109 protein-coding genes and 1 tRNA gene (2 of these 110 running past the window's edge) are annotated in these 109,905 nt (G+C 68.5%); 66 read left to right on the top strand and 44 right to left on the bottom strand.

Annotated features, from left to right (window positions below; translation table 11 throughout):
• From ACQ754_RS05365 to ACQ754_RS05355, 3 genes are all read left to right on the top strand, one after another.
• A protein-coding gene (locus ACQ754_RS05365) for a circadian clock KaiB family protein (protein ID WP_440995972.1) crosses the window boundary here: on the top strand, positions 1-178 show its 3' portion. 140 nt of this gene lie to the left of the window's left edge; only the last 178 of its 318 coding nucleotides appear in the window; the start codon falls outside the window, past its left edge; the stop codon is at positions 176-178.
• A gap of 73 nt (positions 179-251) precedes the next feature.
• Positions 252-437, top strand: a complete 186-nt coding sequence (locus ACQ754_RS05360) for a hypothetical protein (RefSeq protein WP_440995971.1) — start codon at positions 252-254, stop codon at positions 435-437.
• Positions 434-616: a hypothetical protein gene (locus tag ACQ754_RS05355; protein WP_440995970.1), complete on the top strand. Its 183-nt coding sequence runs from the start codon at positions 434-436 to the stop codon at positions 614-616. The genes ACQ754_RS05360 and ACQ754_RS05355 overlap by 4 nt, the downstream gene beginning before the upstream one ends.
• 7 nt (positions 617-623) lie before the next feature.
• Here ACQ754_RS05355 and ACQ754_RS05350 read toward each other — a convergent pair whose 3' ends face one another.
• Complete coding sequence (locus ACQ754_RS05350; RefSeq protein ID WP_440995969.1) at positions 624-1,151, bottom strand: zinc ribbon-containing protein; 528 nt, start codon at positions 1,149-1,151, stop codon at positions 624-626.
• 125 nt (positions 1,152-1,276) lie between these two features.
• On the opposite strand from ACQ754_RS05350, the gene leuS reads away from it, so the two are divergent.
• The 14 genes from leuS (at position 1,277) to ACQ754_RS05280 (ending at position 18,007) form a co-directional block, all read left to right on the top strand.
• Positions 1,277-3,730: a leucine--tRNA ligase gene (gene leuS, locus ACQ754_RS05345; RefSeq protein WP_440995968.1), complete on the top strand. Its 2,454-nt coding sequence runs from the start codon at positions 1,277-1,279 to the stop codon at positions 3,728-3,730.
• Positions 3,730-4,233: an LPS-assembly lipoprotein LptE gene (locus ACQ754_RS05340; protein ID WP_440995967.1), complete on the top strand. Its 504-nt coding sequence runs from the start codon at positions 3,730-3,732 to the stop codon at positions 4,231-4,233. Before leuS ends, ACQ754_RS05340 begins: the two co-directional genes overlap by 1 nt.
• Positions 4,234-4,235: 2 nt before the next feature.
• Complete coding sequence (holA, locus tag ACQ754_RS05335; RefSeq protein WP_440995966.1) at positions 4,236-5,291, top strand: DNA polymerase III subunit delta; 1,056 nt, start codon at positions 4,236-4,238, stop codon at positions 5,289-5,291.
• Entirely contained in the window at positions 5,288-6,571 is a 1,284-nt protein-coding gene (locus tag ACQ754_RS05330) for a glutamate-5-semialdehyde dehydrogenase (protein ID WP_440995965.1), read from the top strand. The genes holA and ACQ754_RS05330 overlap by 4 nt, the downstream gene beginning before the upstream one ends.
• Positions 6,568-7,224 (top strand): nicotinate-nucleotide adenylyltransferase, encoded by a 657-nt coding sequence (gene nadD / locus ACQ754_RS05325; RefSeq protein ID WP_440995964.1) that lies wholly within the window; start codon positions 6,568-6,570, stop codon positions 7,222-7,224. Before ACQ754_RS05330 ends, nadD begins: the two co-directional genes overlap by 4 nt.
• Positions 7,225-7,235: 11 nt before the next feature.
• Positions 7,236-7,607, top strand: coding sequence for a ribosome silencing factor (gene rsfS, locus ACQ754_RS05320; protein ID WP_440995963.1), 372 nt, complete (start codon positions 7,236-7,238; stop codon positions 7,605-7,607).
• A gap of 18 nt (positions 7,608-7,625) precedes the next feature.
• Entirely contained in the window at positions 7,626-8,093 is a 468-nt protein-coding gene (rlmH, locus tag ACQ754_RS05315) for a 23S rRNA (pseudouridine(1915)-N(3))-methyltransferase RlmH (RefSeq protein ID WP_440995962.1), read from the top strand.
• Positions 8,094-8,120: 27 nt separating this feature from the next.
• Positions 8,121-8,729, top strand: a complete 609-nt coding sequence (locus ACQ754_RS05310) for a Maf family protein (RefSeq protein WP_440995961.1) — start codon at positions 8,121-8,123, stop codon at positions 8,727-8,729.
• Positions 8,726-10,192: a ribonuclease G gene (rng, locus tag ACQ754_RS05305; RefSeq protein ID WP_440995960.1), complete on the top strand. Its 1,467-nt coding sequence runs from the start codon at positions 8,726-8,728 to the stop codon at positions 10,190-10,192. Before ACQ754_RS05310 ends, rng begins: the two co-directional genes overlap by 4 nt.
• An 11-nt stretch (positions 10,193-10,203) precedes the next feature.
• Positions 10,204-13,929 carry a YhdP family protein gene (locus ACQ754_RS05300; protein ID WP_440995959.1) on the top strand — a complete coding sequence of 1,242 codons (3,726 nt, stop codon included), beginning with the start codon at positions 10,204-10,206 and terminating at the stop codon, positions 13,927-13,929.
• A complete protein-coding gene (locus tag ACQ754_RS05295; protein WP_440995958.1) occupies positions 13,919-14,758 on the top strand; it encodes a carbon-nitrogen hydrolase family protein in 840 nt (279 codons plus the stop codon). The genes ACQ754_RS05300 and ACQ754_RS05295 overlap by 11 nt, the downstream gene beginning before the upstream one ends.
• Positions 14,755-16,212, top strand: a complete 1,458-nt coding sequence (tldD, locus tag ACQ754_RS05290; RefSeq protein ID WP_440995957.1) for a metalloprotease TldD — start codon at positions 14,755-14,757, stop codon at positions 16,210-16,212. The genes ACQ754_RS05295 and tldD overlap by 4 nt, the downstream gene beginning before the upstream one ends.
• A gap of 10 nt (positions 16,213-16,222) precedes the next feature.
• Positions 16,223-17,572 (top strand): metalloprotease PmbA, encoded by a 1,350-nt coding sequence (gene pmbA, locus ACQ754_RS05285; RefSeq protein WP_440995956.1) that lies wholly within the window; start codon positions 16,223-16,225, stop codon positions 17,570-17,572.
• A gap of 87 nt (positions 17,573-17,659) precedes the next feature.
• A complete protein-coding gene (locus ACQ754_RS05280) occupies positions 17,660-18,007 on the top strand; it encodes a type 1 pili tip component (RefSeq protein ID WP_440995955.1) in 348 nt (115 codons plus the stop codon).
• Positions 18,008-18,222: 215 nt separating this feature from the next.
• Here ACQ754_RS05280 and ACQ754_RS05275 read toward each other — a convergent pair whose 3' ends face one another.
• The 3 genes from ACQ754_RS05275 to ACQ754_RS05265 all read right to left on the bottom strand — a co-directional run bounded on the left by ACQ754_RS05275 (position 18,223) and on the right by ACQ754_RS05265 (position 19,667).
• Positions 18,223-19,026, bottom strand: a complete 804-nt coding sequence (locus tag ACQ754_RS05275) for a peptidylprolyl isomerase (protein ID WP_440995954.1) — start codon at positions 19,024-19,026, stop codon at positions 18,223-18,225.
• 63 nt (positions 19,027-19,089) lie between these two features.
• Positions 19,090-19,371, bottom strand: coding sequence for a BolA family protein (locus ACQ754_RS05270; RefSeq protein WP_440995953.1), 282 nt, complete (start codon positions 19,369-19,371; stop codon positions 19,090-19,092).
• Positions 19,368-19,667 carry a YciI family protein gene (locus tag ACQ754_RS05265; RefSeq protein ID WP_440995952.1) on the bottom strand — a complete coding sequence of 100 codons (300 nt, stop codon included), beginning with the start codon at positions 19,665-19,667 and terminating at the stop codon, positions 19,368-19,370. Before ACQ754_RS05265 ends, ACQ754_RS05270 begins: the two co-directional genes overlap by 4 nt.
• A 137-nt stretch (positions 19,668-19,804) precedes the next feature.
• On the opposite strand from ACQ754_RS05265, the gene ACQ754_RS05260 reads away from it, so the two are divergent.
• From ACQ754_RS05260 to ACQ754_RS05235, 6 genes are all read left to right on the top strand, one after another.
• Positions 19,805-20,431, top strand: coding sequence for an L-threonylcarbamoyladenylate synthase (locus tag ACQ754_RS05260; protein WP_440995951.1), 627 nt, complete (start codon positions 19,805-19,807; stop codon positions 20,429-20,431).
• A gap of 72 nt (positions 20,432-20,503) precedes the next feature.
• Positions 20,504-21,721: a tryptophan--tRNA ligase gene (locus ACQ754_RS05255; protein WP_440995950.1), complete on the top strand. Its 1,218-nt coding sequence runs from the start codon at positions 20,504-20,506 to the stop codon at positions 21,719-21,721.
• On the top strand, positions 21,721-22,572 hold the full coding sequence (locus ACQ754_RS05250) for a segregation and condensation protein A (RefSeq protein ID WP_440995949.1): 852 nt from the start codon (positions 21,721-21,723) through the stop codon (positions 22,570-22,572). The genes ACQ754_RS05255 and ACQ754_RS05250 overlap by 1 nt, the downstream gene beginning before the upstream one ends.
• On the top strand, positions 22,565-23,149 hold the full coding sequence (gene scpB / locus ACQ754_RS05245; protein WP_440995948.1) for an SMC-Scp complex subunit ScpB: 585 nt from the start codon (positions 22,565-22,567) through the stop codon (positions 23,147-23,149). Before ACQ754_RS05250 ends, scpB begins: the two co-directional genes overlap by 8 nt.
• Positions 23,146-23,982, top strand: a complete 837-nt coding sequence (rluB, locus tag ACQ754_RS05240; protein ID WP_440995947.1) for a 23S rRNA pseudouridine(2605) synthase RluB — start codon at positions 23,146-23,148, stop codon at positions 23,980-23,982. The genes scpB and rluB overlap by 4 nt, the downstream gene beginning before the upstream one ends.
• Positions 23,983-23,992: 10 nt before the next feature.
• Positions 23,993-24,652 carry an endonuclease III domain-containing protein gene (locus ACQ754_RS05235; RefSeq protein WP_440995946.1) on the top strand — a complete coding sequence of 220 codons (660 nt, stop codon included), beginning with the start codon at positions 23,993-23,995 and terminating at the stop codon, positions 24,650-24,652.
• A 14-nt stretch (positions 24,653-24,666) separates the two neighbouring features.
• On the opposite strand, the gene ACQ754_RS05230 is transcribed toward ACQ754_RS05235, so the two are convergent.
• Both ACQ754_RS05230 and ACQ754_RS05225 read right to left on the bottom strand, forming a co-directional pair.
• Entirely contained in the window at positions 24,667-25,251 is a 585-nt protein-coding gene (locus ACQ754_RS05230) for a hypothetical protein (RefSeq protein WP_440995945.1), read from the bottom strand.
• Positions 25,248-26,102 (bottom strand): alpha/beta hydrolase, encoded by an 855-nt coding sequence (locus ACQ754_RS05225; protein ID WP_440995944.1) that lies wholly within the window; start codon positions 26,100-26,102, stop codon positions 25,248-25,250. Before ACQ754_RS05225 ends, ACQ754_RS05230 begins: the two co-directional genes overlap by 4 nt.
• Positions 26,103-26,247: 145 nt before the next feature.
• Here ACQ754_RS05225 and ACQ754_RS05220 point away from each other — a divergent pair, with 145 nt between their 5' ends.
• The gene (locus tag ACQ754_RS05220) at positions 26,248-26,451 is read left to right on the top strand and encodes a dodecin family protein (RefSeq protein ID WP_440995943.1); all 204 of its coding nucleotides are present in this window, start codon (positions 26,248-26,250) and stop codon (positions 26,449-26,451) included.
• Between the two features lie 67 nt (positions 26,452-26,518).
• On the opposite strand, the gene ACQ754_RS05215 is transcribed toward ACQ754_RS05220, so the two are convergent.
• The 6 genes from ACQ754_RS05215 to ACQ754_RS05190 all read right to left on the bottom strand — a co-directional run bounded on the left by ACQ754_RS05215 (position 26,519) and on the right by ACQ754_RS05190 (position 31,447).
• Positions 26,519-26,977, bottom strand: a complete 459-nt coding sequence (locus tag ACQ754_RS05215) for a hypothetical protein (RefSeq protein ID WP_440995942.1) — start codon at positions 26,975-26,977, stop codon at positions 26,519-26,521.
• 81 nt (positions 26,978-27,058) lie between these two features.
• The gene (locus ACQ754_RS05210; RefSeq protein WP_440995941.1) at positions 27,059-27,832 is read right to left on the bottom strand and encodes an SDR family NAD(P)-dependent oxidoreductase; all 774 of its coding nucleotides are present in this window, start codon (positions 27,830-27,832) and stop codon (positions 27,059-27,061) included.
• 2 nt (positions 27,833-27,834) lie between these two features.
• The gene (locus tag ACQ754_RS05205) at positions 27,835-28,704 is read right to left on the bottom strand and encodes a squalene/phytoene synthase family protein (RefSeq protein ID WP_440995940.1); all 870 of its coding nucleotides are present in this window, start codon (positions 28,702-28,704) and stop codon (positions 27,835-27,837) included.
• 18 nt (positions 28,705-28,722) lie between these two features.
• Complete coding sequence (locus tag ACQ754_RS05200) at positions 28,723-29,385, bottom strand: HAD-IA family hydrolase (protein WP_440995939.1); 663 nt, start codon at positions 29,383-29,385, stop codon at positions 28,723-28,725.
• Between the two features lie 2 nt (positions 29,386-29,387).
• Complete coding sequence (gene ubiG / locus ACQ754_RS05195) at positions 29,388-30,113, bottom strand: bifunctional 2-polyprenyl-6-hydroxyphenol methylase/3-demethylubiquinol 3-O-methyltransferase UbiG (protein WP_440995938.1); 726 nt, start codon at positions 30,111-30,113, stop codon at positions 29,388-29,390.
• Positions 30,114-30,124: 11 nt separating this feature from the next.
• Entirely contained in the window at positions 30,125-31,447 is a 1,323-nt protein-coding gene (locus ACQ754_RS05190) for a TRZ/ATZ family hydrolase (protein ID WP_440995937.1), read from the bottom strand.
• Between the two features lie 121 nt (positions 31,448-31,568).
• Here ACQ754_RS05190 and mtnA point away from each other — a divergent pair, with 121 nt between their 5' ends.
• The 17 genes from mtnA (at position 31,569) to galU (ending at position 49,070) form a co-directional block, all read left to right on the top strand.
• A complete protein-coding gene (gene mtnA, locus ACQ754_RS05185; protein WP_440995936.1) occupies positions 31,569-32,630 on the top strand; it encodes an S-methyl-5-thioribose-1-phosphate isomerase in 1,062 nt (353 codons plus the stop codon).
• Positions 32,609-33,172 carry a peptidylprolyl isomerase gene (locus tag ACQ754_RS05180; protein WP_440995935.1) on the top strand — a complete coding sequence of 188 codons (564 nt, stop codon included), beginning with the start codon at positions 32,609-32,611 and terminating at the stop codon, positions 33,170-33,172. Before mtnA ends, ACQ754_RS05180 begins: the two co-directional genes overlap by 22 nt.
• Before the next feature lie 75 nt (positions 33,173-33,247).
• Positions 33,248-35,782, top strand: coding sequence for a DNA gyrase subunit A (gene gyrA, locus ACQ754_RS05175; protein WP_440995934.1), 2,535 nt, complete (start codon positions 33,248-33,250; stop codon positions 35,780-35,782).
• 65 nt (positions 35,783-35,847) lie between these two features.
• The gene (gene serC / locus ACQ754_RS05170) at positions 35,848-36,930 is read left to right on the top strand and encodes a 3-phosphoserine/phosphohydroxythreonine transaminase (protein ID WP_440995933.1); all 1,083 of its coding nucleotides are present in this window, start codon (positions 35,848-35,850) and stop codon (positions 36,928-36,930) included.
• A 42-nt stretch (positions 36,931-36,972) separates the two neighbouring features.
• Complete coding sequence (locus ACQ754_RS05165; protein ID WP_440995932.1) at positions 36,973-38,142, top strand: phosphoglycerate dehydrogenase; 1,170 nt, start codon at positions 36,973-36,975, stop codon at positions 38,140-38,142.
• Between the two features lie 16 nt (positions 38,143-38,158).
• Complete coding sequence (gene pheA, locus ACQ754_RS05160) at positions 38,159-39,244, top strand: prephenate dehydratase (protein WP_440995931.1); 1,086 nt, start codon at positions 38,159-38,161, stop codon at positions 39,242-39,244.
• Positions 39,245-39,267: 23 nt separating this feature from the next.
• Positions 39,268-40,425 (top strand): histidinol-phosphate transaminase, encoded by a 1,158-nt coding sequence (hisC, locus tag ACQ754_RS05155; RefSeq protein ID WP_440995930.1) that lies wholly within the window; start codon positions 39,268-39,270, stop codon positions 40,423-40,425.
• Positions 40,422-41,297: a prephenate dehydrogenase gene (locus ACQ754_RS05150; RefSeq protein ID WP_440995929.1), complete on the top strand. Its 876-nt coding sequence runs from the start codon at positions 40,422-40,424 to the stop codon at positions 41,295-41,297. Before hisC ends, ACQ754_RS05150 begins: the two co-directional genes overlap by 4 nt.
• A complete protein-coding gene (gene aroA / locus ACQ754_RS05145) occupies positions 41,281-42,612 on the top strand; it encodes a 3-phosphoshikimate 1-carboxyvinyltransferase (RefSeq protein WP_440995928.1) in 1,332 nt (443 codons plus the stop codon). Before ACQ754_RS05150 ends, aroA begins: the two co-directional genes overlap by 17 nt.
• Positions 42,613-42,625: 13 nt before the next feature.
• On the top strand, positions 42,626-43,303 hold the full coding sequence (gene cmk, locus ACQ754_RS05140; RefSeq protein WP_440995927.1) for a (d)CMP kinase: 678 nt from the start codon (positions 42,626-42,628) through the stop codon (positions 43,301-43,303).
• 114 nt (positions 43,304-43,417) lie between these two features.
• Entirely contained in the window at positions 43,418-45,097 is a 1,680-nt protein-coding gene (gene rpsA, locus ACQ754_RS05135; RefSeq protein ID WP_440995926.1) for a 30S ribosomal protein S1, read from the top strand.
• Positions 45,098-45,176: 79 nt separating this feature from the next.
• On the top strand, positions 45,177-45,479 hold the full coding sequence (locus tag ACQ754_RS05130; protein WP_440995925.1) for an integration host factor subunit beta: 303 nt from the start codon (positions 45,177-45,179) through the stop codon (positions 45,477-45,479).
• 112 nt (positions 45,480-45,591) lie between these two features.
• Positions 45,592-45,885 carry a LapA family protein gene (locus ACQ754_RS05125; protein ID WP_440995924.1) on the top strand — a complete coding sequence of 98 codons (294 nt, stop codon included), beginning with the start codon at positions 45,592-45,594 and terminating at the stop codon, positions 45,883-45,885.
• Positions 45,886-45,887: 2 nt separating this feature from the next.
• On the top strand, positions 45,888-47,063 hold the full coding sequence (gene lapB, locus ACQ754_RS05120; protein ID WP_440995923.1) for a lipopolysaccharide assembly protein LapB: 1,176 nt from the start codon (positions 45,888-45,890) through the stop codon (positions 47,061-47,063).
• Position 47,064: 1 nt separating this feature from the next.
• A complete protein-coding gene (pyrF, locus tag ACQ754_RS05115) occupies positions 47,065-47,775 on the top strand; it encodes an orotidine-5'-phosphate decarboxylase (protein ID WP_440995922.1) in 711 nt (236 codons plus the stop codon).
• An 86-nt stretch (positions 47,776-47,861) separates the two neighbouring features.
• On the top strand, positions 47,862-48,119 hold the full coding sequence (locus tag ACQ754_RS05110; RefSeq protein ID WP_440995921.1) for a ComEA family DNA-binding protein: 258 nt from the start codon (positions 47,862-47,864) through the stop codon (positions 48,117-48,119).
• Positions 48,120-48,191: 72 nt separating this feature from the next.
• A complete protein-coding gene (gene galU / locus ACQ754_RS05105) occupies positions 48,192-49,070 on the top strand; it encodes a UTP--glucose-1-phosphate uridylyltransferase GalU (RefSeq protein ID WP_440995920.1) in 879 nt (292 codons plus the stop codon).
• A 168-nt stretch (positions 49,071-49,238) separates the two neighbouring features.
• Here galU and ACQ754_RS05100 read toward each other — a convergent pair.
• The 3 genes from ACQ754_RS05100 to ACQ754_RS05090 all read right to left on the bottom strand — a co-directional run bounded on the left by ACQ754_RS05100 (position 49,239) and on the right by ACQ754_RS05090 (position 51,141).
• Positions 49,239-49,313: transfer RNA gene (locus ACQ754_RS05100), tRNA-Asn, on the bottom strand.
• 113 nt (positions 49,314-49,426) lie between these two features.
• Complete coding sequence (locus tag ACQ754_RS05095; protein ID WP_440995919.1) at positions 49,427-49,825, bottom strand: hypothetical protein; 399 nt, start codon at positions 49,823-49,825, stop codon at positions 49,427-49,429.
• Positions 49,826-49,941: 116 nt separating this feature from the next.
• Positions 49,942-51,141, bottom strand: a complete 1,200-nt coding sequence (locus ACQ754_RS05090) for a pyridoxal phosphate-dependent aminotransferase (RefSeq protein WP_440995918.1) — start codon at positions 51,139-51,141, stop codon at positions 49,942-49,944.
• 47 nt (positions 51,142-51,188) lie between these two features.
• Between ACQ754_RS05090 and uvrB the strand changes: the two genes are divergently transcribed.
• Positions 51,189-53,213 carry an excinuclease ABC subunit UvrB gene (gene uvrB / locus ACQ754_RS05085; protein WP_440995917.1) on the top strand — a complete coding sequence of 675 codons (2,025 nt, stop codon included), beginning with the start codon at positions 51,189-51,191 and terminating at the stop codon, positions 53,211-53,213.
• Between the two features lie 87 nt (positions 53,214-53,300).
• A complete protein-coding gene (locus tag ACQ754_RS05080) occupies positions 53,301-54,272 on the top strand; it encodes a radical SAM protein (protein WP_440995916.1) in 972 nt (323 codons plus the stop codon).
• 107 nt (positions 54,273-54,379) lie between these two features.
• On the opposite strand, the gene ACQ754_RS05075 is transcribed toward ACQ754_RS05080, so the two are convergent.
• Complete coding sequence (locus tag ACQ754_RS05075) at positions 54,380-54,937, bottom strand: carboxymuconolactone decarboxylase family protein (RefSeq protein ID WP_440995915.1); 558 nt, start codon at positions 54,935-54,937, stop codon at positions 54,380-54,382.
• Positions 54,938-55,063: 126 nt separating this feature from the next.
• Here ACQ754_RS05075 and ACQ754_RS05070 point away from each other — a divergent pair, with 126 nt between their 5' ends.
• From ACQ754_RS05070 to ACQ754_RS05060, 3 genes are all read left to right on the top strand, one after another.
• A complete protein-coding gene (locus ACQ754_RS05070; protein WP_440995914.1) occupies positions 55,064-55,984 on the top strand; it encodes an AraC family transcriptional regulator in 921 nt (306 codons plus the stop codon).
• On the top strand, positions 55,981-56,721 hold the full coding sequence (locus ACQ754_RS05065; RefSeq protein WP_440995913.1) for a metallophosphoesterase: 741 nt from the start codon (positions 55,981-55,983) through the stop codon (positions 56,719-56,721). Before ACQ754_RS05070 ends, ACQ754_RS05065 begins: the two co-directional genes overlap by 4 nt.
• Positions 56,722-56,817: 96 nt before the next feature.
• Complete coding sequence (locus tag ACQ754_RS05060) at positions 56,818-58,509, top strand: sensor domain-containing diguanylate cyclase (RefSeq protein WP_440995912.1); 1,692 nt, start codon at positions 56,818-56,820, stop codon at positions 58,507-58,509.
• Positions 58,510-58,526: 17 nt separating this feature from the next.
• On the opposite strand, the gene ACQ754_RS05055 is transcribed toward ACQ754_RS05060, so the two are convergent.
• The 3 genes from ACQ754_RS05055 to ACQ754_RS05045 all read right to left on the bottom strand — a co-directional run bounded on the left by ACQ754_RS05055 (position 58,527) and on the right by ACQ754_RS05045 (position 61,179).
• Positions 58,527-59,540, bottom strand: a complete 1,014-nt coding sequence (locus ACQ754_RS05055) for a zinc-dependent alcohol dehydrogenase family protein (RefSeq protein WP_440995911.1) — start codon at positions 59,538-59,540, stop codon at positions 58,527-58,529.
• A gap of 37 nt (positions 59,541-59,577) precedes the next feature.
• A complete protein-coding gene (locus tag ACQ754_RS05050; protein ID WP_440995910.1) occupies positions 59,578-60,165 on the bottom strand; it encodes a cyclin-dependent kinase inhibitor 3 family protein in 588 nt (195 codons plus the stop codon).
• A 114-nt stretch (positions 60,166-60,279) separates the two neighbouring features.
• Positions 60,280-61,179, bottom strand: a complete 900-nt coding sequence (locus ACQ754_RS05045) for a LysR family transcriptional regulator (RefSeq protein WP_440995909.1) — start codon at positions 61,177-61,179, stop codon at positions 60,280-60,282.
• A 178-nt stretch (positions 61,180-61,357) separates the two neighbouring features.
• Here ACQ754_RS05045 and ACQ754_RS05040 point away from each other — a divergent pair, with 178 nt between their 5' ends.
• Both ACQ754_RS05040 and ACQ754_RS05035 read left to right on the top strand, forming a co-directional pair.
• Positions 61,358-61,591 (top strand): DUF1127 domain-containing protein, encoded by a 234-nt coding sequence (locus ACQ754_RS05040; protein WP_440995908.1) that lies wholly within the window; start codon positions 61,358-61,360, stop codon positions 61,589-61,591.
• Between the two features lie 146 nt (positions 61,592-61,737).
• Positions 61,738-62,544, top strand: a complete 807-nt coding sequence (locus ACQ754_RS05035) for a DODA-type extradiol aromatic ring-opening family dioxygenase (protein WP_440995907.1) — start codon at positions 61,738-61,740, stop codon at positions 62,542-62,544.
• Positions 62,545-62,551: 7 nt separating this feature from the next.
• On the opposite strand, the gene ACQ754_RS05030 is transcribed toward ACQ754_RS05035, so the two are convergent.
• The 6 genes from ACQ754_RS05030 to ACQ754_RS05005 all read right to left on the bottom strand — a co-directional run bounded on the left by ACQ754_RS05030 (position 62,552) and on the right by ACQ754_RS05005 (position 69,013).
• The gene (locus ACQ754_RS05030) at positions 62,552-63,487 is read right to left on the bottom strand and encodes a 3-keto-5-aminohexanoate cleavage protein (protein WP_440995906.1); all 936 of its coding nucleotides are present in this window, start codon (positions 63,485-63,487) and stop codon (positions 62,552-62,554) included.
• Between the two features lie 142 nt (positions 63,488-63,629).
• The gene (locus ACQ754_RS05025; RefSeq protein ID WP_440995905.1) at positions 63,630-64,979 is read right to left on the bottom strand and encodes an aminotransferase family protein; all 1,350 of its coding nucleotides are present in this window, start codon (positions 64,977-64,979) and stop codon (positions 63,630-63,632) included.
• Between the two features lie 18 nt (positions 64,980-64,997).
• Positions 64,998-66,107, bottom strand: coding sequence for an ABC transporter ATP-binding protein (locus ACQ754_RS05020; RefSeq protein WP_440995904.1), 1,110 nt, complete (start codon positions 66,105-66,107; stop codon positions 64,998-65,000).
• 19 nt (positions 66,108-66,126) lie between these two features.
• A complete protein-coding gene (locus ACQ754_RS05015) occupies positions 66,127-67,281 on the bottom strand; it encodes an extracellular solute-binding protein (RefSeq protein ID WP_440995903.1) in 1,155 nt (384 codons plus the stop codon).
• A gap of 52 nt (positions 67,282-67,333) precedes the next feature.
• Positions 67,334-68,128 carry an ABC transporter permease gene (locus ACQ754_RS05010; protein WP_440995902.1) on the bottom strand — a complete coding sequence of 265 codons (795 nt, stop codon included), beginning with the start codon at positions 68,126-68,128 and terminating at the stop codon, positions 67,334-67,336.
• Positions 68,129-68,137: 9 nt separating this feature from the next.
• Positions 68,138-69,013: an ABC transporter permease gene (locus ACQ754_RS05005; protein WP_440995901.1), complete on the bottom strand. Its 876-nt coding sequence runs from the start codon at positions 69,011-69,013 to the stop codon at positions 68,138-68,140.
• Between the two features lie 170 nt (positions 69,014-69,183).
• Here ACQ754_RS05005 and ACQ754_RS05000 point away from each other — a divergent pair, with 170 nt between their 5' ends.
• On the top strand, positions 69,184-70,164 hold the full coding sequence (locus tag ACQ754_RS05000) for a LysR family transcriptional regulator (protein WP_440995900.1): 981 nt from the start codon (positions 69,184-69,186) through the stop codon (positions 70,162-70,164).
• A gap of 242 nt (positions 70,165-70,406) precedes the next feature.
• A complete protein-coding gene (locus ACQ754_RS04995; protein ID WP_440995899.1) occupies positions 70,407-71,363 on the top strand; it encodes a hypothetical protein in 957 nt (318 codons plus the stop codon).
• Between the two features lie 114 nt (positions 71,364-71,477).
• Here ACQ754_RS04995 and ACQ754_RS04990 read toward each other — a convergent pair whose 3' ends face one another.
• Positions 71,478-73,313, bottom strand: coding sequence for a S8 family serine peptidase (locus tag ACQ754_RS04990; protein WP_440995898.1), 1,836 nt, complete (start codon positions 73,311-73,313; stop codon positions 71,478-71,480).
• Positions 73,314-73,524: 211 nt separating this feature from the next.
• Here ACQ754_RS04990 and ACQ754_RS04985 point away from each other — a divergent pair, with 211 nt between their 5' ends.
• Positions 73,525-74,238: a glutathione S-transferase family protein gene (locus ACQ754_RS04985; RefSeq protein WP_440995897.1), complete on the top strand. Its 714-nt coding sequence runs from the start codon at positions 73,525-73,527 to the stop codon at positions 74,236-74,238.
• 6 nt (positions 74,239-74,244) lie between these two features.
• Here the strand turns inward: ACQ754_RS04985 and ACQ754_RS04980 are convergent, their stop codons facing one another.
• The 4 genes from ACQ754_RS04980 to puuE form a co-directional block, all read right to left on the bottom strand.
• A complete protein-coding gene (locus tag ACQ754_RS04980) occupies positions 74,245-75,285 on the bottom strand; it encodes a type I glyceraldehyde-3-phosphate dehydrogenase (protein ID WP_440995896.1) in 1,041 nt (346 codons plus the stop codon).
• A 98-nt stretch (positions 75,286-75,383) separates the two neighbouring features.
• The gene (locus tag ACQ754_RS04975) at positions 75,384-75,881 is read right to left on the bottom strand and encodes an ureidoglycolate lyase (protein ID WP_440995895.1); all 498 of its coding nucleotides are present in this window, start codon (positions 75,879-75,881) and stop codon (positions 75,384-75,386) included.
• A complete protein-coding gene (gene alc, locus ACQ754_RS04970) occupies positions 75,878-76,918 on the bottom strand; it encodes an allantoicase (protein WP_440995894.1) in 1,041 nt (346 codons plus the stop codon). Before alc ends, ACQ754_RS04975 begins: the two co-directional genes overlap by 4 nt.
• A gap of 25 nt (positions 76,919-76,943) precedes the next feature.
• Positions 76,944-77,894: an allantoinase PuuE gene (puuE, locus tag ACQ754_RS04965; RefSeq protein ID WP_440995893.1), complete on the bottom strand. Its 951-nt coding sequence runs from the start codon at positions 77,892-77,894 to the stop codon at positions 76,944-76,946.
• A gap of 206 nt (positions 77,895-78,100) precedes the next feature.
• On the opposite strand from puuE, the gene ACQ754_RS04960 reads away from it, so the two are divergent.
• The 5 genes from ACQ754_RS04960 (at position 78,101) to ACQ754_RS04940 (ending at position 85,836) form a co-directional block, all read left to right on the top strand.
• Entirely contained in the window at positions 78,101-78,424 is a 324-nt protein-coding gene (locus tag ACQ754_RS04960) for a hypothetical protein (protein WP_440995892.1), read from the top strand.
• 199 nt (positions 78,425-78,623) lie between these two features.
• Positions 78,624-80,852 (top strand): vWA domain-containing protein, encoded by a 2,229-nt coding sequence (locus tag ACQ754_RS04955; RefSeq protein ID WP_440995891.1) that lies wholly within the window; start codon positions 78,624-78,626, stop codon positions 80,850-80,852.
• 115 nt (positions 80,853-80,967) lie between these two features.
• The gene (locus ACQ754_RS04950; protein WP_440995890.1) at positions 80,968-82,455 is read left to right on the top strand and encodes a protein adenylyltransferase SelO; all 1,488 of its coding nucleotides are present in this window, start codon (positions 80,968-80,970) and stop codon (positions 82,453-82,455) included.
• A gap of 164 nt (positions 82,456-82,619) precedes the next feature.
• Entirely contained in the window at positions 82,620-82,946 is a 327-nt protein-coding gene (locus ACQ754_RS04945) for a hypothetical protein (protein ID WP_440995889.1), read from the top strand.
• 202 nt (positions 82,947-83,148) lie between these two features.
• On the top strand, positions 83,149-85,836 hold the full coding sequence (locus ACQ754_RS04940) for a LuxR C-terminal-related transcriptional regulator (RefSeq protein ID WP_440995888.1): 2,688 nt from the start codon (positions 83,149-83,151) through the stop codon (positions 85,834-85,836).
• A 21-nt stretch (positions 85,837-85,857) separates the two neighbouring features.
• Here ACQ754_RS04940 and ACQ754_RS04935 read toward each other — a convergent pair whose 3' ends face one another.
• From ACQ754_RS04935 to ACQ754_RS04905, 7 genes are all read right to left on the bottom strand, one after another.
• Complete coding sequence (locus tag ACQ754_RS04935) at positions 85,858-87,162, bottom strand: TRAP transporter large permease (protein ID WP_440995887.1); 1,305 nt, start codon at positions 87,160-87,162, stop codon at positions 85,858-85,860.
• Positions 87,155-87,688 (bottom strand): TRAP transporter small permease, encoded by a 534-nt coding sequence (locus tag ACQ754_RS04930; protein WP_440995886.1) that lies wholly within the window; start codon positions 87,686-87,688, stop codon positions 87,155-87,157. The genes ACQ754_RS04935 and ACQ754_RS04930 overlap by 8 nt, the downstream gene beginning before the upstream one ends.
• A gap of 66 nt (positions 87,689-87,754) precedes the next feature.
• A complete protein-coding gene (locus ACQ754_RS04925) occupies positions 87,755-88,852 on the bottom strand; it encodes a C4-dicarboxylate TRAP transporter substrate-binding protein (RefSeq protein WP_440995885.1) in 1,098 nt (365 codons plus the stop codon).
• A 40-nt stretch (positions 88,853-88,892) separates the two neighbouring features.
• Positions 88,893-90,062: an acetyl-CoA acetyltransferase gene (locus tag ACQ754_RS04920; protein ID WP_440995884.1), complete on the bottom strand. Its 1,170-nt coding sequence runs from the start codon at positions 90,060-90,062 to the stop codon at positions 88,893-88,895.
• 26 nt (positions 90,063-90,088) lie between these two features.
• On the bottom strand, positions 90,089-91,615 hold the full coding sequence (locus tag ACQ754_RS04915; protein ID WP_440995883.1) for an AMP-binding protein: 1,527 nt from the start codon (positions 91,613-91,615) through the stop codon (positions 90,089-90,091).
• Positions 91,616-91,713: 98 nt separating this feature from the next.
• Positions 91,714-92,343 (bottom strand): glutathione S-transferase family protein, encoded by a 630-nt coding sequence (locus ACQ754_RS04910; RefSeq protein WP_440995882.1) that lies wholly within the window; start codon positions 92,341-92,343, stop codon positions 91,714-91,716.
• Positions 92,344-92,346: 3 nt separating this feature from the next.
• Positions 92,347-93,150, bottom strand: a complete 804-nt coding sequence (locus ACQ754_RS04905) for an SDR family NAD(P)-dependent oxidoreductase (protein ID WP_440995881.1) — start codon at positions 93,148-93,150, stop codon at positions 92,347-92,349.
• Positions 93,151-93,378: 228 nt separating this feature from the next.
• Here ACQ754_RS04905 and ACQ754_RS04900 point away from each other — a divergent pair, with 228 nt between their 5' ends.
• Positions 93,379-93,705, top strand: coding sequence for a hypothetical protein (locus ACQ754_RS04900; protein ID WP_440995880.1), 327 nt, complete (start codon positions 93,379-93,381; stop codon positions 93,703-93,705).
• Between the two features lie 92 nt (positions 93,706-93,797).
• Here the strand turns inward: ACQ754_RS04900 and ACQ754_RS04895 are convergent, their stop codons facing one another.
• Positions 93,798-95,447 (bottom strand): acyl-CoA synthetase, encoded by a 1,650-nt coding sequence (locus ACQ754_RS04895; protein ID WP_440995879.1) that lies wholly within the window; start codon positions 95,445-95,447, stop codon positions 93,798-93,800.
• A gap of 180 nt (positions 95,448-95,627) precedes the next feature.
• On the opposite strand from ACQ754_RS04895, the gene ACQ754_RS04890 reads away from it, so the two are divergent.
• The 3 genes from ACQ754_RS04890 to ACQ754_RS04880 all read left to right on the top strand — a co-directional run bounded on the left by ACQ754_RS04890 (position 95,628) and on the right by ACQ754_RS04880 (position 100,863).
• On the top strand, positions 95,628-95,951 hold the full coding sequence (locus ACQ754_RS04890; RefSeq protein WP_440995878.1) for a hypothetical protein: 324 nt from the start codon (positions 95,628-95,630) through the stop codon (positions 95,949-95,951).
• Positions 95,952-96,121: 170 nt separating this feature from the next.
• The gene (locus ACQ754_RS04885; protein ID WP_440995877.1) at positions 96,122-97,405 is read left to right on the top strand and encodes a metallophosphoesterase family protein; all 1,284 of its coding nucleotides are present in this window, start codon (positions 96,122-96,124) and stop codon (positions 97,403-97,405) included.
• Positions 97,402-100,863, top strand: a complete 3,462-nt coding sequence (locus tag ACQ754_RS04880; RefSeq protein ID WP_440995876.1) for a hypothetical protein — start codon at positions 97,402-97,404, stop codon at positions 100,861-100,863. Before ACQ754_RS04885 ends, ACQ754_RS04880 begins: the two co-directional genes overlap by 4 nt.
• A gap of 58 nt (positions 100,864-100,921) precedes the next feature.
• Here the strand turns inward: ACQ754_RS04880 and ACQ754_RS04875 are convergent, their stop codons facing one another.
• Together ACQ754_RS04875 and ACQ754_RS04870 are read right to left on the bottom strand one after the other, a co-directional pair.
• A complete protein-coding gene (locus ACQ754_RS04875) occupies positions 100,922-101,260 on the bottom strand; it encodes a c-type cytochrome (RefSeq protein WP_440995875.1) in 339 nt (112 codons plus the stop codon).
• A 59-nt stretch (positions 101,261-101,319) separates the two neighbouring features.
• Positions 101,320-102,594 carry a PQQ-dependent sugar dehydrogenase gene (locus ACQ754_RS04870; protein ID WP_440995874.1) on the bottom strand — a complete coding sequence of 425 codons (1,275 nt, stop codon included), beginning with the start codon at positions 102,592-102,594 and terminating at the stop codon, positions 101,320-101,322.
• A gap of 280 nt (positions 102,595-102,874) precedes the next feature.
• Between ACQ754_RS04870 and pqqA the strand changes: the two genes are divergently transcribed.
• From pqqA to pqqE, 5 genes are read left to right on the top strand one after another with little or no spacing between them, the layout of a single operon-like run.
• On the top strand, positions 102,875-102,994 hold the full coding sequence (pqqA, locus tag ACQ754_RS04865; RefSeq protein ID WP_440995873.1) for a pyrroloquinoline quinone precursor peptide PqqA: 120 nt from the start codon (positions 102,875-102,877) through the stop codon (positions 102,992-102,994).
• 40 nt (positions 102,995-103,034) lie between these two features.
• Complete coding sequence (gene pqqB / locus ACQ754_RS04860; protein ID WP_440995872.1) at positions 103,035-103,949, top strand: pyrroloquinoline quinone biosynthesis protein PqqB; 915 nt, start codon at positions 103,035-103,037, stop codon at positions 103,947-103,949.
• Complete coding sequence (pqqC, locus tag ACQ754_RS04855; protein ID WP_440995871.1) at positions 103,924-104,697, top strand: pyrroloquinoline-quinone synthase PqqC; 774 nt, start codon at positions 103,924-103,926, stop codon at positions 104,695-104,697. The genes pqqB and pqqC overlap by 26 nt, the downstream gene beginning before the upstream one ends.
• The gene (gene pqqD, locus ACQ754_RS04850; protein ID WP_440995870.1) at positions 104,694-104,963 is read left to right on the top strand and encodes a pyrroloquinoline quinone biosynthesis peptide chaperone PqqD; all 270 of its coding nucleotides are present in this window, start codon (positions 104,694-104,696) and stop codon (positions 104,961-104,963) included. Before pqqC ends, pqqD begins: the two co-directional genes overlap by 4 nt.
• A gap of 1 nt (position 104,964) precedes the next feature.
• Positions 104,965-106,137, top strand: a complete 1,173-nt coding sequence (pqqE, locus tag ACQ754_RS04845; protein ID WP_440995869.1) for a pyrroloquinoline quinone biosynthesis protein PqqE — start codon at positions 104,965-104,967, stop codon at positions 106,135-106,137.
• On the opposite strand, the gene ACQ754_RS04840 is transcribed toward pqqE, so the two are convergent.
• Both ACQ754_RS04840 and hspQ read right to left on the bottom strand, forming a co-directional pair.
• Positions 106,112-107,986 (bottom strand): S9 family peptidase, encoded by a 1,875-nt coding sequence (locus ACQ754_RS04840; protein WP_440995868.1) that lies wholly within the window; start codon positions 107,984-107,986, stop codon positions 106,112-106,114. The two genes, pqqE and ACQ754_RS04840, sit on opposite strands and share 26 nt — an antisense overlap.
• A gap of 102 nt (positions 107,987-108,088) precedes the next feature.
• Positions 108,089-108,400, bottom strand: a complete 312-nt coding sequence (gene hspQ, locus ACQ754_RS04835) for a heat shock protein HspQ (RefSeq protein WP_440995867.1) — start codon at positions 108,398-108,400, stop codon at positions 108,089-108,091.
• A 33-nt stretch (positions 108,401-108,433) separates the two neighbouring features.
• Between hspQ and ACQ754_RS04830 the strand changes: the two genes are divergently transcribed.
• On the top strand, positions 108,434-109,105 hold the full coding sequence (locus ACQ754_RS04830; protein ID WP_440995866.1) for a PRC-barrel domain-containing protein: 672 nt from the start codon (positions 108,434-108,436) through the stop codon (positions 109,103-109,105).
• Positions 109,106-109,168: 63 nt separating this feature from the next.
• Here the strand turns inward: ACQ754_RS04830 and greB are convergent, their stop codons facing one another.
• Both greB and ACQ754_RS04820 read right to left on the bottom strand, forming a co-directional pair.
• Positions 109,169-109,669 carry a transcription elongation factor GreB gene (gene greB / locus ACQ754_RS04825; RefSeq protein ID WP_440995865.1) on the bottom strand — a complete coding sequence of 167 codons (501 nt, stop codon included), beginning with the start codon at positions 109,667-109,669 and terminating at the stop codon, positions 109,169-109,171.
• A gap of 79 nt (positions 109,670-109,748) precedes the next feature.
• Positions 109,749-109,905, bottom strand: the 3' portion of a protein-coding gene (locus tag ACQ754_RS04820; RefSeq protein ID WP_440995864.1) for a flippase. The gene runs 1,160 nt beyond the window's last position; 157 of the gene's 1,317 nt are visible here — the last part of the coding sequence; its start codon lies beyond the right edge, outside the window; its stop codon occupies positions 109,749-109,751.

Raw genomic sequence — 109,905 nt, 5'->3', positions numbered from 1 at the left:
TCGCGAGATCGACCTGCTGCGTGAACCGGAGCAGGCGCTGGTCCATGGCACCTTCGCGACCCCGGCGCTGGCCCATATGCGTGACGGGCGCCTGCAGGGTGTGCTCTACGGGGATCTCTCCGAGCGCGACCGGCTCGGCGGCTTCCTGCGCGAGCGGGCCGCAATGGCTCCGGACTGATAAGGGGTTTGCCGGATGGCGTTGCCCGGACACTACCCCTAGTCTGAACCACGGCATCTTGGAGGCGTTCGCCGTGCGCGATATCCTCATCAATAGCACCGTGGCGGCGACGGCCGTGGGCGCGTCGCTGGTTGCCTCGGTGGCCAGCGGGGACTCGGAATGGTTCCTGCGCTCCGGCTCGATCGTAACCGTGGCCGGGCTGTTGCTGATGGTCAAGCACAACGTGCTCTGTGAGGGCATGAGCCTGGAGCGGGGATGATCGAGCGCCTGCAGTTCCGCCGTGAGCGCCCGCCACACCGCCCGGGTAGCACCGGCTACCACGAGGCGATGGGTAGGGCACGGCAGATCATCAGTGACGAGTTGCTGGGCTTCATGGTCCTGCTCGTCGGCACGGTGATCTGGGGCTACGGCGACCTGCTACTCGCGCCGTTGCTGTGAGCGCCATTCAGCCGCTGGGGCTCCCCTCCGCCGGCGCCCGGCTGTAGACCGTGCCGTGGCACTTCGGGCACGGCGGGATGTGGCCCGGGCGGGTGAAGGTCAGGGTCTCGCCGCAATTGCGGCACCGCAGCCGTCCGGGGCCGGCGATCTCGCCGGTGTGGTATTCCGAGGCGCGCTCCAGGAACTGCTCGAACTCCAGCCACTCCAGGCGCTGGCGGTCGGCCACGGAGGTGAAGCGATCGAGAATCCAGTTCTCGATGAGCTGGACGTCCATGTGCAGCCAGGAGTTGAGGTCGCGGTCGGTGCGCGCCGTGAAGTCCGCCGCCTCCTCGAGGTCCCGGCGCAGCCAGGAGGCGATGCGGTCCGCCTCCTCGCGGGTGAGCTCGCCGAGCTCCACTGCCTGCTCCCGGGCGTGTTCCAGGGCCTCGCGGACCCGCGGCCCGAAGCCGTGCTCGGCCTCCTCGAGGCGCTCGCGCAGCCGTCCGAGCATGGTCTCGTAGCCGCGACGCTCGCGTTCCTGTGGGTCTTCGCTCATCTTGCTCCCTGCCGGTCGTGGGGTATGGCCCGCCAATATGCCGCGCTTCGCCGCTGGTGCAAAGCCCCGATGGGACACGGTATCCTTGCCGATTCATCGCAAACCCACTGGATTGATCGAGCTCCATGGACAAGACATACCAGCCGGAGGTGGTCGAGGCGGAGGCCCGGCGCTACTGGGAGGCCAACGAGACCTTTAAGGCCGTCGAGCGGACGGATCGCGAGACGTACTACTGCCTGTGCATGTTCCCCTATCCCAGCGGGAAGCTGCACATGGGCCACGTGCGCAACTACACCATCGGCGACGTGGTCGCCCGCTACAAGCGGATGCGCGGTTACAACGTCCTCCAGCCCATGGGCTGGGACGCCTTCGGCCTGCCCGCCGAGAACGCGGCGATGCAGAACAACGTGCCGCCGGCCCAGTGGACCCGGGAGAACATCGCGCACATGCGCGAGCAGCTTCAGGGCCTCGGTTTCGGCTATGACTGGTCCCGGGAGTTCGCCACCTGCGATCCCGAGTACTACCGCTGGGAGCAGTGGCTGTTCACCCGCCTCTACGAGAAGGGGCTGGTCTACAAGAAGACCGCCACGGTGAACTGGGATCCGGTGGATCAGACCGTGCTCGCCAACGAGCAGGTCATCGACGGCCGTGGCTGGCGCTCCGGGGCGCCGGTGGAGCGCCGGGCCATCCCCCAGTGGTTCCTGCGCATCACCGCCTATGCCGATGAGCTGCTCGAGGCCATCGAGGCGCTCGACGGCTGGCCGGAGCAGGTGCGTACCATGCAGCGCAACTGGATCGGCCGCTCCGAGGGCGTGGAGATCGCCTTCGACGTGGCCGGCCGCGATGAGCCGCTGCAGGTCTATACGACCCGCCCGGACACCCTCTACGGCGCCACGTACATGGCACTGGCGGCCGAGCATCCCCTGGCCGCCGAGGCGGCGGAGGGCAACCCGGCGCTGGCGGCCTTCGTCGAGGAGTGCCGGCACAGCACCGTCTCCGAGGCGGACGTCGCCACCATGGAAAAGCGCGGCATGGACACCGGGCTGCGCGCCATCCATCCGCTCACCGGCGCGGAGCTGCCGGTCTATGTCGCCAACTTCGTGCTCATGGAGTACGGTTCCGGCGCGGTGATGGCGGTGCCCGCCCATGACCAGCGCGACTGGGAGTTTGCCCGTGCCTATGACATCCCCATCCGCCCGGTGATCGTCCCCGAAGGCCAGGAGACGGTGGACGTGAGCGACGGCGCCGTCACCGCAAAGGGGCGGCTGGTGGATTCCGGGGAGTACACGGGGCTGACCTCCGAGGAGGCCTTCGAGCGCTTGGCGGCGCGTTTCGAGTCCGAGGGGCGCGGCGGGCGCCGGGTCAACTACCGGCTGCGCGACTGGGGCGTGTCCCGCCAGCGCTACTGGGGCGCGCCCATCCCCATGATCGAGTGCCCGAGCTGTGGCGACGTGCCCGTCCCCGACCAGGACCTCCCCGTGGTGCTGCCGGAGCAGGTCTCCTTCGAAGGGGCCGGCTCGCCGCTCAAGCAGATGCCGGAGTTCTACCGCACCACCTGCCCGAAATGCGGTGGGGAGGCGGAGCGCGAGACCGACACCTTCGACACCTTCATGGAGTCCAGCTGGTACTATGCGCGCTTCGCCTGCGCCGACAACCACCAGGCCATGGTCGACGAGCGCGCCGACTTCTGGACCCCGGTGGATCAGTACATCGGCGGCATCGAGCACGCCATCCTGCACCTGCTCTACGCCCGTTTCTACTACAAGGTGATGCGCGACGAGGGCCTGGTGCACGCCGACGAGCCCTTCACTCGGCTCCTCACCCAGGGCATGGTGCTCAAGGACGGTGCCAAGATGTCCAAGTCCAAGGGCAACACCGTGGATCCCCAGGAGCTGGTGGAGCGCTTCGGGGCGGACACGGTGCGGCTGTTCACCATGTTCGCCGCGCCCCCGGAGCAGTCCCTGGAGTGGTCGGATTCCGGTGTGGAAGGGGCCTCGCGGTTCCTGCGCCGGCTCTGGAACCTGGTCGTCGAGCACGTCGCCGACGCGGCGCCGCCGGCCCTGGACCCCGCCGGGCTCAGCGAGGCCGAGCGGGGGATGCGGCGTAAGGTCCACGAGACCATCCGCAAGGCCAGCGACGACATCGGCCGGCGGTTCACCTTCAACACGGCCATCGCCGCCGTAATGGAGCTCAGTAACGACCTGGGTCGATTCCAGCCGGAAACCCCCCAGGGGCGGGCGGTCCGCCAAGAGGCCCTGGAGTCCGCCGTGCTCATCCTCGCGCCCATCGTCCCGCATATCACCCACCGGCTGTGGCGCGAGCTCGGCCATGAGGACGCCATCGTGGACCGGGCGTGGCCGGTGGTGGACGAGGCGGCGCTGGAGCGTGACACCGTGGAGCTGGTGGTCCAGGTCAACGGCAAGCTCCGCAGCCGCATCCAGGTGGCGGCGGATGCCGCCAACGATGCCATCGAGGCGGCGGCCCTGGCCGATGACAACGTGCGTCGCTTTACCGAGGGGAAGGACGTGCGGAAGGTGATCGTGGTGCCGGGCCGATTGGTGAACGTGGTGGCGAAGTAATGCGCCCCTGGCGTGTCCTCCCGGTCCTGTTCCTCGCCCTGGTCCTCGCCGGCTGTGGTTGGCAGCTCCGTGGCAGCGGCGGTGCCGGGCTGGAGGGGCGCGCCGTGGCGGTCACCGCACCCAATGACCTCTCCGCCGTCCGGCGTGCGGCGGAGCGCGAGCTCACCGCCCTCGGTGGCCGGTCAGTGGACGAGGCGGTGGCGCAGCAGGTGCTGGCGCTGCTCGCCGAGCAGACCCCGCGCCGGGCCCTGGCCGAGGACGACCGCGGGCGCGCGGTGGAGTACGAGCTCACCTATCGCCTCACCTACCGGGTGCTCGGCGGTGACGGCGAGCCCCGGGCGGCGCAGGCGTCCGCCACCGCCCAGGGGACCTACCGCGCCGATGGGGACGATGCCCTTGCCGAGCAGGCGCGCCGCGAGCGGCTTACCGCCGAGCTGCGCGCCGAGGCCATTCGCCTGATGCTCTCGCGGCTCGCCGCCCTGGAACCGGAGGGGAATGGCTGACCATGGCGGAGCTGCGCCCGGAGCAACTGTCGGGTCGGCTGGGTCAGGGCCCCGCCCCCGTCTATCTGCTCACCGGCGATGAGCCGCTCCTCCTGGAAGAGGCCCTGGCCGTCATCCGCTCGGCGGCCCGGGATGCCGGTTTCGACGAGCGCGAGGTCTTCCACGGTGAGCCGGGGTTCGACTGGTCGCGGTTGCGGGAGGCCGCGCGCAGCCTGTCGCTGTTCAGCAGCCGCCGGCTCATCGAGCTGCGCCTCCCCGACGGAAAACCCGGTCGCGACGGTGGCGCCGCCCTCCAGGAGTATGCCGCCGCACCGCCGGCGGACCTGGTACTGGTGGTGGTCGCCGGGGCCATCGACTACCGCCAGCGCCAGAGCGCCTGGGTTAAGGCCCTGGCGCGGGCGGGCGATCACGTCCATGCCTGGCCCGTGACCGCGGAGCAGCTCCCGGCCTGGCTGTGGCGGCGGCTGCGTGCCCGGGGGCTTCAGGCGGACCAAGAGGCGGTCGACCTGCTCGCCGGGCGTGCCGAGGGCAACCTGTTGGCGGCGGCACAGGAGATCGACAAGCTGGCGCTGCTCTGTGAGGGCGGCCACGTCGGGGCCAAGGAGGTCCGCGAGGCGGTGGGGGACAGCGCCCGCTTCGTGACCTTCGATCTGCCACGGGCCGTGCTCGGCGGGGACGTGGGCCGGGTTTGGCGGATCACCGAGACCCTGCGCCAGGAGGGCGAGGAGCCGGTGCTGGTACTGGGCGTGCTGGCCCGCACGCTGCGGGTGCTCGCCGAGCTGCAGGCGGGCCGGCGTGACCGGCGGGAGTCGCCGGATGCCGTATTCGGCCGCCACCGCATTCGAAAGGCGGAACGGGCCGCTTTCTGGCAGGCAGCACTGGGCCCGCCCGCCGGGCGCTGGGAGGCGCTGATCCCGCGGGCGGCGCGGGTGGACCGGACGCTCAAGGGGGCGGCATCCGGCCGCGGCTGGGATGAGCTGTTACAATTGGCTACGGAAATGACCGGACTGGCCGCCGCCGCACCGGCCGGCGGCGGGGGGAGTGGACGACGACGATGAGCACCGGCGCAGAGCAGACAGTGACCGATATCCCCGACTACGTGCGCTCGCTGGGTAAACGGGCCCGCGAGGCCGGCCGCGAGCTGGCGCGTTCGGAGCCGGGGCGGCGCAACGCGGCGCTGACGGCCATCGCCGACACCATCGAGGCGCAGCGTCAACGATTGCGCGAGGCCAATGCCGCGGACCTCGAGGCCGGGCGCGCCGCAGGGCTGGACGAGGCGTTGCTGGACCGCCTGGAGTTCACCGATGGCCGCATCACCGCCATGGCCGAGGGGTTGCGCCATATCGCGACCCTCGCGGATCCGGTGGGGGCGATGCGTGAGGTCAACGCGATGCCCTCCGGCATCCGGGTGGGCCGCATGCGGGTGCCGCTGGGCGTGGTGGGGATCATCTACGAATCCCGTCCCAACGTCACCGCCGACGCCGCCGGGCTGTGCCTGAAGTCCGGCAACGCCGCGATCCTCCGCGGCGGTTCCGAGTCCATTCATTCCAACCGCGCCATCGCCGGCTGCATCCAGCGCGGACTGGAGTCGGCGGGGCTGCCGGAGGCCGCGGTCCAGGTGATCGAGACCACCGACCGTGCGGCGGTGGGCGAGCTGATCACCCTGTCGGACTATGTGGACGTACTGGTACCCCGCGGCGGCAAGGGGCTGATCGAGCGCATCATGCGCGAGGCCACGGTGCCCATGATCAAGCACCTCGATGGCGTCTGCCACGTCTACGTGGACGAGCACGCCGACCTCGACAAGGCCCAGCGGGTCGCCTACAACGCCAAGACCCAGCGCTACGGCACCTGCAACACCATGGAGACCCTGCTGGTCCACGCCGCGGTGGCAGGGGAGTTGCTGCCGGGGCTCGCCGAGCGCTACCGGGAGGCCGGCGTGGCGCTGCGCGGCTGCGAGCGGGCGCGGGCGCTGGTCCCGGCCATGGAGGCCGCCACGGAGGCCGACTGGGCGGCGGAGTACCTGGCACCGGTGCTGGCAGTGCGGGTGGTCGACGACCTCGATACCGCTATCGGCCATATCGAGGGGTACGGGTCGCACCACACCGACGCCATCGTCACTGAGCACTGGAGCCACGCCCAGCGCTTCCTGCGCGAGGTGGATTCCGCCTCGGTGATGGTCAACGCCTCCACGCGCTTCGCCGACGGCGCGGAGTACGGCCTGGGCGCGGAGATCGGCATCAGCACCGACAAGCTCCATGCCCGGGGCCCCGTGGGCCTGGAGGGCCTGACCACGGAGAAGTACGTGGTCTTCGGTGACGGTCATATCCGCGAATGAGTGTGCGCCCGAGCCCCCTCGGGATCCTCGGCGGGACCTTCGACCCCGTCCATTATGGCCACCTGCGGCCGGCGGTGGAGCTGCTGGAGCAGCTCCACCTCGGCGAGATGCGCCTGGTGCCGGGGCGCATACCACCCCACCGCCCGCCGCCGCGGGTGGGCCCGGAGCGCCGCCTGGCGGTGCTGCGTGAGGCCGTCCGCGACCTACCCGGGCTGCGGGTGGACGACCGCGAGCTCCACCGAGACGGACCCTCCTTCACCGTGGATACCCTCCGGGCGCTGCGCAAGGAGGAGGGCGAGCGTCCGCTTTGCTTCGCCCTGGGCAGCGACGCCTTCCTCGGCCTGCCGAAATGGCATCGCTGGCGGGAGCTCATCACGTTCGCCCATCTGGTGGTCATGGAGCGTCCCGGTCACGCCACCTCCCCAGGCGGCGAATTCGGGCAGTGGGTGGCGACAAGGCGGGCCCTCCGGGTGACAGAGCTGCGCGAGCGGCCCGCCGGCCGGATCCTGTTCGTACCGGTGACCCAGCTGGACATCTCCGCCACCGGCGTGCGCCGGTTACTCGCCCGGGGCGAGTCGGCACGCTGCCTGATGCCGGAGCCGGCCTGGCGGCTCGTGGCGGGGCGGGGCTGGTACGGCTACCCCCAGGTTTGATCGAGGTAATTATGGCGAAACAAGCGAGCAGGCCGGAGGCGGTGCGGGATCTGGTGGTCGAGGCCGTCGAGGACATGAAGGCCGACAACGTCGTCGTGTTGGACGTCCGTGGCCGCACCGCCATCACCGATTTCATGGTCTTCGCGAGCGGGACCTCGCGCCGGCACCTGCGCAGCATTGCCGACCGCATCGTCGAGCTGGCCAAGGACGCTTCCGTGCCCCCGCTCGGGGTGGAGGGGGACGACAGCTCGGGATGGATCCTGGTGGACCTGGGGGATGCGGTGGTCCACGTGATGTTGCCGGAGGTGCGTGACTTCTACCGCCTGGAGAACATCTGGGCCGTGGAGGAGGACCACGAGGGCCTTCCGGGCGGCGACGCCTGAGCGCCGGCGGGGCGTGGTATGAGGCTGCGAATGCTCGCCGTCGGCCAACGGATGCCCGGATGGGTCGCCGAGGGGGTGCAGACCTTCACCGACCGCATGCCCCGGGAGCTGCCGGTGGAGTTACGGGAGATCCCCGCCAGCAACGCCCGCCGTGGCGGTGATGTTGCCCGGGCGATGGCGGAGGAGGGCGAGCGCCTGCTGGCCGCTGCCGCCGGCGCGCGGGTGGTGGCCCTGGACGAGGGCGGGGCCAGCGTGACCACCGACAAGCTCGCCGCGCGCCTGTCGGACTGGATGATGGCCGGCGACGACATGGCCTTCCTCATCGGCGGCGCGGACGGCCTGCACCGTGATTGCCGGGCCCGCGCGGAGTGGGTCTGGTCCCTGTCGCCGCTGACCTTTCCGCACATGCTGGTGCGGGTGCTCCTCGCCGAGCAGCTCTACCGTGCCTGGACGGTGCTCCGGAATCATCCCTATCATCGAAACTGAAACAGCGATCACCCGCGAGGAAGGGGTATGGACTCTCACTCGAATGGCGTCGACATCTACCTGGCCTCCGAGTCGCCGCGCCGCCGCGAGCTCCTCGAGCAGCTCGGCGTGCGTTTCCGCAACGTCGAGCAGTCGGTGGACGAGACCATGGAGCCGGGTGAGAGCCCGGAGGTTTTTGTCATCCGCCTTGCCCTGGAGAAGGCCCGGGCCGGGCTGGCCGCCTCGCCGCGGGATGCGCCGGTGCTCGGTGCGGACACCATGGTGGTGCTCGACGACGAGGCCTTCGGAAAGCCCCGGGATCAGGCCGAGGCCATGCAGATGCTCGAGCGCCTCGGCGGCCAGAGCCATCGGGTGCTCACCGGCGTGGCCATGGTGGACAGCTACGAGGAGGCGACCCGCTTGTCGGTGACCCATGTCACCCTGCGGGCACTCAGCGAAGACGAGCGCGAGGCCTATTGGGCGAGCGGCGAGCCGGCGGACAAGGCCGGTGCGTACGCCATACAGGGGCGGGGAGCGGTGTTCGTCGAACACCTCGACGGCAGCTACTCCGGGGTCATGGGACTGCCGCTGTTCGAGACGGGGGAGCTGCTCGGGGAATTCGGCATCGACTTCCTCTCCGGCTGGCGTCGCGCGTGACCCAGGAGATCCTGATGAACGTCACCCCGAGGGAGACGCGGGTGGCGCTGGTGGAGAACGGTGCCGTTCAGGAGATCCACATCGAGCGGGCCCGCCGGCGCGGCCTGGTGGGCAATATCTACAAGGGCCAGGTCTGCCGGGTCCTTCCGGGGATGCAGGCCGCCTTCATCGATGCGGGGCTCGAGCGTACCGCTTTCCTCCATGCCTCGGACATCGCCGCCACCGACGAGGCCCTGGAGCCGGCTCCCGGCGTGCCGGATATCGCCCGGCTGGTCAAGGAGCAGCAGGCGGTGCTGGTGCAGGTCATCAAGGACCCCATGGGCACCAAGGGTGCGCGCCTGACCACCCATATCACCCTGCCCTCGCGATTCATGGTGCTGCTGCCGGGCAACCCCACCGTGGGGATCTCCACACGTATCGAGGACGAGGACGAGCGTGCCCGGTTGCGCGGCATCGGTGAGGCGTTCGTCGCCGACTGCAGTGATGGCGCCGGCGTTATACTCCGTACCGCCGCCGAGGGCGTCAGCGAGGCCATCCTGGAGCGGGACTTCGACTTCCTCTGCCGGCTGTGGCGCTCGATCCGCCTGCGCGCCGCCGCCGCCCAGCCGGGGACCCTGGTCCATGGCGATCTGCCGCTGGTCTTGCGGGCCCTGCGGGACCTGGTGGTGGATCAGGTGGAGCGGGTGCGGGTGGATTCCCGGGAGAACTACGAAAAGGTCCTGGAGTTCGCGCGCCAGTATCTCCCCGACATCGCCCCCCACGTGGAGTACTACCCCGGCGAGCGCCCCATCTTCGATCTCTACGGCCTCGAGGACGAGATCCAGAAGGCACTGGATCGGCGCGTGCCGCTGAAATCCGGCGGCTATCTCATCATCGACCAGACCGAGGCGATGACCACCATCGATGTGAACACCGGTGGCTACGTCGGCCACCGCACCCTCGAGGAAACCATATTCAAGACCAACCTGGAGGCGGCCCAGGCCATCGCCCGGCAGGTGCGCCTGCGCAACCTCGGCGGCATCATCATCATCGACTTCATCGACATGGAGGAGGCGGAGCACAAGCGCCAGGTGCTGCGCGCGTTCGAGAAGGCCCTGGAGCGCGACCACGCCAAGACCCAGATCAGCGGGGTCTCGGCCCTGGGCCTGGTGGAGATGACGCGCAAGCGCACCCGCGAGTCCCTGGAACACCTACTCTGCGAGCCCTGCCCCACCTGCGACGGACGGGGCACGCTTAAGAGCGCGGAGACGGTATGCTACGACATCGCCCGCGAGATCATGCGCGAGGCCCGGCAGTTCGATGCCCAGCGACTGCTGGTCCTCGCCGCCCAGGAGGTGGTGGACCGTATGCTCGATGAGGAGAGCGACAGCTTCGCCGAGCTGGAGGAATTCATCGGCCGTCCCATCGAGTTCCAGGCCGAGCCGCTCTATACCCAGGAGCAGTTCGACGTCGTCCTGATGTAACCGCCCCGCTCGTGGAAACCGCTCGATCGACTCGCCTGACAAGCCTCCTGCTCTACACCCTTGCCGCAGCCCTCGCCCTCGTCGCCGCGGCCGGGCTGGGCCTGCGCCTGGCGGTGGCCCATGCGGACCGGTTCGTACCGGTGATCGAGTCCCTGGCGACCGAGGCCATCGGGGAACCGGTGCGGGTGGAGGGGGCGAGCGGGCGGATGCGGGGCTGGATCCCGGAGCTGCGCTTCACCGGGGTGAGCGTCGGCAGGGGGGACACCAGCCTGAGCCTTCCGGCGGTCACCGTCACCGTGAGTCCGTGGGAGTCCCTGTGGAGCGGGGGGCTGCGTACCCGCCGCCTCATTGCCGAGGGTAGCGCCCTGACCCTGATCCGCGAGCCGGGTCGGGGGCTGCTGCCGGCGGCCATGGACCTGGGCACGGTGCCTTTGGCGCTGTTGCCGGAGCGCCTGACCCTGCGTGACGGGGTGGTGCGCCTGGTGGATCCCACCGGCTTGCGGGCCGTGGTCCTCACCGGGGTGCGGGCGGAATTGGTGCATGGTGGCGGTGAGGTGGAGGTGGCCGCCGAGGGCGACGCCCCGGGGGTCGCCGAGGGTACGGTCCGGCTTGCCTATCGCGGGAGCACGGATGGCGCGGACGGTCGCGGCCACCTCAACGCGCGCAGTGTCCGCCTGCCGGTGCTCGGGGACTGGTTGCCGGCGGGTCTGCGCCCGGAGGGCCTCGCCGGAGAGGCGGACCTCCGGTTGTGGTCGCGCCGGGCGGGCGGCCGGTTGAGCGACGTCCAGGGCGAGCTGGCCGGCCGCGATCTTCGGCTCCACGGCGTCACCTTGGACGCACTGGCCGGGAAGGGCGAGTGGCGGCCGACCCCCGAGGGGTGGCGGCTAAACCTCCGGGACTGGCGCTGGGCGGCCGTCGGCGACCAGGGCCGCGTCGATGCCGCGGTGCTGGCCCGTGACGCGGATGCGTGGCGGTTTGCCGCCCCCCGACTCCGTGTGGCCCCCCTGCGGGCGCTGGCCCTTGCGGTGCCGGCCCTGCCGGAGGGGGGGCGGCAGGTGCTCGAGGCCCTGGAGGGCGCCGGGACGGTGACGGGGTTGCGTGCCGGCCTTGCCGGCGACGACTGGCGTGTCGAGGCCGCGTTGTCCGGCATGGCGGTGTCCTCGAAGGGCACCCGGCCGGGTATCAGTGGGCTGGCGGGCGAGGTGGTGGCCGCCGACCGTGGCGGGCGCCTGCGCCTACGGGCGGTGGACGGTGCCCTCGAGCAACCGGCCCTGTTCCGGGAGGCGCTGCCCTTCGATGAGCTCTCCGTTGCCGGGCGCTGGCGCCATCGCGACGACGGGCGCTGGCGCATCCACCTGCCGGAGCTTCACTGGCAGTCCGCGGACGGTGAGCTGACCGGGGGTGCCGCCCTCTGGCTGGGGGGCGCCAAAGGCCCCTTTCTGGACTTCTCCGCCCGGCTCCGTGATGGTGAAGGGGCACGGGTCCCCCGATACCTGCCCGCCGGCATCATGGAGGACAAGCTGGTGGATTGGTTGGATCAGGCCTTCGCCGGCGGTCGTGCCCCGCGAACGGATGTCCGCTTCTACGGGGACCTGTCGGCCTTTCCGTTCCGCGGCGGCGCCGGCCTGTTCCGGGTGGACGCCCGCGTTGAGGACGTCACCTTCAGCTTCCACCCGGAATGGCCGCAGGTGCGTGGCAGCGCCGATCTGCTGTTCGAGAATGAGCGCATGCTCGTCCGCGCCGATGCCGCGCGCTACCGGGATGCCCGCCTGATCGCGGGTACCGCGGAGATCCCGCGCATGGGCAAGGGCGCGGAACTGCGTCTGGATCTGGAGGCCGAGGGGCCGGCGGCGGACGGTCTGGCCTTCCTCCGCGCCGCCCCGATCACCCGCCGCGCGCCGCCCATCCTGGACGCCCTGCGGGTGGACGATCGCATCGAGCTGTCCCTGGGTGTGGCCTTCCCGTTGGGCGACCCCGAGGCGGTCGAGGTCCGCGGGGCGGTCGATCTTGACGACGCGCTGGTCACCCTGGCCGACCGGTCCCACCGGTTCTCCGCCGTTACGGGGCGTATCGAGTTCAGTGAGCGCGGCCTCTCCTGGGAGGCCCTGCGCGGGCGCTTCGCCGGCGAGGCCTGGGAGAGCCGTGCCCGGACCGTCGACAGCGGCGACGGCACGCGCGTCCTGGTGGACACCCGCCTGCGGGCGGCCCCTGCGGACCTGCTGCCCGGGCGGGAGGGCATCGACGGCCTGGCCCCCGGAACGGCGGACTGGACGGTCTCGGTGGACAGCCCCGGTTTTCCGCCGCGGGGGGGCGAAGGGCCGGTACGCGTGGCCATCCGCTCCGATTTGCGCGGGGTCGCCGTCGCGGCACCGCCCCCCCTGGGCAAGGACGCGGAGCAGCCGCGAGCGCTGGATATCCATGCCCTCCTCGACGGCGATGGCCCCTCGCAACCCGTCGAAATCCGGCTCGGTGACGCGTTGGACGCGCGGCTGCGCCTCGATGACGCCGGGGAACTCTCCGCGGTGGCGGTGGGCCTCGGCGGCGGGGAGGCACCGGCGCTGCCGTCCGCCGGTACCCGGATCACCGGACGGCTAGGGGTCCTGCGGCTGGCAGGGCTTCGCGGGGATATCGGTGCCGGGGTGATGCCGTTGCCGCTCACCGCCGACCTCACGCTCGGGAGCGTGGTCGCCGGGGGGTTCGGGGCCGGCGAGGTGGATCTCTCCGCCCGCGTGGACGGGGACGGCTGGCGGGCCCGGCTGTCGGGGGAGGCCATCGCCGGCGAGCTCAGTGCTGTCGACAGCGGACGCCTGGAGGCGCGGCTCGCGCACCTGCGGCTCCGCCGTCGGGATGACGCGGACGCACCGGATCCGGATACCGCCCTTCGCGCGCTGCCGGCGCTGTCCTTCGAGGTCGGGGAGATGGTGATCGACGAGCGCGTGCTCGGCCGGATCGCGGTGGAGCTCCGGGCGGCCGGGGTGCGGAACCGGCTGCAACAGCTGATGGTCGAAAATGATGTCCTGGAACTCTCGGCCAGCGGCGAGGCGGACGGCGAGGGGGTGCGCCTGGACCTGGAGGCCAGCAGCCGTGACGTCGGCGCGGCCCTGGGGCGGTTCGGCTACGAGGGGGTACTCGAGGGGGGCGTCGGCGAGCTCGATGCCACCGTGTCCTGGCCGGGCCGGCTCACCGCCCCCGAGCTCGCGGCCACGGACGGGCGCCTGTCGTTCACGGTCACCGACAGCGTGGTGCCCTCGGTGGAGCCTGGGGCGGGGCGGGTGCTGGGGCTGTTCAGCCTGCCCCTGCTGCCGCGGCGACTGTTGCTGGACTTCTCGGACGTCACTGACGAGGGCCTCGCGGTCGACCGCGTGGAGGGCCGTTTCGAGCTCGCCGACGGCATCCTGGAGCCGGACGAGTTCTTCCTGGAGGGCCCCGCCGGGCGCATCGTAATCGCGGGGCCGGTGAACCTGGTGGAGCAGACCCTGGATCAGACGGTCACCGTCACGCCGGGGGTCTCCTCAGCGCTGCCGGTGATCGGCGGGCTCGCCGGGGGGCCACAGACGGCGATACTGATGTTTCTCGCGCAGCGGGTATTCGGCGAGCAGATGGACCGCATCAACCGCTATCAGTATCGGGTGACCGGGCCCTTTGAGGACCCCAAGGTGGAACCGGTGAAGATCGAGCGCGGCGACGGGGACGACAATGGGCTCAGGGGCGGGAGGCCCGGGATGAATGCACGCTGAAGCGACCGTGGCGGTCATCGAGATGACCTCCGGCGACCAGGTCTCCGCCAACCTGGATTTCGCCGCCGACGCGGTCCGCGCTGCCGCCGCCGAGGGCGCGGCGCTGGTGGTGCTGCCGGAGAACTTCGCCTTCCTCGCTGCCGATCCGCGCGCGAAGTTCGCGGTGGCGGAGGCCGACGGAGAGGGGCCGATCCAGCGCTGGCTGGCGCAGACGGCGGCACGTCACGGCGTGTGGCTGGTGGGCGGCACCATCCCCCTGTGGGCGCAGGGCGGCGACAAGGTCCATGCGGCCTCGCTGGTCTTCGACGGCGCCGGGGCGCGGCGTGGGCGTTACGATAAGATCCACCTGTTCGACGCCGAGGTGGCCGCCGGTGAGGGCTACCGCGAGTCGGACACCTTCGCCCCCGGTCAGGCGGTGGCAGTGGTGGACACGCCCATCGGCAGGCTCGGCCTGGCGGTCTGTTACGATATCCGTTTCCCCGAGTTGTTTCGGGCACTCGCCGACAAGGGGTGCGTCGCTGTAGCGTTGCCGTCGGCGTTCACGGTGCCCACCGGCCGGGCCCACTGGGAGGTCCTGGTCCGGGCGCGGGCGATCGAGAACGGGCTCTGGCTGCTGGCGCCGGGGCAGGTCGGCGAGCATCCGGGCGGACGGCGCACCTGGGGGCACAGCCTGATCGTCGACCCCTGGGGTACACCCGTCGCCGAGGGCGACGGGCCGGGTGCCTGGACGGCGGTGGTGGATGCGGCCGCGGTGGCGCAGGCGCGGCAGCGAGTACCGGCGTTGCAGCACCGTCGGGGCACGGTATACGCGAATGGAGGTGAGCGATGACGAGCGATGTCGGCGAGCGCAACCTGGGGGTCGCCCGGGACTGCCTGCTGGCCCCGGCAGGGCTGGACGAGGGTGGCCTCGATCGGGTCTTCGGCCAGCTCATGGGCCCCGGGGTGGACGCCGCGGACCTGTACTTCCAGCAGCGCCGTCACGAGGGCTGGACCCTGGAGGACGGGATCATCAAGGAGGGCAGCCGCAACCTCGACCAGGGGGTGGGCGTGCGTGCCATGAGTGGCGAGCAGACCGGTTTCGCCTACTCCGATGAGATCGCCATGCCAGCGCTGCTGGAGGCCTCCAGCGCGGCGCGGGCGATCGCCCGGCAGGGCCAGTCGGGCCGGCTGCAGGCCTGGCAGCGGCGGGATGGGCGCGCCCTCTACCAGCCGCTGAACCCGCTGGAGACCCTCTCCGCCGATGACAAGGTGGCGCTGCTGCGCTCGGTGGACGCCGAGGCCCGGCGCCAGGACTCCCGCGTGGAGCAGGTCATCGTCAATCTCTCCGGCGTGCACGATGTGGTGCTGGTGGCCGCCGCCGACGGCAGCCTGGCCGCCGACGTGCGGCCCCTGGTGCGGCTGAATGTCACCGTCCTCGCCAGCGATGGCGAGCGCCGGGAGAGTGGCATGGCCGGCGGCGGCGGCCGCACCGGCTACGAGTTCTTCGCCGATGACCAGCGCTCGCTGGGTTATGCCCGGGAGGCGGTACGCCTGGCGCTGCTCAAGCTGGATGCGGTGGAGGCGCCGGCGGGGACCATGCCGGTGGTCCTGGGGCCGGGCTGGCCGGGGGTGCTGCTGCACGAGGCGGTGGGTCACGGCCTCGAGGGCGATTTCAACCGCAAGGGTACCTCGGCCTTCGCCGGCCGTCGCGGCGAGCGGGTGGCCTCGCCGCTGTGCACCGTGGTGGACGATGGCACCCTGCCGGGGCGGCGCGGCTCGCTGAACGTCGATGACGAGGGCAACCCGAGCCAGTACAACGTCCTCATCGAGCGCGGGATCCTCACCGGCTACATGCAGGACAGCCTCAACGCCCGGCTCATGGGCGAGGCCCCCACCGGCAACGGCCGGCGGGAGTCCTATGCCCACCTGCCCATGCCGCGGATGACCAACACCTACATGCTCCCCGGCCCCCACGAGCCCGGTGAGATCATCGCCTCGGTGGAACGCGGCCTTTATGCGGTGAACTTCGGCGGCGGCCAGGTGGACATCACCTCGGGCAAGTTCGTGTTCTCGGCGAGTGAGGCCTATCTCATCGAGCACGGCCAGGTCACGCGGCCGGTGAAGGGGGCCACCCTCATCGGCAACGGACCGGACGTGCTCACCAAGGTCTCCATGGTCGGCAACGATCTCGAGCTCGACGGCGGCATCGGTACCTGCGGCAAGGACGGCCAGAGTGTCCCCGTGGGGGTGGGGCAGCCCACGCTGAAGGTGGATGCCCTCACCGTCGGCGGCACCCAGGCATAGGGGGGAGGCAATGAGCGGCAACGACGACACCCGAGCACTGCCCGCGGTGGCGGAGCTGAGCGCCCTGGTGGAGCAGGCCCTGGCCGACGCCCGTCAGCGTGGCGCCAGTGCCGCGGAGGTTTCCGCGAGCGCCAGCCAGGGGCTGTCCGTGAAGGTACGCCAGGGAGAGGTGGACACCCTGGAGCACATGCGTGACCGCGGCCTCGCTGTGGGCGTGTACTTCGGCCAGCGCAAGGGGGAGGCCAGCTCCTCGGACTACAGCCCGGCGGCGATCCGCGAGGCCGTCACGGCGGCCTGTGAGATCGCCCGTCACACCTCCGAGGACCCCTGTAGCGGGTTGGCCGACGCCGAGCTCATGGCCGGCGAGGTTCCGGACCTGGACCTGTATCACCCCTGGGGGATCTCCGCGGAGGACGCCATTGCCCTGGCCCGGGAGACCGAGGCCGCGGCGCTGGCCGTGGACCCACGGCTGACCAACTCCGAGGGCGCCGAGGTCTCCGCCGGCGAGGGGGTACGGGTCTACGGCAACAGCCATGGTTTCATCGGCGGCTTCCCGGCGAGTCAGCACGCCCTGAGCTGCGTGGTCCTGGGCCGCGAGGGCGATGCCATGCAGCGGGACTTCTGGTATACCGCCGCCCGCGCCCCGGAGTGGCTGCAGGCGGCCGCCGAGGTGGGCCGCGAGGCCGGTCGGCGCACTGCGGCCCGCCTGGGGGCCCGGCGATTGTCCACCCGGGAGGTGCCGGTGATCTTCGACCCGGCCACCGCCCGCGGGCTCATTGGCCATTTCGTGGGCGCGGTCTCCGGCGGCAGCCTCTATCGCCGTGCCTCCTTCCTGGTGGATCACCTGGATCGGCCGGTCTTCCCCGCCGGTTTCTCCATCCGTGAGGAACCCCATATCCCGGGTGCCCTGGGCAGTGCCCCCTTCGACGCCGAGGGGGTGGCGACCCGGCAGCGGGAGCTGGTCACCGACGGTGTCCTCCGCAGCTATGTCCTCTCCAGCTACTCGGCGCGCAAGCTCGGCATGCAGACCACGGGTAACGCGGGCGGGGTGCACAATCTCACCGTGGCCCCCGGCGAGAAGGCGCTGGAGGAGCTCATCGCGGAGGTCGGCGAGGGATTGCTGGTCACCCAGCTCATGGGCCAGGGGGTGAACACGGTCACCGGCGACTATTCCCGCGGTGCCAGCGGGTTCTGGATCGAGGGTGGGGAGATCGCCTATCCCGTCGAGGAGATCACCATTGCCGGCAATCTGGCGGAGATGTTCCGTCGCATCACCGCCGTGGGGCGGGATGTGGACACCCGGGGCAGCATTCGCACCGGCTCGCTGGTGGTGGAGGGGATGACCGTCGCCGGGGAATGAGGTCGGCGGCTTGTAACACTACCGCGATGGTGCCATGTTCACGGCGGGGCGGATGCCCGCCGGATCCTGACTGGAGGGGGAAACTCGATGAAGCTTCGCGATCTGCTCGAGCGCTGGGAGGAGTCCGCCAGCGAGGCCCGGACACCCAACCACTATCGCGTGCGGCTGCCGGTGCACGACGCCGCCAAACTGGCGGCCCTGGCGGAGATGTATCCGGGCCGCTCGGAGGAGCAGATCATCACCGACCTGCTGTCCACCGCGCTCGACGAGATCGAGGCGGCCTTCCCGTACGTCCAGGGCCAGGGGGTGGTCGCCGAGGATGAGCAGGGGGATCCCATCTACGAGGACGCGGGGCTGACCCCGCGCTTCCAGGCCCTCACCCGCAAGCACCTGGAGCGCCTGCAGGCGGGCGAGGACGCCGAGGGCCGGGCGTAGGCGCCGGCCCCCATCCGCCCCGCGCCTGTAGGAGCCGGCCTTGCCGGCGAACCATTCGCCCGCAGGTCGGGGCCTACGTTCGCCTGCAGGTCGGGCCCCGGCGTTCGCCTGCGGGCAGGCTCCTACAGGGGGCCGTTCCGCTTGGTAGGAGCCGGCCTCGCCGGCGAACCGTTCGCCTGCAGGTCGGGCTCCGGCGTTCGCCTGCAGGCAGGCTCCTACTCGTTGGCCCAGTCGGCCTGGTAGTCGATCTCCGCGGACTCGCGGCGCTCCTGGACCATCTGCTGGATCTTGCGCTGGGCGATGCGCTGCTCGAGCTCGCCGCGCACTTCCTCGAGCTTGGGCGGTTCCGCCTTGCGGACGTCCTCGAGCTGGATGACATGCCAGCCGAACTGGGTCTCCACCGGCTCGCTCGAGTACCTGCCGGGCTCCAGGGCGGCCACTGCCTCGCTGAATGCGGGCACCATCTGCTCCGGGTTGAACCAGCCGAGGTCACCCCCGCGCTCACCCGTGGGGCCGGTGGAGTGCTCTTGGGCGAGTGCGGCGAAATCGGCGCCGTCGTCGAGCTCGGCGATCAGGCTTTCGGCCGTGGATTCCTCCTCGACGAGGATGTGGCGGGCCTTGAACTCCTCGCCGCCGGACTGCTCGGCATACTGCTCGTCATAAGCCGCTTGGATCTCCTCGTCGGAGACCTGCTCCTCGCTGATGCGCTCGATCAGCCCCCGGGCCAGCACCGCGCGGCGGGTATTGGCGAGCTCGGCCTGCACCGCCGGGTCGTCGGCGATGCCGCGCCCCTCGGCCATCTGCGCGAGCAGCTGCAGGTCCACCAGCTGTTGCAGGAACTGCCGCTTCTGGGCGTCCGGTAGCTGCCCACTCCGCCCCTGGGTGCGCTGGTCGAGGGCCTGGTCGAACTGCTGCTGGGTCAGCACGTCCCCGTTGACGCTGACCACCGGCTCCTGGGCATGGAGACTGCCGGCGGTGGCCACCGCGAGACCGATGCCGATGAGGAAATGACGTTTCATGCTCTCTCCCTTCGCTGTTGTCGGATGGGGTCCGCGGACCCCGGGAATCCACCGGGTGGCGACTCAGCCCACCGCCTCGGCCGGCGTGAGCGCCTGGATGCTCAAGGCATGGATGACGTCGTTGCGCATGGCGTCACCCATGGCCGCGTAGACCATCCGATGCCGGGCGATGGTTCCCCGGCCTTCGAAATCCGGACTGATGATGCGCACACGGTAATGGCCTCCGCCGGCGCGGGCGCCGGCGTGGCCGCGGTGGAGGTGGCTGTCGTCGATCACCTCGAGACCCTCGACGGTGAGTGCCGCCCGTAGCCGCTCCTCGATGAGCTCCACCCGTTCCCGGCTCACGGGAGCACCCGCTTGAACGGGCGGACCGTCACCGCGCGGTAGACACCGGCGGCCACGTAGGGGTCGCGGTCCGCCCAGCGCTGGGCATCGTCGAGGGAGTCGAACTCGGCGATGATGACGCTGCCGGCGAATCCCGCGGGGCCGGGGTCCTCGCTGTCGATGGCGGGCATGGGCCCGGCGAGCAGCAGCCGCCCGTCGTCGCGCAGCGCCTCCAGGCGGGCGAGGTGCTCATCACGGGCGCCGGCCCGCGCCTCGAGGCTGTCCTCGCTGTCCTCGCTGTAGATCACGTAATACATCGCCCCGTGCTCCTCTGGCCAGGAAACGCTCGGACTCTATCACATCGTACCGGGGCGCCGATGTAGTGCTGTGGTCAGCGCCCTCGCCGCCGTTACACTGCACGGCAGGGGCATGCCCACACGTGCAAGGAGGTGTGATGAGCCAGTTCTTCCAGATCCATCCGGAGACGCCGCAATCGCGGCTGGTACGGCGCACGGTGGAGATACTGCGCGCCGGCGGGGTCATCGTCTATCCCACCGATTCCACCTATGCGCTGGGTTGTTGCATGGGGGAGAAAGAGGCCGTGGAGCGGATCCGCGAGCTGCGCCGGCTCGGCGATAACCACAACTTCACCCTGGCCTGCCGGGATCTCTCCGATATCGGTGTCTACGCCCGGGTGGACAACAACACCTTCCGGTTGCTCAAGGCCCACACCCCCGGCCCCTTCACGTTCGTGCTCCCGGCCACCAGTGAGGTGCCGCGCCGGCTGCAGCACCCCAAGCGCCGTACCATCGGGATCCGGGTGCCCGACCAGCGGGTGGCCCAGGCGATCCTCTCCGAGCTCGGCGAGCCGCTGATGACCACCTCCCTGCTCCTGCCGGGCGAGGAGCTGCCGTTGACCGACGCCGAGCTCATCCGCGAGCGGCTGGGATCGCGGGTGGATGCGGTGGTCGATGGCGGGCCGGGGGGCATGGAGCCGAGCACCGTGGTGGATCTCACCGGTGACGCCCCGGTGGTGGTACGCCGCGGCGCGGGGGATGCGGCGCGGTTCGAGGGCGGTTGACGCTGCGTTGCGACGGCGGCGCGGTTATCATGGGCGGTCTTGTTACTGGGGCCAGCGTACAGGGGAGGCGATTTGGTTAGCCACGATACGCAGGGGACGCGGGTGCTCTCCGGCATGCGACCGACGGGCCGGCTGCACCTCGGGCACTATCACGGGGTGCTGAAGAACTGGGTGGAGCTGCAGCGCGAGCATGAGTGCTTCTTCTTCATCGCCGACTGGCACGCGCTGACCACTGCGTACGACGAGCGCGAGATCATCGCCGAGAATGTCTGGGACATGGTCATCGACTGGCTCGCCTGCGGGGTGAACCCGTCGCTGTCCCACGTGTTCATCCAATCCCGGATCATCGAGCACGCGGAGCTCCACCTGCTGTTGTCCATGATCGCGCCGCTGGGCTGGCTGGAGCGGGTGCCCACCTACAAGGACCAGATCGCCAATCTCCGGGAGAAGGACCTGGCGACCTACGGCTTCCTCGGCTATCCGGTGCTGCAGAGCGCGGACATCCTCATCTACCGCGCCGCCGCGGTGCCCGTGGGCGAGGACCAGGTCTCCCATGTCGAGCTCACCCGGGAGCTGGCCCGGCGGTTCAACTATATGTTCGGCCGCGAGCCCGGCTTCGAGGACAAGGCCGAGGCGGCGGTGCGCAAGATGGGCAAGCGCAATGCCCGCGACTACCGGGCGCTGCGCAAGCGCTACCAGGAGCAGGGGGACAGCGAGGCCCTGGAGTCCGGTCGGGCGTTGCTCGCGGGCCAGCAGAACCTCACCCTCGGTGACCGCGAGCGGCTGCTCGGTTACCTGGAGGGGGGTGGCCGGACCGTGCTGCCGGAGCCCGAGGCGCTGCTGACCCCGGCCCCGCGCATGCCGGGGCTCGACGGGCGCAAGATGTCCAAGTCTTATGGCAATGCCATAAGCCTGCGCGAGGAGCCCGACGAGGTATCGCAGAAGATACGGACCATGCCCACCGATCCGGCCCGGGTCCGGCGTACCGATCCCGGAGAGCCCACCAAGTGCCCGGTCTGGGAGTTCCACAGGCTCTACTCCGACGAGGGCACCCAGGAGTGGGTGCTCGAGGGTTGCCGCTCGGCGGGGATCGGCTGCCTGGAGTGTAAGGCGCCGGTGATCGACGCCGTGCAGGCGGAGCTCGAGCCCATCCGTGCGCGTGCCCGGGAATGGCAGGAGGACCCGGAGGCCGTCCGGCGGGTGGTCGCCGACGGCTGCGGCGAGGCGCGCACGGTGGCCCGGCAGACCATGAAGGAGGTCCGCGCCGTCATGGGGCTGGACTATCGCTGATGGGGCCGGAGCAGCCCGCGGGCGTCACCGGGGATGGCGAGCCCTCCGCTGCCGAGGCGCTGGCCCATGTACGCGGCGAGCCGCTCACCGAGCTCCCGCGGGATCTCTATATCCCGCCCGACGCCCTGGAGGTGTTCCTGGAGGCCTTCGAAGGGCCACTGGATCTCCTGCTCTACCTGATCCGGCGCCAGAACCTGGATATCCTGGATATCCCCATCGCCGAGATCACCCGGCAGTACATGCGCTACATCGAGCTGATGCGCGACCTGCGCCTGGAGCTGGCGGCGGAGTACCTGGTCATGGCCGCCATGCTCGCCGAGATCAAATCGCGCATGCTGCTGCCGCGGCCACCGGTGGTGGAGGACGAGGAGGCGGACCCCCGGGCGGAGCTGGTGCGGCGGCTGCAGGAGTACGAGCGCTTCAAGCACGCCGCCGAGGAGATCGATGCCCTGCCCCGGGTGGGCCGGGACGTATTCCCCGCAGCAGCAGCCGCCCCACGGCGACAGCCCGTGGCGGTGCCCCCGGAGGTGGGCCTGGACGAGCTGCTCGCCGCCTTCGCCGGGGTGATGGAGCGGGCGCGCCTGCATCGCCATCACCAGGTCCGCGAGGAGGCGCTGTCGGTGCGCCAGCGCATGAGTGAGACCCTGGTGCGCCTGTCCCAGCAGCGTTTCACGCCGTTCGTCGCTTTGTTCACGCCGGAGGAGGGGCGGGACGGGGTGGTCGTGAGCTTCCTCGCCATCCTAGAGCTCCTCAAGGCGGGGCTGGTGGAGGTGGTGCAGGCCGAGGAGCTCGGTGCCATCCACCTGCGCGCCACCGGCGAGGCCTCGGAGCCGGAGCCTGCCGATGGCTGAGCCTTCGCTCAAGCATATCGTGGAGGGGGCGCTTCTCGCCGCCGGAGAGCCACTGTCGCTGGAGCGACTGCGCGGGCTTTTCCCCGAGCACGAGGCCCCCCAACCCGCGGAGATCCGGGCGGCCGTCGAGGAGCTGGCAGGGGACTACGCCGGCCGCGGCGTGGAGGTCACCGAGGTGGCCAGCGGTTACCGCATCCAGGTCAGCGAGGCCCTGGCCCCCTGGGTGGGGCGACTCTGGGAGGGGCGCGCCGGGCGCTACTCCCGGGCCGTACTGGAGACCCTGGCCATCATCGCTTACCGCCAGCCCGTAACCCGGGGGGAGATCGAGGAGGTGCGCGGCGTGAGTGTCTCCACCACCATCATGCGCACCCTGCAGGATCGGGGCTGGGTGCGGGTGGTGGGTCATCGGGACATGCCCGGGCGGCCCGCCCTCTACGGCACCACCCGGGCGTTCCTGGACTATTTCAATCTTCGGGGGCTCGACGAGCTGCCCACCCTGATGGAGCTCCGTGACCCCGACCAGGCCCATCCGGAGCTGGATCTGCAGTTGCCCGGCGAGGCGGAGGAGCGAGGATGACGGTGGCCGCTGGCGACGAGAAGCTGCAGAAGGTGCTGGCCCGGGCGGGTCTGGGCTCGCGCCGGCAGATGGAGACCGTGATCCGGGACGGGCGGGTACGGGTGGATGGCCGGATCGCGCGCCTCGGTGACCGGGTGGGCGCGTCGGCACGGATCACTGTGGACGGGCGTCCCCTGGCCCGGGAGGCCGCGGCGGCGCCGCCGCGGCGGGTGATCGCCTACCACAAGCCGGCGGGGGAGGTGACCACGCGCTCCGATCCGGAGGGTCGCCCCACGGTGTTCCGCCGCCTGCCCACGCCGCGGCAGGGTCGCTGGATCGCCGTGGGGCGGCTCGACGTGAACACCTCCGGGCTGTTGTTGTTCACCACCGACGGCGAGCTCGCCAACCGGCTGATGCACCCACGCCACCAGCTGCCGCGGGATTACGCCGTGCGCGTCTTTGGCGCGGTCACCCCGGAGGTGATCGCACGCCTGCTCGAAGGGGTCGCCCTGGAAGAGGGCACGGCACGGTTCGACTCCATTCAGCCGCTGTCGCCGGAGGACGATGCCGCCAACGAGTGGTTCCGGGTGCGCCTGCGCGAGGGGCGGCGCCGGGAGGTCCGGCGATTGTGGGAGTCCCAGGGTCTGACCGTGAGTCGCCTGATCCGGGTCCAGTTCGGCCCCGTCCATCTGCCGCCGGGGCTGCGTCAGGGTCGACACGTGGAGCTCAAGCCCGGTGAGGTCCGGGAGCTCTGTCGCCTGGTGGGGCTTGCGGAGGAGCACCGCCCCGCGGTCGCCCCACGGCGTCGGCCGCCGCCCGGTGGCCGGTCCCGTCGCGGCGGTCGCCAGCGCTGAGGGGGGCACAATGGTGGAACGGCTGTTCGAGCGCCTTGATACCATATTCGGCGACCTCGGATGGTGGCCGGCCCGGGATGCCTTCGAGGTCGCGGTGGGTGCCGTGCTTACCCAGAACACGGCCTGGCGGAACGTCGAGCGGGCCATGGCCGCGCTCCGGGATGCCGGCATGCTGGACCCGGACGCCATCGTCGCCGCCCCGGACGACGAGCTCGCTGCGGCGATCCGGCCCTCCGGCTACTTTCGGGTGAAGGCGCGCCGACTGAAGGCGGTGTGCACGGGCTGGCGCGAGGCGGGGGGCGCGGCAGGGCTCGCCCGGCTATCCACGCCGGCGCTGCGGGAATACCTCCTCGCCCTGCACGGGGTGGGCCGGGAGACGGCGGACGATATCGTGCTCTACGGTTTCCACCGCCCGGTGTTCGTGGTCGACGCCTACACCTATCGCATCCTCGCCCGCTATGGCTGGCTCACCGACCGGCCGGGCTACGAGGGGCTGCGCCGGCGCCTGGAGTCCGCGCTGCCGGCGCCGGCGGCGGCCTACCAACGCCATCACGCCCAGATTGTCGCCCTGGGCAAGGATCATTGCCGGCCGAGCCCCCGCTGCAGTGCCTGCCCGGTGAGCGATATCTGCGCGCGTCACGGCGTGGATGGGGACCCGAAAGCCCGGTAGCGGACGCAGCGATCCTATTCCACCCGCCAGCAGCCGAACACGGGGTTGCCGCTGACCTCGAAGCCGAGCTCGCCGAGCCAGTCCGCGACGACGTGATTGGAGTTGTTGCCGAGGGTGTAGGGGCGGCGGTCATGGACGAACTCGAGATCGTAGTGGGGATTGTAGTGCAGGGTCTCGATCGCCGAGCGAAAGCGTGCATCCAGTCGTGATGCCAGGCGCTCGACCCGCGTGACCGGCGCCTGCAACGGATGAATACGCTGGATGACGACCGGCACCTGCCGCTGAATGGATGAGGGGACCGGCGGCCCTTGCAGTGCCTGGCGTGCCAGGGTGCCCTGGGTCTCCGTGAACAGGGTCGGAAAGGCCCGGCACAGCCCGGTCTCCCGGAGCGCGTACCAGCGCCAGTCCCCGTAGAGATAGCGGATCATCGAGCCGTCCGGGCGCGCTAGCACCAGGCTGATGTGGCGGCCGTGGTCGACCAGGAACACGGGTCTCGGGTTATCGACTTGGGCCGGCTCGGGCGCGACCACGGTCCCGGCACAGGCGGCAAGCAGGGTCAGGGCGATCAACGCGGGCAGGCGCTTGACGGTGTTGATCATCGCGGCTGTGCCGGTGGCGCCGACACGCGCCCGCTTGCGAGGCCGGCCTCCTCGAGGAACCCATCGATCCCTGCGAGGTAAGTCTGCCGCGATTCCAGGAAGCCGGTGTTGTGCCCGCCGTGGATGGCCAGCAGCCTCTTGGGCTCGTTCGCCGCGGCGTATACCGCGCGGCCCTCCGTGAAGGGGATGATCTCGTCCTCTTCGCTGTGGATGACCAGCAGCGGCGCCCCGATCTCCCGGACGTAATCCTCGGTGGCATAGTCGAAGCGCGCCAACCAGCGGGCCGGCAGGAAGGGATAGGTCTTCTGGGCGATCTTCGGCACCGAGCGGAACGGGGACTCGAGGATCACCGCCGCGGGCGCCACCTCCCGGGCCAGTTCCGCGGCCACCGCGGCGCCGAGGGAGCGTCCGAACAAGACCACTGTCTCCGCCGACTGTCCCTCCCGCTCCAGCAGCCAGCGCCAGGCCGCCCGCGCGTCCAGGGCGGTGCCTGTCTCCGACGGCCTCCCGTCGCTGCGGCCGTAACCGCGGTAATCGATGATCAGCACCGAGAGATCGAGCTCGTGGAACAGGCGGATGGAGTCGAGCCGGTGGGAGAGGTTGCCGGCGTTGCCGTGGAAGAATAGCAGCGTCGCCCGCGACCTCGTGGCCGGGACGTACCAGCCGTCCAACGTGATACCGTCCGCCGCCTGTAACGCGACCCGCTCGTAGTCCAGGCCGAGCCGTGCCGGCGTGGCGACGATTTCCGTGCCCCCGACATGGGGCAGATAGAGCAGGCGCCCCTGAAACGCCCAGAGCAGGATCACGAGCGCCCCGTAGGCGGCAATGACGATCAGCACAAACCGCATCATCGAGTCACGGAATGGGTTTCCCTCTGGTGAGGGTAGCACCGTGCCGGGACCGGCCGACCGATGCCATCGCACAGCAGCGAAAAGACGCCCGGTGTTTCCTATACTTACCGGTGCACCGCGACGCATCGAGAAAAAGGAGGCTCCCATGAGCGTGGCACGCACGACCGAACTCTCCGCTACCTCCGAAAAGGGTTTCGACGATGCCATCGAGCAAGCCCTGTCCCGGGCGACGAAAACCCTGCGCAACGTAAAAGGCGCCTGGGTGAAGGACCAGCTCGTTGAGCTGGAGAATGACCGGATCGCGCGCTACAAGGTCCACCTCATGGTGACCTTCGTGCTGGAGGACTGACTCGTGGCCGGGCCCCACCGAGGCAATCGCCCGGTGGGCCCGGTGGCGCTACGAGTCCAAAGGGCGCTCAGCCGCCGGGAGAGGTGCCGTTGCGGCGCGATGGGCGCGGGTTCTGGCGGATGGTCGCGACCTGTGGGCGCAGCGCGTCGGGTACGGGCAGGTATTCGCCGATAAGCAGTATCAACACGCCCGCCGCCTCTTCGCCGGTCGCGAATTCGGCCAGCCGCTCGGCGATGGAGGGACGCTCCAGGGCACCACCGAAGCCCTCCAACAGGTACACGCCGGGGTGGCGGCTGGCCCGGATGTAGGCAATTGCCTCCGGCGGCGTCTGTGTACGCGGGATTAGTATGGGCTCGGCCGCAAGACGGGACAGTCCGCCGCCGGGGCGCCAGTGATAGACGCTGCGTCCCGATCCCTGTGGCAGACGGCGGAATACCGCCACCAGCTGCGCCGGTTGGCCGGTTTCGATGCGCGCCAGCCGGTACCCCGATTCCAGTACCTTGTCGATAATCGCTGCGGCGTCCATGGGTTCCCCTGATCCCCCACCGGGTGGGCACTGTAAGACGGCACCGTGCGGGATGACTGTGACCGGTTTGGTAATTTGCCCTTACTGCCCGGCGGCGACCGCATAGCGGGCCGCCTGGGGGACGGGGGTGTGGCCGTCGAGCAGCGCCAGCAGTGCCGGTGCCACCGCCTCGGGCAGTGGCAATCGCGACGGGTCTTCGGCGGTGAACGCCTCCCGGCGCAGCTTGGTGTGCATGGCTCCTGGATCGACGCTGGCCAGTCGCAGCCCGGTGTCATCGGGGAGCTCGGCGGCGTAGGTGTGCATCAGCCCCTCCAGGGCCCATTTGGAGACGCCGTAGGCCCCCATGAACGGCATCCCGCCACGGCCGGCGCGGTCACTGATGAACAGCACCCGTCCCGCATCCGCGCGCTGGAGTAGCGGCGCGCAGCTGGCCAGCAGCAGGAAGGCGGCGTTGACGTTGACGTGGAGGGTGCGCAGCCAGATGTCCGGCGCGTACTGGGTCAGGGGGGCGGGGCGCCCGAGCTCGGCGGCGTTGAGCACCAGGCCCTCCAGACCGCCGACGCCGTCGCCGATGCGATCGGCCATCTCGCGGTAGTCGTCCGGCCCGGCGCCGGCCAGGTCCATGGGGTAGATGGCCGGCTCGGGGCCGCCGGCGGCGACGATCTCGTCGTAGACGGCCTCGGCGGCGGGCACCGAACGCTCCAGCAACACCACCACCGCCCCGGCGGCGGCGGCGGACCGGGCCAGGGCACGGCCGAGGCCGTTGCCGGCGCCGGTGACCAGGAGCCGGCGGCCGGCGAGGTCCGCGCTCGGCGGATTTTCCGGGGACAGCTCGGTGATGGGGCGGGGTTCCATGGTCATACTCCCTGAGTGTGGCCGCGGCCCCTCCGGCGCGCCCGGCGGGCGAAGCGCCAGGCATACCAGAGCTTGCGCAGCGGGGTGAGATGCTGGCGCCCCTGCAGCACGGGCATGCCCTCGGCGCGCAGGCGCGCGAGCAGGCGACGGTAGAGATGGGCGTGGGCGCTCATCGGCAGCAGGCGGAGGGCCTCGCCGGGGGGCACGTTGGCCAGGGCGCTGTCCAGGAAGGCCTCGATCCGTTCCGCCTGCGTGTCCAGGAAGGCGCGTACCTCCGGGTCGGCCGGGTGTTCGAGCAGGTCCCGGTGGCCGAGGCCCGCGTCCTCGAGCTCGTCGTCGGGGATCAGGCTATGGCCGCTCTCCAGCTGCGGCCGCAGCCGGCGGAGGCCGCGAATCAGCGGCAGGGCCATGCCGAGGTCGTGGGCGAACTGCGCGCTCGCCGCGGTGTCGGCACCGCAGGCCGCCACTGCCAGCCGCACCGGTGCGCCACCGACCCGATGGCAGTAGATGCTGAGCTCCCGAAAGCCGGGGTAGGCGCCGTATTCCAGGTCCATGGCCACGCCCTCGAGGAGCTCGGTGACGGCCTCGCGGGGCAGCGGGCGTTGGTCATGGGCCTCCCCCAGGGCGCGGGCCGCCGGGTGTTGGGCGGTGCCGGCCAGGGCCCGCTCGAGCTCCTCGCCCCACCAGTCGAGCTTGGCCCGCGCCACGCCGGGGTCGGAGACCTCCACGGGGATGGCGGTGAGCTCGGCGTGCACGGCATTGACGGCCAGCAGGGCCGCCCGGCTCGGCCCGTCCGGGGCAAACAGCAGCGCATAGTGGAGGCTGGAGCCCGGCGGGGCCACTCGATCGCGGCAGTATTGCTGCGGGTCCATCCGGGTTCCCCTCCGCGCTCAGCGCTCGAGCCAGTGCAGGATTTCCAGCGGATGGCCGATCAGGCCATCGGCGCCCCAGCGGGTGACCCGGTCCTCGGCGTGGACATAGCCGAACAGCGCCACCAGCGTCAGGGCGCCGGCAAGCTGGCCCGAAACCACGTCCCGTTGGGCATCACCCACCACCAGGCAGCGCTCCGGGGGCAAGTGCAGCGCGGCACAGCCGCGGAGCACGGGATAGGGGTGGGGTTTGCGCAACTTGAGGTCATCGCCGGTGACCAGGCAGCCGCTGCGCGTGGAGTAGCCCAGTGCCTCCAGCAGCGGCCGGGTCAGCCAGCCGGGCTTGTTGGTGACGATGCCCCAGGGCACGCCGAGTCGATCCAGCTCGGCGAGCAGGGTGTCCATTCCCGGAAAGGCACGGGTTTCCTCGTGGACGCGGTCGCGATAGAGGGTCAGCAGGCGCTCCCGTAGCCCGGGGAAACGCTCATCGGTGGGATCCATATCGAAACCGCGGCGCACCAGCGGGCCGCTGCCGTGGGAGACCGCGGTGGCCAGCAGTCCCGCGGGAATGGGGGGCAGATCGCGCTCGGCGCGGAGCGCGTTCACGCTGCCGACGAGATCGGGGGCAGTGTCCAGCAGTGTGCCGTCGAGGTCGAGGAGAACGCCACGGGCGAGGGGTGCCATCGTTATTCGTCGTTCTCCCCTTCCGCCCGGAATGCGGCGATGTAGTTCACTCGCGTGTCGTCACTGCGTGAGAAGCGCCGCGTCAAAGGATTGTAGCGTACGCCAGTGATGGCGCTCGGGCGCAGCCCGGCGCTTCGTGCCCAGGCCGCGAGCTCCGAGGGGCGGACGAACTGCCGGTAGTCGTGGGTCCCGCGGGGCAGCAGCCCGGCGATGTATTCGGCGCCGACCACCGCCAACAACCAGGCCGCGGCGTTACGGTTGATGGTGGAGAACACCACCGTGCCCCCGGGGGCGACCAGGCCCGCGCAGGCGTTCACCACCGAGGCCGGGTCCGGGACATGCTCGATCATCTCCAGGCAGGTGACCACCTCGAAAGCGCCGGGCAGCTCCTCGGCGAGGGCCTCCACGCTGGTGTGCCGGTAGTCGATGTCCAGCCCGCTCTCGCCGGCGTGCAGGCGGGCGATCCCCAGGCTCTGCTCGCCCAGGTCGATGCCGGTGACCCGGGCACCGCGGCGGGCCATGCCTTCGGCGAGGAGCCCCCCGCCGCAGCCCACATCGAGGACCCGGCGGCCGTGGAGCGGACCGGCCACTTCCTCGATGAAGTCCAGGCGCAGGGGGTTCATTTCGTGGAGCGGACGGAACTCGCCCTCCGGGTCCCACCAGTGGGGGGCGCTGCGGTCGAACTTGGCCAGCTCGTGAGGATCGGCGTTTTCGCGGCTCGGCGACATGACGGCCCTGCTCAGTCGGTGGACGGCTCAATGGTAGCACGCCACTCGCGGGCGCGGCGGATCAGCGCCGCCTCGTCAATGCCCGTTAGCACCCCGTCGTGGAGCAGATGACGGCCCGCCACCCAGGTGTCCCGGACCTGGTCGCGGGTGCTCGCGTAGACGACCTGGGAGAGGGGGTGATAGACGGGCTCGCTGACCAGGCCGTCCAGACGGATACTGATCATGTCCGCCTCCTTGCCGGGGGTGAGGCTGCCGATACGGTCGGCCAACCCCAGGGCCCGGGCGCCGCCGAGGGTGGCCGCGTGCAGGGCCCGGGCCGCCGGCAGTGCCGCCGGGTCCCGCGCCACGCCCTTGGCCAGCATGGCGGCGGTGCGCAGCTCGCCGAGCATGTCGAGGTCATTGTTGCTCGCCGGCCCGTCTGTGCCGAGGCCCAGGTTTACCCCCGCCGCCTCCAGCTCCGCCACTGGCGCCAGGCCGCTGGCCAGCTTGAGGTTGGACTCAGGGCAATGGACCACGCTGGCGCCGGTCTCGGCCAGGCGCCGAATCTCGTCGGCCTCCAGTTGGGTCATGTGAACCGCCACCAGCCCCGGTGTGACCAGGCCAAGACGGTCGAGTCGCCGTAGCGGGCGCTCCCCGGTGGCCGCCAGGCTCTGCTGAATCTCGTCGGCGGTCTCGTGGAGGTGGATGTGCACGGGCACGCCGAGCTCATCGGCGAGGGTCCGCAGCCGGGCGAGGTTGTCCTCGCCAACGGTGTAGGGGGCGTGGGGGGCAAAGGTGGTGGTGATCAGCGGGTCCTCGCGGTAATCGTCGTGGACCGCGAGGCCCTTGTCGATGTACTCATCGGCATCCTGGGCCCATGCGGTCGGGACATCGATGAAGATCATCCCCACCACGGCGCGGATGCCCGCCTGACTGGCGACGCGGGCGGTGACGTCGGGGAAGAAGTACATGTCATTGAAGCAAGTGGTGCCGCCGCGCAGCATCTCCGCGATGGCCAGCGCCGTGCCGTCGTGGACGAAGCCCGGGCCGACGTGGTCGCGCTCTGCGGGCCAGATGTGGTCGTTGAGCCAGCTCATCAGCGGGAGATCGTCGGCGAGGCCCCGCAGCAGGGTCATGGCGGCGTGGGTATGGGCATTGACGAGGCCGGGCATCACCGCGTGGCGGGGGCGTTCGTGCTCGACGCGGCCGGTGAAGGTGGCCCGGGCCTCGCTGGTGGGCAGGACCGCCCGGATCCGTCCGGCCTCGATCGCTATGCTGTGCTCCGCCAGGCAGGCCTCAGGGGGGTCCATGGGGATGACCCAGCCGGCGTGTATGACCTGATCCACCGTCTCCATTGCGCGCGGCTCCTCCATTGCTCGGTCTTGTTCGGGTGCTGGCGCGTCGCGGGGTGCTGCCCGACAGTGTGCGATAATCCGGGGTTGCGCGTAAGCCACCGGTGGAACGGGGACACAATTGATGAAGGAATCGGAGACCGGGGCCCATCGCCATGATGGGGTGCGTGCGGTGCGCTGGGACGACGGCGCCGGCGAGCTGGTACTGCTCGACCAGCGGGTGCTGCCGGAGCGGGTCCGCGAGTATCGCTGCGCCAGCGCGCAGGCGGTGGCCGACGCCATAACCGATATGGTGGTGCGCGGCGCGCCGGCCATCGGTATCGCAGCGGCCTACGGCGTGGTCCTCGCCGCCCGTGCGGGGGCCTTGGAGCAGGGTATCGAGGCATTGGCCGTCTCCCGCCCCACCGCCGTCAATCTTGCCTGGGCGCTACGGCGGATGCGCGCCGCGGCGGAGGGCGGTGTGGATGCCGAGGGGCTGCTCGCCGAGGCCCAAGCCCTGCATGCCGAGGACGTGGCGGCCAACCGCCGCATGGGCGCCATCGGCGCCGCCTATCTCGAGCCGGGCAGCGGGGTGCTCACCCACTGCAACACCGGCTCGCTGGCCACCGCCGGTTTCGGCACCGCCCTGGGCGTGATCCGCGCCGGGTGGGCCGGGGGTCGCGTCGAGCGCGTGTTCGCCGGCGAGACCCGGCCCTGGCTGCAGGGGGCGCGGCTCACGGCCTGGGAGCTGCTCGCCGACGGCGTGCCGGTTTCGCTGATCGCCGATTCCGCCGCCGCGGCGCTGATGCGCTCGGGGGCGGTGCAGTGGGTGATCGTCGGTGCCGACCGGGTCACCGCCAACGCCGACGTGGCCAACAAGATCGGTACCTATTCCCTGGCCCTGGCGGCCAGGGCCCATGGGGTCGGGTTCATGGTGGTCGCGCCGGTCTCTACCCTGGATGCGGATACGCGCAGCGGCGATGACATCCCCATCGAGCACCGCGATGCCGCCGAAGTCCTGGGTTTCGCCGGCCATAGGGTGGCGCCCGACGGGGCCACCGCCTGGAACCCGGTGTTCGATGTCACGCCGGCGTCGCTGGTGGACGTGCTGGTCACCGAACGGGGCGCCATCGAGCGCCCGGATGCCGCCTCCTTGGCGGCCCTTTTGCAAGCGGAGAGGACGGAATGCGGATCAAGCGAATCCTGAGCGCGCTGGCCCTGGCCGGCATGGCAGCGGGGCCCGCGGCGGCGGCTAACCCGGAGGTGGTGTTCCATACCAACCGGGGAGACATCCGCCTCGAGCTCTACGCCGAGCAGGCCCCGGTGACGGTGGAGAACTTCCTCGCCTACGTGGACGCCGGTTTCTATGACGGCACGATCTTCCATCGCGTCATCCCCGGCTTCGTCCTCCAGGGCGGCGGCTTCACCGAGGACCTGGAGCGCAGGGAGACCCGCGCGCCGATCACCAATGAGGCGGACAACGGGTTGAACAACGAGCGCGGCACCCTGTCGATGGCCCGAACCCAGGCGAAGGACAGTGCCACCTCCCAGTTCTTCATCAACCTCGCGGACAACGCTTTCCTCGACCATGGCGTGCGCGACTTCGGCTATGCGGTCTTCGCCCGGGTGGTGGAGGGTATGGACGTGGTGGATGAGATGGCGTCGGTGCCCACGGGCCGCCGCCAGGGCATGGCGGACGTGCCTCTGCAGCCCCTGCTGGTGGAGTCCGCCGAGCGGGTGGAGCCGTAACCGCGGAGGGAATGGGCGGTGTGTTAAAATGCTGTGTTCCGTGAAACCGCGCCATTAGCCGAGTGAGGGCCGTCGATGTCGAGCGTCGCCAGGGAGATTCTGCCGGTCAACCTCGAGGACGAGATGCGGCAGTCGTATCTCGATTACGCCATGAGCGTGATCGTGGGCCGCGCCCTGCCGGACGTGCGCGATGGCCTCAAGCCGGTGCACCGGCGCGTGCTCTATGCCATGCGCGAGCTCGGCAACGACTGGAACCGGCCGTACAAGAAGTCCGCCCGCGTGGTCGGTGACGTCATCGGTAAGTACCACCCCCATGGCGACTCCGCCGTCTACGACACCATCGTACGCATGGCCCAGGACTTCTCCATGCGCTACCTCCTGGTGGACGGGCAGGGCAACTTCGGCTCCATCGACGGCGACAACGCCGCGGCCATGCGGTACACCGAGGTGCGCATGAGCCGGATCGCCGGCGAGCTGCTCGCCGACATCGACAAGGAGACCGTCGATTTCATCGACAACTACGACGGCTCTGAGTCCGAGCCCACGGTGCTGCCCACCAAGGTGCCGAACTTCCTTGTCAACGGCGGCTCCGGCATCGCCGTGGGTATGGCTACCAACGTGCCGCCCCACAATCTCGGCGAAGTGGTGGACGCCTGTATCGCGCTCATCGACGATGACACGCTCACCGTCGATGACCTCATCGAATACGTCCCGGGCCCGGATTTGCCCACCGGTGGCATCATCAACGGCACCACCGGCATCCGCGAGGCCTACCGTACCGGCCGCGGGCGCATGGTCATGCGGGCCCGCTGCGAGTTCGAGGAGGAGGGCGGCAAGCCGCGGATCGTGGTCAACGAGCTGCCCTATCAGGTCAACAAGGCGCGGCTGCTGGAGAAGATCGCGGAGCTGGTCAAGGAGAAGCGCATCGAGGGTATCACCGAGCTGCGCGACGAATCCGACAAGCAGGGCATCCGCATGGTCATCGAGCTCCGGCGCGGCGAGGTGCCGGAGGTGGTGCTGAACAACCTCTACCAGCACACCCAGCTGCAGACGGTGTTCGGCATCAACATGGTGGCGTTGCACCAGGGCCAGCCCAAGCAGCACAACCTCCGCGATATACTCGACGCCTTCCTGCGTCATCGCCGCGAGGTCGTCACAAGGCGCACGGTCTTTGACCTGCGCAAGGCCCGGGATCGGGCCCACGTCCTCGAGGGGCTGGCGGTGGCGCTCGCCAACATCGATGAGGTCATCGCCCTGATCAAGGCCTCCCCGGGTCCGGCGGAGGCGCGGGAAAAGCTCGTGGCGCAGGCCTGGGCGCCGGGCATGGTCACGGGGATGCTCGAGCGCGCCGGCGCCGAGGCGTCGCGGCCGGAGGGGCTGGAGCCCCAGTACGGCCTCGTGGAGGGGGCCTATCGGCTCTCGCCGCAGCAGGCCCAGGCGATCCTGGAGCTGCGGTTGCACCGGCTCACCGGCCTGGAGCAGGACAAGATCCTCGACGAGTACCGCCAGCTCCTGGAGACCATCGAGGACCTGCTCGATATCCTCGGCAGTGGCGACCGGTTGATGCGCGAGATCCGCGACGAGCTGGTGAGCCTGCGCGAGCGCTACGGGGATGGGCGGCGCACCGAGATCCTCACCGACGAGCTGGATCTGACCACCGAGGACCTCATCCCGCCGGAGGATGTGGTGGTCACCCTTTCACACAACGGGTATGCCAAGAGCCAGCCGCTGGACAGCTACCAGGCGCAGCGCCGCGGCGGCAAGGGCAAGTCCGCCACGCGGATGAAGGACGAGGACTTCATCGATCAGCTGTTCGTGGCCAACACCCACGACCACCTACTGTGCTTCTCCAGCCGCGGCAAGGTATACCGGCTCAAGGTCTACGAGCTGCCCCACGGCAGCCGCAACTCCCGCGGCAAGCCGGTAGTGAACCTGCTGCCGTTGGAGGATGGTGAGCGCATCAGCGCGGTGCTGCCCATCCGCGAGTTCGATGACGAGCACTTCGTGTTCATGGCCACCCGCAATGGTACGGTGAAGAAGACGCCGCTGTCGCACTTCGCGCGGATCCGCTCCAGCGGGATCATCGCCGTGAACTTGATTGATGACGACACCCTGGTGAACGTCGGCGTCACCGATGGCGGCGGCGAGGTCATGCTGATCACCGACGCCGGCAAGGCGATCCGCTTCGCCGAGTCGGAGGTTCGGCCCATGGGGCGCACCGCCACCGGCGTGCGCGGCATCCGCCTGGAGCCGGGGCAAGCGGTGATTCGGCTGCTCATCCTCGGTGACGGCGACGTGCTCACCGCCACGGAGAATGGTTACGGTAAGCGCACCCCGGTGGCGGACTACCCCGTGCGCGGTCGCGGTGGCATGGGCGTGATCTCCATCCAGACCTCGGAGCGCAACGGCCGGGTGGTCGGTGCCGCCCAGGTGGTGGAGGGCGACGAGATCATGCTGATCACCAACGCCGGGACCCTGGTGCGCACCCGGGCGGACGAGGTCTCCAGCCTCGGGCGCAACACCCAGGGGGTGATGCTCATCCGGCTCACCGAGGGCGAGCACCTGGTGGGCGTGGCGCGCATCGAGGCGCTGGACGAGGAAGAGGAATGAATCAGCGCCGCGGGCCGATCGGCGCCGCGGCGATCGTTTTCGCAAGCTGTCAGGAGCGAGGTTTTATGTCGCGCGTGTACAACTTCAGCGCGGGTCCGGGGATGCTCCCCGAAGAGGTGCTGCAACAGGCCCGGGAAGAGCTGCTGGACTGGCAGGGCTCGGGCATGTCGGTGATGGAGATGAGCCATCGCGGCAAGGAGTTCGTCTCCATCGCCGCCGAGGCCGAGGCGGATCTGCGCGAGTTGCTTGCGGTGCCGGACAACTACAAGGTGCTGTTCCTGCAGGGTGGTGCCAGCGGCCAGTTCGCTGCCATCCCCATGAACCTGCTGCGCGGGCGCGGTTCGGCGGACTATGTGAACACCGGCAACTGGTCGAAGAAGGCCATCGCCGAGGCGCGTAAGTACTGCGAGGTCAACGTGGTCGCCGAGGGCGGCAACGAAGACCCCATGACCATCCCGGCGTTCGAGGGCTGGCAGCGCTCCAGCGATGCCGCCTATCTGCATTACACCCCCAACGAGACCATCAGTGGCCTCGAATTCCACTGGGTGCCGGAGATCGGGGAAGTTCCCCTGGTGGCGGACATGTCCTCGACGCTGCTCTCGCGGCCGGTGGACGTCTCGAAGTTCGGCCTGATCTATGCCGGCGCGCAGAAGAATATCGGCCCCGCGGGGGTGACGCTGGTCATCGTGCGCGAGGACCTGGTCGGCTCCGCCATGGCCGAGACCCCGGCGGTGTTCGACTACGAAAAGATGGCCGAATCCGACTCCATGGCCAACACGCCGCCCACCTTCGCCTGGTACATGGCGGGGCTGGTGTTCAAGTGGCTCAAGCGCCAGGGTGGCCTGGAGGCCATGGCCGAGATCAACAAGCGCAAGGCGGATAAGCTCTACGCCACCATCGACGACTCCGAGTTCTACCGCAACCCGGTGGATCCGGCCTGCCGCTCGTGGATGAACGTGCCCTTCGTGCTCGCCGACGAGTCGCTGAACGAGACCTTCCTCAGCGAGGCCAAGGCGGCCGGGCTCACCACGCTGAAGGGCCATCGAAGCGTCGGTGGCATGCGCGCGAGCATTTACAACGCCATGCCCGAGGCCGGCGTGGATGCGCTCGTCGAGTTCATGCAGGACTTCGAGCGCCGCCACGGCTGAGCCTGACCGAATCCGGAGCAACGGGGAACCGATAACTGCCTTATGTACAAGATCCTCACCCTCGACAACATCTCCGTTAAGGGCCTGGACCGGCTGCCGCGGGAGGCCTACGAGGTCTCCTCGGAGATCCAGCACCCGGATGGCATCATGTTGCGCTCGCACAAGATGCACGGCATGGAGCTGCCGGAGACCCTAAAGGCCGTCGCCCGTGCCGGCGCCGGCGTGAACAACGTACCGGTGGAGGCGCTCAGCCACCGCGGCATCCCGGTGTTCAATACGCCGGGCGCGAATGCCAACGCGGTCAAGGAGCTGGTGCTCACCGGGATGCTGATGGCGGCGCGCAACGTCGGACCCGCCTGGGATTTCGCACGTGCGCTCGACGGCGACGACGCCGAGATCAACCGGCAGGCGGAGGCCGGCAAGAAGCAGTTCGTGGGCTGCGAGCTGCCGGGGCGTACCCTGGGCGTGGTCGGCCTCGGCGCCATCGGCGTCCTGGTGGCCAACGCCGCCCGATCACTGGGCATGAAGGTCATCGCCTACGATCCGCACGTGACCGTGCACAGCGCCTGGAAGCTCTCCGCCGATGTGCGTCGCTCGCACAGCGTCGACGAGGTCTTCGCCGAGGCGGACTTCGTCACCCTCCATGTACCCGAGATCGACGCCACCCGGGGCATGGTCAATGCCGAGCGCCTGCGCCAGGTCCCGGAGGGCGCGGTGCTGCTCAACTTCGCCCGGGCCGGCATCGTCGACGAGGCCGCCGTGGTGGCCGCCTTGGGGGAAGGCCGGCTCAGCAGCTACGTCTGTGATTTCCCGAGCAATGCCCTCAAGGGCCATCCCCAAGTGGTAACCCTGCCCCACATTGGCGCCTCCACCCATGAGGCCCAGGACAACTGCGCGATAATGGCCGCGGAGCAGCTACGCGATTACCTGGAGACCGGCAACGTCGTCAACTCGGTGAATTTCCCGGAGATGGTGCTGCCGCGCAACGGCAGTGGTGACCGTTTGACGGTGTCGAACAACAATGTGCCGAACATGCTCGGGCAGATCTCCACCGCGCTGGCCGACGCTGGGCTCAACATCGATGACATGTACAACAAGTCCCGCGGGGACCTCGCCTATACCGTGGTAGACGTGGCAGGCAAGGTTACCGACGAGGTGGTCGAGCGGATCCGCGGCATCGACGGGGTGCTCGCGGTGCGGGTGATCGAGTAGCGACGGAGCGGCAAGCATGAGCGACGAGTCGGACCGCCTGGGGCAGGTGCGCGAGCGCATCGACGCCATCGATGACGAGATCCTGCGGCTGATCAATGCCCGGGCCGAGGCGGCCGGCGAGGTCGCCCGTATCAAGCGCGAGACCGGCGAGCCGGGGGACTTCTACCGGCCCTCCCGTGAGGTGAGCATCCTCAAGCGGCTGCGTGAGGCTAACCCCGGCCCCCTGCCGGATGGCGACGTGCTGCGGCTGTTCCGCGAGCTTATGTCCTCGTGCCTGGCGTTGCAGCAGCCGCTGTCAGTGGCCTATCTGGGGCCCGAGGGGACCTATACCCAGGAGGCGGCGCTCAAGCACTTCGGCCACGGCATGCGGGCGCTGTCCCAGGACGGTATCGACGCGGTGTTCCGCGAGGTCGAGGCGGGCAATGCCGATTACGGCGTGGTGCCGGTGGAGAACTCCACCGAGGGGGTGGTCTCCCACACCCTGGATCGATTCCTGACCTCGCACCTGAAGATCGTCGGCGAGGTGGAGCTGCCCGTACGCCATAACCTCGCCAGTGGTGAGGACCACCTGGAGGCGGTGCAGCGGGTCTACTCCCACCAGCAGGGCCTGGCCCAGTGCCGGGCCTGGCTGGATCATCACCTCCCGCGTGCGGAGCGCATCCCGGTTGCCAGCACCGCGGAGGCGGCGCGGCTGGCGGCGTCGGCGCCCGGCACTGCGGCCGTGGCCTCGGATGCGGCAGCGGAGCGCTATGGCCTGGAGGTCCTGCACCCGAATATTCAGGACGGGGCGGTGAACACCACCCGCTTCCTGGTGCTCGGCAACACCACCCCACCGGCCACCGGCGATGACAAGACCTCCGTGGTGGTCTCGCGCACCAACCAGCCGGGTGGTCTCGCGGGGCTGCTGGCGCCGCTGGCGCGCTACGGGCTGAACATGAGCCGTATCGAGTCGCGGCCCTCGCGGCAGGGCATGTGGGAGTATGTCTTCTTCATCGACGTGCTCGGCCACGCCGAGGATCCGACCCTCAAGCGTGCCCTCGGCGAGATGGAGCAGCTGGCAAGCCTCCTGAAGGTCCTCGGTTCCTATCCACGGGCCAGCTAGTCCCACCCAAGCGGGCGGTAACAATGACCATGGATTCCCCCATCCCCTTCCGCGACCTGGCGGTCCCGGGCGTGCGCGACCTCCAGCCCTATCAACCGGGCAAGCCGGAGGCGGAGCTGGCCCGGGAGTACGGTGTCACCGACATCGTCAAGCTTGCCTCCAACGAGAACCCGCTCGGGCCCAGCCCCGCCGCCGTGGAGGCGGTGGGCCGGGTGGCCGCCGACCTGCACCGCTACCCAGAGGGTGGCGCCCACGACCTCCGGGCGGCGGTGGCCGCCCACCACGGCGTGGCCCCGGAGCAGCTGACCTTCGGCAACGGCTCCAATGACGTCCTCGACCTGGTGGCGCGGGCCTTCCTCGGGCCCGGCCGGGAGGCGGTGTTCGCCGAGCACGCCTTCGCCGTCTACCCCATCGCCACGCGCACCGTCGGCGCGGATGCCGTGGTGGCACCGGCCCACGGCCCGGAGCATGCCCAGCCCCACGGCCACGACCTGGAGGCCATGCTCGCGGCCATCACCGGCAGCACCCGGGTGGTATTCATCGCCAATCCCAATAACCCCACGGGTACCTGGCTGGACGGGGACGCCCTCGAGTCCTTCCTGGAACGGGTACCGCGGGAGGTGGTGGTGGTCCTCGACGAGGCCTACGTGGACTACGCGCTGGACTGTCCGGGCTATCTGGACGGCACGCGCTGGCTGGAGCGGTTCCCGAACCTCGTGATCACGCGGACCTTTTCCAAGATTCACGGGCTCGCGGGGCTGCGGGTGGGTTATGCCCTGTCCTGCCCGGAGATCGCGGACCTGCTCAACCGTGCGCGGCATCCATTCAACGTCAACGCCGCCGCCCAGGCGGCGGCGGTGGCGGCGCTGGCGGATACCGACCATGTGCGCCGTTCGGTGGCGTTGAACCGGGAGCAACGCGCCCATCTGGCGGAACGCCTCGCCGCCCTGGGCCTGCGGGTGCTGCCCAGCGCCGGCAACTTCCTGTGCGTGGAGGTGGGCCAGCGCAGCGATGCCGTCAACGAGGCCCTGCTCCGCGCCGGGGTGATCGTGCGGCCGGTCGGCGGCTACGGCCTGCCGCGCTTCCTGCGGGTCACCGTGGGCACGGCGGCGGAGAACGAGCGCTTCCTGGCGGCCCTGGAGGCGGCCCGCAGCGACGGCCTGATCGAGCGCACCGCATGACCCCGATCCGGCAGCTTACCGTCATCGGGATGGGCCTCATCGGTAGCTCCCTGGCTCAGGCGCTGCGTGCCGCCGGTGCCGTGGAGCGGGTGGTGGCCGTGGGTCGTGGTGAGGCGACCCCTCGACAAGCGGTGGCCCTCGGGGTGGCGGACGAGGGCAGCACCGACGCGGCCGCGGCCGTAGCCGCGGCCGACATGGTCGTCATCGGCGTTCCCCTGGGTGCCGTCCGGGGCGTGCTCGACAGCATCGCCGAGGCGCTGCCGCAAGACGCGGTGATCACCGATGTGGGCAGCGTCAAGGGCTCGGTGGTGGCCGATGCGCGTGCGGTGTTCGGCGAGCTGCCGCCGCGTTTCGTGCCCGGCCATCCGGTGGCGGGCACCGAGCGTTCCGGCGTCGGGGCCGGCTTCGCCGAACTCTTTCGGGGCCGTCGGGTGATCCTCACCCCGGCGGCGGAGACCGATCCCGATGCCCTCGAGCGGGTGCGGGCCATGTGGGCGGCCACCGGTGCCGAGACCATAGAGATGGACGTGGCCCACCACGACCGTATGCTAGCCGCCACCTCGCACCTGCCGCACCTGCTGGCCTACGGGCTGGTGGACACCTTGGGGCGCTGGGATGCCAGTCACGAGGTCTTTCAGTATGCCGCCGGCGGCTTTCGGGATTTCACCCGCATCGCCTCCAGCGATCCGGTGATGTGGCGCGATATCTGCCTGGCCAACCGCGAGGCGCTGCTGGAGACCCTGGCGCATTACCGCGAGGACCTGGAGGCGCTGACGCGACGGGTGCGCGAGGGTGACGGTGAGGGTCTCGCCGAGGTGTTCGCCCGGGCCAAGGCGACACGGGACGAGTATCGGTATGTCTTCGAGAAGTAGCCGGGCGCTGACGTTTCACGCGGCGGGTGCGGAGCGGTTGCGCGGGGCCTTGCGGGTGCCCGGGGATAAGTCCATCTCCCACCGGGCGGTGATGTTCGGCGCCCTCGCCGAGGGGGTCACGGAGATCGATGGCCTGCTCGAGGGCGAGGACGTGCTCGCCACGCTGGCCGCCTTCCGCGCCATGGGGCTCCGCGCCGAGGGCCCCGTCGGCGGTGCGCTCACCCTCCACGGCGCCGGTCTCCACGGCCTGCAGGCGCCGGACGGGGCGCTGGACATGGGCAACTCCGGCACGGCCATGCGCCTGCTCTGCGGGGTACTGGTGGGGCAGGGCTTCGATACTGTGCTAACCGGGGATGCCTCCCTCAATCGCCGGCCCATGCGCCGGGTCACCGAGCCGCTGGCGCTCATGGGGGCGGTGATTGAGGCGACGGCAGCGGGCACCGCGCCGCTGCATATCCTTGGTGGCCAGCGGCTGCGGGGCATCGATTATGCGCTCCCGGTGGCCAGCGCCCAGATCAAGTCGGCGCTACTGCTCGCCGGCCTTTATGCGGAAGGGGAGACCCGGGTTACTGAGCCCGCCCCCTGCCGCGACCACACCGAGCGGATGCTCGCCGGGTTCGGTTATCCTGTGGAGCGCGCTGGTTCCACCGTCGCCCTGCGAGGTGGGGCACGACTCGTTGCCACCCCCGTTTCCGTGCCCGCGGACATCTCCTCGGCGGCGTTTTTCCTGGTGGGCGCGAGTATCGCGGCGGATGCCGACGTCACCCTGACCCACGTGGGCATGAACCCCACCCGGACCGGGGTGATCGAGATCCTGCGCCTGATGGGTGCGGATATCGAGGTCGGCAATGAGGCCGTGGTCGGCGGCGAGCCGGTGGCCGATCTGCGGGTGCGCAGCGCACCGCTGCAGGGCATCGCGGTCCCCCCGGAGCTGGTACCCCTTGCCATCGACGAGTTCCCGGTGCTCTTCATCGCCGCCGTCGCCGCGCAGGGCGAGACCGTGATCACCGGCGCCGAGGAGCTCCGGGTCAAGGAGAGCGACCGCATCGCGGTGATGGCGGAGGGATTGAGCGCATTGGGCGCGCACGCGGAGCCGCTGGCCGATGGTATGCGCATCCATGGCGGGCGGCGGCTGCATGGGGGCCGGGTGCATGCCCGCGGCGATCATCGCGTGGCCATGGCCTTCGTCATCGCGTCTCTGATCAGCGACGGCGCGATCGGCGTCGAGGATTGCGCCAACGTCGCCACCTCCTACCCGAGCTTCGCGGACGAGGCGCGGCGACTGGGTCTGTCCCTGAAGGAGATCGACGAATGACGGTGGAGGGCGCATGAGCGACGCCGTGCCTGTGATCACCATTGACGGACCCGGCGGATCCGGCAAGGGGACCGTCGCCCGGGAGGTGGCCCGGCGATTGGAGTGGCATCTGCTCGACAGTGGCGCGATCTACCGCGTGCTCGCCTATGCCGTGGGGCGCGACGCCGTGGCTACGGAGGACGAGGCGGCCATCGTCGACGTGGCCGGGCGGATCCGCATCCGCTTCGAGGGTGGCGAGACCGATGCGCGGGTGTTCGTCGATGGCGAGGAGGTCACCGCCGCGATCCGCTCCGAGGCTTGTGGTGCCATCGCGTCCCGGATCGCCGTGCTGCCTGGCGTCCGAGCGGCCTTGCTGGCGCGTCAGCGTGATTTCCGTCGGCCCCCCGGGCTGGTGGCCGACGGCCGTGATATGGGCACGGTGGTCTTCCCGGATGCCCCGGTGAAGATCTTTCTCACCGCATCGGTGGAAGAACGTGCCCGGAGGCGCTATAAACAGTTGATGGACCAAGGGCTTGGTGCTAGCCTGAACGATCTTGTAGAGGAGATCACCGAACGGGACCGTCGCGATGCGGGCCGTGCGGTGGCTCCCCTCGTCGCGGCCGCCGATGCCGCCGAGCTCGATACCACGGAGCTCGCGGTGGACGAGGTGGTCGAGGCGGTGATGAGCCAGGTGCGCCGGCGGCTCGGCTGACGGCCCTGGAGGCTCGACAAGGCGTGAAAGCGGCCCCCGTGCGCCCGCGGTGGTCGCTTTCTGTGTATGTAGGCACAACAACTTGACTGGTTACGGTCTGGGATCAATTCACCCATGAGCGAAAGCTTTGCTGAACTGTTCGAACAGAGTCTTTCGAACACCGATATGCGCCCCGGTGCCATCGTTAACGGTACCGTGGTTGCCATCGATGGCGATGACGTCATCGTCAACGCCGGCCTCAAATCCGAGGCCATGATTCCGCTGGAGCAGTTCATCGACGATGAAGGCAACATCGAGGTGAACGTCGGCGATGAGGTCGAGGTGGCCCTCGACGCCGTCGAGGACGGCTTCGGCGAGACCCGGCTCTCCCGCGAGAAGGCGAAACGGGCCCGGGTCTGGACGAAGCTCGAGGAGGCCTACGAGGCCAGTGAGACCGTGACCGGTCAGATCAGCGGCAAGGTCAAGGGCGGCTTCACCGTGGACCTGGGCAACGTGCGCGCCTTCCTGCCGGGCTCGCTGGTGGACATCCGCCCGGTGCGCGACACCACCTATCTCGAGGGCAAGGACCTCGAGTTCAAGGTGATCAAGCTCGACCAGCGCCGCAACAACGTGGTGGTTTCCCGCCGGGCGGTGGTCGAGGAGGAGTACAGCGCCGAGCGCGAGGCGTTGCTCGAGAAGCTCCAGGAGGGCCAGCAGCTCAAGGGCATCGTCAAGAATCTCACCGACTACGGCGCGTTCGTCGACCTCGGGGGCATCGACGGGCTGCTGCACATCACCGACATGGCCTGGCGCCGCGTCAAGCACCCCTCCGAGGTGGTCAACGTCGGCGACGAGATCGAGGTCAAGGTCCTCAAGTTCGACCGCGAGCGCAACCGCGTCTCCCTCGGGCTCAAGCAGCTCGGCGAGGACCCGTGGGAGAACATCGCCGGCCGCTATCCCGAGGGTGCCCGGGTCAACGGCCGTGTGACCAACATCACCGACTACGGCGCCTTCGTCGAGATCGAGGAGGGCGTCGAGGGTCTGGTCCACGTTTCCGAGATGGACTGGACCAACAAGAACGTCAATCCGGCCAAGGTGGTCGCCATCGGCGACGAGGTCGAGGTGATGATCCTCGACATCGACGAGGAGCGCCGCCGGATCTCGCTCGGCATGAAGCAGTGCCTGCCCAACCCCTGGGACGAGTTCGCCGCCAAGTACAACAAGGGCGACCGTGTCGCCGGGGCGATCAAGTCGATCACCGACTTCGGCATCTTCATCGGCCTCGAGGGCGGCATCGATGGCCTGGTGCACCTTTCGGACCTCTCCTGGCACGAGGCCGGCGAGGAGGCGGTGCGCGAGTATAAGAAGGGCGACGAGGTCGAAGCGGTGGTCCTCTCGGTGGACCCGGAACGCGAGCGCATCTCCCTGGGTATCAAGCAGCTCGAGCAGGACCCGTTGTCCAGCTGGGTCGCCGAGCACCCGAAGGGCAGCCTGGTCACCGGCACCGTCACCGAGGTGGACGCCAAGGGCGCAACCGTGAAGCTCGCCGAGGAGGTGGAGGGCTACATCCGCGCCGCCGACCTCGACCGCGAGCGTGTGGACGATGCCCGCCAGGTGCTGCGTGAGGGCGATCAGGTGGAGGCGAAGTTCACCGCCGTGGACCGGCGCAACCGCATGATCAACCTCTCGGTCCGGGCCAAGGACCAGCAGGAGGAGCGCGCCGCGGTGGAGGACTTCGGCCGGCCGTCCAACGCTGGCACCACGGCCCTCGGCGATCTGCTCAAGGAGCAGATGCAGAACAAGGACGAGGACTGAGTCGCTCCGTCGGGCCGGCGGTCGCGGCCGTTGCCGTGGCCCCGGCCCGTTCTTGTTGGACCGGGCCGCTGGAAGAGCAATGACCAAATCCGAGCTGATCGAACTGATTGCCGACCGACAACAGCATCTCCCCCACAAGGACGTCGAGCTGGCGGTGAAGACCCTGCTGGAGCAGATGAGCGAGGCCCTGGCCTCCGGGGAGCGCATCGAGATCCGCGGTTTCGGCAGCTTCTCCCTGCATCGCCGACCGCCGCGTATCGGGCGCAACCCCAAGACCGGGGAGGCGGTGGCCCTGCCGGGGAAGTATGTCCCGCACTTCAAGCCGGGCAAGGAGATGCGCGAGCGGGTGAACGACGGCCGGGACAATCCCATCCGCGAGTGACCGCCCCGCACTCCGGGCGAGGTCAGCCGGCCGCCCGTGACTCCCTCCCAGGCTTCCTTCAAAATGACGTCACCGCTCCGGCCCTGAGCACTACGGAAGGATCTGCACACCCATGCGACGTCTACTGTTTCTGGTACTTGCCATTGCGGTGATCGCCCTCGGTCTGAGCTTCGCCCTCCTCAATGGGGAAGAGGTAATGGTGAACTACTACTTCGGCAGCGCCGCCATGCCGCTGTCGCTGTGGCTGGCGATCGCGCTGCTGGTCGGTGCCGTGCTCGGGGTGCTCTCGGCGACCATGGTCCTGCTGCGCCAGCGCCGGGAGCTCGCGCGGCTGCGGCGCGAGGCCCGCCATGCCCGCACCGAGGTGGACGAGTTGCGCAAGCTGCCGCTGCGCGATAATCCCTGACGATGCTCGAACTGCTCTGGCTGCTGCTGCCGGTGGCCGCTCTCTCCGGCTGGGCGGTGGGGCGCCGGGAACGCCGGGATCCCGGCGGCCAGCGGCCGGCGAGCTTCTCTCCCGAGTACTTCCGCGGCCTCAATTACCTGCTCAACGAGCAGCCCGACAAGGCCATCGAGGTCTTCACCCGCATGGTGGAGGTGGACTCCGATACCGTGGAGACCCACCTGGCCCTGGGGAACCTGTTCCGCCGGCGTGGCGAGGTGGATCGGGCCATCCGCATCCACCAGAATCTCATCGCCCGGCCGTCCCTGGAGCGTGGCCAGCATGCCTACGCCATGCTAGAGCTGGCCAAGGACTATATGAGCGCCGGGCTGCTCGATCGTGCCGAGGCCATCTTCGGCGAGGTCGCCGAGCAGCAGGACCACGCGGCCACCGCGCTGCGCTACCTGCTCGATATCTACCAGCAGGAGCGCGAATGGGAGCAGGCGGTAGAGGTGGCCCGGCGGCTGTCGCGGGTCACCGGCCGGGACCTTGGCGGCCACTGCGCCCAGTTCTGTTGTGAGCAGGCGGAGGAGGCCCTGCGCCGGGGGGAGAGCGATGAGCAGGTCCGGGCCCTGCTCAAGCGGGCGCTGAACTTCGAGGCCTCGTGTGTGCGCGCGAATATGCTGCGCGGCGACCTGGAGCGCAGCCGTGGGAATCTGCGCGCCGCGGTGCGCGCCTATCGCCGCGTCCAGCACCAGGACCTCGACTACCTGCCGGAGGTGCTGCCGGCCCTGGAGGCCTGCTACCGGGAGCTCGGCCGCATGGGTCGGTTCCGTCGTTTCCTGTACCGGGCGATGAAGTCCTACGACGGGGCCTCGGTGGTCATGAAGCTCTCCGAGCTGATCGCCGAGGAGGACGGCCGGCAGGCGGCCATTGAGTTCATGGCCTCGCAGCTGCGCCAGCGGCCGTCGGTGCGCGGCTTGAACCGGCTCATCGAGCTCAATATCGATGACGAGGACCCCGACCGGCGCCGGCAGCGGGATCTCCGCGTGCTCCACCAGCTGTTTCAGGCGCTGATCGGTGACCGCCAGCCCTACCGCTGCCAGAGCTGCGGGTTCTCGGCACGGCAGCTGCACTGGCAGTGTCCGAGCTGTCGGGCGTGGAGCACCATCAAGCCGGTCAAGGGGCTGCAGGGGGAGTAACGTGTCACTGATCATCGCCCTGGACTTCGACGAGGTCGCCGCCGCGGAGGCGCTGGTGGCGACGCTTCCGCCGGGGGAGTGCCGGTTGAAGGTGGGCAAGGAGTTGTTCCTGCGCGGCGGCCCGGAGATGGTAGGGCGCTGGGTGGCTGCCGGCTGGGAGGTCTTCCTGGATCTCAAGTTCCACGACATCCCCAACACGGTGGCCGGCGCCTGCCGGGCGGCTGCGGACCTCGGGGTATGGATGGTCAACGTCCATACCCTGGGCGGCCCGGCCATGCTCGCCGCGGCGCGCGAGGCGGTGGAAGGCGCCCGTCATCGGCCCTTGATCATTGGTGTGACCGTGCTCACCAGTCATCGCGAGGCGGATCTCGAGCGCATCGGGCTCAACGGGCCGATGGATGCTGCAGTGGGCCGGCTCGGTGGCCTTGCCGCCGAGGCGGGACTCGACGGGGTGGTGTGCTCCGCCCGGGAGGCGGCGGCCATGCGCGCCCTCGGCGGCGACGGCTTTCGGCGGGTGACCCCGGGGATCCGGCCGTCGGGCACCGATGCGGGGGACCAGGCGCGGGTGATGACGCCGGCGGCCGCCCTGGCCGCCGGTGCGACCGACCTGGTCATCGGTCGCCCGGTGACCCGAGCCGCCGACCCGGTGGCTGCCCTGGCCGCCATCCGTGCCGAGGTCGAGGGTGTAGCCTCCCGCCCGCGGGGTTGGTGACGCCGGCGGCGTCGGGGTATGCTCAACGGGTCGGACCGGGAAGGTCCGGCCTGTGAATCATTGACCCGACCAAGGAGGGTACTGCCATGAAACCTTTCCACACCCTGGCTACCATGTTCTCGCTGATCGCCGCGCCCGTGGTGCTGGCGGCGGGGATCAACATCAACACCGCCGACAGGGAAGCGCTCCAGCAGCTCGACGGGATCGGGCCGGCCCTTGCCGAGGCCATCGTCGAGTATCGCGAGGCAAACGGTGGCTTCGCCGATCCCTCGGAGCTCACCGAGGTGAGCGGCATCGGCGAGATGACCCTCGAGTCCATCCGCGGTGATATCATCGCCGAGTAGCCGTGGAGATCACGCAGTCGTGCACAGGCCGCGCAGCGCGCGGCCTGTTTTACTGAGAAGGCGCTGACGACCATGACCCGACGCATACGCAAGGCCGTTTTTCCCGTTGCCGGACTCGGCACCCGCTTCCTCCCGGCCACCAAGGCCAATCCCAAGGAGATGTTGCCGGTGGTGGACAAACCGCTGGTGCAGTATGCCGCGGAGGAGGCCGTCAAGGCGGGGATCGAGACCCTGGTATTCGTCACGGGCCGCAATAAGCGCAGCATTCCGGATCATTTCGACAAGGCCTATGAGCTGGAGACCGAGCTCCAGGCCAAGGGCAAGGAGGAGCGGCTACGGCTGGTCCGCGAGATCCTGCCCAACGGGGTGGCGGCGGTCTACATCCGCCAGTCCGAGGCCCTGGGGCTCGGCCACGCCGTACTCTGCGCCGAGCCCATCGTCGGCGACGAACCCTTTGCGGTGATCCTGGCCGACGACCTCATCGACGATCCGGATGGGGGCGGCTGTATGGCGCAGATGGTCCGGCAGTACGACGAGCAGGTGGCGAGCATCCTCGGTGTCCAGCGCGTGCCCGAGAGCCATACCGACCGTTACGGTATCGTCGACTCCGAGCCCGTATCCGAACGTCTCAGCCGCATGCACGGCATCGTGGAGAAGCCGGACCCGACGGTGGCGCCGTCCACCCTGGGGGTGGTGGGGCGCTATATCCTCAATCCCGCCATCTTCAACAAGCTCCGTCGGACCCGCCCCGGCGCCGGGGGCGAGATCCAGCTCACCGACGCCATCGCCGCGTTGATGGCGGACGAGCCGGTGTTCGCCTATGAGTTCCGGGGCACCCGCTATGACTGTGGCGACAAGCTCGGCTACCTGCAGGCGACGGTGGAATACGCGCTCAAGCACCCGGAGCTCGGGGCGCAGTTCCGTGAGTATCTGGAGGGTCTGGAATACTGATCCTGTGTGGGCGCCGCGGCATCCCCGCAGGGTTTGCGCCGTGTTTGACGCGGCTGTTGGATCGGCTGGATGCGGCGACCAAGCCCGGGGACATGGACTTGCCTGGTTACCGTTTCCATCGCGCGGATTGGCGCGATTGTGGTGGGGAATGTAACCACCTGATTTTATTGGCTCCCCGGGACGGATTCGAACCGCCGACCCAGTGGTTAACAGCCACTTGCTCTACCGCTGAGCTACCGGGGAAGTGTCATGCCGTGAATCGCGTATTCTAATGATGCTGCCCGCCGGGTCAACACCCGGCGGCGACGAAAGGCCGGGGCGTGGCCGGGATGCGGTACGCCCCGGGATCGCGGGTTTCACCGCAGCCACAGGCGGCGGCGCTGCTCCTTGCGGGAATTCTCCCGATAGACGCTACCGATCTCCTGGAACTTCTCCTGGCCGGAGCTGACCAGATCGTTCTGGTCCTCGATAAGCCCGTTCACCTTGTCATGGAGGGCGTCGATCATTCTTACCATGACCAGGTTCTGCTCGGTAAGGGTCAGGGCGGCCTCGTGGAGGGCCTGTTCTCGCTCCGAGGCGTCGGCGGACTCCAGTGCCTCGAGCTGGCCGCCCAGGTCGTCGAGCATCAGGCCGTAGGTGGTGCCCTCCAGATCCGGCAGTCGGTCCTGGGCGGACGCGTGCAGCGGGGCGACGAGCAGGGTGGCCCCGAGGACCAGGGCGCAGAGGCCGGTGCTTTGCTTCGCAGTGCAGTTCATGGTTTTCCTCCTTGTCGGTTTTGGCTTCAACTGCACGGGCAAAGTTAGTAGGCGGATGGCACGCCGGAAATACGGGAAAACCCGTGTAAGGGCAACCACCTATGCCATCGTCGAGGTCAGCGCACGCCGGCCTCGGCCAGTGCCTGGGCCATCCGCTCCATGGCCGTCGCCAGGTTCTCGGCGGAGGTGGCGAAGGAGACGCGGATGCGCCCGGGCAGGCCGAAGGCGGAGCCCGGGACCACGGCGACGCCGGTCTTCTCCAGCAGCCACTCCGCGAGGGCCCGGTCGTCGCGGACGCCCTCGAGCTCGCGGATCAGCCGCCGGGCATCGGCGAACAGGTAGAAGGTGCCGTCCGCCGGGCGGCAGCGGATGCCGGGCAGGGCATTGAGGCGTTCCACCAAGAGATCGTGGCGTTCGCGAAAGGCCTGCCGCATGGGCTCGATACACTCGCTGCCCCCCTCGAGGGCCGCCTGCGCCGCGGCCTGGGAGACGCTGCTCGGACAGGAGGTGGACTGGGACTGGACCTTGGCCATCGCGGCGATCAGCGGCTCCGGTCCGGCGGCGTAGCCGATCCGCCAGCCGGTCATGGCGTAGGCCTTGGAGACGCCGTTGATCACCACCGTGCGCTCGCGCAGTTCCGGGCAGGCGTTGACGATGTTGGCGAAGGGCCCATCGTTCCAACGGATAGGCTCATAGATATCGTCACTGGCCACTACCACCTCGGGGTAACGGCGCAGCACCGTGCCGAGGGCGGCGAGCTCATCGCGGGTATAGACCACGCCGGTGGGGTTGGCCGGGCTGTTGAGAAAGACCAGGCGGGTCCGGTCGGTCAGCGCCGCCTCCAGGGTCTCCGGCGTGAGCCGGAAGCGGCTGTGCTCGTCGGTCTCGACGATCTCCGGCACGCCGTCGACGAGGCGGACGATGTCCGGGTAGGAGACCCAGTAGGGCGCTTGGATCACCGCCTCGTCACCGGCATCCAGCAATGCCGCCGCCAGGTTGTACAGGCATTGCTTGGCGCCGGTGCCGACGATGATCTCCGCCGGCGCATACTCGAGTCCGTTGTCCCGATGGAGCTTGGCGGCAATGGCGGCCCGTAGAGACGCGGTGCCGGTGGGCGCGGTGTAGTGGGTCGCGCCGGCGCGTATCGCCGTGATCGCCGCCTCGCTGATATGCTCCGGTGTATCGAAGTCCGGCTCCCCGGCGCTCAGGCTGATTACGTCCCGGCCGGCGGCACGCAGGGCCTCCGCCCGTGCAGTGACCGCCATGGTCGGCGAGGGCCGAACGCGCTGGACGCGCCTTGCGAGTTGAAACGCCAACTTCCACCTCCACCTGTCGCGGTGTACCGCCCCCGGATGATATTGCAATGGCTGACGAATTTCTTCTCCATGCCGATTTCGAGCCGGCCGGTGACCAGCCGACCGCCATCGACACCCTGGCGGAGAGCCTGGAGGACGGTCACGCCCACCAGACCCTGCTCGGCGTCACGGGCTCCGGCAAGACCTTCACCATGGCCAGCCTCATCGCCCGGGAGCAGCGCCCGGCGGTGATCCTGGCGCCGAACAAGACCCTGGCGGCCCAGCTCTATGGGGAGTTCAAGGCGTTCTTCCCCGACAACGCCGTGGAGTACTTCGTCTCCTATTACGACTACTACCAGCCGGAGGCCTACGTTCCCGCATCCGACACCTATATCGAGAAGGACGCCTCCATCAACGACCACATCGAGCAGATGCGGCTCTCGGCCACCAAGGCCATCCTGGAGCGGCGGGACACCATCATCGTGGCCTCGGTGTCCTCCATCTACGGCCTGGGCGATCCTCAGGCGTATCTGTCGATGGTCCTGCATCTCTCCCGGGGCGAGCGTATCGACCAGCGCCAGATCCTGCGCCGGCTCGCCCAACTCCAGTACAAGCGCAACGACCAGGACTTCGGCCGCGGCACCTACCGGGCCCGTGGCGACGTCATCGACATCTTCCCGGCGGAGTCCGACGAGGAGGCGGTGCGCATCGAGCTCTTCGACGACGAGATCGAGCAGCTCGCCTGGTTCGATCCGCTCACCGGCGAGGTGCTGCGCCGGGTGCCGCGGCTGACCATCTACCCGAAGACCCACTACGTCACGCCGCGGGAGCGGGTGCTCGCGGCCATCGAGGCGATCAAGGAAGAGCTCCGCGAGCGCCTCGACGAGCTCAACGCCGCCGGCAAGCTGTTGGAGGCCCAGCGCCTGGAGCAGCGGACGCTGTTCGACCTGGAGATGATGCAGGAGCTCGGTTACTGCAACGGCATCGAGAACTATTCCCGCTACCTCTCCGGGCGGGCGCCGGGCGAGCCGCCGCCGTGCCTGTTCGACTACGTGCCCCACGACGCCATCCTGTTCGTCGACGAGTCCCATGTCACCATCCCCCAGCTCGGGGGCATGTACCGCGGTGACCGCTCGCGCAAGGAGACCCTGGTGGAGTACGGCTTCCGGTTGCCCTCCGCTCTGGACAACCGGCCGCTGAAGTTCGAGGAGTTTCGGCGGCTGCAGCCCCAGGCGGTCTATGTCTCAGCCACCCCGGGGCCGTTCGAGGAGCGCCACTCGGAGGTCACCGCCGAGCAGGTGGTCCGGCCCACCGGGCTGGTGGACCCGGCCATCGAGGTCCGGCCCGCCTCCACCCAGGTGGATGATGTGCTCTCGGAGATCCACGCCCGGGTGGACGCCGGGGAGCGGACCCTGATCACGACGCTGACCAAACGCATGGCCGAGGACCTTACCGAGTACCTTCACGAGCACGGTGTGAAGGTGCGCTACCTCCACTCGGACGTAGATACCGTCGAGCGGGTCGAGATCATCCGCGACCTGCGCCTGGGCGTGTTCGATGTGCTGGTGGGCATCAACCTGCTGCGCGAGGGCCTGGACATGCCCGAGGTCTCCCTGGTGTCCATATTCGACGCGGACAAGGAGGGCTTCCTGCGCGCCGAGCGCTCGCTGATCCAGACCATCGGCCGGGCCGCGCGCAACGTCAATGGCCGGGCCATCCTCTATGGCGATACGATCACCGACTCCATGCGTCGGGCCATCGACGAGACCGAGCGCCGCCGGGCCCGGCAGATCGCCCACAACGAGACTCATGGCATCACGCCTCAGACCATCCGCAAGGCGGTGGCGGACGTGATGGAGCGGGAGGCCCCGGGCGCCCCCGACACCGCCGAGCACTACGCAGAGGTGGCTGAGGAGACCCTGGCCTACGGGAAACTCTCCCCCGCCGAAGCGGTCAAGCGTATCAAGGCCCTGGAGAAGGAGATGCACGAGCACGCGCGCAACCTGGAGTTCGAGGAGGCGGCGCGGCGGCGCGACGAGATCCGCAAGCTCCAGGCCCACGCCCTCGGCGAGCCCACCCGGGAGAGCGCCTAGCGCCGACGTACGTACTCGGGCCTATTTCCCGGGGCGGGCACCGGCGGCTATAACGGGTAGCACCGACACCGCAATAAGGAGCATCCAGTGAGCACCCAGCCCAAGGAGGCCTTGGAGGGGCCGCGCTACCTGATCGAGCCCGGGAAGTTCCGCGACCCGACGGTCACCGCGGACGGCGAGCCCCGCGCCCACGTCACCCTGCAGCGCCTGGAGACGCTATGGATCAACACCGGGACGTTGTGCAACCTAACCTGCCGGAACTGCTACATCGAGTCATCGCCGCGCAACGATAGCCTTGCCTGGATTACCCGGCACGAGGTGAGGGCGTATTTGGACGAAATCGAAGGGCAGGGGCTGGGCACCCGGGAGATCGGCTTCACCGGCGGCGAGCCGTTCATGAACCCGGAGATGATCGGCATGCTCGAAGACGTGCTCGAGCGCGGTTTCGAGGCCCTGGTGCTGACCAATGCCATGCGCCCCATGATGAAGGTCGCCGAGCCCCTGGCGGCGCTCAATGGCCGTCATGGAGAGCGCCTCACCGTGCGTGTGTCCATGGATCACTACCGCCCGGAATGGCATGAGTGGGAGCGCGGTGCCAAGACCTGGCGCCCGGCCATGGCAGGGCTGCGCTGGCTCTCGGAACAGGGCTTCCGTGTCTCCGTGGCCGGACGCAGGTTCACCGGCGAGTGCGAGCAAGCGGTCCGCGACGGCTTCGCGGCGCATTTCCGGCACGAGGGTATCGCCGTGGACGCCCATGACCCGGAGGATCTGGTGCTGTTCCCGGAGATGGACCCAGCGGTGGATGTCCCCGAGATCACCGAGGGGTGCTGGGACAAGCTCGGCCGCCACCCGGACAGCGTCATGTGCGCCGGCTCGCGCATGGTGGTCAAGCGCAAGGGCGCGGAGCGACCCGCCGTCGTGGCCTGCACCCTGCTGCCCTACGACCCCCAGTTCGAGCTCGGGAGCACCCTGGCGGATGCCCAGCGCACGGTCCCTCTGAACCACCCCTTCTGCGCCCAGTTCTGCGTCCTGGGCGGCGCGAGCTGTAGCGCCTCCTAATGTCCGTTCCCCCTGGCGGGCGGCGGACTTTGGATATCGCCTCATGGAGTGAGGGTCGCCCAGCCGCCGCCAGGGCATGCGGGAGGTTACGTGGCCATGAGCCGGACTCAGGCGGCTTTGCCCTCCCACTTCAGCGACGAGAGCTGCTCGTTCAAGGGCGTCCCGGTGATGTGGTTGGTGTAGTTGCTGAGCACCTTCATGGTCACGCCGAGGACGACCTCCAGCGCCTGCTCCCGCGTATAGCCGGCGTCCAGGAGGCGGTCGACCGCGTCGTTGGCGAGCCAACCGCGGTTGCGCACGACCTCCAGGGTATAGGCGCGCAGCGCCTCGAGTCGGCTGTCCGGGAGCTCGTGGCCGGCCCGCAGGGCCTCCAGCACCGACTCCTCCATGCCCGCCTTCTTGGCCCGGCCGGTGTGGGCGGCCACGCAGAAGTGGCACTCGTGCTCGACGCTGGTGGTCAGCAGCACGACTTCCCGTTCCACCGGCGACAACGAGGTCTTGTCGAAGATACCGGAGATGCTGGCGTAGCCTTCCAGCACGGCCGGCGCCTCCGCCATCTTGGCGAAGATGTTCGGGATGAAGCCCATGGTTTGCTGGGTGCCCTCCAGCTGGGGTTTCGCTGCCTCCGGGGCGGTGTGGGTATCGTGGAGTGGGAATTCGGTCATGATCTACCTCCGTACTTTGGGCTGTCTGTGACTCCGCCACTCACGCTACGGTGAGAACGGATATTCCGGAATGGCTCAACTGCCATCATTTATGTCCGAACTGCCAGAGACACGGAAGCCGGTGACATGGATCTCATCAGCAGCCTGCTGAAGACGTTCCACCTCAATGCCACGGTCTTCGAGCGCTCTCGCTTCTGCGGCAACTGGAGCCTGGAGCATGCGGGGCGTCACCAGGCGAGCTTCCACCTGGTGGTTTCCGGGCGCTGTTGGCTCGACCCCCTGGATGGCAGCGAACCGATGTGCCTGGGGCAGGGCGATCTGTTGGTGTTGCCGCGGGACGCGCCCCATCGGCTCAGCGAGCGGCCCACCAGCGAACCCGACGCGGGCGAACCCCGGCGTGCGCCCTTGGGTGATACCGAGTCCGGGGGCACGGGCATCATCTGCGGTTACTTCGTCTTCGACGAGGGTGCGTCCAATCCGGTGCTCGATGCCCTCCCCGAGTACCTGTTGCTGCCCGCCGAGGAGGTGACAGGGAGCGATACGCTGCGGAGACTGGTGGGATTGCTGGTGGAGGAATCGACGGTCTCGCTGCCGGGGAGCGACGCCATGGTGGACCGGCTCTCGGATGCGCTTTTCATTCAGGTGGTACGCCAGTATTTCCGCAAGCATCCCCGGGAGTCCGCCCTCGGAGCGGCCCTGGCGGACCCGGCCGTGCACCGGGCACTGCAGTGCATCCACGCCCAACCGGCGCATGCCTGGGACCTGCAGTCGCTGGCGCGGGAGGCAGCGGTCTCGCGTTCCGCGCTGGTCCAGCGTTTCACCGCCGCCATGGGGTGCGCGCCCATGCGCTATCTCTCCCGGTGGCGCTTGAAGCTCGCCCACCGGCTATTGCGGGAAGGCGAGCCGGTGGCGAGGGTGGCCGAACAGGTCGGCTATCGCACCGAGGCCGGATTCAGCAAGGCGTTCAAGCGCCACTTCGGCCGCGGCCCCGGAGCGGTGCGCCGCGGGACGCATTCAGGGGACGAGGCGGGTTACCCATCGCTATGATCGTGCAACGTCTGCCAGCGAATGAACACGGCCGCGATTTCGTCGTCGGCGATATCCATGCCGCCGTCACACGGCTGCGGGAACGGCTCAAGGCCATCGACTTCCACCCGGACCGCGACCGTCTGCTCTGCGTGGGGGACCTGGTGGACCGCGGCCCCGAGCCCCATCTCGTCCCCGGGTTGCTGGCGGAGCCCTGGTTCCACGCCGTGCGCGGCAACCACGACGTCAGTGTGCTGCACGCCCTGGGGCGGGAGGGCTCGCCGGCGGGCCTGCCCTATCGATGCGAGGATCATCACTGGATCCATGAGCTGAGCGCGGATGCCACGGAGGCCCTGCTGGATGGCCTGCAGGCGCTCCCCTGGGCGCTGGAAGTGGGCACCCCGGAGGGCACTGTGGGCGTGGTGCACGCGGAGGTGCCGCCGGAGTATCCCACCTGGGCGGAGTTCGTAGACGCCATGGCGGATCCGGACCTGGGCGAGGAGGTGCGTTACCAGGCGATCTGGTCGCGGGAGATCGCCGGTCGCGCCCGCGGCCGGGGGACGGATGCGGCGCTCACCCATCCGCTGCCCGATGTGCTGCGAGTCTTCCATGGCCATACCCTGATGCACGGCCTGTCGGTGCTTCGGGTGGCCAATCGCTTCTGGATCGAGACCGGTGGTTGGCTACCTGACGCCATGCCATTTCCGCCGCCCGGCCGGCCACGATTCACGCTCGTCGATATCTGTTCCCCGGGGTGATCGGCAAGCTTGCGGCCCGCGTCGCTCTTCCGCCGGAGTGTGCTAACGTGCCTGTTAGTGGGGCTTCAGCCAAGCGGCGACGGGGTGGCGCGGCGCATGAGCCTTAGGGCGCGATTTCTTCTGCTCGCTGCGGTCCTCGTGGTGCTGGCATCCGTATCGGCCTGGCTGGTGTTCCACCGAATCGCCGAGGGGATCATCGAGGAGTGGGGCCGGCGCATCGCCGAGGTCCAGGTCCAGTACGACAGTGCCCGCCTGCGCCAGCCCCTGGAACGGGAGATCGCCCTGGCCCGCCAGTTCGCCGACTCCATCGTCCTCCACCGCTGGGCCCGCAATCCCGATGACCCCGTGCTCGAGGCCGAGGCCATCGAGGAGATGGAGAGCTTCCGGGGCAATTTCGGGAGCCGTAGTTATTTCGTCGCCCTGCGAGAGAACGGCGCCTACTATCACAACAACGCGGACGGCGAATACACCGGCGAGCAGCTGCGCTATTACCTGGATCGCGACGACCCCGATGACGCCTGGTTCTTCCGCCTCATCGAGGAGGGGCGGGATTTCCACCTTAACGTCAACCCGGATACCGAGCTCGGTGTCACCAAGCTCTGGATCGATGTGCTCCTGCGGGACAGCGACGGCACGGTACTCGGCATGGTCGGTACCGGCCTGGACTTGGAGCAGTTCCTCGACGAGATCGTCGACATCGAGCAGGAGGGCATCACCACGCTGTTCCTGGACTTTCAGGGGGCGATCCAGCTCTATCGCGATCAGCGCATGATCGACTTCGCGAGCATCGTCAAGCCGGAGGGCCAGAAGAAGACGGTGGATCTGCTCCTGGATGCCCCGGAGGATGAACGCCGTATACAGGCGATGATGGATGCCCTCGCAGAAAGCGCCGAGCCCAACGGCACCGTGCGCACGACCTTCGTGGCCATCGACGGCACGCGGCATTTGGCCGGCCTTGCGTACCTGCCCTCCATCGGCTGGTACGAGCTCACCCTGCTGGATCTGGACAGCATCATGCCCGTGGCGCGGTTCGCCCCGGTGGCGGCGGTGTTCGCGGTGACCCTGCTGGTCACCCTGCTGGCCTTTCATCTCGCCCTCCAGTACCAAATCCTCAACCCGCTGAGGGCGTTGGAAACGGCAATGCGTCGGGGCCGCGAGGGCCGCCTGGAGGCCTGCAGCCTGCCTCGGGGGCATGGCGAGATCGGCCGGCTCATCCAGCACTTTCGGGCCATGGCGGAGGCGATCCGAAGCCATACCGAGGAGCTGGAGCACAAGGTCCGCGAGCGCACCGAGGCGCTGCACCGGCTGGCGCGGATCGACCCGCTCACCGAGCTGATCAACCGCCGCGGCATGACAGAGCTGCTGGAGGAGGCCGCTGCCCGGGCGAGCCGGGAAGGCCAGCCCTTCGGGCTAGTCTGGCTGGATCTGGATAGCTTCAAGGAGCTAAACGACCAGCGCGGGCACTCCGCCGGCGACGCCGCCCTGCGCGAGGTCGCCCAGCTGCTCCGGGACAACACCCGTCGTTACGACCACGCCGCCCGGTGGGGCGGTGACGAGTTCCTGGTGCTGCTTTCACCGTGTGATGCGGAGACGCTGCAGGTGTCTGCCGAGCGCATCCGCGCCGGTGTGGAGGCCGCCCGTTACGGTACCGGCGAGCACCTGACGGTGAGTATCGGTGCCTACCTGGCTCGGCCAGGTGAGGGTGCCGAAGCGGCCCTGTCCCAGGCGGATCGGGCGCTCTATGCGGCCAAGTCGGCTGGCCGCAACACCTTCCGCCTGGCCGAATAACCGCCCGGTGCCGCCGCTCAGATGTCCAGGCAGATCTTGCCGAAGTGACGACCGCTCTCCTCGTGGCGGAAGGCCTCCACCAGCTCCTCCAGGGGGAAGTGGCGGTCGATCACGGGGCGGATGTCGCTGGCCTCCAGCGCATCGACCAGCTGCATCTGGTGCTGCCGGCTGCCCACCAGCACGGCGTCCAGCCGCAGCTGGCGCATCAGCGCGAAGCGCAGCGGGAAGTCGCCCTTCACCCCGGTCAGCACCCCGATCACCGCGATATGGCCGCCGACCCGGCAGGCGCGCATGGACTGCTCCAGCGTCCCCGGCCCCCCGACCTCTACCACATGGTCCACGCCTTGGCCGCCGGTCAATCGATGGGCCGTCTTGCCCCACTCGGGGTCGTCGTTGTAGTTGATGACGTGCTGCGCACCCATGGCCGCGAGGCGCTCGAGCTTCTCGTCACTGGAGGAGGTGGCGAAGACCCGCGCGCCGGCGTGTCGGGCCAACTGCAGCGCGAAGATCGAGACGCCGCCGGTTCCCTGCACCAATACCGTTTCCCCGGGCTTGAGGGCGCCGTCGACGAACAGCGCTTTCCAGGCCGTCACGCCCGCGGTGGTCAGCGTCGCCGCCTCGGCATGGCTGTAGCCCATGGGGGCGCGGGTGAAGGCGGTGGCCGGGGCGGTAACCTTCTCTCGGGCATAGCCGTCGACGCCGTCACCCGGGGTGGTGGCAAACCCCTCGTGCCGCGGCGGGCCATTCAGCCAGTTCGGAAAGAAGGTGCTCACCACAGGGTCGCCCACGGAGAATTCGTCGACCTCCGCCCCCACGGCGGTGACTTCACCGGCGCCATCCGCCATGGGAATGCGCGTCTCCTTCGGCGCCGTTGCGCCCTTGACCACCCCGTAATCGTGGAAGTTCAGCGAGCTGGCCCGGATGCGCACCGTGATCTCACCCGCAGCGGGTGCCGGCGGTTCACCGCCGTCGGCCACCGACACGTTGTCGAAGCCCCCGCCGGGGGCAAGGAAGACCGTCTTGTTCTGCATGGGGGCTCCCGGTAGCCGTTGCTGTACGGCCCCCAGTTTAACCCGTCGCGCCGGGGAGGCGGAGCACATACCCTTCCTGGGCGCGGGTCTCCACGGTTCCGGGCCGTACGGTTCGGACGCGCTCCAGGGCCCGCCGCGGTGGCACGCCGGATTCCGCCAGCAGCCGGCACGCCACCAACCCCGTGCGGCCGAGCCCGCCCAGGCAGTGGACGAGAATCCGATCCCCAGCGCGCAGCCAGAGGTGGAAAGCCGGCGAGAGCGCCTGCCAGGCGGTCTCGAAGTCCGCGTCCGGCACGCCGCCATCCTCGATGGGCAGGTGGAACCATCCGTGTGGCCCGAGCACCGTGCGGCATGCGATGGGCATCTCGGCCACCCCGTAGCGCTCCAGCTCGTGGACCTCCATGAGGGTCAGCACGGCCCGTGCGCCCCAGTCGCGGACCACGGCAAGGTCCGCCTCCAGCGACCGCGCCCAGGTGCCGCTGACACCCGCCCCCTGCTTGCCGGGGCAGAGGGTCATGCCGATGACGCCGCCATGGGGCGTGTCAACGGTGGCGATACGCAGGGGGCTGTTGTTGCTCGTTCGGGTTTTCGAGGATGGGACGAAATCAGGTGAATCCGAGGGCATTGCCGTTCCTCTCCGGCCAATTCCGCTCCAGGCTCGCACGTCAGTGCGACAGCCCCTGTCGTAGGCGCTGCGCGTTGGTTTTATGCGGAAGGACGCCAATGCGTGGCGAACTCATCAGCGGGATTCCGAGACAGATGGATCGGCGCCCTCCAGGGCCGCCTGTTCCTCGCGGAATGCGTCGACGACGAATGCGCGAAAGGCCCGTACCCGCCGCAGCCGTGCGAGGCCGGTGCGCACCACGAACCAGACCGGATACCGACCCACGACCTGGGTGTCCGGCCAGCGCACGAGTCCGTCGGTGCGATCCCCGGTGATGCACGCGATCAGGCAAGGGCCGGCACCGTGACGGGCGGCCGCGAGGTGGCCCATGCCGGTGTCGATAGTGAAGGGGGCCTCCTCGGAATCCACTGCCGGGTGTAGGAGCTGGGCGGACGCCACCGTGCGGAGCCTCCGGTCCCAGCCGACGATGGGCGTCACGGATCCGCGTTGATTCGCCGCGACGGCCCGCGTGTAGTAGGCGAAGGCCATGCGACCGATCCGGGAGGCAACGAAATCGCCCTCCTTGGGGCGGGAGAGGCGGATCGCACAGTCGGCCTCGCCGCGGCCGAGGCTGAGGGTGGCGGGGCTCGCGCGCAGTTCCAACCGCAGGCGGGGGTAGCGCTCATGGAAGGCGGTCAGCCGCGGGATGAGCACGTCATAGGCGACCGATTCGGTGCAGGCGACCCGCAGCACGCCCTTCGGTTCGGCGTCACCGGTGCGGATCTCGTCCTCGGCGGCCCGCAGATCCTGCTCCATCCGGTCCGCGTAAGCCAGAAGCCGGAGACCCGCCTCCGTGGGCTCGTAGCCCCTGCGGGAGCGTTCGAATAGCTGACTGCCCAGTGCCTTCTCCAGCGTCGTGATCCGTCGGGTTACGGTGGAGACACTGGTGCCGAGCTCCTGCGCCGCGCCAGAGGCGGTGCCAAGCCGCGCAGTGAACAGGAAATGCCGCAGGTCATCCCAGTCTATATCTTTCACAAATGCAAAACGAACTTACGATTTCTCGCATATACTAATCTAGCACTGCTCCCTAGACTTTTCCCGAAAGTGGTTAGCCGAAGGAGCAGTCGCCATGCCTTCCTGCAATACAGAACTCAGTACCCCTTGCCTCGGAATGGAGGCGTCGCGTGGGCGTTTGCAGTCCGTGGATACGCCGATGGCGGCCAGGCTGTTGGCCGCCGTTGCCCAGGGCCTCGCATGGGCGGTGCGTCCCATAGGGACCATTTGGTTGCGGCTGGGTCGTTGGATTCGAGATTACCGGCGTTACCGTCGCGTCCTCGCCGAGGTCTCGAGGCTGGACGACCGTATGCTCCGCGATCTGGGCGTGCGCCGGGAGGATCTGTGGCTGGCGGCACGTGACCACAGGCCGGGCCGGGACCAGGATGTGTGAGCAATCGATCGTCCCCGAACACGCACCATTCGGTGGGACGTTGGCGTACTTGTGTTCTCGCGACAGCAACAATGTTGTGCATGAACGGTGGCTTACCGCATCGGTGCCGGTATGGGACGCTATCGGTATCGCAACGACGAGGCGGAATGATGCTGAAACCAATGCCCACTCATTTCATCCCCCACGGCGGCGGGCCCTGCTTCTTCATGGAGTGGGATCCGCCGGATGCCTGGGACCGCATGGCCGCGTGGTTGCGCGGGTTGATGGCGGAGCTGCCGCGCCGGCCAGCGGCGGTGGTGGTGGTCTCCGCCCACTGGGAGGCGTCGGCGTTCACGGTGAACGCCCAGGCCGCACCGTCGCTGCTGTTCGATTATTACGGTTTCCCGGCGCATACCTATGAGCTCACCTGGCCGGCCGCGGGCGAGCCGGAGCTGGCGGAGCGCGTGCGCGAGTTGCTGGAGGATGCCGGCCTGCCGGGGGCGGTGGAGCGCGAACGGGGACTGGATCACGGGGTGTTCATCCCCTTCAAACTCATCGATCCGGAGGCGGATATCCCGGTGGTGGAGCTTTCCCTGCGCGCGGGCATGGATCCGGCGGAGCATATCGCCGCGGGCCGGGCGCTGGAGGCCCTGCGGGACGAGGACGTGTGGTTGGTGGGCAGCGGCATGAGCTTCCACAACATGCGCCGGTTCCGCTGGGACAATAGCGGTCTCGACGCGGACTCCGTGCGCTTCGATGAGTGGCTCGGCGATGCGGTCACCGCCCCGGCGGCGGAGCGCCAGCGCCGGCTCGTCGCTTGGGCCGATGCCCCCGGCGGGCGTGCCTCCCATCCCCGCGAGGAACACCTGCTACCGCTGCACGTGGTGGCCGGCGCCGGCGGGGAGGATCCGGGTGCCGTTGTGTTTCAGGACCGGGTGCTCGGCAGCGCTCAGTCCGCCTTCCGCTTCGGCTGAGTCCGCGCTAGAAGGCCACCCGATCCGCGCCCTTGAGTGCCAGCATTTCGCGGGCCTCGGCAGGGGTGGCTACCTCCAGGCCGAGACCGTCGAGGACCTGGCGGATGCGCTGCACCTGCTCGGCGTTGCTGCCGGCCAGTACCCCCTTGTCGAGGAATAGGTTGTCCTCCAGCCCGACGCGGACGTTACCCCCCATGGCCGCGCCCATGCTCGCCAGGGGGACCTGGTGGCGGCCGGCACCGAGCACAGAGAATCGGTAGGCATCGCCGAAGAGCTTGTCGGCGGTGCGCTTCATGTGGGCGAGCTGCTCGGGGTCCGGCCCGATGCCACCCAGGATGCCCAGGACGAACTGCACGAAAAGCGGCGGTTTCACCAGCCCGCGCTCGAGGAAGTGGGCGAGGGTGTAGAGATGGCCAACGTCGTAGCACTCGAACTCGAAGCGCGTCCCGCAGCCCTCGCCCAGTCGGTGGAGCAGGGTCTCGATGTCGGAAAAGGTGTTCTTGAATACGAAATCCCGGCTGGATTCCAGGAACGCCGGTTCCCAGTCGTATTTCCAGTCCGCCTCGGAGTAGCGCGACAGCGCCGGGTAGAGGCCGAAGTTCATGGTGCCCATGTTCAGCGAGGCCATCTCCGGTTCGGCGCGCACCGCGGCCTCCATGCGCTGATCCACGGTCATGGGCATGCCACCGCCGGTGGAGATGTTCACCACCGCGTCCGTGGCCTCGCGGATACGGGGCAGGAAGCGCATGAACACCTCGGGGTCCGGAGTGGGCCGGCCATCCTCGGGGTTGCGGGCGTGGAGATGGAGCACGGCGGCGCCCGCCTCGGCGGCGCCGATGGCCTGTTCAGCGATTTGCTCCGGGGTGATGGGCAGGTATTCGCTCATGGTCGGCGTGTGCACCGACCCGGTCACCGCGCAGGTGATGATGACCTTGCGTGTCACGGTTTGCCTCCAACCGTCGAACGGGGGGTTGGGCCTGCGGCCCTGGAATGGCGGAGTAGGACGGATGAAGGCCGAAGGCCGGAATCCGCAGGGGGCCGCGGCGCATTGCGCTTCGCTCCATGCGCCCTACATGGATAGGGGGTCATGGGTTGAGCCTCCGCGCCAGTTCGGAAAGGGCGTCGGTGAGTGGTTCCATGATCTCGTCGATCTGCCCGGCGGTGACGGTCAGTGGCGGGCAGACCATTACGTGGTCGCCGCGGTAACCGCCGCGGCTGCGGCGCCAGTAGAGGATCAGCCCGCGTTCGTAGGCGAGCTCCACCAGCTGTGGCGAGGCCATCCCCTCGGGGGGGAATGGCGCCATGGTCTGCCGATCCGCCACCAGCTCCATGGCCAGCAGCAACCCCTTGCCGCGAACATCACCGATGAAGGGGAAGCGCTCCTTCAGCCCGGTGAGACGTTCCTTTAGCAGCTCGCCCATTTCCGCGGCGTTGGCCACCAGCCCCTGGTTCTCGATCTCGTCGAGCACGGCGAGGCCGGCGGCGCAGGCCAGTGGGTTACCGGCGTAGGTATAGCCGTGGATGAAACCCCCGGCATCGAGCACCGGTTCCACCATCCAACCGGGGGCCACCATCGCCCCCAGGGGGGCATAGCCCGCGGCGAAGCCCTTGGACAGGGCGATGAGATCGGGGATGACGTCCCAGTGCTCCGAGGCCAGGAACCGCCCGGTGCGGCCGGCGCCCGACATCACCTCGTCGTGGATGAGCAGCACGCCGTAGCGGTCGCAGATCTCGCGCACCCGGGGGTAGTAGCTGTCCGGTGCCACCAGGGCGCCCGTGGCGGCGCCGCCTACGGGTTCCATGATGAAGGCGAGCACCGTCTCCGGGCCCTGGCGCAGGATTTCGTCCTCGAGCATATCGGCGTAGCGGCGGCCACGCTCGTCCATGGTGAGCCCGTCGTGGTCGAGGTGGCAGGTGGGCGCCGGGATCTTGGGCGACTCCTGCATCATCGGCGCGAAGGGGGCGGTCATGGGGGTGTAACCGGTCAGTGCCAGAGCCCCCAGGGTGGCGCCGTGGTAGCTCGGATAGCGGGAGATCACCTTGTAGCGCTGCCCGCGGCCGGTGGCCAGGGCGTACTGCCGGGCGAGCTTGATGCAGCTCTCCACGGACTCCGAGCCACCGGAGACGAAGAACACCCGGTCCATGCCCTCGGGCATGGCGGCGGCGACGCGGGTGGCCAGGGTCTCCGCCGGGGCGTTCTCGAAATGCAGGCGGTAGCCGAAGGTGGCCCGCTGCATTTGCTCGTTCATGGCCGCCAGAACCCGGGGATTGGAATGGCCGATGTTACTGACCATGGCCCCGGAGCAGCCGTCGATGTAGCGCCGTCCCTCCACGTCCCACATGTAGATGCCCTCGGCGCGGTCGAGTAGCGGCCGGCGCTGGCGGGACTGGTAGAACAGATGGGTCGGCGGTCGTTGTGCGGTCTCGGCGCTCATTACTGCAGGTTCCTCGTTCTAGGCGGGTTCGTCGCTGTGGCCGTCGAGGACGACGCAGTCCTGGGCGCGTATGCGGATCTGCACGTTGGTCCCCTCGGGATAGGGGCGGCGGTCGAGGGGGTTGATGGCCTGCAGGGTGATCCCGCCGGAGGTCAGGAAATAGCGGGCGAGCTGGCCCTGATAGTCCACGGTATCGACGCGGCCGTCGAGCACGGTGTGCCCGGGTTCGCCGTCATGGTGCTCGGCCAGGCGTAGGCGCTCGGCGCGTAGCACCAGGCGCACCGGCTCGCCCTCGGGGCGCGGCCGGCCGTCGCGGGTGTGGGCGAGGATCTCCATGTCGGCGTCCTCCAGCCGGACCCGAACCAGCCCATCCTCGTCGCCGACCACCCGGCCGGAGAGGATGTTGGAATGGCCGAGGAAGCCGGCCACGAACGCCGTGGCGGGCTCGTTGTAGACCTGTTCCGGGCTGCCTTCCTGCTCGATGAGGCCGTGGTTCATGACCACTACCTTGTCCGACATGGCGAGCGCCTCGGACTGGTCGTGGGTGACGAAGATGGTGGCGATGCCGAGCTCGCGCTGGATGCGCTTTAATTCCACGCGCATTTCCTCGCGGAGGTTGGCGTCCAGGGCGGAGAGCGGCTCGTCGAGGAGCAGCACGTCCGGCTGGATGACAATGGCCCGGGCCAGGGCGATGCGCTGCTGCTGGCCGCCGGAGAGCTGGATGGGAAGGCGGTCCTCCACGTCCGGCAGACGTACTAGCGCCAGGGCGTCGCGTACGCGTTTCTTCGCCTCGTCGCGGCTGACCTTCCGGTACTTCAGACCAAAGGCGACGTTGTCGAAGATGTTCTTGTGGGGGAACAACGCATAGTTCTGGAATACCAACCCCAGGTTGCGACGGTGGATGGGCACGTCGTTGATGCGTCGGCCCTTGACCAGGATGTCGCCCTCGCTCGGGTCGAGCAGCCCGGCGATCATTCGCAACGTGGTGGTCTTGCCGCAGCCGGAGGGCCCGAGGAAGGTGACAAAGCTCCCGTCGGGCACGTCGAGATTGCTGCGGCGCAGGGCGGTGAAGTCCCCGAAGTGCTTGGCCACACCCCGGAGCTCCACCGCGTTCGTCCTGTCACTCATGCGCTGCTCCCCCATCCGCTTAGTAGCCCCGCTGGATGCGGCCGAACTCCTTCGACCACTCGCCCTCATTGCTGTTCCAGTAGGCGGGGTCGAAGAAGTTGAGCTCGGAGAGCGTGCCCGTCGGGTCGAAGGCCGGCAGGGTCGGCACCTTCTCGCCCAGATCCACCTTGGTGGGATCGAGCGCCGGCGGGTAGTTCTGGCCCTCGGCCACCGCGATGGCCACTTCCGGTTCCAGCATGAAGTTGAGCAGCTCCTCGCACTCCGCCATCGGGCTGCCCTTGATCACGAACAGGCACTCCTGCCAGGCGAGGCCGCCGGGCGGGTCCAGGTAGCCGATGTCATGGCCTTGGTCCTGCAGCGCGCGGATGCGCCCGGACCAGCCCTCGGTGACGTAGATCTCCTCCTCGGCGAGCAGGCTCATGAGCTCGGCCCCGGAGCCCCAGTACTTGAGCAGCAGGTCGCGGTGCTCGCGCAGGGTCTCCCAGACCGCGTCGATGTCCTCGATGTTGTTCGGGTCCTGGCCGGTCTGCAGGGCGGCGTACCAGATCCGGGTCTTCCACTCGCTCCAGCCGCCGATCTTGCCCTTGTACTGCTCGTCGATGAGCAGCCGCGCGCCTTTCTCCTGGGCCTCCTCGTCGCTGATGTGCTTGCGGTTGTAGGCGATACCGGTGGTGCCGTAGTCGTAGGGCACCGCCGAGAGCCGGCCATCGGTGATGCGGCGGAAGGGTTCCTGGAGGGTGTCGATCACCAGCTCCAGGTTGGGGATGTTGCCCTCGTTCAGCGTCGTGGAAAGGTCCAGATTGTGGTAGCGGGCGTAGTCGAACACCCCGGAGAGGTGGGCGATGTTGAACTCGCCGGGCTGGCTCGAGCGCACCCGGGCCAGGTATTCGTCGGCGCCGCCGAAGGTGCCGTCCACTACCTCGATGCCGGTGGCCTCGGTGTACGGTTTGAAGGCGTATTCCCGGAAGGCCTCCGAGACCACGCCGCCCCAGCCGTCGAAGCGGACCTGCTCCACCGCGGCCTTGGCCTGGCGGGGGGTGAGCAGACCCAGGGGGCCGCCGACCACGCCGGCGGCCATGCCCGCCAAACCGAGCAGCTTCAGGAATTCGCGGCGATCGATGTCGCCGTTACGATAGCGCGCCAGCAGGCGCTGATAGCGGGTTGTGTCGTCCATCGCTCGTCTCCTTTGTGGGTCCCGTAGTGCCGGGCGTCTTGTCGCTTGTTGCTCAGTTTCCCCGCATACGCGAGGCCAGCCGCCGGGCCAGGGCCGCGCCGGTCAGTGGCAAGGCCACAGTGATCAGGACCATGACGGTGCCCAGGGCGTTGATCTCGGGGCTGATGGAGTTGCGCAGCATCGAGAAGATCTGCGTAGGCACGGTCTCCACGCCCCCGGGCTTCCAGAACAGGGTGCCGGTGATATCGTCGAAGGAGATGGTGAAGCTGAACAGCATCCCCGCGAGTACCGCCGGCAGCATCAGCGGCAGTGTGATCTGGAAAAAGGTCTGAATGGGGCTCGCCCCCAGGCTCATGGCGGCGTCCTCGTATTCCTTGCGGATGCCCACCAACCGCGCCTGCACTACCAGCACCACGAAGGGCAGGGTGAAGATCACGTGGCCGGCGAGGAGCATGGGGAAGCTCTTGGGCACCTCCAGGAACTGCAGGAACAGCAGCAGTGCCACCGCCAGCACCACCTCCGGCACCAGGATGGGCGCGACCAGCGCCGTGGAAACCAGCCGCTTGCCCGGGAAGTCGTGGCGGACCATGGCCAGCGCCGCCAGCACCCCCAGGGTGGTGGAGATGATGCTGGTGAGCACGCCGAGGATCAGCGAGGTCCGGAAGGCGCGGATGATGGCGTCGTTTTCCCACAGGGCCACGAACCACCGGAAAGACAGACCCTCCATGGGGAAGCTGCCGAACTGGCTCGCGTTGAACGAGAGCAGCATCACCACCGCCACCGGCGCGAACATGAAGCCGTAGACCAGGATGGTGCCGAGACGGATCATCGACCAGCCGAAACCCATGGCGCCCTCCTACCGGAAGCTCCGGGCGATCTGGTCGATGCCCAGGTAGCGGGTGTAGATCATCACCAGGCCACCTAGCAGCACCAGCAGCACCAGCGACAGCGCCGAGCCCAGCGGCCAGTTGAGCTGGGTGATGATGGCGTCGAAGACCAGGTTGGCGAACATGGCGTTGCCCGGGCCGCCGAGGATCATGGGCGTGATGTAGGTGCCCGCGCCGAGGACGAAGCACAGCAGGCTGCCGGCGGCGAGCCCGGGCAGCGACAGCGGCAGCGTCACCTCGCGAAAGGCCTGCCAGCCGGTGCAGCCGAGGGACTTCGCGGCGTCGGTGAGGCTGCGGTCGATGCCGTCCAGGCTGACGTAGATGTTGAGGATCATGAACGGCAACAGGAAGTGCACCAGCCCTAGCACCACCGTGGGCTCGTTGTAGAGCATCTGGATGGGTTCGGAGATGATGCCGACCCACTGCAGGATGGCGTTCACAGCGCCGGAGACGCCGAGGATATTGATCCACGACATGGTTCGGATGATGTAGCTGATCCAGAACGGCAGCATCAGCAACAGCAGCAGGTACGCCTTGTGCTGGAAGCGCGTGTAGGCGATGAAGTAGGCGGGGATATAGCCCATCAGCGCGCAGACGATGGTGGAGGTGCCGGCGATGCGCAGGGTCTGCCAGAGGATGTCCCGGTAGAAGGGGTCGGAGAGCACCTCCCGCCAGTTGTCCAGGTAGAAGCCCACCTGCTCCGCGCCGGTGGCCGTGCGCAGCCAGAATGAATACACCACGATGAAGCACACCGGGATCACCAGCAGAAAGGTGACCGCCGTCAGGGCGGGTGCCAGCAGCACCCACGGCCGCCGCTCCCCGACCTCTGCAGCCGTTGCCGTCATGGATTCTCCTCCGTCTGGGGCGCGCTTGTCGTTATGAAATCCACGGGGGTGCGCGTCCCGGGTGACTACCCCTTGAGTGAAGACGCTGTGAGCGCATTCCGCAAATAGATAATGGAAATGCAGCGCATAGCGTGCTGCTATACTGCGATCTGGCCAGCAGGGGAGGGCGCATGGCGGAGACCGAGGGCCAGGAGCAGCCGCGGCGCAGTTTCGACTGGAACCTGTTGCACACCTTCATGGTGATCGTCCAGGAGGGCTCCATTACCCGGGCCGCGGAGCGGCTGCTCTACCGCCAGCCGACGGTGAGCAACGCCCTGCGCCGGCTCGAGGAACAGCTCGGCAAACGCCTGGTCGATCGCGGGCCGGGCCGCTTCGAGCTCACCGAGCACGGCAGCGTGCTCTATCGCGAGTGCCAGGAGATCTGCGGCTCCATCGGGCGGCTGCGCCAGCTGCTCGACGACGACGGTGCCGAGCTCACCGGCCACCTCACCATCCACATGGCGAGCCATGTGGCCTTCTCGCCGCTGGATGAAACCCTCGCTGAGTTCCACGCCCGCCACCCCAAGGTGAGCCTGGATATCGACATCGGCACGTCGAGCCACGTGATCGCCTCGGTACTGGCCAAGCAGGCCACCCTCGGCATCTGCCTGGTCCACGAGAAGCACCCACGGCTGGATTACCGGTTGCTCTACCGGGAGCACTTCGGCTTCTTCTGCGGGCCGCGCCATCGCCTGTTCCGCCGCCGGGGGCTCTCCCTGGAGGATCTCGGCGGCGAGAACTTCGTCTCCTTCCGCACTGATCAGCTCACCGACGCCCTGCGGCCGGTGGCCATGCTGCGCGCCCAGCTACCCGAGCAGGGGCCGACGGTGGGCACCTCGTCCAACCTGGAGGAGGTGCGCCGGATGATCGTCGCCGGTCTCGGCATCGGCCCGCTGCCCATCCACGTGGTGGAGCGCGAGGTCCGCGACGAGCTCCTCTGGCGCCTGCCACCCTACGAGGAACCGCCGGCCGTGGACATCTACGTGGTCACCAACCCCCGCGCCACCCTGGGCCGCGCCGAGCGGCTGTTCCTGGACGCGCTCATCGCCCGCTCCGGGGTGGAGCAGCTAGGGCCGCTAGTGTTGCCTGGGAACCGGCGGATGGCGCCATAGGAGATTCCCTCCCGTGGCTTGATCGAACGCGTCGGCAACTCGCCGCCGATCAACGTTGCGGAGCCCTGTCAAGATTCCTGACAAGGTCCCCGCAGAGCGCTCCAGTCCCCGCGACGGTTCCAGTCGTCCCTGCGTTATCCAGTTTTTACAGTTTCCCAGATTGGAATCCCTAGTCGCCTAAGGTGTGATGCATAAGTCGTTGAAATATAAATAAAAATTAATTTTTGGCGCGAAAACTGCTTATGTATTTCATGAAGGCAAGACCGCATCAAACAGAGGGCCGATTGTCGCAGCACTGGGTGGATGGGCTGCTGCTCGGTCCGGGAACAGACAGAGAGGACAGTGCGATGGGTACGCGACGCAAAGGACGAGCGGGGTGGTTGGCGGCGATCTCGACTGCGGGACTGTTGTTGGCTGGGGCGATGTCGGCCCAGGCGGCACTGATCCCGGTTCCCGAAAGCGACTGGGTCGACTTTCGGAGTACCGACGACAATCGAGATGGATTGACTAGCACCTTGGTCGCCACCGACGGGTGGAGCGGCGAAGGCAATGATGGCTTCAAGATATCCTGGAACATCTTTTTTGACGATAACGAGGAGCTGTACACGTACAGTTACACATTCTCGGCGGCCGATGACGGAGCACTTGGTAAGGGACTCAGTCACTGGATCTTCGGTGTGAGCCCAGAGTTTGTTGTGAACGAGCAGACGCTACAGGAATTCCTGTATGAAGATGACAGCGGCTCGACCGCTGAGGTAGATAGCAACGTTCCTAAGATGTATGAGGGTACTAATGATAGTGGCTCCAATCCATATCTCGGATCTGAAGGTGACGGGGAGCTGTTTGGCATCAAATGGAATACGGATGGAGATGACGCTACCGGGCCCATCACTGTGAGCTGGGAGTCGACTATTCTCCCGATTTGGGGCTCGTTTTATGCCAAGGATGGAAAAGAGGGCCAAGGGCCGAATGGGATTTGGGCCACGGCGGAGAACATCGGTCTAGACAATGGCTTTCAGTATCCAGCGGACGAGCCTTTCAACAAGTTCCACTTCATACCGATCATGGATACCAACGATGATCCGCCTCCGCCGCCCGCGCAGGTGCCGGTGCCGGCCCCGCTGGCGCTGATCGGGCTGGGCCTGCTGGCGATGGGGACGTTCGGCCGGAGGCGCCCCGCCGATGTCGCCGCCCGGTAGGGTTACGCCTGGCGCGCGTCCCCCGCGATTCCGCTAGCGAGCAGGATTACCTTCTGAACGACAGCGCCCGGCCTAAGGCCGGGCGCTGTCCGTGGTTTTTACAGCAGGGTACTGTTAACGCCCCTTGGCGCGTCCACCGCCCTTCTGCTTGCCGGCCACGTCCACCTGGATATGCACCTCGGCGAGGTTGCCGTGGGGATCCTCCGCTTGGGCGGTGATGGTATGGGTCCCGGCGCTCACCTTGCGGGTGTTCCAGCGGCAGCTCAGCGTCGTGGTGCCCTCGGCGCAGAGCTCGCTCCCGTCGATGAGCAGGGCGAGGCGAGCGATGCCGCTGTCGTCCGCGGCGCTGGCCGTCACCTCGATGTTGCCGCTCACCGTCTCGCCGTCGCCGGGACGGGTGATGGCCACGGAGGGGGCGGTGTCGTCGGTCTCGGTCGTGCCATCGTCATCACCGCCGCCGTCGTCCTCCGTGGTGTTGGCCACCGTGACGCTCACCTGGTCGGTGGCCTGGTTGCCGGCGGCGTCCATGGCCTCGGCCAGCAGGGTCACGTCGCCATCGGCCACGGTGGTGCTGTCCCACTCGAAGCCCCAGGGGGTGGTGGTGTCCGTGGCCACCTCGTCGCCATCGGCATAGAGCACCACCTGGTCCACCACATCGTTGTCGGTGCCATCCACGTCCACGGTGACGTAGCCCGAGACCTCCTCGTTGTCAGCCGGGTTTACAATCGCCACCGTCGGTGCCTCGGTGTCGCTCTCCCAGGTACCCGCGGCGGCGGTCACCGCGGCGGCGGCGTCGACGCGGCCGTCGCCGTAGCGATCATCCCGGCCGGCCTCGCCCAGATCCACGGCGGTGTCCTTGAGCACGTCCTCCAGCTCCGCCGGCCCGAGGCCGGGGTTCGCTGTGCGCATCAGTGCCAGGGTAGCGGCGGTCACGGGGCTGGAGAAGGACGTTCCCGACGGGGCGCTGTAGCGGTCGCCGCGTCGTGTGGTCCAGATGTTGACGCCCGGCGCGGCGAGGTCCACGAACTCCCCGTAATTGGACCAGCTGGTGGTCTCGTCATTGCTGTCGGTGGCGGCGATGGACAGGTAGTAGGGGGAATCCGCGAAGCCGGGGTCGGTGCCCTCGTTGCCCGCCGCCGAGACCACCAGTCCGCCGCTGCTGCGCATGTACTGCGACGCCGACTCCACCGTGGAGCTGCCGGCAATGCGGTAGCTGAGGTTAATGACGTCGGCACCCTGATCCGCGGCGTAAGTGATCGCCTCGGCGATGTCGCTCCAGTACGCGACGCCGTCACTGCGTTCGCTGATGCGAATGGGCAGGATGGCGGTGTTCCAGGCCAGGGAAGTCACGCCCAGGGCGTTGTCGGAGGCCGCGCCAACGACGCCGATGACGTTCGTGCCGTGGCCGTGGATGTCCTCGATGTCCGTGTTGTCCGAGACGGTGTTCCAGCCGCCGACGAGCTTACCGCTGAGGTCCGCGTGGTCGGCGTCGACGCCGGTGTCGCCCACCGCCACGGTGACTCCCTCACCCAGGCTCGTCTCCCAGGCCTCTGTGGCGCCGATCTGGGGCAGGTGCCAGGCATCCGTGAAGTAGGGGTCGTTGGCGATGACCTCCGCGGGCTCGACGGTCTCGTCCGGCTCGGCGAAGCTGATCACCGGGTTGCGGGCCAGCGCCGCGATCACCTGCTCCCGGGCCTGGGCCGGGACCTGCAGCCGGCGCACGTCGATGGCCGGGATCCCGCCGTCCTCCCGGGCGCCGAGCCGCTGAAAGACGGCCTGTAGTCGTCCTTCCGCCACGCCGGCCCGGCCCTGCACCAGGATCGGAAGCTCGTCGGTGTTCCTGGCCGCCGGCGTGTCGTCCGGCGGCGCAGCGGTGGCGGAGAGCACGGTGAGCGAGAGCGCGGCCGCCGCCGCCCCCGCGGCCGCACGCATGGTGTTGAGGATCTGCATAATGCCCCCGGTTTGATTCGGCTTATCTTTTCCTGCGGCGAGCGTAGCCGCGACGACACCGTATTCGGCTTTCGCGACACGGTGGCGTGACGGGGCTCACACGCCCCCTGCGGATCTGCCATTCTGTGGCGTGCGTGGCGAAAGGGCTGTGACCGTTCGCCCGGGCGTTGCGCAATGCGCGAACGGTGCAACCCTGTAGAGGAGGACGGCGATGTCGGGATCAGCGCCCTTGCGTCTGTATTATTCCCCGGACAGTGCCAACCTGGTGGTGCGCCTGGCGCTAGAGGAGCTAGGAGTGGCCTACGAGGACGTCCTGGTGGACCGCGCCGCCGGCGAGCAGCGCTCGACGGCGTTCCGCGAGCTCAATCCCCAGGGACTGCTTCCGGTGCTCGAGGACGGCGAACTGGTGCTCTTCGAGACCGCAGCGATCCTGCTCCACCTGGGCGACCGGGAAGGGGCGCTGGTGCCGGATCTGGGCACGGCGGGGCGCAGCGAGTGCTACAAGTGGCTCGCCTTCATCGCCAACACGCTGCACGCGGACCTGCGGGTGCGCTTCTACACGTCGCGCTATACGGATGACCCCGACGGCGTGCCCGCGATGCACCGGGCGCTGGCGGGCCGTATTTCCGGGCACTTCGATCTGCTTGATCGCGAGATCGCCGGGCACGACGGGCCGTGGCTGCTGGATTCGGGGCTTTCGGTCTGTGATCTCTACCTGGGGCTGTGCGCGCGCTGGAGCCAGCTCTTCCCGCCTGACGCGCGCCCGGTGGATCCGCCGCCGGCCGCACGGCCCCACCTCCGGTGCCTGCTCGAGGCCCTGGAGGCGAGGCCCGCCGTGGCCCGGGCCTGTCACCGTGAAGGGGTGCCGGCGCCGTTCTTCAGCGCGCCGCTGCCGGCGCAGCCCACCGAGGGCAGCGTGGTCTGAGCCCGTTCAGGCGGTCCCGGATCCTTCGAGCTCCGCGAGTCGCTCGGCAATATCCACCATGCGGTTGGCGAAGCCCCATTCGTTGTCGAACCAGGCGAGGAGCTTGACCAGCTGCCCGGCGGCCACCCGGGTCTGGGTGGTATCGACGATCCCCGAGCGCCGGTCGTGGTTGAAGTCCACTGATGCCACCGGCTCGTCGCAGCAGCCGATGACGCCGGCCAGGCGTGCGGCGACCGCCTCGCGGAGCAGGGCGTTCACCGCCTCGCTGGATGTCTCCCGGTTTACCGCGATCGCCATGTCCATCGCCGATACGTTCACGGTGGGCACGCGCACGTGCAGGCTCTCGAAGCGGCCCGCCAGGTGGGGCATCAGCCGGCCTATACCGCGCCCGAGTCCGGTGTCCACGGGCACCATGGACTGCATGGCCGAACGGGTCAGCCGGAGATCGGTGTGATGGAAGGCGTCGGTGACCGGCTGATCGTTCATCGCCGCATGGATGGTGGTGGTGGTGCCGTGGGAGACCCCCAGGGCCTCGTCGAGCACCGTGAGCAGCGGGACCACGCAATTCGTGGTGCAGGAGGCCGCCGAGAGGATACGTTGCGTGCCGGTGAGCGCCCCGTCGTTGATCCCGCGGATGATGGTGGCGTCCACGTCCGGTGCTGCGGGGTGGGAGAACAGCAGCCGCCGGGCCCCGGATGCCAGGTGTATCTCCGCCGTGTCCCGGTCGCCGAAGCTGCCGGTGCACTCCAGCACCAGGTCCACGTCCAGCTCGGCCCAGGGCAGGCGGGCCGGGTCCGCTTCGTTCAGCACGCGCAGGGGGCGGCCGTCGACCATCAGCCGGTCGTCCGCCGTGTGTACCTCGCCGGGAAAGCGCCCGTGGGTCGTGTCGTAGCGGGTCAGATAGGCGACGGTGTCCAGGTCCGCCAGCTCATTGATGGCAACGAGCTCCACCTCGCTGCCCTTATCCCCGGTGGAGCGCTCATGGAGCGCCCGCAACACACAGCGGCCGATGCGGCCGTAGCCATTGATGGCGACGCGAAAAGCCATGCGGCGGTTGGATCCATGGTGATGAAACCGATAACGATACCGCGACCGCGATGGCCCTGGCTATGGCGGTCGCGCTCTCCTCGCGGCGGGAGCCGCCCCTACGGAGCCAGGAGGGTGAGGGGCTCGGGGAGGTCGCGCTCGTCGCAATTGTCGCCGGGGCCGCCCCGGTCCACCACCAGGAAATCGGATGCCGCCTCCAGCGCGAGCAGGGGGTGGTGCCAAACGCCGGCGTGGTAGTTGACGCCTTGATCCCCGCCGGCCCGGAAGGCGCGTACCTCGGAGGTGTCGATCACCTCGCCCGGCGGGGCCACCACCACCAGGTAGGGCCGGCCGGACAGGGGCATAAACGCCTGGCTGCCCAAGGGATGGCGTTCGAGCATGCGGACGGTCAGCGGTAGCCGGAATGCCTCGCCCCGGAAGATGCTGATCAGCGCCCGTACCCCTTCGCCGTACAGCTGGATGGCCGCGAGGTCATGGAAGCGCCGAGTCGTGCCGGCGTTGATCAGGAAGGACTCGGCTGCGTCATCGGCCGCGATGACATCGCCGAAGGGGCCGAAGGCCTCCCCGGTCAGCGGTTCCACGGTCCGTGTCTTCATGCCCCTCTCCCGACCCGGTGCAGGCGACCGTACAGCCGTAGCCGGCTGACGCCGCCGTCGGGGATGATATTGAAGCGCACGTGGCTCACCGGTCCCGGGCTGCGCTCGATGGCCTCGCGGAATTCGTGGACCGCGTCGGCGGTGAGGGGCTGCTCCGGCAGGAGCGTCGGCCAGAACTGGCTCTCGGTGACCAGCGAGGCGTCGGTGGCCCGTTCCACGAAGGCGGCCTGGATGCTGCAACGGTCCGGGAAGTTGCCCTTGAAGTGGGCGGTATCCACGACCACCCGTTCGATGACGCCCGGATGGCCGAGGGCGACGATACACCAATCGCTGCCCGGCTCCCGCCGGCGCCGGGTCTCCCAGCCATCGCCCATGTTGACACTGCGGCCGGGGTGGAGGATCCGCGGCGTGCCGTAATGGGCGTCGTTCCAGGCCACCACCCGGCCCCCGTTGACCAGGGCGGCGAGGTCGTGCTCGGCGGCCGGGTCCGCGCTGTCCCAGTCGGGGCGGGCCTCGCCGTAGACCCGTAGCCGGGCGATCCCGCCGTCGGGCAGGATATGCACGCGCAGGTGGGTCCAGGTCCGCTCGTCGCTGATGGCATGGAAGTGGTGGGTATCCCCTTTAAGGGATATCGCGGGGAGGATTTCGACCCACCGGGCGTCGTCATCAGGGTCGCCTCCCGGGCAATGGCAGGCCTCCACGGACGCCGCCGGTGGGAAGTTGCCGGTGAAGAAGCTGGTGTCGATATCCACGCCGTGGATGACGCCGGGTATGGCCAGCCGGATCACGGCGTGGTCATGGCCACCGCGGCGCCGGCGCCGCGTCTCCCAGCCGTCCATCCACTTGCCGTGATCATCGAAGCGGTCCGGATAGAACACCGGCAGTGACGGGTCGAGCATGCGCTCCAGCGGCGCGAAGAACTCGTCGGTGGCGTACACCGCCGCGGCCCCGCTGGAGGCGTCCGCGAGGTTGATACGGCCCTGGGCGAAGGCCGGCAGCTCCGTTGGCGCCGCCTCGATTCTGTGTTCTGAGCTCATCCTCGGTCTCCGCGCGTTGAAATGCTCATTGCCGGCTGAACGGATGCCGCTCGTGCCAGTGTCGGGCGATGTCGATGCGACGCGCCACCCATACCCGGTCATGGGATGCCACGTGGTCCAGGAAGCGCTGCAGGGCCCGAAACCGCCCCGGTCGGCCCACCAGCCGGCAGTGCAGGCCCACACTCATCATCTTCGGCGCCTCCGCGCCCTCGGCGTAGAGCACGTCGAAGGCGTCGCGGAGATAGCGGAAGAACGCTTCGCCGTCGCCGAACCCCGTGGGGGAGGCGAAGCGCATGTCGTTGTTGTCCAGGGTATAGGGGACGATGAGCTGGGGAACTTGCCGGCCGCCGCCGACGGTCACGTCCTGCCAGAAGGGGAGGTCGTCGCCGTAGTAATCCGAGTCGTAGAGGAAGCCGCCCTCCTCGGCCACCAGCCGCCGGGTGTTGGGGCTGTCACGGCCGGTGTACCAGCCCAGTGGTCGCTCCCCGGTGAGGGCGGTGTGCCGCCTGATCGCCTCGGCCATGTGTTCCCGCTCCCGGCGTTCGGGAATGCCCTGGTAGTGGATCCAGCGCAGGCCATGGCAGGCGATCTCGTGGCCATCCTCGCGGAACGCGGCGACAGCCTCCGGGTTGCGCTCCAAGGCCATTGTCACCCCGAATACAGTAAGTGGCAGGGCGCGCCGCCGGAACTCGTCGAGCACCCGCCAGACCCCCACCCGCGAGCCATACTCGTAGATGGACTCCATGCTCATGTGGCGTTCGGGGTACGGCGCGGCGCCATGGATCTCCGAGAGGAAGGTCTCGGCATGGGAGTCGCCGTGGAGGACGTTGCTCTCGCCGCCTTCCTCGTAGTTCAGCACGAATTGCAGCGCCACTCGTGCCCCACCCGGCCAGCCGGGATCGGGGGGGCGGCGGCCATAGCCCACCATGTCCCGCGGATAGGCGAGGCCACCATTCCCCGCACTGTTCTCCGGCATGTCTCCTCCTATGTCCTGGCGCGTGCTCCCGACCGGAGAGGATAGCGCCGCTGTATACACTCCGTAACCCGGATTGTGTGCAACGGGGCGAGGAGGGTGCGTGTAACTACGGATTCGCCGCGTATTCTTACGGATAGTTCCCCTTCGGACTATCGGCCAGACTGTGCTCGAAGCTTGAGATCACGGAAACCGAAGGAGGAACCGCCATGAAACGCTTCGTTATTGCTCCTGCCGCCGCCGTCGCGATTCTCGGTCTGGGCCAGGCCCAGGCGGGCCCGCTGGGGGGCAAGATCCTCGAACAGGACCTCAACATCGGTGCCAGCGGCGCCGCGGGCGTGAGCCACTTCAGCGCCGATGCCGCGGCACGGCCCGCCGACCGGGTGGTCCTCGGCGGCTACGTCGGCCCGCCGGACCTGCGCGGCGGGCGTGACGCCGAGGCCCGGGCGGTGCATTCCGCCCCCGAGGTCGCCGGCGATGGCCTGATCCGCGCCTTCGGCAAGGGCAACCCCGGCAGCGACTACGCCGGTTGAGCTCGGTCGCCCCATCGTTTTCCCCGTCACTCCGCGTCCCCACTTGCGCCGGCCTTAGGGCCGGCGCCGCTTTTTTCTCGCCCCGCCAGTGACGCGATTGGCAAATTCCCCTCCATTGCGCTGTCTCCCTCTATACTGCCGGGTATCCGCCGGTGCCGCGGCGCGGGCGTCATTGGTTCTCGAATGGGGGAGATCGATCATGGGCCGGTTTGTTGGGTTCCTTGTGTTGCTGCTTGCGCTGGTGATGACGGCAGCGCCGGTGAGCGGGCAGTCGGCGGGGACGGGAAAGACCGTCCTGGTACTGGACGCGTCGGGTTCCATGTGGGGCCAGATCGAGGGGGAGGCGAAGATCACTATCGCCCGGGAGGTCATCAACGGCCTACTCGACGATCTGCCCGAAGGCCAGGAGCTCGGGCTCACCGTCTATGGGCATCGCGAGAAGGGCAATTGCGCGGACATCGAGACCATGGTCGAGCCGGGGCCCGATACGCGGGGGGCCATCCGTTCCGCCATCGCTGGGATCAACCCCAAGGGCAAGACGCCGTTATCCGCGGCGGTCCGCGCCGCGGCGGAATCCCTGAAGTACGAGGAGGAGAAGGCCACGGTGATCCTGGTCTCCGACGGTCGCGAGACCTGTGACCTGGATCCCTGTGAGGTGGGCCGGGACCTCGAGTCCCTGGGGGTGGACTTCACCGCCCACGTGGTCGGCTTCGACGTGGCCGAGCCAGAGGCCCGCGCCCAGCTTCAGTGCCTGGCAGAGAACACCGGTGGCCGTTTCCTCACCGCCGCCACGGCCGGGGAGCTCTCGAGGGCCTTGGAGGAGGTCAGCGCCCCCGCGGCGCCGGAGACGGTGGATGCCGTCTTCGAGGCCACGGAGGGGGACGACGGGCCGGTGATCACCCGGGATCTCGTCTGGACCCTGACCCGGTTGGACACGGAGGACGTGATCCTGGAGGGCTTCGATGTGGCCACCCTCACCATGGCGGTGGAACCGGGGGAGTACCGGGTGGAGGTCCTCCGTAGCTCTGACGAGGCGACGGCGAGCCGGGAGGTGGTGGTCACCGCCGAGCCCCGCCAGCGCTTTGAGTTGCCCCTCGAGGTGGATCGACCGGAGGCCTCGGTCTCGGCGCCGGAGAGCGCCGCCGCCGGCGATACCGTGGTCGTGCAGTGGGCCGGCCCCGATGAGGAGCGGGATTACATCGCCGTGGCGCCGGCGGGTTCGGATTCGGGCGAGCACGTGAACTACACGTACACCAAGGAGGGCTCGCCGCTGAAGCTGGTGATGCCGCCGGAGCCCGGTGACTATGAGATCCGCTACATCCAGCGCCAGGGGCGGGAGATCCTGGCGAGCCAGGCGGTGGCGGTGACCGCGGTGGAGGCGTCGCTGACGGCGCCGTCGACGGCCGAGGCGGGGGCGACGGTACCCGTGCAGTGGCAGGGCCCGGACTACCGGCGGGATTACATCGCCGTGGCGCCGGCGGGTTCGGATTCGGGCGAGCACGTGAACTACACGTACACCAAGGAGGGCTCGCCGCTGAAGCTGGTGATGCCGCCGGAGCCCGGTGACTACGAGATCCGCTACATCCAGCGCCAGGGCCGGGAGATCCTGGCGAGCCAGGCGGTGGCGGTGACCGCGGTGGAGGCGTCGCTGACGGCGCCGTCGACGGCCGAGGCGGGGGCGACGGTACCGGTGCAGTGGCAGGGCCCGGACTACCAGCGCGACTATATCGCCGTGGCGCCGGCGGGTTCGGATTCGGGCGAGCACGTGAACTACACGTACACCAAGGAGGGCTCGCCGCTGAAGCTGGTGATGCCGCCGGAGCCCGGTGACTATGAGATCCGCTACATCCAGCGCCAGGGGCGGGAGATCCTGGCGAGCCAGGCGGTGGCGGTGATCGCGGTGGAGGCGTCGCTGACGGCGCCGTCGACGGCCGAGGCGGGGGCGACGGTACCCGTGCAGTGGCAGGGCCCGGACTACCGGCGGGATTACATCGCCGTGGCGCCGGCGGGTTCGGATTCGGGCGAGCACGTGAACTACACGTACACCAAGGAGGGCTCGCCGCTGAAGCTGGTGATGCCGCCGGAGCCCGGTGACTACGAGATCCGCTACATCCAGCGCCAGGGGCGGGAGATCCTGGCGAGCCAGGCGGTGGCGGTGACCGCGGTGGAGGCCTTGCTCATGGTCCCCTCCAGCGCGGAAGCCGGCCAGAGCATCCCGGTCCAGTGGGAGGGGCCCGACTACCGGCGGGATTATATCGGGGTGTTTCCCGTCGACGGTGGCCCGCGGGATCACATCAGTTACACCTACACCAAGGAGGGCTCACCGCTGGCGCTCGATCTCCCGGAGGAGCCCGGCGACTATGAGATCCGCTACATAATGCGGCAGGGGCGGCTGGTCCTGGCTACAACCCCGTTGTCTGTGGAGTGAGGCGGGGCGCCAGGGACGGCGGTCGGTGCTTCGGTGGCGGCAGGGCATTGCCCGGCGCCGGCGGGTGTAGGACAGTGGGGGCGACACCCACTCCGAATCCGTGCAGGTAACCATCGTGCTGGCTCCGAACGACGATACGGGCGGCCCCGTTTTCGACAACAGTTATGCACGGCTGCCGGAACGCTTCTACGTCCGGCAGCCCCCGCGACGCGTCGCCGCGCCGTCGCTGATCCGCCTGAACCGACTGCTGGCCGCCACGCTCGGCCTCGACCCGGAGGCGCGAAGCGAGGCGGAATGGGCCGAGGTGTTCGCGGGCAATCGGCTACTGCCCGGCATGGATCCCGTGGCCATGGCCTACGCCGGCCATCAGTTCGGGAATTTCGTGCCCCAGCTCGGTGACGGCCGTGCCCTGCTGCTCGGGGAAGTAATCGGCACCGATGGCGTGCGCCGCGACATCCACCTCAAGGGCTCCGGGCGCACTCCCTTCTCCCGGGGTGGCGATGGTCGGGCCGCGCTGGGGCCAGTGCTCCGCGAGTATCTGGTCAGCGAGGCGATGCACGCCCTCGGTGTGCCTACCACCCGGGCGCTGGCGGCGGTCACCACCGGCGAACCCGTCTTCCGGGACCGCGAATTGCCCGGGGCCGTGCTGGCCCGGGTGGCCCGGGGCCACGTGCGCGTGGGCACCTTCCAGTATTTCGCCGCCCGTGGCGACACCGAGGCGGTGCGGGTGCTGGCGGATTATGTCATCGACCGCCTCTACCCGGACGTGCGCGAGACCGATGCCCCCTACCGCGAGCTGCTGGCTGCCGTCGCCCGCGGGCAGGCTCGCCTGGTCGCCCGATGGCTGGGGCTGGGGTTCATCCACGGGGTGATGAACACGGACAACCTCTCGCTGGCCGGCGAGACCATCGACTACGGGCCCTGTGCCTTCATGGACGCCTACGATCCCGCCACCGTGTTCAGCTCCATCGACCAGGGCGGCCGTTACGCCTACGCTCGGCAGCCGGAGATGGCCCAGTGGAACCTGGCGCGGTTGGCGGAGTGCCTGTTGCCGCTGCTCGCTGAAGACCAGGATCGCGCCGTGGAGCTCGCTACCGAGGTCATCAACCAGTATGCGCGCTGGTTCGAGGCGGATTGGCGCGAGGAGATGGCCCGCAAGCTGGGCCTTGCTACCGAGCATCCCCACGATCAGCGCCTGGTGGAGGATTTGCTGGAGCTGATGCAGGGTGCCCGTGCCGACTTCACCCTCAGCTTCCGCGCCCTCGCCGCGTCGGTGGAGGGCGATGCGGCGGAATTGCGTGCACAACTGGGGGAGGGGAATGCCGTGGATCAATGGCTCTCCCGCTGGCGCGAGCGCCTTGAGCGGGAAGGCGCGGAGCCGGAGGCGGCGGCCCAGCGGCTGCGGGCGGCCAACCCGGGCTGCATCCCGCGCAATCACCGGGTGGAACAGGCCATAAGCGCTGCGGAGACGGGCGATTTGGCACCGTTCGAAGCATTACTGGACGCCGTGACGCGACCATTCGAAGAGGATACGGCCCAGGGGCCCTTCGCCCGTCCGCCGGAGCCCGGTGAGGAGGTGGCCCAGACCTTCTGCGGCACCTGAGCCCGCCCCGCACCGGCGGGCTGGGCCCGCCGGTATTGCCTGCCCTTACCGCACCCCCGTAGAACCCCGTATTCGCCTCGTAATCCTACGGATAGTTCCCCTTCGGACTATCGGCCAGACTGTGCTCGAAGCTTGAGATCACGGAAACCGAAGGAGGAACCGCCATGAAACGCTTCATTATTGCTTCTGCCGCCGCCGTCGCCCTTCTTGGTCTGGGCCAGGCCCAGGCGGGCCCGCTGGGGGGCAAGGTCCTCGAACAGGACCTCAACATCGGTGCCAGCGGTGCCGCCGGTGTGAGCCACTTCAGCGCCGATGCCGCGGCACGGCCGGCCGACCGGGTGGTCCTCGGCGGCTACGTCGGCCCGCAGGATCTGCGCGGCGGGCGTGACGCCGAGGCCCGGGCGGTGCATTCCGCCCCCGAGGTCGCCGGCGATGGCCTGATCCGCGCCTTCGGAAAGCGCGGCCCGGTCAGTGGCAGGCAGGCCGGCTGAGGCGCTTGCCGAGCACGCATTCCTTCCCTCCGCGTCCCCTTTTGCGCCGGCCCCTAGGCCGGCGCCCCTTTTCCCCGCCGACCGGCTGCAGGCCGACCGCCAGAGATACCACCGTATACCGCGTACGTAAGAACCCGGGGGAGTACTCACTGTCCAAGAGGCGGTACCATTACCGGGACGTTGTCGTAGACTGCGAAACACAATGATGGGTGAGCGCCGGGCCGTTACAGAGGCGGGCAGGCTGGATGTGCCGCCGACCATACTCCGCCCGCCCCAAAGCGGGATGGAGGTGATCGGTCGGCCTCATGTGTTCCGCGCGATCACGACCTTGCCGCCCGGGGCCGTGGGGAAGCTCGTGGCCCCCGCCGGCTCCGGAAAAACGACGGTGCTTGGCCAGGCATACCGGGAGCTTCGTCAGGCAGGGGTAGCCGTGGGATGGCTCTCGGCCACCTCGCTGGCGAACGATTTCCACCGTTTCATGCTTCAGCTTATCGCCGCGGTGCGTGTGAGTCAGCCGGGGTTCGCGGCGACGTTGCCCTCTCTGCTGGAGGGCTCCAGTGCCAGGCGCTACCAGGATATCGCCATCAAGCTGGCGCTGGCCTTTGCCCAAGACGTCGAAGGCCGCTTGACGCTGTTCATCGATGATTATCATTGTGTCGATCGGCGAATCGTCCACCGGACCCTGGCAATATTGCTCGATCACTTACCCCCGGAGGTTTCCCTGGTGCTTGGCTCACGCGCGGAGCCGGAACTCCCTCTGGGCATGATGCGGGCCAGTGGCCGCCTTGCGGAGCTCGGGTGGGAGGATTTGCGTTTCTCCCGCGCCGAGGCTGCCGAGCTCTTCGAGTTGCGTGGTTGCGCGCTGACAGCCGAACAGCTGCAGCATGTCTATGAGCAGACCGAGGGCTGGGCAACCGGCCTCCAGTTGGCGACCCTTGATCTGGGGGGAGACGCGGGCGCTGGCCTCGAGCAGGCGTTTACCCGACAGGTCCACGTGACCGATTACTGGCTGGATTCGGTGCTCGGTCGGCTGTCACCCTCGATGCAGGAGTTTCTTCTGCAGACCTCTATCCTCGACGCGTTCAACACCCGGCTCTGCGATGCAGTGTGTGGGCGAGACGATGCAGCAACGGTGCTGCGGGAACTGGAGCGCCTTAACCTTTTCACTTTCCGCCTGGACGATGACCAGGTGTGGTTCCGTTATCATCACTTGTTCCGGGAGTTCCTGATACAGCGCCTCCAGGAACACTCACCGCAGCGTCTGCCTGCGCTCCATCTTGCCGCCAGCCGCTGGTTCGAGGCCGAGGGTTTGATGAGTGAGGCGATCGATTTCGCCCTGCGTGGAAATGCGGTGGAGCGTGCTGCCGCGCTGCTCGTTCCCTACGGTCGTGCGCTGTTCCGTGCCGGGCGGTTCAAGGAGCTCCGTCTGAGCATTGCCCAGCTGCCTATGTCCGCGCTCAACGATTCGGCCGAACTCTGCATACTAAATGGGTGGTCTCACGCATACGGCGGGGAGTTTGAGCGGGCGTGGGTCTGGGCGGAGAGCGCACAAAGTGCCATCCCGGATGATGCAGAGGGTCCCGCCTTGGAGGGGGAGATCTCCGTGCTGCAAAGCACCCTCGGGGTCATTCAAAACGATGAGCCCAATCGCAGGACCCTTCACGATGGACTGCTAGACCAACTCGATGGTGCCGAAAGTTCTGTGCAGGCGTTTGCGCATATCGCATTCGGCTATGCCCGCCGCGCGGAGGGCCGCCTTCCGGCCGCGCAACGCCACATCGATGCGGCCATCGCCCTTGCCGAGCGCAATGAGTGCTCGCTCATCAATATGCTCGCCCGCTATAACCATTCTGCTCTTGCCTTGCTGCAGGGTGAGCGTCGGGTCGCCGAGCACAGCGCCCGGGGCAGTCTGCAGCTTGCCGATGCACGCCACTGGAGCGAGGGCATGGGGGCGGCTTTTGTCCGTTCCCAGCTCGGTGCAGCGCTCTATGAAGCCAACCGGGTGGAGGAGGCCATCGCGGAGCTGGATGAGGCGGTATCGATCCTGCGCGCTACGGAGGCCTACGGGTTCTTGGGGGTGGCGCTGGTGCTCAGGGCGCGTGCGCACTGGGCTGCGGGGCATAGCGGGACACTACGCAATGATCTTCGTGATGCAGAGGAGATCGGCGAGAGCCGCCATGTGGATCGGGTGCGTTTTAAGAAGGCCTTGCTGGAGGCACGTATGGCGCTGGCCGACGATCGTCCTGCCCCGGCGAGTCGACATCTGACCCGGGCCCGGGCACTAGTCCGGGATCCGGGCAGCACGGAGCAGTGGTCCGAACATGTCGAACAGCTGCAGCTGGTGGCCGCGCGACTCGCTCTCGCCGAGGGCTGCTGGGACGAAGTGCAGGCGCTGGCCGGAGGCGTCTCGCGCAGCGCGATGTCGGCCCGGCGCTGGTATCATTGGGTGGAAGCCGAGGCCCTCGCTACCGAGTATCTCCTGGCTACCGGACAGCGGGACACCGCCGATGAGGTATTGCGGAAGGCCCTCGCGTTCGCTGCCGAGGAGTCTCTGTGGCGCCCATTCTTCTACATTGGGCCGCGGCTGCGCGAGCATGTGGCCGCCCTGGGACGTGCCGGGGTGGCGGCCGCAGTGGCGCTGGATACCGTGCTCTCCGCGACGGCTGGTTCAAGCTCAACCCCCAAATGTGATCCGCTCCACGCCCGTGAAACCCAGATCCTGTCGCTGGTCGCCGAAGGGGTGAAGAACCGCGAGATCGGCGAGAGGCTCTTCCTCTCGGAGGAGACTGTGAAGTGGTATCTCAAGAGCCTGTACCGCAAGCTTGACGTCGGCAATCGCACTGCCGCGGTCGCGCGGGCCCGCGAGCTGGGCCTGCTTGAGCCTGCGTAGCGGGGGACCGGTCGCGGCGGCTCACATGGTTGTCGGCAGCCAGGTTACGAGCACCGGGAAGGCGAACAGAATGGCGAGGGTCGTTAGCTCCATGAGTACGAACCAGCCCGAACCACGGAACACGCTTTCTAACCTCACCTCCTCGTCCAGCCCCGCTATGACGTAGCAGTTCAGGCCCACTGGTGGAGTAATAAGTCCGATCTCGCACATCTTTACCGCCAGGATGCCGAACCAGATGGGATCGAAGCCCAGATCGGTGACCACCGGGAACATGATTGGCATGGTGATCACCAGCATCGAAAAGGCGTCGAGAAACATCCCGAGGGGGAAGAAGATCAGCAGGAACAGTAGCACGATGACGGCCCCAGGCAGTGGCAGTGTGGCCACGAACTCCGAGAGCATCTGGGGCAGCTGTACGAGGCTGAGGAACAGGCTGAAAATGGCCGCCCCAACGATGGTCATCATGATCATCACCGTGGTGGTGATGGCGTCCTGGCACGAGCTCCAGATGCCGCGGAGTTTCCCACGGGCCGGGGAGATGAGCAGTATGGCCAGTGCGGCCGCCGCGCCCACGGCGCCGGCCTCGGTAGGGGTGAAGATGCCGCTGTAGATGCCTCCAAGTACGGTTACGATAAGCACGACCAGCGGCCAGGCACCCAGCAGGGAAACGAAGCGCGCGCGCCAACCCGCGCGCTCCGCCGGTCGAGCCAGGTGGGGATTGATGCGCGTCACCACCCAGATCCCGCCCAGGAAGACGGCCGTGGAAACGATGCCGGGGATGACCCCGGCGAGCAGCATGGCCCCGGCCGAGACCTGGTTGATGGCGGCGTAGAAGACCAGCAGGACGCTTGGTGGGATCAGCACCCCGAGGACCCCGCCGGCGGCAATGGCGCCGGTTGAGAGGCGGTTGTCGTAGCCTGCCTTCTTCATCTCTGGCAGGGCGATGGAACCGACGGTAGCCGCCGTCGCCACGCTTGATCCGGAGGTGGCAGAGAAGCCCGCGCAGGTGAGCACGCTCGACATGGCGAGCCCTCCGGGCCAGTGTCCCACCCAGCGCCGGGAAATCCCGAACAATGCCCGCCCCACACCGGCGTGGTAGGCGAAGTTGCCGAGCAAGATGAACAGCGGGATCACCACCAATAGATAGACCGCGGTTTCCTGATACACCAGCGTTCGAAGTGTCGAGTATACGTAGCCGAACCCCTCGGTGGAGAGGATGCCGAACAGACCCGATACGCCCAGCGCGGCAAATACCGGTAGGCCGATGGCCATCAGCACGAACAGCAACACAATGGTGAGGACGACGGCGGTTACGGGCTCAATCATGGGCGGGATCCCGAGTTTCGTTTGCCTGCGTACCGGTTGCCCTGTGCGGGTAAAGCAGCGCCTCGATGGCGCACTTGAGCATTTGCAGTGCCGCGAGCCAGAGTCCGAGAGCGATGATGATGCGTACCCACCACACCGGGACGTTGACGACCCCCCAACGGAACTCTCCGTTCACCGTGGAGTGGTAGGCCTCCTGGGTTGAGGGTACGGCGATGAGCACGAGCAGTGCTGCGGTCACCACCCAGACGAAGGCCTCTAGGCCAGCGCGCGGCCCGGGCGGTAGGCGCTCGGCGATGAAGGTCACACGGATGTGCTTGCGCCGTTGCTGGGCCCACCCGAGTCCGAACATCACCGTTACGGCCATGCCAAGCGCGCTCAGCTCGAATACGCCGGGGATGGAATTTCCAAGCACCAGGCGCGACGCGACGTCGAACGTCGTGCCAAGCATGAGGAACAGCAGAAAGGCAGTAGCGACAATTCCGGTCAGCCACGCCAGCACGTTCTCGATGCGCTGAAGTCGTTTCACGGGATTACCCTGTCCGTGCGGCGGTAGTGACCGGCAGGGCGGAGAACCGCCCCGCCGTAACGGAGATCAGCTCCTGTCTCGGTAGATCTCGTAGGGGGTGCGCAGATCACCGGAGCCGTCATGCTCGGCGATGGCCTTCTCCACCATCTCCTGCATGGCCTCCCCGTCGATGCCCTGTGGTTCGGCCACCTCGCGTTTCCACATCTCCACCTGTTCCGGCTGGACGATGTCCTGCGCCCGGGCCTTTTCCTCCTCGGACCAAGTGGCAAACTGCGCACCGTCGGCGAGCGCCTTGTCCACGGCCTGCTCCGCCGCCGGACCGTAGATTTCGGTGAGCTTGCGTGCGTAGAGGTCAGCGGCGATCTCCTCCATCAGTGCCTGAATCTCTTCGGGCAGCGATTCCCACTGGCGCATGCTCATGACCGTCGCCGCGGGGGCATGAGGGCCGGCGCCCATGTCCGTGAAATGCGGTGCGATCTCATGGAGCTGATAGCTGACCGCCGTGACGAACTCGAAGCCTGCCGCGCCATCGATGACACCGCGTTCCAGTGACGTGTACACCTCGGTCGCCGACATGGGTACCGGTGAGCCACCGAGGCGATCGATGGTGTCGTTCATCACGCCATAGGCGCGGATACGCTTGCCCTGGAGGTCTTCTATGGACTCGATCGGCTCGCGGGTGACCAGTGGTGCGTGATACCAGTTCGTCCAGTACAGGACCTTAGCGCCGTGGCGTTGCTCCCACTCCTCACGAAGCGGTGCGAAATTCTCATAGACGTCCCGGCAGACGCGCTGCAGGGCATCCGCCCGCTCCATACGGTAGTACCACTCAAGCCCGCGGGTCACCGGCATGCCGGATTCGTAGTAGCCGGGCGAGATCAACGACATCTGTGTGCGGTTGTCCCGCACCGCCGGCAAATGATCGCCCACACTGTGTAGCGACGAGGACCAGTGCTGGCTGAACTCTATGGCGCCTTCGGAACGACGCACCAGCTCCTCCATGAACCAGGTGTCGAGCTGCGAGGGCATGGCCTGCTGGGAAATGTAGGATGCCCAGCGCAGTTTATGCGCGCCCTGGGCGAACAGTGACACCGGAATGATGCTGAGGGCGATGGCCCCGCCCACCGAGGCGCCGGATAGCTTGAGGAACTTTCTTCTCTGCATGATGCCTCTCCTCCTAATGGATCGATTTCTCTCGGTCGGGTCAGCGGGCTCGCTCGAGCACGCTGGCGTAGTTGGCGACGGCGACGCCACCCATGTTGAACACGCCCGCAAGCTCGGCGCCGGGGATCTGCATGGCGCCGGCCTCGCCGGTTAGCTGTTTGGCGGCCATGACGTGCATGGACACACCCGTGGCACCGACGGGGTGGCCCTTGGCCTTGAGCCCGCCGGAGGGATTGATGGGCAGGCGCCCGTCGGGCTCGACCCAGCCCTCCTCTATGGCGCGACGTCCCTGGCCCCGGGGAGCTAGGCCGATGGCTTCATAGATCAAGAGCTCGGCGATGGTGAAGCAGTCATGGACCTCGGCAAAAGAGAGGTCCTCGAGACCGACGCCGGCCTGTTCCATAGCATTGCCCCAGGCGTAGGCGGCGCCCTCTAGACGGGTGAGGTCGCGCCGTTCCATCGGCATGAGCTCAGTGGCTTGCACGCGGGAACGAAAGCCTACCGCCCGTGACGCTCCGGTCAGCCCGGAGGCGTCGGAGAGCACTACGGCGGCGGCACCGTCGGAAACCGGAGAGCAGTCGGTGCGCCGCAGTGGTGGGGCGACTACCGGGTTCTTCTCCGAGGTCGTATTGCAGAAGTCGAAGCCGATGTCCTTCTGCAGGTGCGCGTGCGGATTGCGGGTGCCGTTACGATGATTCTTGGCGGCGATGCGGGCGAGCACGTCGGTCTGCTCGCCATATGCCGCGAAGTAAGCCTGTGCGATGCGGGCGAACACCCCGGCAAAGCCGAGCTCGGTGTCCGCCAGATCGCTCTTGCGGTAGCTGGCACCTAGCAGACTGTCCGCGACCTGCGCCGCGCCGGCATCGGTCATCTTCTCCACGCCCACGACCAAGACTCGGTGGCCGGCACCGCTAGCGAGGTAGTTCAGCCCCTGGTGCAGGGCCGCGGACCCACTGGCGCAGGCGTTCTCCACGCGGGTGGCGGGTTTGAAGCGCAGCCGCTCGTCGAGCTGCAGCACGAGCGGCGCGCAGAAGTCCTGGGGGCTCATGCCGCTATTGAAGTGTCCGAGGAACACGGCATCGATCTCCTCGGCCGCGGTGCCGGCATCCGCCAATGCCTCGCCGGCGGCGTCGACGATGAGGGATTCGATGTCGCGGTCGGCGAGTTTTCCGAACGGGGTATGTCCCCACCCGATCATGTAGTGTTCCATGCTGACCTCTCGGTGCTGTCGCGCGGTTACTGGCGCAGCCATTCGCGCAGGGTGTTCTTGACGATCTTCCCGTAGGCGTTCTTGGGCAGCTCGTCGACGAAGTGATATTCCCTGGGTCGCTTGAAGCGGGCGATGCGCTCGACGCAGTGACGGTCTAAGGTTTTGGCGTCCACCTCGGCGCCGTTGGCCGCCACGACGAAGGCGACCACCGTCTCCCCCCACTCCGGATCCGGACGGCCGATCACCGATACCTCGAAGACGCTGGGGTGGGTAAGCAGTGCGTCCTCCACCTCGCGGGTGTAGATGTTGGTGCCGCCGCTGATGATCACGTCCTTGGAGCGGTCCTTGAGGTAGAGTAGGCCGCGCTCGTCGAGGCAACCGCGATCGCCGGTGTAGAGCCACCCGTCTACCACCGTTTTGTGGGTGGCATCGGGGTTGTTCCAGTAGCCGAGCATGACCGGATCGCCGCGGACGATGATTTCCCCTACCTCGCCGGTGGGCAGGCGCCGGCCCTGCTCGTCGACGATGCGCACCTCTACCACGGCCTGCGGCATGCCCACCGAGGCGAGGCGGTACTCGCGTTCGGGATGGTCGAAGTGCGCATGCAAGCTGCGGGACTTGGCGGTGATGGTCATGGGGCTTTCGCCCTGGCCGTAGATCTCGGCGAGGCGGTGGCCGAAGATTGCCGTTGCCTCGCGCAGGTCGGCGAGATACATCGGGCCGCCACCGTAAATGATGGTGCGCACCGCGCTGACATCGGCATCGCGCTCGCGCACCCGCTGGCCAAGCCGTTTGACCATGGTTGGGGCCGCGAAGAAGGAAACCCTTCGATGGGCGGTGAGGAGGTCGCAGACCTCATCGGCATCGAAGCCGCCGCTCTCCGGGATTACCTGTAGCGCCGCCGCGACCACATTCGGAATGCAATACAGGCCGGAGCCGTGGGAGAGGGGGGCGGCGTGGAGGATGGTGTCCCCCACATCCACCGACTCCACGTCGATGAAGTAGCCGCTGGTCATGGCCATGAGGTTGCGATGGGAGAGCATCGCCCCCTTGGGGATCCCGGTTGTTCCGCTGGTATAGAACAACCATGCGAGGTCATCGGGTGCTCGCTCGGTGAGAGGAAGCGGTTGTTCCTGGAACCATTGTTCGAAGGCCGCTGAATCGGTGTCGATCACCGTCTCCAACCCGTCCGCGTCTTGGCGGGCGGTGTTGACCGTCCCGACCAGGTCGGAGGTCGCGAAGCAGATGCGGGCCGAGCTATGACTGAGGATGTAGCCAAGCTCAGCGGCGGCGAGCTTGGCGTTGACGGGCACTACCACGAGGCCGGCGTGCCAGGCCGCAAACAGGATCTCCAGATACGCCGGCGCGTTCTTCATGAACAGCGCCACGCGATCGCCTTCATTGAGGCCGGCCGGTCCACGCAGTGCGCCGGCCAGGGATGCCACCCGCCTGGCGAACGCACCATAGTTGGCCAAGTTTCGTTCGCCGTGCGCGATGGCGGGCTGCTCCGGAAACGTCCGGCCGGCCCGCTCAAGTAGCGATGCCAGATTCAAACTCCCCTCCTCCGGTCCGTCGTAGTCGACTTCTCTTGATGCGATCAGGCTAGGCGTGTGGACCCCGTGGAATCACCCCTCGAAAGGGGGGAACGGTCTTAGAATGGCTGCGTCATGATCCGCGACTGGAACGCCCGGTGTTCTCGGTAGCGCTGGTAGAGCGCAGCCAGGTGGGGTTGCTCGGCGCTCGCTGACGGCTCTAGAAGGAGCCATCGGTGGAGGAACGGTCCAATAGCGATGTCAGCGACTGTGAGTTCCGCACCAACGATATATTCCGTGCCACCGTTGCCTAACCAAACCTCAAGGATCTGGAAATTATCCATTGTTCTCTGCCGACCCGCCTCGATTGCCATATGGTCGCGTTCATCCTCGGCAGTCCGGGCCAGTCCGATGAAGAACGGCAGCATAGGGGGCCAGAGCGTGGCGAGCTGCCAGTCCATCCACTGATCGATGAGGGCTCGCTCGGAGGGGGTATTGCCGTACCGCGCTGAGGGCAGCGCGGTACGGACCAGATGGCGTAGGATAGCGTTGGATTCCCACAGGGTGAGTCCGTCGTCTTCCAGCACCGGGACCAGCCCATTGGGGTTGCGCGCCAGCAGTTCTTGCCGGGTCTCGGGCTCCCGCGTGCCGCCCGCATCGCGGTGCTGCCAGGGAGTATCCAGGTCATCCAGCAGCCATAGCACCTTTTGGACGTTGGCGGAGTTCCGCCTGCCCCAGACCGTAATCACGGTTCAGGCCATCTTGCAGGTGATGCCGCCGTCGACGACGAGATTCTGCCCCGTGATGTAGCGGGCCTCGTCGGAGGCGAGGAAAACCATGGCGTTGGCCACATCCCAGGCGTCTCCCATGGTGCCGGTCGGACACTGGGTATTGCGCTTTTCGACCATCTCTCGCTGATCTGTGGCGGAGTATCCTTCTTTTAGGCCCTGGTAGATCATGGGCGTGTCCATCAGGCCCGGGAGGATGCAATTGGCACGTATGCCACGATCGGCGTACTGCAGCGCGACGCTCTGGCAGAGCTGCGCCACGGCAGCCTTGGTGGTGCTGTAGCTGACGTAGGGCACACCCGTGTAGCGGATTCCCGCGATGGAGCCGGTTACCAGGATGACACCGCTGCCCTGGTGCTCCATGAGTGGTAGGGCGTGCTTGCACACTAGGAAGGCGCTGGTGAGGTTGATGTCGAGTACGCGGTGCCAGTCCTTCTCCTCCAGCTCCACCGGACCGCCCAAGGCGACGATGCCGATGTTGTGGTGGACTACGTCCAGACGGCCATAGGTGGCGATGGCGTGCTCCATCATGGCTTGTACGGTGTCCGAGTCCGTCGCATCGCCCTCGAAGGGGGAGGCTTCTCGGCCCTCGTCGTGGATGATCTGGACTGTCTCGCGGGCAGCATCGCCGTTGATATCGACGGCAATGACTTTAGCCCCCTCACGGGCCGCCTGGACAGCCGCGGCCTTGCCGTTGCCCCAGCCGGGCCCAATGGAGCCCGCGCCGATTACCATGACCACCCGATCTTCGAGTCGTTGTGCGCGCATGGCCTCCTCCTATGTGTCCGTTATTGATCTTAGTGCCGGCAACATAAGCATGGAGGGCTGGGCTTTCACCCCTCTAAAGGGGGGAAGCGACAGGGGGTGATGGCGGTCGTCGATCAGGGTGTGTAGAACCCCGTATTCGCCTCGTAATCCTGCGGATAGTTCCCCTTCGGACTATCGGCCAGACTGTGCTCGAAGCTTGAGATCACGGAAACCGAAGGAGGAACCGCCATGAAACACTTCGTTATTGCTTCTGCCGCCGCCGTCGCGATTCTCGGTCTGGGCCAGGCCCAGGCGGGCCCGCTGGGGGGCAAGATCCTCGCGCAGGATTTCAACATCGGTGCCAGCGGCGCCGCCGGTGTGAGCCACTTCAGCGCCGATGCCGGTGCGCGGCCCGCCGACCGGGTGGTGCTCGGCGGCTACGTCGGCCCGCAGGACCTGCGCGGCGGGCGTGACGCCGAGGCCCGGGCGGTGCATTCCGCCCCCGAGGTCGCCGGCGATGGCCTGATCCGCGCCTTCGGAAAGCGCGGCCCGGTCAGTGGCAGGCAGGCCGGCTGAGGCGCTTGCCGAGCACGCATCCCTTCCCTCCGCGTCCCCTTTTGCGCCGGCCCCTAGGCCGGCGCCCCTTTTTGCCGCCAGGGGTGCCCCCCTTATTGACCCGCCGGAGATGACATCTCCCGGGCCTGCTGGCGCAGGCTGTACTTCTGGATCTTGCCGGTGGAGGTGCGCGGGATGTCCGCGAAGATCACCCCTCGCGGGCATTTGAAGCCGGCCAGCCGCTCCCGGCAGTGCGCGATGAGCTGTTCGGCGTCCACCTCGAGGTGGCCCTGTCGCCGCTCCACGAAGGCCACGGGGGTCTCGCCCCACTTGTCGTCCGGCGCTGCCACCACGGCACAAGCCTCGACGGCGGGATGGTCATAGAGGGCGTTTTCCACCTCGATGGAGGAGATGTTCTCGCCGCCGGAGATGATGATGTCCTTAGCCCGGTCACGGAGCTGGATGTAGCCGTCGCCATGTACCACCCCCAGGTCCCCGGTGTGGAACCACCCGTGCCGGAAGGCTTCTTCGGTGGCCTCGGGGTTTTTCAGGTAGCCCTTCATGGTGATGTTGCCACGGGTCCATACCTCGCCCAGGGTCTCTCCGTCCCAGGGCACGGGCGTGCCGGTGTCCGGGTCGACCACGGCGAGGTCCTCCTGGACGGGATAGGTGACGCCCTGACGGGACTTCCTGTCGGCCTTCTCCTCGTCCCCCAGGGCATCCCATTCCGGCTTCCAGGCACAAACCACCGCCGGGCCGTAGATCTCCGTCAGTCCGTAGACGTGGGTGACGTCCACGCCAAGGGCTTCCATGCGGGCGAGCACGCTGGACGGCGGTGGCGCCGCGGCGGTCATCATGTGTACCTGTTGCGGGAACGCGCGGCGCTGTTGCTCCGGTGCCTCCAGCAGCATCTGCATGACGATGGGGGCGCCGCACAGGTGGGTCACGCCGTGATTCGCCAGCGCGTCGTGGATCGCCGCCGGGGCCACCCGGCGCAGGCAGACGTTCACCCCCGCCACCGCTGCCAGGGTCCAGGGGAAGCACCAGCCGTTGCAGTGGAACATGGGCAGCGTCCAGAGATACACGGGGTGGCGGCCCATGTCCCAGGCGAGCACGTTGCCCATGGCGTTGAGGTAGGCGCCGCGGTGGTGATAGACGACCCCCTTGGGGTTGCCGGTGGTCCCGGAGGTGTAGTTCAGGCTGATGGCCTCCCACTCGTCCTCCGGCATGCGCCAGTCGAATTCCGGGTCGCCGCCGGCCAGGAAGGCCTCGTAGTCCAGCTCCCCGAGGCGTTCGCCGCCGGGGCCCTCGGGGTCGTCGATGTCCACCACCAGCGGCGGGCGATCGAGCCGGTCCAGGGCCTCCCGGATTACCGGCGCGAACTCCGTGTCCGTGATCAGCACCCGGGCCTCGCCGTGATGAAGGCTGTAGGCGATGGTGGCGGCGTCCAGGCGTACGTTCAGGGCATTGAGCACTGCGCCGGCCATCGGCACGCCGAAGTGCGCCTCCCACAGCGGCGGGATATTCGGTGCCATTACGGCCACCGTGTCGCCGGGGCCGATGCCGTGGTGGCTCAACGCGGACGCCAGCCTGCGGCAGCGCCGGTAGGCCTCCGCCCAGTCGTAGCAGAGGCCGCCGTGGACCATTGCCGGATAATCCGGATAGACGGCAGCGCTACGGCGCAGAAAGCTCAGTGGGGTCAGCGGGACGTGGTTCGCGGGGTTCTGCCCTAAGTCCTGGTCAAATATGCCGGCGCCGGTCATGCGTTCCTCCTCGTGGGTCTGTCGTTTTCAGTGAGGGTATCGGATGGACTCTGCCCGCTGCACGTCGTGCCTGCGTGGAACCCCGTATTCGCCTCGTAATCCTACGGATAGTTCCCCTTCGGACTATCGGCCAGACTGTGCTCGAAGCTTGAGATCACGGAAACCGAAGGAGGAACCGCCATGAAACACTTCGTTATTGCTTCTGCCGCCGCCGTCGCGATTCTCGGTCTGGGCCAGGCCCAGGCGGGCCCGCTGGGGGGCAAGATCCTCGAACAGGACCTCAACATCGGTGCCAGCGGCGCCGCGGGTGTGAGCCACTTCAGCGCCGATGCCGGTGCGCGGCCCGTCGACCGGGTGGTACTCGGCGGCTACGTCGGCCCGCAGGACCTGCGCGGCGGGCGTGACGCCGAGGCTCGGGCGGTGCATTCCGCCCCCGAGGTCGCCGGCGATGGCCTGATCCGCGCCTTCGGCAAGGGCAATCCCGGCAGTGACTACGCCGGCTGAGCCCATGCCGCATCGCCTCTCTCTCCTGTAGGGGTTCACTGTGTCCCCTTTTTGCGCCGGCCCCGTGCCGGCGCCGCTTTTTGTGTCCTCGATTTCTCCGTGACTTGCCATGCCCCGATGCCCTTGCTATACGAGGGCCCTCGTTTCATGGAAGTGGCAGGGAAGCAGGCATGCAGCTGCTCTGCGTGGGGGATATCCATCTTGGCCGCCAGGCCTCGCGTCTGCCCTCCGAGGTCCTGGAGCGTTTCCGCGGGTGGGAGCTCTCGCCCGCCGGCGCCTGGCGCCGGACGGTGGAAGAGGCGCTGCGCCGGGGCGTGGACGCGGTTCTGCTCGCCGGTGACGTGGTCGAGCAGAACGACGACTTCTACGAGGCCTATGCCGACTTGCGCGAGGGCGTGGCGGAGCTCGCCGGCGCGGGCGTGGCGGTGCTCGCGGTGGCCGGCAACCACGACGTCGAGGTCCTGCCCCGGCTCGCCGACAGTATCCCGGAATTCCGGCTCCTCGGCCGGGGAGGCCGCTGGGAGGCCGAAACGCTGCAGGGTGGTGACGGCGGCCGGGTACGGGTCCTGGGCTGGTCGTTCCCCGGCGAGGTGGTCACCACCAGCCCCCTGGCCGAGGGCGTCCCCGATGCCGGTACGGGCGCTGTCCCCAGCATCGGAGTGCTCCATTGTGACCGTGACCAGACCGGCAGCCATCATGCCCCGGTCCGATTGGCGGAGCTGGAGGCGGCGCCGGTGGACGCCTGGCTGCTCGGCCATATCCACCGACCGGATGCGCTGGCTGCGCCGCGTCCGATCGGCTATCTCGGTTCGCTCACCGGGATGGACCCGGGGGAGTCCGGGCCCCACGGTCCTTGGCTACTGGAGGTGACGGGTGGTGAGCTGGCTATCGGGCAGATCCCGCTGGCGCCGTTGCGCTGGGAGGAAGTGGCCGTCCCGCTGGATGACCTGGATGACCCCGCCGGGGTGCACCTGCGTATCACCCATGCCCTGGACGCCATCCACCAGCGGATCGCCGCCGGCGCGGCCCGCCCCCGGGCGGTGGGATGCCGGTTGCGGCTCACCGGCCGCAGCGAGCATCGCCAGGCGGTCCAGCGGATCCTGAGTGCCGACGATCCCCGCGCGATGGTGCAGGAGCGCGAGGGCATCGTCTATTTCATCGAGCGGTGGCGCCTCGAGGCCCTGCCGGCCATGGACCTGGAGGCCCTGGCGAACAACAGTGACCCCGTCGGCCTGTTGGCGCGTAAGCTCCTGATTCTCCGTGGCGAGGACGGCCCGGAACGCCGGGCGCTGATCACGGAGGCCCAACGGCGCATGGTCAGCCGGGTCCACGAGCGCGACTTCGCGCCCCTGGGGGCACCGGAACCGGATCCCGACGAGGTGGCGTCGATCCTCGAACGTGCCGCCCTGGAGGGCCTGGACGGCCTGCTCACCCAGCGGGAGGGCGCCGAGTGAGGTTGCGCGCCCTTGCCATCGAGCGGCTCCCCGGCATCCGTCCCGGTTTTACCGTCGAGGAGCTGTCCTCGGGGGTCAATGTAGTGGTGGGGCCCAACGCCTCGGGCAAGTCCAGCCTGGTGCGTGGCTTGCGGGCCGCCCTCTACCGGGAGGAACTCCACCGGCTCCCGGTTACCGTGGAGGCGGTCTTCGACAGCGACCGTGGCGAGCTGCGGGCGGTGCGCCAGGGGGATCAGCTGCTCTGGCAGCAGGCAGGTGAGCCGGTGGAGCCGCCGCCACTGCCCCAGCATCGCTTCCTGCCCTGCTTTCTCCTGCGGGTGGAGGATCTGCTCGCCGACGACCACGAGACCGACCGGCAGATCGCCACGCGCCTCGCCCGGGAGCTGGCGGGGGGCTACGACATCCCCGCGCTGCGCGAGGCCGAACCGTTTCGCGTGGGGGCCCGCCACGGCCAGCGGGAGCGGAAGGCGCTGGAGAAGGCGCGCGGGCAGCTGCGGGCGGCGCAGAGGCACCACGCCGAGCTGCGTGGGGACGAGGCGCGTCTGGATGAGCTGCGCCGCAAACAGGTGGCCGCGGAGGAGGCCGCGCTGGAGCAGACTCGCTGCGAGCGGGCCCTGGAGCTGCTGGAGGCACGGCGCGGGCGCCGGGCACTGGAGGCGGAGCTGGGGGGCTTCCCGCCGGATATGGAGCGCCTGCAGGGCAACGAGGCGGACGTCCTGGCGCAGTGGCGGCGCAAGCCCGACGAGCAGGCGGCGGAGCTGGATCGGCTGCGCCGTGGTCGGGCGGAAGCGCAGGGGCGCCTGGACGAGGCCGGATTGCCCGACGGCGGTCCCACCGAGGCCACCCTCGCGGACCACCGCGGGGCCCTGCAGCGATTGCAGCGCCTGGAGGCGCAAATCGAGCACCAGCGCGAGGCGCTGCGCGGCGCCCGGGCCGAGCGGGATCAGGCGGTGGAGGCGTTGGGTGGTGCCAGCGGTGCGGCGGTACGCATCGACCCCGCCACGATCCGGCGCGTGGGCGAGGCCCTGGAGGAGAAGCGTCGCCTCGAAGCCACCGTCACGGCACTGGAGCGTGAGCACGAGCGCCTGCCCCCCGAAGACGGTGACCCCACCGGGGAGATCGAGCGGCTCATGGCCGGGCGGCGCGAGCTGCTGCAGTGGCTCGCTGCCCCTACGGATCCGCCCTGGACGCGCCGTCGGCTGCTCGGCGCCGTGTCCACGGCGGTGGCCTTCGCGGTGGCGCTGGCGGCCGCCGCGGTGGGGTTGCATTGGGGCCTCTCCGTCCTGCTCGTCCCCTTCGTCCTGGGCGCCTGGATGACGTTCCCGCAAGCGGCGGGGGCGGCGGAGCGTGGGGACGCGCGCCGGCGCTTCGAGGCACTGGGGATTGCCGGCCCCGAGGCCTGGGAAGCGGAAGGCGTCCGCCAATGCCTTAGTGACCTGGACCGGGCGCTCCAGGAGGCGCGCGGGCGGGAGGCGGATCAACGTCGCCGGGAAGCGCTCGGCCGGGAGCTGGACCGCCGCCGTGGCGAGCGCGATGAATTGCTGGGGCGGTTGCAGCGCCTGGCAGCGGAGGTGGGTTACGACACGACACGCCACGATGCCGAATTGCTGCGCTGGTTGCAGCTCACCCACGACCACGACCAGGCCGCGCGCCGGGTGGGGGAGTTGGAGCGCGCCTTGGAGGCGCAGGAGGGCGAGGCCCAGGATTTACGCGAACAGGCCGGGTCTTTCCTCGCCGCCTACGGTGAGACGCCGGAGGTGGAACAGCCGGGGGGGGACACACTGCTGGCCCGCCTGGAGAACCTGGCCGAGCGCAGTCGCCGACATCGCGAGGCGGAGACGAACATCGCTAGGGCGGACCAGGACATCGCGCGCGTCGAGCGCGAGCGCCGCGCCGCCGAGGAGGCCATTACCGCCGTCTTCATCGGGGCCGGGCTCGAGGACGGTGACGACGCCGGTCTGCGCCAGCGCCTGGAGCGGCTCGGTCAGTGGCGGCAGCGCCGTGACGACCTCGGGGAGGCCCGACTATTGGAGCGACAGCGCCGCGAGGCCTTGGGTGAGGCGGGCGGTCTGATGGCAGCGGTGGAGGCCGACGACGAGGAGGGGCTGCAACGTCGCCGGGATGCCGCCCGCGAGCGCGCCGGGGAACGCGATGAGCTCCTCCGCGAGATCGCGCGCATCGAGGAGGCGATCCGCCGTGCCGGCGCCGAGCGGGCCCTGGAGGAGGCCCGTGCCGGGGAACAAGGGGCCGCGGACGCCCTGCGCGAACGGCTGGACGAGGCCCTGTTCGCCGAAGCCGGGCAGCTGCTCCTCGACCGTGTGCAGGAGGAGCACGAGCGCAGCAGCCGGCCCCCGGCCCTGCGCCGTGCCGGGGAGTGGTTTGCCCACTTCACCCACCACCACTATCAACTGGACTTCAGCGCGGACGGCGGCACCCGGTTCGCCGCCGTAGAGTCGGCCACGGGGGAACGGCGGAATCTGGCCGCGTTGTCCAGCGGCACGCGGATGCAGCTATTGCTCGCGGTGCGCGTGGCCTTCGCCCTGGAGGTGGAGCGGGGCGCCGAATCGCTGCCGCTGGTCCTCGACGAGGCCCTGACCACCGCCGACCCGGAGCGTTTCCGCGCCGCCGTGGAGAGCCTGCACGCCCTGGCCGACAGTGGCCGGCAGGTGTTCTATCTCACCGCCCAGCCCGGCGACCTCGCCTATTGGCAGGAGCGGGATCCGCAAGTGCACTGGGTCGACCTGGCCCGACTGCGCCGGCGCGCCGGGGCGGTGGAGGCGCCCGAGGCGCTGGCGTTGCCGCCCACCGCCGAGGTCCCGGCGCCGCAGGGCCGCACCGCCGAGGACTACGCCATGGCCCTGGGGGTCCCGCCAGTGGCCCCCTGGGAGCCGCCCGAGTCACTGCATCTTTTCCACCTGCTGCGGGATGACCTGGGGCTGTTGTACCGGCTGATCTGCGCGGGGATTGGCCGTCTCGGTGCGTTGGAGTCCCTCCTGGGCTCGCCGGCGGCCAACACGCTGCTGGACGACGAGGAGAAGGGCCTCCTGCGCCGCCGTGCCGCCGGTGCGCGGGCCTGGCTTGAGGCTTGGCGGGAGGGGCGGGGACGGCCCGTGGACCGCGACGCCCTGGAGGCCTCCGGGGCGGTCAGCGAGACCTTCATCGACCGGGTGGATGCCCTGAACCGGGAGCTCGGCGGGGACGCCCGGGCATTGCTGGATGCCCTGGAGGCGGGGGCGGTCAGTCGTTTCCGCAGCAACGCCCGCGAAGAGCTGGAGGAATGGCTCCGCGAGCACGAGCATCTGGATGGGCGCGAGGTGCTGGATGAGGCGGCGTTGAAGCTGCGCGTCCTGGCAGCCATGGGCGGGGCGGACACCAGCGCCGATGCCGTGGCGGGGGAGGCACAGTGGCTCGCTGATGCCCTCGCCGCGGTTGTTTCGGATTCGCAGTCCTCCCCGTGACCGGGACCTGCGTATCGTGCCGTGGGGCAGGTGCCGGGCACCTGATCACGACCCCCCGCTATGGCAGATCTGGCAGCTTTACCTCCAGCTCGATGGCGGAGTACCAGGCGGCCAGATCGGCGATTTCCTCGTCGCTGAGCTCCTTGGCAATTACGTTCATCTGGGGATGTCGGCGCTTGCCGCTGCGGAAGGCCTCGAGCTGGTTGCGCAGATACATTGCGTTCTGTCCGGCCAGGTTCCCTGCATCGGGCTGGCGCGCGATCCCGTCAAGGCCGTGACAGGCTACGCACTGACCGGCAGCGTCGCGGCCGGCGGCAGGGTCACCAGCCTGGACGGTGCCGGCCATGAGCAGGGTGCCCAGCAACAACATGAGCGCCCTCGGGGTACTCCAGTTCATGGTCCTCTCCAGCGTGAGAGCCCCGGCGCCCGTGCGGGCGCCGGGAAGGCGCGGGTGTCTTATTCCTCGGTACCCGTGTAGGCAATGCGGTAGATGGCACCGGTCAGGTCGTCGGAGACCAGGATGGAGCCATCCAGGAACTGCACTACGTCGACCGGCCGGCCGAGGTATTCGCCGGTCTCCTCGTCGAGCCAGCCGTCGGCGAAGACCTCATGGGTACCGGCGCTGCCGTCCTCCTCGACGCTGGTGAACATCACCCGTGCGCCAATGGGCTCGGAGCGGTTCCAGGAACCATGCTGGGCATTGAGTATGCCGCCCCGGTACTTTTCCGGAAACTGGCGCCCGGTGTAGAAGGTCATCCCCAGGTCCGCGGCGTGGGGCGCCGTTTCCACCTCGGGGAAGATCACGTCCTCGGGGGGCTCGGAATCCTGGTACTCGTTGGTGCGCACGTCCCCGCCGCCGTACCAGGGGAAGCCGAAGTGCTGGCCCTTGGCCGTGGCCCGGTTGATCTCGCCGGGCGGGATGTCGTCACCCATGCCGTCGACCTGGTTGTCGGTGAACCAGAGCTCGCCGTTGGCCGGGTTGAAGTCGAGCCCTACCGAGTTGCGGATGCCGAGCGCATAGACCTCGCGGTCGCTGCCGTCGCGATTCATGCGAATGATGCCGCCGAGGCCGACTTCGTTGTACAGCTCCATCTTCTCGGCGGGTGGGACGTTGTAGGGCTGGCCGAGGGTGATGTAGAGCTTGTTGTCCGGGCCAATGTCGCAAGTTCGGGCACCGTGATTGAAGGACTCCTCCTCCTCCGGCACCAGTTGGTCGGCGACCACCCCGATGGCGACGTCCGGGCTCTCGTAGAAGAATTCCGCCGCGGGGAAGACCAGCACACGATTGTGCTCCGCGACATAGAGGATGCCGTCGCGGGAGAAGCACACCCCGTTCGGCACCTTCATATCCACGGAGGGCGCGAACACCTTCACCTCGTCGGCGACCCGGTCCTTGTCCCGGTCAGTGACCGCATAGACCTTGGTCTTTCGGGTACCGACATAGACCACGCCTACGTTGTTACCCACCGCCATGTGACGGGCATCGGGAACGATTGCGTAGAGATCGATCTCGAAACCCCGAGGCAAGTTGATCTCCTCGAGGATTCGCCGGATGTTGGCCGCCCGTTCTTCGGACTGGGTGACCGTTTCGATCTCGAGGTCGGTGCCGGTGGTTTTGAAATCTTGCAGCCGCTCGATGTTCGGGTCGAGCTGCTGCGCCGTCGCGCCGCCGATGCCGCCAATGAGCAGTCCCGCCAGCGACAACGCACAGAGGGATTGTTTACCAGTCATGGGCATTCTCTCCTCGCATGAATTTCTTGTCTTCGGCCCGGCAAGAGGTTCATCCATGGTACTTATTCAGACTTGGCATGGAGCGGTGTATGGCCAGGACCGCGAACACACGTATAGTCCATGGATATCCCCAGTGCCAACGCCGGGCCCCGTCAACCCAAAGGTGGACCGTGCCCTTTGATGCAACGTAAACAGGCGAGTATCGGCGCGTGCACGTATGCGGGGCGGGAATGGGGTGGCACGCTGTGCTGGCCGCTGGCCACTGTTACACTGAAGATACATGGCACCGCTTGGGCCATGGACTTCACCTGAGGAGGAGATCGATATGCGTTGGAGCAAGCCCGCTTATCAGGAGCTGCGTCTCGGCTTCGAGATCAACCTGTACATAACGGCCCGCTGAGGTCGCCGGGGGTGGTGTTCCCGCCCCCGCTCCGATCGCCATGCGAATTCGCGTGCTCGGCTCTGCTGCCGGTGGGGGCTTCCCCCAGTGGAATTGCAATTCCCCCCGCTGTGTCGAGGCCCGCAGCGGCCGATTGGTGGGGGAGCGCCGCACGCAGTCGTCCATTGCGCTGTCCGGAGACGACCGGCACTGGCTGCTGGTGAATGCCTCTCCGGATATCCGCCAACAGATCATCGACAACCCGCCTCTGTATCCGCGGGGCGCGATCCGCAGCAGCGGGATCGCGGCCGTGCTCTTAGTGGACAGCCAGGTCGATCACGTCACCGGCCTGATCATGTTGCGCGAGAGCCGCGAGCCCCTGCCCGTCTACTGCAGTCCCCGGGTCGAGGAGGATCTGCGCACCGGTTTCCCCCTTCTGGAGATGCTCCGGCACTACTGTGGTACGCAGGTCCGCCCCCTGCCCCTGGACGGTCGGTCGGTGGAGCCCGCCGAGACCCCGGGGGTCCGGGTTACTCCGGTCCCCCTGACGAGTAAGCCACCGCCGTACTCGCCGCACCGCGACGATCCGAAACCAGGGGACAACATCGGCCTGGTGATCGACAGCCGGGATTCCGGCCGGCGGGCGTTCTATGCCCCGGGGCTCGGGGCGGTGGAACCCCACTTGAAACCCTGGTTGGAGAGCGCCGATGTGATCCTGGTGGACGGCACCACCTGGACCGACGACGAGATGGAGCGAGTGGTCGGCGGCACCAAGACCGCCCGTGAGATGGGCCATCTGCCGCTGACCGGTGCTGGCGGCATGCTCGAGATACTGGATGCCTACCCCGGGGCGCGGCGGATCCTCATTCACATCAACAACACAAACCCGGTACTCGATCCGGACTCCGCGGAGCGGGCCCGATTGCGGGAGCTGGGCATCGAGGTCGCCCATGACGGCATGGAAATCGAGCTCTGAGGACCCGGCCGGGGAGGCAGGCACGGGGCCGCCTTGGTCGCGGGAGGAATTCGAATCCCGGCTCCGTGCCCTCGGACGGTATTACCATCTGCACCATCCCTTCCAGCAGATGATGGCAGGTGGTGAGCTCGACCGCGCCCAGCTCCAGGGCTGGGTGATTAACCGCTTCTATTACCAGATCAATATCCCGCGCAAGGATGCCGCCGTGCTGGCCAATTGCCCGGACCGTGAGGTCCGCCGCCAGTGGGTGCAGCGGATCCTTGACCATGACGGGCGTGATGACGACGCCGGCGGCATCGAGGCCTGGCTTCGACTCGGCGAGGCCGTGGGCGTGGCCCGCGAGCGCATGCTCTCGCTGGAGGAGGTCCTGCCCGGGGTGCGTTTCGCCGTGGATGCCTATGTCAACTTCGCCCGGCAACGCCCTTGGGAGGAGGCCGTGTGCTCGTCACTGACCGAGCTCTTCGCGCCGGAGGCGCACCGCTCCCGGTTGGCCACGTGGCCGGAGCACTATCCCTGGGTGGATCCCGACGGGCTGGCCTACTTCCGCTCGCGCCTCAGTCAGGCGGGGCGCGACGTGGAACACGGACTGGCACTGACGCTGGCGCATTTCCGCAGCGCGGAGGGCCAGAGGCGGGCGCTGGAGATTTTACGCTTCAAGCTCGACGTGCTCTGGAGCATGCTCGATGCCATGTATCTGGCCTACGTGGTGGGTATGCCGCCCTACCAGGCCGCGGAGGAAGGGGCATGAATCGTGACAGCACCGTGCACCTGCAAACCGGGGTACGGTTGCAGTGGGAGCCCGCGCAGTCCGCCTATGTGCTGCTCTACCCCGAGGGCATGGTTCAGCTCAACGGGCCCGCCGGCGAGATCATGGCCCGCTGCGATGGCCGGACGGTGGCGGCAGTGATTGCCGATTTGGAGCAGGCGTTCCCGGAGGCGGAGCTCGCCGAGGATGTCCTCATGTTCCTGGATGAGGCCGTGGCCAAGGGCTGGTTATACGCGGAGGGAGGCTGACATGATTGCTGCCGAGACGGGAACGGGCCTGGCCGAGGGCAGCGCACCCATTCCGTTGTGGCTGCTCGCCGAGCTCACCTACCGCTGTCCGCTGCAGTGTGCGTACTGCTCCAACCCCATCGCCTTCGCCCGCTATCGCAACGAGTTGAGCACCCAGGAGTGGCTGGACGTGCTCGATCAGGGCCGTGCCCTCGGCGCGGTGCAGCTGGGGCTCTCCGGCGGCGAGCCGCTGCTGCGCAAGGACCTGGAAACCATCGTCGGCCATGCCCGCGGGCTCGGTTTCTACACCAATCTACTGACTTCCGGGGTCGGTCTGGATGAGGTCCGTCTCGCGCGGCTCAAGGACGCTGGGCTGGACCACATCCAGATCAGCTTCCAGGCCGATCAAAGCGGCCCGTCCGATGAGGTCGCCGGCAAGGACCACTTCCAGACCAAGGAGCGCATGGCCCGGGCCATCAAGGCCCACCACTACCCCATGGTGTTCAACGTGGTCCTGCACCGGCACAACCTGGACCGCGTCGATGCCATCCTCCAGCTGGCCTGGGACTTGGGCGCCGATTTCGTGGAGCTCGCCAACACCCAGTACCACGGCTGGGCCTATCACAACCGCGCGGCGCTGATGCCGACACGGCGTCAGCTACAGGAGGCCGAAGCGGTGACCGAGCGGTGGCGCGAGAAGGCGGGCTCGCGCATGCGTATCTATTTCGTGGGCTCCGACTACTACGACGAAACCGCCAAGCCGTGCATGAACGGCTGGGGCACAACCTTCCTCGGGGTGGCACCGGACGGCCGTGCCCTGCCGTGTCACGGCGCGACCTCACTGCCCATTGAGTTGCCGTCGGTGCGGGAACAACGGTTGCAGGCCATATGGCAGGATTCCCGCGCGTTCAACGTCTTTCGCGGTCACGACTGGCAGCCCGAGCCCTGCGCCAGCTGCGAGCTGCTCCACAGTTGCCACGGTGGTTGCCGGTGCCAGGCCCTGTTGCTGGCCGGTGATGCCTGGGCGACGGATCCGGTCTGCCCCAAGTCAGCGCTACACGACCGGGTCTTACAGGCGGTGGAGGCGGCGGATCGGCGTGAGGGTGCTGCGCCGCTGGTGATGCGTACGGTGGCCAACAGCCGTGCCCTGAGCGGCGGGGCGGCGGAGGTCAGGGGGCAGCGCCGGGACCCCTGAGGTGGCGTTGCACGAAGGCCAGCTCGGCGAGGGCGGCGGTGCGGATATGGGCGGCCCGGCGCAGGCCGTGACCCTCGCCGGGGTAGATGCGCATCTCGGCGCCACCGCCAGCGGCGGCCATCGCGTCCGCCATCTCCGTGGCCTGGGACACCGGCACCACGCGGTCGGCATCACCCTGGATAAGCAGTACCGGTGCGGTGATCTCACCGGCATGGCGCGCCGGGGAACGCGCCGCGTAACGTTCGGCGTCCCGTTCGGGGTCGCCCACCAGGAATCCCAGGTAACCACGCTCGAAGCGGTGGGTCAGCGCGGCGAGGCGGGCGAGATCGGTCACCGCCCACCGGCAGAGCCCGCCGGCGAACACGGTGGTGCCGCGCAGGGCGTTGAGCACCGTCAGCCCGCCGGCGCTGTTGCCGGCGATGAAGGCCTGACGCCCATCGAACAGGCCCCGGGCGGCGAGGGCCTGTGTGAACCGGATGCAGTCCTCGACATCGGCGATCCCCCAGCGCCCCCGCAGGCGCTCGCGATAGGCCCGGCCATGGCCGCTGCTGCCCCCGTAGTTGACCTCGGCGACGGCGATGCCTCTGCCGGTCCAGAACTGGAGCTCCGGGTTCCACGCGGGGCTGCGCATGGCGGTGGGTCCGCCGTGGGCACGCACCAGCAGTGGCGGGCGTGAGTCCCTCGGGCCGGATACCCCCGGGCACCAGGGGTGGTAGAGGTAGCCATGGACCGGCCCATCGGGGCCCTCCGTGGTGATCGGCTCGGGCCGCGCGACGGCGTCGGGATCGGGGGCGAGGTCCTCGCCCACGATCCGGGAGAGCCGACCCGTGGCCGCATCCAGCCGACAGATCGCGCGGGGACCGTCCTCGGGGGCACCGAGGTACCACAGGGCCTGTCCGTCCCATTGGAGCTGGGTAATATCCACATCGGGCGCGGCCAATGGGCGTACCTGGCCCGAGGGGTCGATACGGATCAGGTCGCAGCAGGCCTGCCGGATCCGCACCGCGAGGGTGGTGCCGTCCGTACGGCCCACGTGATGGGGCTGTGCGAGCTGCCAGGGCGGACGGGAGAGGTCGGCGGGATCGTCGCAGACGCGGAAGGGGCCGGCGCCGGTGAGCCGATACAGCTGCCACCAGCCGGCGCGGTCATCTAGGCAGTACAACGAGCCGTCTGCCCCCCAGCGCGGCTCCAAGGCCGATGACCGCCCATCGGTCAGCGCCCGCGCCTGCCCGCTGTCCAGGTCCATCAGCCACAACCGCGTCCGCGTCCACGGCATCTCCGGGGCGTTCCAGGCGATCCAGGCCACGTAGCGGCCATCCGTGCTGATCCGTGGTGCCCCGCAGAACTCGTCGCTCTCCGCGAGGATCCGGGGCGACCGCCTCCCGGACAGATCCAGCAAGACGATCCGTGTACGCTCGCCCGCCGGATCCTCCTGCAGGCAGACCAGGCGGCCGATAGCCGCATGCACGTCGCAGTCCCCGTGGCGCAGCCCCTCCGCGACATGGAGCGGTGTAGCCTCTCCCCGCCCGGTGACGGCCCAGACCCCCTGATCGGCCTCCTCGATGAACAGCCACGGGTGGTCGCCGGTGCCGGACCACACGGCGCGACCGCCGTATTCATGGACCCGGCAGCGGGCGCCCACAGCGGTCGGTGACCAGGCTGATTCCGGCGTGCCGCTCGCCGTGATAAAGAGCCGCGTACGGCCGGCGTCGTTCGGGCGGTGCTCTGTCCAGGCGAGTCCCTGACCGTCGGTGGATACCGCGAAGCCCGTGATCCGGTTGCCCTGTGCGAGGGCGGTGGCCTCAATGGTGCCCGGCCAGTGGCCCCAAGGGAGGGCTCGTGTGCTCATCGTTGCTCCCGGTCGCTGGCGCCGCACCACCGGCAAGGCATCCAGGCGTTTGCTGAGATACCGGATCCGGCGGACGATAACGGCCCTTGGCGGCTCAGCCCGTCAGTGCCGACCCGAACGGTGGTAGCGGCCGCCGTCAAAGCGGTCGAAGAACTGGCCCAGTGCCGGGTGCTCCACCTGCGCGCCGGAGTGATCGGGCTCGAGGTGGCGTTCGGCCACATAGGTGCTGTGGCTGGCGCCGTCCACGAGGACGTGATACCAGGGTTGGTCCTTGGGTGGACGGCTTCGGGCCATGGTCTCGTACCATTCCTCCGAGCCCTGGAATATCGGATCCACGTCGACGATAACGCCCCGGTAATCGAACTTCCGGTGGTGGACGACCTGTCCGACGGTAAACTTCGGCGTTACCTGCATAACACTATCCGGGATTATGGGGCTTAAAGGTCCATGATAAGGGAGGTCGAACGGGGGAGCACAACGGCTTGCGGGATCGGGGGCCCATCGGTCTTCGTCTCGGGGCCCGCCTCCGTGTCAGGAACCTCGGCGCCTAATAGGAGGATGCGAGAAATGAAGCGGCAAGGCATAAGACAACTGGTCGGTTTGGCATTGGTCGCGGCTGTGGGCTGGAGCGTAAGCGCGGCTGCCACTGAGGGCTTGTACTCGGCAGACAATCTCATGGGCTCACCCGTGCATGCGTCGGACGGCGAGCGAGTGGGTACGGTGGATGATCTACTGCTCGGTGACACCATGGCGGTGCATTCGCTGATCGTCGAGCTCGACAACGTCGTCCGCTTGGGTGGTCGCGAGGTGGTGGCCGAGCGGGGGATGTTTACGGTTACGACCACCGATGGCCCGAGCGCGTTCCAGGACATTACCTACGAAGTGCGGCTCACCGTAGGGTCGGACGAGTTGGAGGATCTCCCCGAGTACGACGAGGGTTGGTGGAACCGGACGACGAGCCGCCTGCAGCAGGCTTGGGAGAATACCCAGAAGGGCACCCGCAGTGCCTGGGAGCGCACCCAGGAGCTCGGATCGGCGGCCTGGCAGAACCTCCGGGAAGGCGCGGAATCCCTCGGCGAGCGCATCGGCGATGCCGTCGGCGGTGACGAGGGGCAGTAATGGGGGGACGTCTGTACCGGTGATGCTTCCGTGGCGTTGCCCCGGTTTGGTGAATACCTCCGCTCAGCCGCGCTGCCACAGGGCGGTGATGCAGTAGGTCATCTCGCCGTCGCGCGTCGCTACCGTGAACTCATCGTCGACGCGCTTGCCCAGGACGGCCCGGGCGAAGGGTGAATCCACGCTGATCTGGCCGGTGCCGGGGTCGATCTCGTCGGCCCCGACGATGCGGTAACGGGCGCTGTTGCCGGCCTCGTCCTCCACCTCCAGCCAGCTGCCGAAGTAGACCCGGTTCGGGTCATCGGGCGTGCGCTGCACCACCTGCAATGCGTCCAGGCGCTTGCTGAGATAGCGAATCCGCCGGTCGATTTCCCGGAGCTGTTTCTTGCCGTAGATGTACTCGGCGTTCTCCGAGCGGTCCCCCATGGCGGCGGCCTCCGCGACCGCCCGGGTCACCTCGGGCCGGCGGACCCGCCAGAGCCAGGCCAGCTCGGCGTTGAGTCGGTCCCAGCCTTCCGGGGTGATATACGGGGAGCTCTTCTTGCGCGGGGGGCGATAGCGGCTCATGCGGAGGAGGCCTGCAGCCGGAAGCTCACGAGGTACAGGCAGCGGAGTGTACCGCCGCCGGCCGCGGTGATCGAGGGCATCATCCCTTGGCGCTCGCCGCCATACCCAGTGCGGTGGTATCCACCCCCAACCGGTGGCGTACCGCCCGCCACAGCAGGACATTCCAGAGCACGAGGGTGAGCGCGCTGGCGGCGGCGGCACCGTTGATCCCGAACGGCGGGATGAGCGCCAGGTTG

The sequence above is a fragment of the Arhodomonas sp. SL1 genome (genome assembly GCF_052060015.1).
Lineage (GTDB): Bacteria > Pseudomonadota > Gammaproteobacteria > Nitrococcales > Nitrococcaceae > Arhodomonas.
Note: the sequence above shows the minus strand (reverse complement) of the source record. Positions and strands in the feature narration are given on the sequence as shown.

What these genes read in the sequence shown, in the direction of transcription:
- ACQ754_RS05355 (WP_440995970.1), top strand. Translation starts at nt 434, where the DNA reads ATGATCGAGCGCCTGCAGTTCCGCCGTGAGCGCCCGCCACACCGCCCG.
- ACQ754_RS05350 (WP_440995969.1), bottom strand. Translation starts at nt 1,151, where the DNA reads ATGAGCGAAGACCCACAGGAACGCGAGCGTCGCGGCTACGAGACCATG.
- leuS (WP_440995968.1), top strand. Translation starts at nt 1,277, where the DNA reads ATGGACAAGACATACCAGCCGGAGGTGGTCGAGGCGGAGGCCCGGCGC.
- ACQ754_RS05340 (WP_440995967.1), top strand. Translation starts at nt 3,730, where the DNA reads ATGCGCCCCTGGCGTGTCCTCCCGGTCCTGTTCCTCGCCCTGGTCCTC.
- holA (WP_440995966.1), top strand. Translation starts at nt 4,236, where the DNA reads ATGGCGGAGCTGCGCCCGGAGCAACTGTCGGGTCGGCTGGGTCAGGGC.
- ACQ754_RS05330 (WP_440995965.1), top strand. Translation starts at nt 5,288, where the DNA reads ATGAGCACCGGCGCAGAGCAGACAGTGACCGATATCCCCGACTACGTG.
- nadD (WP_440995964.1), top strand. Translation starts at nt 6,568, where the DNA reads ATGAGTGTGCGCCCGAGCCCCCTCGGGATCCTCGGCGGGACCTTCGAC.
- rsfS (WP_440995963.1), top strand. Translation starts at nt 7,236, where the DNA reads ATGGCGAAACAAGCGAGCAGGCCGGAGGCGGTGCGGGATCTGGTGGTC.
- rlmH (WP_440995962.1), top strand. Translation starts at nt 7,626, where the DNA reads ATGAGGCTGCGAATGCTCGCCGTCGGCCAACGGATGCCCGGATGGGTC.
- ACQ754_RS05310 (WP_440995961.1), top strand. Translation starts at nt 8,121, where the DNA reads ATGGACTCTCACTCGAATGGCGTCGACATCTACCTGGCCTCCGAGTCG.
- ACQ754_RS05295 (WP_440995958.1), top strand. Translation starts at nt 13,919, where the DNA reads ATGCACGCTGAAGCGACCGTGGCGGTCATCGAGATGACCTCCGGCGAC.
- tldD (WP_440995957.1), top strand. Translation starts at nt 14,755, where the DNA reads ATGACGAGCGATGTCGGCGAGCGCAACCTGGGGGTCGCCCGGGACTGC.
- pmbA (WP_440995956.1), top strand. Translation starts at nt 16,223, where the DNA reads ATGAGCGGCAACGACGACACCCGAGCACTGCCCGCGGTGGCGGAGCTG.
- ACQ754_RS05280 (WP_440995955.1), top strand. Translation starts at nt 17,660, where the DNA reads ATGAAGCTTCGCGATCTGCTCGAGCGCTGGGAGGAGTCCGCCAGCGAG.
- ACQ754_RS05275 (WP_440995954.1), bottom strand. Translation starts at nt 19,026, where the DNA reads ATGAAACGTCATTTCCTCATCGGCATCGGTCTCGCGGTGGCCACCGCC.
- ACQ754_RS05265 (WP_440995952.1), bottom strand. Translation starts at nt 19,667, where the DNA reads ATGTATTACGTGATCTACAGCGAGGACAGCGAGGACAGCCTCGAGGCG.
- ACQ754_RS05260 (WP_440995951.1), top strand. Translation starts at nt 19,805, where the DNA reads ATGAGCCAGTTCTTCCAGATCCATCCGGAGACGCCGCAATCGCGGCTG.
- ACQ754_RS05250 (WP_440995949.1), top strand. Translation starts at nt 21,721, where the DNA reads ATGGGGCCGGAGCAGCCCGCGGGCGTCACCGGGGATGGCGAGCCCTCC.
- scpB (WP_440995948.1), top strand. Translation starts at nt 22,565, where the DNA reads ATGGCTGAGCCTTCGCTCAAGCATATCGTGGAGGGGGCGCTTCTCGCC.
- rluB (WP_440995947.1), top strand. Translation starts at nt 23,146, where the DNA reads ATGACGGTGGCCGCTGGCGACGAGAAGCTGCAGAAGGTGCTGGCCCGG.
- ACQ754_RS05235 (WP_440995946.1), top strand. Translation starts at nt 23,993, where the DNA reads ATGGTGGAACGGCTGTTCGAGCGCCTTGATACCATATTCGGCGACCTC.
- ACQ754_RS05230 (WP_440995945.1), bottom strand. Translation starts at nt 25,251, where the DNA reads ATGATCAACACCGTCAAGCGCCTGCCCGCGTTGATCGCCCTGACCCTG.
- ACQ754_RS05225 (WP_440995944.1), bottom strand. Translation starts at nt 26,102, where the DNA reads ATGATGCGGTTTGTGCTGATCGTCATTGCCGCCTACGGGGCGCTCGTG.
- ACQ754_RS05220 (WP_440995943.1), top strand. Translation starts at nt 26,248, where the DNA reads ATGAGCGTGGCACGCACGACCGAACTCTCCGCTACCTCCGAAAAGGGT.
- ACQ754_RS05215 (WP_440995942.1), bottom strand. Translation starts at nt 26,977, where the DNA reads ATGGACGCCGCAGCGATTATCGACAAGGTACTGGAATCGGGGTACCGG.
- ACQ754_RS05210 (WP_440995941.1), bottom strand. Translation starts at nt 27,832, where the DNA reads ATGGAACCCCGCCCCATCACCGAGCTGTCCCCGGAAAATCCGCCGAGC.
- ACQ754_RS05205 (WP_440995940.1), bottom strand. Translation starts at nt 28,704, where the DNA reads ATGGACCCGCAGCAATACTGCCGCGATCGAGTGGCCCCGCCGGGCTCC.
- ACQ754_RS05200 (WP_440995939.1), bottom strand. Translation starts at nt 29,385, where the DNA reads ATGGCACCCCTCGCCCGTGGCGTTCTCCTCGACCTCGACGGCACACTG.
- ubiG (WP_440995938.1), bottom strand. Translation starts at nt 30,113, where the DNA reads ATGTCGCCGAGCCGCGAAAACGCCGATCCTCACGAGCTGGCCAAGTTC.
- ACQ754_RS05190 (WP_440995937.1), bottom strand. Translation starts at nt 31,447, where the DNA reads ATGGAGACGGTGGATCAGGTCATACACGCCGGCTGGGTCATCCCCATG.
- mtnA (WP_440995936.1), top strand. Translation starts at nt 31,569, where the DNA reads ATGAAGGAATCGGAGACCGGGGCCCATCGCCATGATGGGGTGCGTGCG.
- ACQ754_RS05180 (WP_440995935.1), top strand. Translation starts at nt 32,609, where the DNA reads ATGCGGATCAAGCGAATCCTGAGCGCGCTGGCCCTGGCCGGCATGGCA.
- gyrA (WP_440995934.1), top strand. Translation starts at nt 33,248, where the DNA reads ATGTCGAGCGTCGCCAGGGAGATTCTGCCGGTCAACCTCGAGGACGAG.
- serC (WP_440995933.1), top strand. Translation starts at nt 35,848, where the DNA reads ATGTCGCGCGTGTACAACTTCAGCGCGGGTCCGGGGATGCTCCCCGAA.
- ACQ754_RS05165 (WP_440995932.1), top strand. Translation starts at nt 36,973, where the DNA reads ATGTACAAGATCCTCACCCTCGACAACATCTCCGTTAAGGGCCTGGAC.
- pheA (WP_440995931.1), top strand. Translation starts at nt 38,159, where the DNA reads ATGAGCGACGAGTCGGACCGCCTGGGGCAGGTGCGCGAGCGCATCGAC.
- hisC (WP_440995930.1), top strand. Translation starts at nt 39,268, where the DNA reads ATGACCATGGATTCCCCCATCCCCTTCCGCGACCTGGCGGTCCCGGGC.
- ACQ754_RS05150 (WP_440995929.1), top strand. Translation starts at nt 40,422, where the DNA reads ATGACCCCGATCCGGCAGCTTACCGTCATCGGGATGGGCCTCATCGGT.
- aroA (WP_440995928.1), top strand. Translation starts at nt 41,281, where the DNA reads ATGTCTTCGAGAAGTAGCCGGGCGCTGACGTTTCACGCGGCGGGTGCG.
- cmk (WP_440995927.1), top strand. Translation starts at nt 42,626, where the DNA reads ATGAGCGACGCCGTGCCTGTGATCACCATTGACGGACCCGGCGGATCC.
- rpsA (WP_440995926.1), top strand. Translation starts at nt 43,418, where the DNA reads ATGAGCGAAAGCTTTGCTGAACTGTTCGAACAGAGTCTTTCGAACACC.
- ACQ754_RS05130 (WP_440995925.1), top strand. Translation starts at nt 45,177, where the DNA reads ATGACCAAATCCGAGCTGATCGAACTGATTGCCGACCGACAACAGCAT.
- ACQ754_RS05125 (WP_440995924.1), top strand. Translation starts at nt 45,592, where the DNA reads ATGCGACGTCTACTGTTTCTGGTACTTGCCATTGCGGTGATCGCCCTC.
- lapB (WP_440995923.1), top strand. Translation starts at nt 45,888, where the DNA reads ATGCTCGAACTGCTCTGGCTGCTGCTGCCGGTGGCCGCTCTCTCCGGC.
- ACQ754_RS05110 (WP_440995921.1), top strand. Translation starts at nt 47,862, where the DNA reads ATGAAACCTTTCCACACCCTGGCTACCATGTTCTCGCTGATCGCCGCG.
- galU (WP_440995920.1), top strand. Translation starts at nt 48,192, where the DNA reads ATGACCCGACGCATACGCAAGGCCGTTTTTCCCGTTGCCGGACTCGGC.
- ACQ754_RS05095 (WP_440995919.1), bottom strand. Translation starts at nt 49,825, where the DNA reads ATGAACTGCACTGCGAAGCAAAGCACCGGCCTCTGCGCCCTGGTCCTC.
- uvrB (WP_440995917.1), top strand. Translation starts at nt 51,189, where the DNA reads ATGGCTGACGAATTTCTTCTCCATGCCGATTTCGAGCCGGCCGGTGAC.
- ACQ754_RS05075 (WP_440995915.1), bottom strand. Translation starts at nt 54,937, where the DNA reads ATGACCGAATTCCCACTCCACGATACCCACACCGCCCCGGAGGCAGCG.
- ACQ754_RS05070 (WP_440995914.1), top strand. Translation starts at nt 55,064, where the DNA reads ATGGATCTCATCAGCAGCCTGCTGAAGACGTTCCACCTCAATGCCACG.
- ACQ754_RS05065 (WP_440995913.1), top strand. Translation starts at nt 55,981, where the DNA reads ATGATCGTGCAACGTCTGCCAGCGAATGAACACGGCCGCGATTTCGTC.
- ACQ754_RS05060 (WP_440995912.1), top strand. Translation starts at nt 56,818, where the DNA reads ATGAGCCTTAGGGCGCGATTTCTTCTGCTCGCTGCGGTCCTCGTGGTG.
- ACQ754_RS05055 (WP_440995911.1), bottom strand. Translation starts at nt 59,540, where the DNA reads ATGCAGAACAAGACGGTCTTCCTTGCCCCCGGCGGGGGCTTCGACAAC.
- ACQ754_RS05050 (WP_440995910.1), bottom strand. Translation starts at nt 60,165, where the DNA reads ATGCCCTCGGATTCACCTGATTTCGTCCCATCCTCGAAAACCCGAACG.
- ACQ754_RS05040 (WP_440995908.1), top strand. Translation starts at nt 61,358, where the DNA reads ATGGCGGCCAGGCTGTTGGCCGCCGTTGCCCAGGGCCTCGCATGGGCG.
- ACQ754_RS05035 (WP_440995907.1), top strand. Translation starts at nt 61,738, where the DNA reads ATGATGCTGAAACCAATGCCCACTCATTTCATCCCCCACGGCGGCGGG.
- ACQ754_RS05025 (WP_440995905.1), bottom strand. Translation starts at nt 64,979, where the DNA reads ATGAGCGCCGAGACCGCACAACGACCGCCGACCCATCTGTTCTACCAG.
- ACQ754_RS05020 (WP_440995904.1), bottom strand. Translation starts at nt 66,107, where the DNA reads ATGAGTGACAGGACGAACGCGGTGGAGCTCCGGGGTGTGGCCAAGCAC.
- ACQ754_RS05015 (WP_440995903.1), bottom strand. Translation starts at nt 67,281, where the DNA reads ATGGACGACACAACCCGCTATCAGCGCCTGCTGGCGCGCTATCGTAAC.
- ACQ754_RS05010 (WP_440995902.1), bottom strand. Translation starts at nt 68,128, where the DNA reads ATGGGTTTCGGCTGGTCGATGATCCGTCTCGGCACCATCCTGGTCTAC.
- ACQ754_RS05005 (WP_440995901.1), bottom strand. Translation starts at nt 69,013, where the DNA reads ATGACGGCAACGGCTGCAGAGGTCGGGGAGCGGCGGCCGTGGGTGCTG.
- ACQ754_RS05000 (WP_440995900.1), top strand. Translation starts at nt 69,184, where the DNA reads ATGGCGGAGACCGAGGGCCAGGAGCAGCCGCGGCGCAGTTTCGACTGG.
- ACQ754_RS04995 (WP_440995899.1), top strand. Translation starts at nt 70,407, where the DNA reads ATGTATTTCATGAAGGCAAGACCGCATCAAACAGAGGGCCGATTGTCG.
- ACQ754_RS04990 (WP_440995898.1), bottom strand. Translation starts at nt 73,313, where the DNA reads ATGCAGATCCTCAACACCATGCGTGCGGCCGCGGGGGCGGCGGCGGCC.
- ACQ754_RS04985 (WP_440995897.1), top strand. Translation starts at nt 73,525, where the DNA reads ATGTCGGGATCAGCGCCCTTGCGTCTGTATTATTCCCCGGACAGTGCC.
- ACQ754_RS04980 (WP_440995896.1), bottom strand. Translation starts at nt 75,285, where the DNA reads ATGGCTTTTCGCGTCGCCATCAATGGCTACGGCCGCATCGGCCGCTGT.
- ACQ754_RS04975 (WP_440995895.1), bottom strand. Translation starts at nt 75,881, where the DNA reads ATGAAGACACGGACCGTGGAACCGCTGACCGGGGAGGCCTTCGGCCCC.
- alc (WP_440995894.1), bottom strand. Translation starts at nt 76,918, where the DNA reads ATGAGCTCAGAACACAGAATCGAGGCGGCGCCAACGGAGCTGCCGGCC.
- puuE (WP_440995893.1), bottom strand. Translation starts at nt 77,894, where the DNA reads ATGCCGGAGAACAGTGCGGGGAATGGTGGCCTCGCCTATCCGCGGGAC.
- ACQ754_RS04960 (WP_440995892.1), top strand. Translation starts at nt 78,101, where the DNA reads ATGAAACGCTTCGTTATTGCTCCTGCCGCCGCCGTCGCGATTCTCGGT.
- ACQ754_RS04955 (WP_440995891.1), top strand. Translation starts at nt 78,624, where the DNA reads ATGGGCCGGTTTGTTGGGTTCCTTGTGTTGCTGCTTGCGCTGGTGATG.
- ACQ754_RS04945 (WP_440995889.1), top strand. Translation starts at nt 82,620, where the DNA reads ATGAAACGCTTCATTATTGCTTCTGCCGCCGCCGTCGCCCTTCTTGGT.
- ACQ754_RS04940 (WP_440995888.1), top strand. Translation starts at nt 83,149, where the DNA reads ATGATGGGTGAGCGCCGGGCCGTTACAGAGGCGGGCAGGCTGGATGTG.
- ACQ754_RS04935 (WP_440995887.1), bottom strand. Translation starts at nt 87,162, where the DNA reads ATGATTGAGCCCGTAACCGCCGTCGTCCTCACCATTGTGTTGCTGTTC.
- ACQ754_RS04925 (WP_440995885.1), bottom strand. Translation starts at nt 88,852, where the DNA reads ATGCAGAGAAGAAAGTTCCTCAAGCTATCCGGCGCCTCGGTGGGCGGG.
- ACQ754_RS04920 (WP_440995884.1), bottom strand. Translation starts at nt 90,062, where the DNA reads ATGGAACACTACATGATCGGGTGGGGACATACCCCGTTCGGAAAACTC.
- ACQ754_RS04905 (WP_440995881.1), bottom strand. Translation starts at nt 93,150, where the DNA reads ATGCGCGCACAACGACTCGAAGATCGGGTGGTCATGGTAATCGGCGCG.
- ACQ754_RS04900 (WP_440995880.1), top strand. Translation starts at nt 93,379, where the DNA reads ATGAAACACTTCGTTATTGCTTCTGCCGCCGCCGTCGCGATTCTCGGT.
- ACQ754_RS04895 (WP_440995879.1), bottom strand. Translation starts at nt 95,447, where the DNA reads ATGACCGGCGCCGGCATATTTGACCAGGACTTAGGGCAGAACCCCGCG.
- ACQ754_RS04890 (WP_440995878.1), top strand. Translation starts at nt 95,628, where the DNA reads ATGAAACACTTCGTTATTGCTTCTGCCGCCGCCGTCGCGATTCTCGGT.
- ACQ754_RS04885 (WP_440995877.1), top strand. Translation starts at nt 96,122, where the DNA reads ATGCAGCTGCTCTGCGTGGGGGATATCCATCTTGGCCGCCAGGCCTCG.
- ACQ754_RS04875 (WP_440995875.1), bottom strand. Translation starts at nt 101,260, where the DNA reads ATGAACTGGAGTACCCCGAGGGCGCTCATGTTGTTGCTGGGCACCCTG.
- ACQ754_RS04870 (WP_440995874.1), bottom strand. Translation starts at nt 102,594, where the DNA reads ATGACTGGTAAACAATCCCTCTGTGCGTTGTCGCTGGCGGGACTGCTC.
- pqqA (WP_440995873.1), top strand. Translation starts at nt 102,875, where the DNA reads ATGGCACCGCTTGGGCCATGGACTTCACCTGAGGAGGAGATCGATATG.
- pqqB (WP_440995872.1), top strand. Translation starts at nt 103,035, where the DNA reads ATGCGAATTCGCGTGCTCGGCTCTGCTGCCGGTGGGGGCTTCCCCCAG.
- pqqC (WP_440995871.1), top strand. Translation starts at nt 103,924, where the DNA reads ATGACGGCATGGAAATCGAGCTCTGAGGACCCGGCCGGGGAGGCAGGC.
- pqqD (WP_440995870.1), top strand. Translation starts at nt 104,694, where the DNA reads ATGAATCGTGACAGCACCGTGCACCTGCAAACCGGGGTACGGTTGCAG.
- pqqE (WP_440995869.1), top strand. Translation starts at nt 104,965, where the DNA reads ATGATTGCTGCCGAGACGGGAACGGGCCTGGCCGAGGGCAGCGCACCC.
- ACQ754_RS04840 (WP_440995868.1), bottom strand. Translation starts at nt 107,986, where the DNA reads ATGAGCACACGAGCCCTCCCTTGGGGCCACTGGCCGGGCACCATTGAG.
- hspQ (WP_440995867.1), bottom strand. Translation starts at nt 108,400, where the DNA reads ATGCAGGTAACGCCGAAGTTTACCGTCGGACAGGTCGTCCACCACCGG.
- ACQ754_RS04830 (WP_440995866.1), top strand. Translation starts at nt 108,434, where the DNA reads ATGATAAGGGAGGTCGAACGGGGGAGCACAACGGCTTGCGGGATCGGG.
- greB (WP_440995865.1), bottom strand. Translation starts at nt 109,669, where the DNA reads ATGAGCCGCTATCGCCCCCCGCGCAAGAAGAGCTCCCCGTATATCACC.